Genomic DNA, 115,343 nt, shown 5'->3' on the forward strand with positions numbered 1-115,343 from the left:
CACTTCCAGGTTCTGGGCCGTGACGCGAGCCAGAATTTGCTGGCCAAATTCTTCGTCGAGGGCGTCGGGCGTGAACACCACGCGCTGCGGCAGCCACAGCTTGGCCGAGTGCGTGCGGGGCGCCAGGGCGGGCGCGGGCACGTCGGTAAGCAAGGTATCGGAAAGGGCAACGAGCGAGCCAGAAGTCAGCATAAAACCGGGTTGGTGACGGATAATAGCTCAACGCTTTTGGCGCGAAATAAAGTCCGAAAAAACAGCCTAAAACCGACGAAAATCAGCCTTTTTACTTATTAGCCCCCTTGTCAAATGCCCTGCTGAATATACCCGCAGTGCAGCGCCGGTTAGCGGATTTGCGTACCCGCTTTAGCCTTCTGCTTATCCTGCTCCATGTCCCAACCCGACGACGCCCCGCTCATCCTCACCCTCACGCTTGATGCCACCTCACAGACGTATTTCAACGACCTGCGGCAACAGCACTTCCCACCAAAAATAAACTACCTCGCTGCCCACCTCACGCTGTTTCACCACTTGCCCGGCCCGGAACTGGCCACCGTGAGCGAGGAGCTGCGCCACTTCAGCCGCGAACAGAAGCCGTTGCCGCTGCAAGTGGCCGGCCTGCGCTCGCTGGGCCGGGGCGTGGCCTTCACCCTCGAAAACGACGAGCTGCGCGCCCTGCACCGCCGGCTGCAAACCGCCTTCGCCGCCCACCTCACGCCCCAGGACCGGCAGAAGCTGCAGCCCCACGTCACCATCCAAAACAAAGTAGACCCCGCAGAAGCCCGCCAGCTACTAGCCGAACTGCAAGCCACATTCGTACCCTTTGAGGCCCAGGGCACGGGGCTGCACCTGTGGGCCTACCGCAACGGGCCGTGGGAAAGCCTGGCCGAGTTTCCGTTTGGGGGTTAGCAGCATTCCGAATTCAGCCAATAAGCTGGGTTGGAGCAAGAATGTTGCTTGGTCTAAAGTGCGGCCTGACGGTCGCGTTTCGTTTGCTACTTCTCTTCCTGGGCCGGCTCGTAGGGAAAAGGCAGGCTCACGCGGATTTCGTGGTCTTGCCCCGCTGCGTTCTGGTAGCGCGCGGCGCGCATGACGCGCAGGGCCTCCTCGTCGCAGCCGTAGCCCAGCCCTTTGACCACCATCACGTCTTGCGGCACGCCCGCTGGGTCTATTCGCATTTGAAGCGTCACCTTGCCCCGCACCTGCTTGGCCCGCGCGTCGGCCGGGTACTGCACCTGGGCCTTGAGCGCCTCGTAGCTCCCAATTAATTCCACCGCCGACGCCTCGCGGGCTGCCACCACTGGCGCCGCGGCCGACGGAGCGTAGAGCGTGGGCGGGTTGGGGTTGTGCGTGGCGGTGGGCACTTGGTAGGCAATGCCCCAGTGCTGCAAATACTCCGCTAGGGGTGGCAGCCCCACCTTGGCCCGGCGCACGTCCACATTGGGCTCGTCTTCGATAGGTTGGAGTTGGTAGTGCCCATCGGCCTCGCCCCGGAACTGCGAGCCGTAGACCTGCGGCTCGCCCCGCTCCTTCTTGATGCGGTCGATAAAAATGGCCACCGACGACCACGCCAACTCTTTTTTATCGGCCGCCGCCGTCAGCAAGGGCAAGTATTTTTCATCGGGGTTGTGCTGAAGCACCAGAAAGGCCGCACTTTTCTGGTACTCGCCCACCAGCGACCGGCCCGGATACCCATGCCGGGCAATCAGGCTGTCGACCTGCCGGGCCAGCCGGATGTCCACGGGCGCCTGCCGCCGCATGGCTTCGGCTATCTGCGGGGCATTGATGCCGAATTTTCGCTCGGCCGCCTCGGCCTCTATCCGGTATTGCTGGTCCTGGAATTGAATTTTCTTCAGCAAGGCTACCAGGGCCGGGTCGAAGGCTGCTTCGTGCTGCTGTTGCTTGGTGCGGGCCTGCGCCAGCAACCGCGGCCAGGTGGATTGGGACTCTAGCGAGGCAAAATCCGCCTCCGCCCGCAGCTGCGCTTCGGAGAAATACCCCTTGGCCACAGCCTGGCTTAGCCAATCCAGGGCCCGCTTCGGCTCGTGGTTGCGGGCAGCGGCCTGCGCCGCCTGGTAATAGTCCCGCGCTTTGCCGCTCGTTTGCTTGAGGCCCTTTTGGTAGCTGGCACTGGCCGCGCCGTATTCCTGGTGCAGAAAGTGTTGCCGGGCCGGAGCCAGCACATCAGGCGCGGCCTGGGCCTCGGCAGTGGACAGGCTGGCGTGGGCGATGACCAGGGCCAGGAAGGCAACGGAAAGGGGGTGGCGCATGCAGAAAAGGAGGTAGCTGGGGCGTGCTGCGAAAACAGCGGTCGGTTTCGCAGCAGCAAGATATTGCTGCCCGCCAATAAATGCCACGCCAGTCCAATCCGTTAGCACCGGCTTCGCGCCGCCCCCAGAGCTATTTTGGCGCCGTGGGGCCTTCCCAGGCATCCAGCTCGGCCTGACGCTCCCGCCGAATCTGAGCCAGTACGGCGCTGTCGGGCCGCAGGCCGATGGTGATGGCTGTGCCCCGCTCGCGGGCATAAGGGTCCGTGATGGCGGCGACGCGGCGGTAGGAGGCAAAGCGCGGCGCTAATTCAAGGTGCGGCTCGTCGTCGATGATGAGGATGGCCTGGCAGGAGTCAAGTGGCGGGTACCAGTAAATGAAGCTGCCGTTGAGGCTGTTGGCAATGGGTAGCTTGCGGTGGCGGTTGAAGTAGTTGATGGCGCTGGCCTGGCCGTAGTTGACGCAGTGAATGAGCGTGTGGGCGCGGGCCGCGGCGGGCAGGCTTTGGTAAGCGGCCCAGGTTTTGTCGGCCAGTTCGCGCCAGCCGCGCATGTCGGCGTAGTCCTGCGGCAGGGCGTGGTTTTGGCCGTCTTCCCAGCGGTATACGCCCAGCGAGGCGTATTTGGGCTGTAGCGCGGCCATGGTAGCGGGGCTATACAAGGGGAACAAAATGGGCGCGAAAAAGATGGGGAAGGCCAGCGGCAGCAGCACCAAAGCCACCTGCAAAGCCGGCCGCCAGCCAAAGCCAACCGGCCGCACCACCCGCTGCGACGGGCGCAGCCGCGCCTCCCACCACACGGCCCCGAAGGCGTACAGCACCGGGTAGTAGCCCAACGCATAATAATCTTTGCCGTGCAGCGCGGCCAGCAACCCCACGCCCAGCACCGATACCCACCCCACAGCCCGATACGGCCGAAACGCCCGGCTCAGCAGCAAGGCCAGCAGGCCGGGTAGCCATACCCAGGTAGCGGGCAGGTTCATCAGCAGCTGCGCTTTCCAGAAATCGAGAGGGTTGACGTGCATCAGCTGGCTTTCCTTGAGCAGGGCCATGTGGTGCACAAACGGAATGCCGTGCCGGATTTGCCACAGCGCGTTCGGCAGCCACAGCAGTAGCGCCAGCGCCGCCGCGCCCCAAAAATGCCGGTTCAGCAGCAGCCGGCGCCAGGGGGTGAGCAGCAGCGCGCCGCCCAGCGCCGCGATGAAAAACAGCGTGGTGTACTTGTTCAGCAAGCCCAGGCCCAGCGCCGCGCCCAGCAGGTAGAGGTAGCGCGGCCGCTTTTCCTGCCCGAAGCCCACCAACGCATACAGCGCCAGCACAAACCCAAACACCTCGAACGAATTGGGCTGAAACAGCAGGTTGAGCCGAGCAAAGGCCGCCGCCAGGTAGCAGGTGCCCGCCAGCGCCTGCCCAAACCAGCCCGCGCCCAGCCGCCCGGCCAGCCGCACCACCAGATACACCGTGGCCGCGCCCCACAGAAACGGCCAGAAATGCACCCAGCCCTCGCCCCCGCCCAGCGCCAGCGTCAGCCAGCCCTGCGCGGCCAGCAGCGGCGGCACCTCCAGGTAGCCCCAGGCCAGGTGCTGGCCCTGGTTGAGGTACAGGTATTCGTCGCGCTGCAGCTCGTATTGCGGGCTGATGAGGAAGTAGCCCGACACGAACTTGACCAAGGCGAAGGCGAGCGGCAAAAGGCGTTTCATGCCCGGCAAGGTAGCAGCGGGGGCAAGTTGTAGCGCGAACTTTGTAGTTCGCGTCCCCACGCCGATTCGATGATTGTTGTGCTGGCACGCGAACCACAAAGTTCGCGCTACGGCTCGCGCCGCTGCCCCAAATCCCTCCTAACTTTACCCGTCTTCATCAATTCCTTTCCAGCGCCTCTGGCTAAAACCCCTACCCTTTCATGATTTTCTACGGAACCAACGGTTCGCACGTGCGCACCGCCCCTTTGCCCGGCGTGGCCTGCCCCAACTGCTCAACGATGGATAGTGTGAACGCCAGCGTTTTCAGCCGCTACGCCCACATCTACTGGATTCCGCTGTTTCCCTACAGCAAGCCCATCGTGGCCCAATGCGAGCACTGCCAGCAGGCTTGGGAGGAGAAAGTCATGCCCGCCGAGGTGCGCGAGCCGGCCAAGGCGCTGAAGCAGGACACCCGCTCCCCGCTGCTGCACTGGGCCGGCCTGGGCGTCATCGCGGTGCTCATCTGCGTGGGGGCTCTGATGGGCGCCCGCAACGACCGCGAAGACAAGGCTTTCCTGGAAAATCCGCGCGTGGGCGACATCTACACGGTTCGGACCAAGGAAGATGACAAAACCTACTCGCTGCTGAAAGTAGTGGCCGTGAAAGGCCCCACCGTGGACGTGGTGCCCAACGAGTACACCATCAACCAGCGCAACGCCCTCGACGAGCTCAACGACCCCGCCAAGTACAGCAAAGAGTCCTTCACGCTAAGCCAGTTCGAGCTGAAAACCATGCAGAACAAGGGCCAGCTCACCGACGTGGACCGGCTGGAGAAGTAAAGCCCGCCCGCGGCCGTGCCAGCTATTGCGGCCACAGGCCCGCCCAGCGCAAAAAGTCCTCCCCCACCTGCTCCCAGTAGAAGTCGTCGTAATTGACCCGCCCGTTTTTCATGCCGAAGAAGTTGTGTTCGCGGCCGGGGTACTCCCGGAAGGTGAAGTTGGTGCGGTGCTGCCGCGTGGCTTCCAGGCGCAGGTGGTCGTCGCCGGCCACGCCGCTGTCGAGGGTGCCGAAGCCGATGAACATGGGTACTTTGGTGCGCAGCAGCACCGGCATTTCGGAGGTGCCGAAGCCGTAGGTGTTGCGCGGGTCGTCGCCCTTGCAGTCAGCAACAGTAGGGTCGGCCACCACCTGCTGCCAGCGGCGGAAAATCCAGCCCGCCGCCGCCGTGTCGGCTTCCTGCCGGGCCTGGGCCAGCATCGACATGAGGCGGCCCAGCGGGTTGCCGCTCAAGTACACGGCCCGGCTCACGAGGCCCGGCACGGCCGCCAAGTGCGCCACCACCGCCGTGCCCTGCGAGTGCCCGCCGATAACGACATGTGCCGCATCCACCCAGGGCTGCTTTTTGAGGTAGCGCAGCACGGCCTCGTCGCGCCGCACGTAGTAGTCGAGGTAGTTGCGGGCGCAGTAGTAGGCCGGCGGCTGGGTCTGCTGAAAGATGACGTTGGGATTCTGCCCCGTCACGTCGAAGGTGAGCGGCAGGCCAGGCTTGCTGATGATGGCCAGGTGGCAGGTTTCGAGCACCTTTTTGGGCCGGAAGGGAAACACCGGGAAGGCCCCGCGCTCGTCGTAGAGCACCAGGGGCATGGGGAGCGAGCCCTGCTCCCAGAGCAGCAACGGCTTCTTCCGCTGCTCCTCGCCGGGCTTCGCCATAAGCAGCACCTGCACGCTGTCGCGCCCGAACATGACCACCAGGCGGCGGTAGCCAAAGGACTCGGGCGAGCGCGGGGCGGGTTTGGTTTGAGCAGAAGCCGGCCGGGCCAGGCTCAGCAGTAACCCTAGTAGTAGTAACAGGTGCCGCATCTAATGTTTTTCTGGCACCGGCTACGCTGCCGGGGCGGCGCAAGGACTTTAGAGGCCGCTGGGCAGTTGCACCAGCCGCAGGTAGTCGCCCAGGCCCGCGGGCTTCTGGAACACGTGGATGAAGAGGATGTGCTCTTCGCCGCGGCTGCGCCAGATTTCGGCGTAGAAGCCCGCCACGGCATACAGCGTCAGGTCGAAGCTGTCTTCCTGGCGCTCGGCCAGGCGGGTGCCGTGCCGGGCGAGGTGCTCGGCCTGGCGGCGCTGGTGCAGGGCTTTAAAATCGGTGAAATTCATGAAAATAAACAGGCGGTAGAACCGATGGTAGCGGGCCGTTTCGGTTGTCGGTTTTTCTCCTTAGGTTGCACCAAAATACATCCACCTTGCTTGCCGCCGCATGGGCCTCTTCGACTTTATTCGCAACGAGCTGATTGAGATTATCGACTGGGTTGATAACTCAACCGATACCGTCATCTGGAAATTTCCCGACCACGAGAATAACATCAAAAACGGCGCCCAGCTCGTGGTGCGCGAGTCGCAGGTGGCCATCTTGCTCGACGAAGGCCGCGTGGCCGACGTGTACGGCCCCGGCCGCCACGTGCTCAGCACCGCCAACATGCCCGTGCTCACCACCCTACGCGGCTGGAAATACGGCTTCGAGTCGCCCTTCAAAGTCGACGTTTACTTTGTGTCCACCAAGCAGTTCACCAACCTGAAGTGGGGCACGCCCAACCCCGTCATCCTCCGCGACCCGGAGTTCAAGCAGGTGCGGATACGCGCCTTCGGCACCTTCGCCCTGCGCGTGAGCGAGCCGGCTAAGTTTCTGACCGAATTTGCCGGCACTAACTCCCTCGTGCGCATCGCCGATGTGGAAGGGCAGCTGCGCTCGGCCATCGTCAATAAATTTTCCGACACCCTGGCCGAGGCCAACGTGTCGGTGCTCGACCTGGCCCGCAACTACCAGGAGCTGGGCGAGCGGCTGCGCCCACTGCTGCAAGACGATTTCGGCGCCTACGGCCTGGAGCTCACGCGCTTCTACCTCGAAAACGCCAGCCTGCCGGCCGAAGTTGAAGCCTTCCTCGACAAGACTTCGCAGATGAACATGGCCGGCGACATGGCCCGCTTCCAGCAGTTCCAGGCCGGCTTGGCCGTGGAGAAAGCCGCCGAGCAGGAAGGCGGCATTGGCGGGGCGGCCGTGCTGCTGGGCGGCCTGGGCAACATGATGGGCCAAGCCACCGCGCCCACCGCCCCGGCGGCCGCCCCAGCCGCCGGCCCCAGCAAGGAACAGGTGATGCAGCTGCTCCGCGACTTGGGCCAGCTGAAAGCCGACGGCATTCTGACCGAGGAGGAATTCAACACCAAGAAGGCGGAGCTGTTGGCGCGGCTGTAGCTAGCTGGAAAGTCAGATAACTCGCGGGTTTCGTTCTGGCGTGGGGCCTCGCCCCCAGCCCCTCTCCCAAGGGAGAGGGGGGCCAGTCGTCAGTGCAAAACCGGTGCTTCCTCTCCTTTGGGAAAGGGGGTCAGGGGGTGAGGCCCCACGCCAGAACGAAACCCGCAAGTAGCTTTCGCGGCATCATAAATATTCTCCCCCGATGGACCCCGCCACCGAAGCCACGCTGCGCCAATTGCGCGAAACCGACCTGCTGCGGGCGCCCTGCGCCGGTTGCGGGGCCCAGTTGGTATTTCAGGCTGATACCCAGCAGCTGGGCTGCACCCACTGCGGGGCCACGCAGGCGCTAGAGTTCAGCCAAAACCGCCTGAAGGAAAACGAGCTAACCGGCGAAATCGGCCAGGAGCTGGACCCCAGCCGCTACGTGGAACAGCAGCTTTTCAGCTGCCCCAGCTGCGGGGCTCGCACCCGCGTGGCCGCCGATGCCCCCACGTTGAACTGCGGCTTCTGCGGCAGCCGAGCCATCAACCCCGAGGCCCAGCGCACCCGCCTGATTGAGCCCGCCGGGGTGCTGCCCTTCCGCCTGAGCCGGGCGGCGGCCGTGGAGCGGTTTCGGGGCTGGATTGGGACGAGCTGGCTGGCGCCCAACGACCTGGCCAAGGCCGCCAACCTCGACAACCTGCACGGCATCTACCTCCCCTTCTGGACCTTTGATGCCCAAGCGCATTCCGACTGGGACGGCGAGCGCGGCGACTATTATTATGTGACCGTGAGCGACACCGACGGCAAAGGCCGCACCGTGACCCGCCAGGAGCGCCGCACCAACTGGAGCTACCAAAGCGGCACCCACGACGACTTCTACGACGACCTGCTGCTGCCGGCCTCGCGCGGCCTCACCCGCCACCACAAAAACGCCGAAGAAGTGCTCGACTACGACCTGCAGGAGGTGGTAGACTACGACCCGCGTGTGCTCTTGGGCTGGGAAGCCGAGGTGTACGACCTCGACCTGCACGCCGGCCGGGCCCAGGCGCACGACATCATCCGCCAGCGCGAGCGCGACGCCTGCTCCGAGTTGCTGGGCGGCGATACCCAACGCGGCCTGCACGTGGACACTTCGCTCAGCTACGAGTCGTTCAAGCACTTGCTGCTGCCGCTGTGGCTGTGCGCCTACACCTACCGCGGCAAGCTCTACCATTTCCTGGTGAACGGGCAGACGGGCAAGGTGTCCGGCTCGCGCCCACTCTCGTTCTGGAAGGTGTTGCTCCTGGTGCTGCTGGGGCTGGCCGTGGCCGGCGCAGCGTTCTATTTCTGGAACGAAGCGCACGGCCACACCACGGTCCAAACGCATTTCGAGTACCGGCCTTAGGCGGCCGAACGATGTATAGACGCGACACTTCGCGTCTCCACGTTGAACGACCAGAACCGCGCCGTTCGGGGTATTGTGTCCCTGCTCATTCAGCCGTTTGCCGTTCAACGAGGAGACGCGAAGTGTCGCGTCTCTACCTTCGCACCGCGTTTTTGTGGGCGTTGCCCGGCTTTTTCCTATGAACACCTTTCGCTTCCCCCACCCGCTCGTCTTGCTGGTGGGCTTCATCATACTGGCCGCGGCCCTGAGCTACGTGCTGCCCGCCGGCCAGTTTGCCCGCCAGAAAAACGAGGCCACCGGCCGCGAGGTGGTGGTACCTGGCTCCTATCAGCGCGTGCCAGCCACCCCCGTAAGCCCGCTCGACATGTTGGTGGACATTCCCAAGGGCATGGCCGACGCGGCGGGCGTCATCTTCCTGATTTTCCTGGCCGGCGGCGCTTTCACCGTGCTCGACCAGACGGGCGCCCTGCGCCACGGCGTGGACTGGCTGCTGGCCCGCGCCCACGGCCGCGAAGTGCTCGTTATCCCCATCATCAGCCTGCTTTTCGCCACCATGGGCGCACTGGAGAATATGGGCGAAGAAATTGTGCCTCTCATCCCGGTGCTGCTGGTGCTCATGCGGCGGCTGGGCTACCCCGTTATCACGGCGGTGGCGGCCAGCCTGGGCGCGGCCATCGTGGGCGCTGCCTTTAGCCCCATAAACCCCTTCCAGGTGGGTGTGGCCCAGAAACTGGCGCAACTGCCGCTGCTCTCGGGCGGCGGCTACCGGCTGGCGCTGTTGCTGCCCGCCGTGGCCCTCTGGATAGCCGGCGTGATGCGCCACGCCATTCGCCACCGCGTGGCCCCGGAAATCACCACCGATGAAGTGGCCGCCGATGCCCGCGGGGCTGGGCGCCACGGGCTGGTGCTGCTGTTGCTGCTGGTGTGCTTCAGCATCTTCGGCTACGGGGTGGTGAGCCTGGGCTGGGACTTCGACCAGATGGGCGCGCTGTTTTTCGTGCTGGGCGTGGGGGCCGGGCTGCTGGGCGGGCTGGGCCTCTCGGGCACGGCCGAGGGCTTCGTGACGGGCTTCCGCGACATTGCCTTTTCGGCGCTGCTGATTGGGTTTGCCCGCGCCATTTTCGTGGTGCTGGAGCAGGGCCACATCGTCGACACCATCGTGCAGGCGCTGTCGGCACCACTGGGGAACCTGCCGGTCACGCTCTCGGCGCTGGGCATGATGGTGGTGCAGACCGCCCTGCACCTGCCCGTGCCCAGCGTCAGCGGGCAAGCCACGCTCACCATGCCCCTGTTCGCCCCGCTGGCCGATATTATCGGCCTCTCCCGCCAGGTGGTGGTGCTGGCGTTTCAATACGCCGCCGGGCTGTGCGAACTCATCACGCCCACCAACGGCTCCCTGCTGGCCATCCTGGCCATCTGCGGCATTCGCTTCGACCAATGGCTGCGCTACGTGTGGCCGCTGTATGCGCTGCTGCTGGCGCTGGGCGTGGCCGGCGTGGTGGCGGGCATCTGGCTGGGCGTTTAGGCGCCGGTCCGGTACTGCCGCACGAACGCAAACTGAGCCGGAGTCTGAGGCGAGGTTGGTTCGCGGTATACCTTGGCCACGGTTTGCCACTCGCGGGCAATGTGCGCCAGGGCTTCTTCGCCGCTCAAGCCAAGGGCTTGCTGCAAATGGCAGCCTACCACCACCCCGGTGCGGCCAATGCCACCCCAGCAATGCACCGCCGCCCGCCGGCCCGCCGCCGCGCTGTCGGCCAAGGCTTCCAGCACTTCGGCCAGCCGTTCGTCGCTGGGCACATCCATGTCCGTCACCGGAAACCGGCGGTAACGCACCTGCCCCGGTTCCAGGCCGTGGTGGGTGGCCCGCTGCTGCAACAGGGCTTCGTAGGGCCGCAGCTCGCCCGGTTCGGTCAGGTCGTAGAAGTCGCGGATGCCCGCCGCCAGCAGCACATCCAGCTTAGCCACGGCCTTGGCGTCAGTCAGGTCGCCGGGGTATTCGCAGGCTAGCAGCAAGGGGGTAGCCCAGTACGAATTGGGCATGGGGCGGGGAGCAGACATGGACGTAGCTTGGCTTGAAGGCTGAAATTTAGGTTGACGTGGCGCCAAATCCGACTAATCGGCCCGCAGTTCGCTGGCCTGGAACACGCGCGGCAGCTTGCGCTTGCGCTCCACAATCTGAAAGGAAGCCGAGTCGGTCGATTCATCCCAGAACACGTCCGACACGTGGCCGAAGTGGCGGTACTGGCCCGGCTGGGGCGTCACCTCCTCCACCGAATCGCCGAAGCTGAACTTGGGCTTGTGGTAGATTTCCTTGAACAGCTCGGGGCGCACCAGAAACTGCTGCTCGTCGTAGCGAATGGTAATCCATTCGCCATCCTCGTCTTCGCTGATTTTCTCGAACAGCTTGCCTACGGGCTCCAGCAACTCAAACGAGCGACGGTTGGCGGGGTGAATGTAGCGGAAGCCGTACTCAGGCGACCAGCCGTAGAGGCCAAAAACAACGGGTTTGGGACGGGGCATTGGGCAGGTTAAGGGCGGGGCAAAGATTACCTGTAAAACCCCAAATAGCCAGCCGAAGTTGCTGCGAAAGGCGTTTAGTTTGCCTTTGGCGCAGGGGCCAAATGCCCGGCGGCGTGCGCCAGCAGACGGTCGCGGTGCGCGGCGCCATCGTGCGTGTTGGCAAACGAGATGCGGTGCTTTTGGCCATCAATGCGGTGCACCAGCGCGTCGGCCGGGCCATCGGCTCGCGGTGGAAGGGATTGTGGCGCAGGTGGCGCATCTCGCGCACCATCAGCACGAGGTAGGCAGCGCCCACGGCTATTTCCAGGGCTCCCAACAGGGTAAAATGCTCAGCTCCCGTGAGAATGGGAACTACACCGAAAAACAGCACCAGGGCCGGCGCCACATGCCCCAGCGACTTGCCCACCTGCTGCTTGGCGTGGCGGCGGTGGTAGAGCGTGGTGCGGCCCTCGACGGCGGGAGTGGGAGTGGCCATACCCAAAAAGGTCGGCAGAATTTAACAAACCAGCAATTAAGCCCGGTGCCAGGCCCCTAACCAACAGCCCCTAGGCCCCACGGCTGCGGCCGAGCTAGCCAAAAGTTCGGCAGTTGCGTATTGTTCAGCTACCGCTTGCCTGGCACCGGCCAAATTTCTGGCTGCCTGGGCAAGGGGCTTTGCTTTTTTAAATGACTGCCATTTCCGCCTCCAAACCGGCGCCCCGCGCCAAAACTTCCCCCAATACCGCTACTCCCAAGCCTACCCCCCAGCCCGCCGGGCCCGCGCCGCAGCCCGGCATGGGCGCCGTGCCCCACGCCGAGGGCACCACCTTCCGGGTGTGGGCGCCCCACGCCGATGGTGTGTCCGTCATTGGCACCTTCAACGAGTGGCAGGCTGACAAAAACCCGCTAACGCACGAAAGCGACGGCTACTGGGCGCTCGACGTGCCCGGCGCCAAGCCCGGCGACGAGTATAAATTCCACATTACCAACGGCCAGCAGCAGTTCGACCGGAACGACCCCTACGCCCGGCAGGTGACCAACTCGGCCGGCTCGTCGGTGGTGCACGACCCGCATTTTGACTGGGCCGACGACGAATTTCACATGCCGGCCTGGAATGAGCTGGTGATTTACGAGCTGCACGTGGGCACCTTCAACGCCCCCGACGCCGACAAAGTGGGCACCTTCGCCGATGTGGCCGAAAAGCTGCCCTACCTGCGCGACCTGGGCATCAACTGCATCGAGTTGCTGCCGGCCACCGAGTTTCCGGGTAGCCGCTCCTGGGGCTACAACCCGGCCAACCCATTTGCGCTGGAAAGCGACTACGGCGGACCGGTGGCCTTCAAGGAACTGGTGAAAGCGGCCCACCAGCATGGCATCGCCGTGGTGCTCGATGTGGTATACAACCACTTCGGGCCCGGCGACCTGGACTTGTGGCAGTTCGACGGCTGGAGCGAGAACGACGGCGGCGGCATCTACTTCTACAACGACTGGAAGGCCGAAACGCCCTGGGGCCACAACCGCCCCGACTACGGCCGTCCCGAAGTGCGCCAGTACATCCGCGACAACGCTCTGATGTGGCTGCAGGACTACCGCGTCGACGGCCTGCGAGCCGACGCCATTGCCTTCATCCGCAACGTGAAGGGCGAGGAAGACCCCGGCGCCGACCTGCCCGAAGGCTGGAGCCTGATGCGCTGGATTAACGAGGAAATCGACCAGACCATGCCCTGGAAAATCACGATTGCGGAAGACATGCGCGGCAACGCCGGCATCACCGAAAGCGTGGCCCACGGCGGCCAGGGCTTCGATTCGCAGTGGGACAGCTCGTTTGTCTACCCCATCGTGGACGCCCTCACCGCGCCCTTCGATGCCGACCGCAACATGCAGGCCGTGGCCCAGGCCCTGGCCGTGAGCTACAACGGCGACGCCTTCCGCCGCGTCATCTACACCGAAAGCCACGACGAGGTGGCCAACGGCAAGCACCGCGTGGCCGACGAAATCATGCCCGGCGCGGCCGACAGCTACTTCTCCAAAAAGCGCACCACGCTGGGCGCCGCGCTGGTGCTCACGGCGCCGGGCATCCCGATGCTGTTTCAGGGCCAGGAGTTTCTGGCCGATGGCGAGTTCAACGACGCCGAGCCGCTGGAGTGGGCCCACGTGGAAACCCGCGCCGGCCTGGTGCACCTCTACCGCGACCTCATCAGCCTGCGCCGCAACTACCACGGCACCACCCGGGGCCTGAGCGGGCAGCACACCCACGTTTTTCACGTCAACGACGCCGACAAGCTGGTGGCCTTCGCCCGCTGGAATGAAAGCGCGGACGCGCCCCACGACGCCACCATCGTGCTGGCCAACTTCGCCAACGAAGCCCGCGAAAACTACACCATCGGCCTGCCCGGGCCCGGCCGCTGGACGGTGCGCTTCAACAGCGACTGGCGCGGCTATGATGGTGAATTCGGCGATTTCGACAGCTTCGGCGTCGATGCCGAGGCGGGCGAATACGACGGCTACGCCTGGCACGGCCGCATCGGCGTGGCGCCCTACGCGGTGCTCATTTTGTCGCGCGAAGCCTAACCATTCATCCGCTGTTCGTATAGCAGAACGTCATGTGGCAAGCGCCGCATGACGTTCTTGCATTTTGTATTGCCCACGTTCTGAGGTTTCGCGCCTCGCTCCTTTTCCTAGCTTATGATGCCAACCGACTCCCCTCCTACTCAATTCAATAACGCCCCGAACTCTGAGTTCAAGAACGCACTCTTTATTGCCACCGGGGTTATTTCGGCCGCGTTCGGGCTCAAATCTTTCCTGCTTTCGAGCCACTTCATTGATGGCGGCGTCACGGGCGTTTCAATGCTGCTGGCCACGGGCTTCCGGCTGCCGCTGTCCATTCTGATTCTGGTCATCAACCTACCCTTTATTGCCTTGGGCTATAACCAACTGGGCCGGCGCTTTGCCTTGCGCAGCGCCATTGGCATTGGTGGGCTGGCACTGGTGCTGGCCGTGGTTCCCTTCCCCGACGTGACGCACGACCTACTCCTGACGGCCGTGTTCGGGGGGGTATTTATTGGAGCAGGCATTGGGCTGGCCATGCGCGGCGGGGCCGTGCTCGACGGCACCGAAATTGCCGCCCTACTCGTAAGCCGCTACTTGGTGCTGCTCAAAGTCAGCGACTTAATCCTGATTCTCAACGTCGTCATCTTCGGCGTGGCGGTGCTGGTGCTGGGCACCGAGCCGGCCTTGTATTCGATGCTCACGTACTTCGCCGCTGCCCGCGTGCTGGAGTTCGTGCTCAACGGCATCGAGCAGTACACGGGCGTCACCATCGTGTCGGAATACAGCAACGACATCCGCCGGGTCATCACCGAAAAGCTGGGCCGGGGCGTCACGATGTACCAAGGCAAGTCGGGCTACGGCAAGCGCGGCGAAATGGGCATTGAGCGCGACATCGTTTTCACCGTCGTCACGCGCCTGGAGCTGCCCGCCCTGCGCACCGCTGTGCAGGAAGTAGACCCCCGCGCTTTTATCGTGCAGTATCGCATCGACGATGCGCAGGGCGGCATTATCAAGAAGCGGGCGCTGCATTAAGGCTTTCTCCAACGCGCCGCCTGCTGTAGCGCCTCACCCCCAGCCCCTCTCCCCAAGGAGAGGGGAGCCAGTCGTCAGGAGCATGGCCGGTTCCTCCTCTCCTTGGGGAGAGGGGGTCAGGGGGTGAGGCGCCACGGCACCGCGCACTCCAACACTATCCTCATGCCCACCTTCACCGCCCCCGCCGGCACCATCATCGGCCGGGCCGATGGGCCGGTGCTGCGCGCCACGGGCATTCGCTACGCCCGCGCCGCGCGCTTCCAGCCGCCGGAGCCCGAACCACCCGCCACGGAACCAATTCAAGCTACGGCGCCCGCACCCGCCTGCCCGCAGCTGGCCGACCCGCGCGTGGACCAGGTAATGGGCGACCTGTTTGCCGCCCTGAGCTTCGACGAAGACTGCCTGCGCCTGTCCATCACCCTGCCCGCCGACTACCGGCCGGGCGAAGGCCTGCCGGTCATCGTGTGGGTGCACGGCGGCTCCTACGTTTCGGGCGCGGGTGACTTGGCCATCTACGACCCCGCCACCTGGGTAGCCGAGCAGCGCGTCGTATTCGTGGCCGTCACGTACCGGCTGGGGCTGTTTGGGTTTCTGGGCAGCGGCAGCACGCCGCCCAATCTGGGCTTGCTCGATTTGCTGGAAGCCCTGCGCTGGGTGCAGCGCAACATCGCCGCTTTCGGTGGCGACCCGGCCCTGGTTTCCCTGTTCGGCCATTCTTCGGGAGCCGATGCCATTGCTCAGCTCATGCTGACGAAGGGGGCGGCCGGTTTGTTCCGACGCGCCATCATGCACAGCGCGCCACTGGGCCTCACCCGGGGCCGCCAGCGCATGCTGCGCGCCATGAGCCTGGCCGTGGGCCCGCTCCTTCCCACCGCCTCCGTGGCCGAGGTACTGGCCCGCGAAAGCGCCGTGGTGCGGGCCGCCCGCTGGCAGGGCCTGAAAAGCGGCATGCCCTTCGGCCCTCAGTACGACGCCGCCCCGCTCCCACCCGAAACCGAAATTGACGCCACCTGGGCCGCCGTGGCCCCGCACATCGACGTGCTCATCGGCGCAACGGCGGAGGAAACCCGCTTTTTTGCGGTCATCGACCCGACTTTCAATTGGCTGCAGCGCCTGCCGGTGGCGGGCCGCCACGTGGTGCGCCTGCTTACGGAAGTCACCTCGCGGCGCATCTACCTGGGCCCGGCGCAGGCGTTTGCGGCGCGCCAGGCCCGCGCGGGCGGCCGGACCTGGCGGTTTGTGCTCACCTATCAGCCGCCGGGCAGTCCGTTCGGGGCCGCGCACGTGGTCGACTTGCCGCTCTTGCTGGGCAACCGCGCCAGCTGGGCTGCCACGCCGCTGCTGGGCGAGGCCGACTGGGAAGAATTCGATGCCGCCGGCCGGCAGGTGCGGCAGTTATGGGCCGATTTTGCCCGCACCGGTGCGCTGCCCGCGCGGGTTGATATTCCGGGCGTGCTGAAGGTGGAGAAGGCGTAGATAAAGACTGTCATCCTAAGCGTAGCGAAGGACCTTTTCACGCTTGAACAGTAGCCGTTCGGACGTGAGAAGGTCCTTCGCTACGCTCAGGATGACAGGCGAAAAACAGCGTGTTCCTAGTTGAGGCGCTTGATGCTACCGGTAGCTAGGCAACTACTGCCTCGTCAATAATTACCCTATATCCCCGAAAAAAGCCTCTCGCAGTTGGCAGGTGCTGCTTAAATCGGCTTACCTTTCGCCACGTTCTAACCCGCTGTTCTTCGCCCCCACCCGTATGCCAACCACCGCCACCGCCCCCGACGCCCTCTTTCCCGATTCGCTGCTTGTGGAAGTGGCGTGGGAAGTCTGCAACCAGGTGGGCGGCATCTACACCGTTATTCGCTCGAAGGTGCCGGCCACCGTGCCCGTGTGGGGCGACCGGTACTGCCTGCTGGGCCCCTACTTCCCCAACATGGCCCAGGGCGAGTTTGAGCCCTACGACGACCTGGCCGTACACACCGCCGCCGACCCGTTTGGGGCGGCCGTGCGCACCATGCGCGCCCAGGGCTACGACGTGCAGATTGGCACCTGGCTGATAACCGGCCGCCCCCGCGTAGTGCTCATCAACCCTTTCCAGGCCTACGGCCAGCTGGGCCAGCACAAGGCCGACCTGTGGCAGCGCCACGGCATCCCTTCGCCCGATAACGACGACCTGCTGCACCAGGTCATTGCCTTTGGGCACCTCACCACCATCTTCTTCCAGCACGTGGCCGCGCAGGTGAAGCCCGCGCAGCGCCTGCTGGGCCACTTCCACGAGTGGATGACCGGCGTGGCCATTCCGGAGCTACGGCGCCTGCAGGTGCCGGCGCACCTGCTCTTCACCACCCACGCCACGCTGCTCGGCCGCTACTTGGCCATGAACGACCCCGCTTTCTACGACCACCTCATGTGGGTGAACTGGGAGAAAGAGGCCAAGCACTTCAACATCGAGCCAGCCGTGCGCATGGAGCGCGCCGCCGCTCACGGCAGCCACGTGTTCACCACCGTCAGCGAGCTGACGGTACGCGAGTGCATATACCTGCTCGACCGCATTCCCGACGCGGTGCTGCCCAACGGCCTCAACATCGAGCGCTTCGTGGCCCTGCACGAGTTCCAGAACCTGCACCAGCAGTACAAGGCCAAAATTCACGAATTCGTGATGGCGCACTTCTTCCAGTCGTACGCTTTCGACCTAGATAAGACCCTGTATTTCTTCACCTCGGGCCGCTACGAGTACCACAACAAGGGCTTTGACTTGACTTTGGAAGCCCTGGCCCGCCTCAACCATCGCATTCAGCAAAGCGGGCTCGATGGCCAGGTGGTGATGTTTTTCATCACCAAGCGCCCCTACACCAGCATCAACCCGCAGGTGCTGGAGCGCCGCGCCCTGCTCGACGAGGTGCACGAAACCTGCCAGGCCATTGAGCGGCAGGTGGGCGAGCGCCTGTTCTACGCCGCCGCCGCCAGCTCCGACCACAAGCTGCCCGACCTCAGCGCTATGGTGGACGACTACTGGAAGCTGCGCTACCGCCGCACGCTGCAAAGCTGGAAAACCAACACCCTGCCGCCCGTCATCACCCACAACCTGGTGAACGACCAGGACGACGACATCCTGAACTTCATGCGTCGGGCCAGCCTGCTCAACCACAAGCACGACCGGGTGAAAATGGTGTACCACCCCGATTTTGTGTCGCCGGCCTCGCCCCTGCTGGGCATGGAGTACGGGCAGTTTGTGCGCGGCTGCCACATGGGCGTGTTTCCAAGCTACTACGAGCCCTGGGGCTACACGCCGCTCGAATGCGTGGCCCGCGGCGTGCCCGCCATCACCTCCGACCTGTCGGGCTTTGGCGACTACGTGCTCCAAACCATCCCGGAGCCCGAGCAGAAAGGCATTTTCGTGGTGCACCGCCAGGAAAAATCCTTCGACGAGTCGGCCGAGGAGCTGTGCAACATGCTCTGGGACTTCGTGCAGCTCAACCGCCGCGAGCGCATCATGCAGCGCAACGCCGTGGAAAGCTCCGCCGAGCTCTTCGACTGGAAAAACCTGCGCGTGCACTACGACCGGGCCTACGCGCTGGCGTTGGAACGGCAGTAGTGGTTATCGCCTGTCATTGCGAGCGCAGCGAAGCAATCCGTCCTGTTCTAAGTGACCAGCCCTCTATTGTGACAAAGCCAAAATGTACAGGCATTTCCTAATCTGCTGCCTATCAATTTGCGCCGCTGAGACACGGGCACAAACCTGCGTTCACACCGGTTTGTCCAAGACCCACACTTTCAAAATCACCTCCCAAAGATTCAAGCGGGCAGATAGCATCAGGGATTCGTGCATGGTTACAATTTCGGTGTTTGACAAACAGAATCAAAAGCTGCTGCAAAACATCAGTTATCCATCTACCCATTTTTTCAGCAACGTTTATCGTCGCTGCAATGCGGTGCGGTCGTATTCAACTGGTACAAATAAGAATACGCCAGCAACCGATAACGATTATGGCGACTTCATCGTCGCTGATTTTAATTTCGATGGCAAGGACGATTTCGCTGCTAAAAACGACTCTGGCGGAAACGGTGGCCCAACTTACAACTACTACATCCAAAACCGGACCGGCAAATTTGTTATCGACCACTTTCTGACGCAGTACGTGGCCCATTTTCCATACAAGATTAGTAAGCAGCAGAAAACCCTTGCAACGCTTGTCCATGCCAATGCTGACCAGCTAAAGGGAGCCGCCTATCAGTTTGACAGCGCCAAAAATGAATGGCGCAGAATCCTACACTGGTGGCAATAGCCAGCTATTTACCATAATGAATCGTAGGCTTTACTGTTGCTTACTGCTGGTATTGCTGGCCAGCGCCGCCCTCGCCCACGAGTTCTGGCTCGAGCCGCCGCGCTTCCGCCTCGCGCCCGGCGCCACGGCCCACGTGCACACCTTCATCGGTGCCGACTTCGCGGGCAAACCCTGGACCACCAAGGCCATCAAGGTGCTGCGCCTGGTGCGCTACGGCCCTGCCCCGGCCGACAGCACCAGCCTCACCCCTCAGAACGCCGCCGAAACCGACACCTTCCGCACCGATTTTTATTTCCAGCACCCCGGCACCCACGTGGTGCTCCTGCGCTCCACCAACTCTTTCCTGGAACTACCCGCCGAGCAGTTCACCGCCTACCTGCGCGAAGAAGGCCTCGACTACGCCCTGAAGCTGCGCCAGGAAAACGAGCAAATGGCTCTGCCCGGCCGCGAAACCTACCGCCGTTGCGCGAAAGCCCTGGTGCAGGTGGGCGAAGCCGGCGCCACCGCGCCCGCCACCGACAGCGCCTGCCGCCGCGTGTACGGCCTGCCGCTGGAGCTGGTGCCCGAGCAAAACCCCTACCGCGTGGCCCTCGATAAATCCCTCACCGTGCGCGTGCTGCGTGCTGGCAAGCCGGCTTTTGGAGCGGCCGTGCAGGTGTGGCAGCGCCAGCCGGGCGGCCTGCCCACCACGCATTACACTACTCGCGCCAACCAAAACGGCCGGATTTTGTTACGTTTGTCCGGACCGGGCCCGTACCTGCTGGCGGCAGTGGATATGAGCCCGGCTCCGGCCCGGCTGCGCGACCGCGCCGACTGGCAATCAACCTGGGCCTCGCTCACGTTTGCCGGGCCGGCGGCTCCCCTGCGGCCGGGCACAAAACATTAACGAACTTCACCCGCAGTTTTGGGTTTTTTCTTTACCTTCGCCGTTCCCTTACTCCCCCCGCTTACGCTGTATGAAGTACACGATTGATAAAAAAGATAGCTACACCATCATCACCATTGAGGAGAAGAAGCTCGACACCACCGTGGCGCCCGACCTCAAATCGGAGTTTGTGAAGCTGAACGCTGAAGGCATCAACAATTTGATTCTGGACCTCACCAACGTGAAGTACACGGATTCGTCGGGCCTGAGCTCCATTCTGATTGCCAACCGCTTGTGCAACTCCACCGGCGGCCTGCTGGTGCTCACCGGCCTGCAAGACCACGTGCTCAAGCTCATCACCATCAGCAAGCTGGAATCGGTGCTGCACATCCTGCCCACGGTGGAAGAAGGCATTGACCGCGTGTTTCTGCACGCCATCGAGCGCGACCTGACGGACAAGGAGTAGATTTTTTAGCCGCAAGCTATAAGCTGCAAGCCGCAAGCTGCTGTTCTGCTTTTAGCCAGGACAATAGCTTGCGGCTTGCAGCTTTTTCAACGTATGACCTTCGAGCTGAAGATATTAGGGTCGGCCTCGGCCACGCCTACCGCCGGGCGCCACCCCACGGCGCAGGTGCTCACGGTAGGCGCCGCCAGCTACCTCATTGACTGCGGAGAGGGCACCCAGTGGCAGATGCTCGAATACCGGGTGCGGCCCCACCACCTGCGCACTGTCTTCATCTCCCACCTGCACGGCGACCATTACTTCGGGCTGTTTGGCTTGCTGGGCACTATGCACTTGCAGGGCCGCACCGCGCCGCTCACCGTGGTGGGCCCGCCCGGCCTCGACGAGGTGCTGGTGACGCAAGCGCGGGTGTCAAACATGCAGTTGGGCTTTGTGATGGAGTTCCTTCCCGTCGACACCGAGGCGCACGCCGTGGTGTATGAGGACGAGCTGATTACGGTGTCCTCGCTGCCCATGCGCCACCGCATTCCGTGTGCCGGCTACCTGTTTGCCGAAAAGCCGCGCCGGGCCAACCTGCTGAAAGAGAAGCTGCCGCCCGGCCTCACGCCCGCGCAGCTGGCCCGCCTAGCCCAGGGTGAAGACCTGCCGGCCGACGAGCAGCAGCCCGGCCTGCGCCACGCCGACGTGTCAACGCCCGCCCCCGCCCCACGCCGCTACGCCTTTTTTTCCGACACGCTCTACACGCCCGCCCTGGCCGAGTTCATCCAGGGCGCCGATTTGCTTTACCACGAGGCTACCTTCCTGGAGGAGTTGCGCGAGCGGGCCGCCCAAACGCACCACAGCACCGCCCGCCAGGCGGCTTCCATGGCCGTCGCGGCCCACGCCAAGCATTTGCTCATCGGCCACTTCTCCAGCCGCTACAAAACCTTGGGGCCGCTACTGGAGGAGGCCCAGGCCGTGTATCCGGCGGCAGAACTGGCTTTAGAAGGCCTGACGGTGAATTTGTAGCTTTTTCGCATGGACACCTTTACCCACAAAAAACAGCAGCTTTACCTGGTGCTCAGCGGCATTTTCATCGTGAATGCGCTCTTGGCTGAAATCATTGGGGTCAAGATATTCTCGCTGCTGCCGCTGCTGGGGCGCGACGATAACCTGACGGCGGGCGTGCTCATTTGGCCGGTGGTGTTTGTGACGACGGACATTATCAACGAGTACTTTGGCAAGGCCGGGGTGCTGCGCGTGAGCTACCTCACCATGGCCCTGATTCTGTTCGCCTTTGGCGTTATCTACCTCACCACCAAGTTGCCGCCGGCGGCTTTCTGGCTCGATGTGAACAAGACCGACAACCTGGGGCGGCCTTTCAACATCGATTTTGCCTACCAGAGCATTTTCCGGCAGGGCCTGGGCATCATCACGGGGTCCATCGTGGCGTTTGCGGTGGGGCAGGTGCTCGATGCCACCATTTTTGCGGCGTTGCGCAAGGCCACGGGCGGGCGCTACGTGTGGCTGCGGGCCACGGGCTCCACGCTGGTGTCGCAGCTGGTCGATTCGTTCGTAGTGCTCTACGTGGCCTTTTATGTGTTTGGCAACTGGAGCTTCGACCAGGTTATTTCGGTAGCCAATACCAACTACTGGTATAAGTTTGCGGCGGCTATTCTGCTCACGCCGGTGCTCTACCTGGCGCATTTCCTGATTGACCGGTATCTGGGTTCCGAAGAGACGGCCGAGCTTCAGGAAGAAGCGGTGGAAAACGCCAGCGTGTAACTTTTTAGCGCGCGCCGTCCTTTCACCGGGATGCGACTTTCTTTTTTCCTGCTGGCGGCCGGGGCCGTGCTATTGCCCGCTGCCGTCCGCGCCCAATACAACTTTGCGCCGGGCACTTACCAACTGGCAAATGGCTCCAAAGGCGAGGCTTCGCTTAAACTGCAGCTGGCCGAAAACGGCAGCCCAACCATGATGGTGGGCGTGAAAAACGGCAAGGAGCGCCGGTTTCGAGCCGCTGAGGTCACGGCTTTCACTGTTGACAACCACCGATTTGTGCGGGTGAATGACTTCCGCTTCCTCAGCGGCACCGATACGGATTTCAAAGACCCCACGCTGCTCGAAATCCTGGAAACCGGGCCGGTGGAGCTGTTTTACTACCACTATCAGGTGGAGATGGGTCCTAATTTTAAGGCCCACGTGAAGCTGCCGGTGCTGCGCAAAGCCGGCACGAGTACGTTCTTTGCATACTGTCCCGGCCGCACGCCGGGGTTCGACCAGAAATTAGCGCCGGACGGCTTCGTAGCTGCCCTATTTCCGGCCGACCCCGCCCTGCAACGCCAATTTGCCACCAATACCGTCAGCCGGGCCCAACTTGCTGCCGCCGTGCACACCTACAACCAAGGCGTACGCTTAACTCCTTAATTACCCGCATGTCCCGCATTCTCACCGGCATCCAAAGCACGGGCCGCCCCCACCTGGGCAACCTGCTGGGCGCCATCCTGCCCGCTATCGAGCTGTCGAAAAACCCGGCCAACGACTCGCTGTATTTCATTGCCGACCTACACTCGCTCACCACCGTGCGCGACGCGGCCGTGCTGCGCGCCAACACCTATGCTGTGGCCGCCGCGTGGCTGGCCTGCGGCTTCGACACCGAGAAAAACCTGTTTTACCGGCAGTCCGACGTGCCGCAGGTGACGGAGCTGACTTGGTACCTGAGCTGCTTCACGCCCTACCCCATGCTGGCCAACGCGCACAGCTTCAAGGACAAGAGCGACCGGCTGTCGGACGTGAACGCCGGCCTCTTCACCTACCCCGTGCTGATGGCGGCCGACATCCTGCTCTACGACGCCGAGTTTGTGCCCGTGGGCAAAGACCAGATTCAGCACCTCGAAATCGCGCGCGACATTGCCAACGCCTTCAACAACCGCTACGGCGACACGCTGGTGCCGCCGCAGGCCCGCGTCGATGCCGAACTGATGACCATTCCCGGCACCGACGGCGCTAAGATGAGCAAGAGCTACGGCAACATCATCGACATTTTCCAGCCCGAGAAAGACCTGCTCAAAGCCATCAAAAGCATTATTTCGGACAGCACCCCGCTCGAAGCGCCCAAGAATCCGGACGCCGATATCACGTTCAAGCTCTACTCGCTGCTGGCCTCGCCGGCTGAGACGGAAACGATGCGCCAGCACTACCTGGCCGGCGGCTACGGCTACGGCCACGCCAAAAAAGAACTCTACGAGTTGATTCTGCGCCGCTTTGCCACGGAGCGCGAGCAGTTCAACTTCTACATGAACAACCTGCCGGAGCTGGATGCCAAGCTGGCCGTTGGGGCCAGGCGGGCCCAGGAATACGGCGCCGGCGTGCTGGCCAAAGTGCGCCAGAAGGTGGGCTACGGCCCGGCGTAGTTACCGTTAGGATGCGTGCGGTCGGTGCCTGTTGTCATTGCGAGCGCAGCGAAGCAATCCGTCCGGTCAAAACCAGACACGTTCTTTTACCAGAAAGCCCCGGCACTGTGTAGTGCCGGGGCTTTTTATTAGTGCTTGTCGTAACTGAAGGCGAGTCACAAAGAGAGGACGGATTGCTTCGCTCCGCTCGCAATGACAGGCGGATGGGCTAGGCCTCGTGCGGCTGCTGGTGCGAAAAGCTGAAACCCACCTTACTTCCCCGGCTCACCTGCTGATTTTCAACCTTTTGCTTTACGCTGATTTTCTGAATCTCGGGCAGCAGCGGGGCCACGAGGTCGTTGTTGACGGCGGCAATCATGGCGCTTTCCACAAAGAGGCGCATGGCTTCGGGCGTGATGGGGTTGTCGGACATGTCGTTATCCGGTAGTTCCAGCTGCTGCACGCCCTCGAGGTAGTAGTGGTTTTCGATGTTGACCAGCAGGCGGCCCACGAGGTAGCCGGGGTCGTTGAGGCGCTGGTATTTGATGCTGTCGGCCATGAAGTTGTAGGCCATGATGTGCCCGAAGAAGCGCCGCCGGAAGTCGGCTTCCACGTATTTGCCGGGCATGGGGCCGTAGTCGTCGGGGAAGGTGACGACGTTGGAGTGCATCACAAACACCAGCAAATCGCCCGAAAACTTGATTTGAAACTCCATGTCGTTCACGGAGCGGTATTCGATGATGACGCTGGAATCCAGCGGCGTGAGCTTGCGCGAGAGTTCCACCACCAGTTCCTGCGACACGAGCCGCAGGCAGTCGAAGGCCGCCTGGGTGTTGCGGAAGATGGCCTGCTTGGCCACCGACTTTTGCTTGAGGCCTTCGAAAATCTGGTCGAGGCGGTCGGCGGGCGCGGCCACGGGCGAGCCGGCTTCGGCGGTGGGCTGGTTGTTGGTGGCGGTGGCGCCGCTATGGCCGGTTTCCGGGGCCGCCGCGGGCGAAGCCGTGCCCTTAGGGTCAGCTTCTTTGCGCGGTTTGGCCGCTTTTTTCCGGGCGGGCGCCGTGGGCATCTGTTCAGGAGCAGGGGTTGTTTCGGATGGGGCGAACAACTCGGGCTCGGTTCCTTTTTTGCTGGATGATTTAGCCATTCTATCTAAGAATAGAGCGCCCTGAACTGGCGGCGCCGACGAGAAACGAGGACCGTACTTTCTACCGGAAAATGCTTTTCCAGTGCGGCTCACTAGCTGAGCGTACGCAAGGAAGCAGGGCTACAGTTACAGCCCGGACTCAGGGCAATGGTTTTTCCAGGCTGTAGCTGGCCGAATTCAAAGGCGGTGGCGTGTTCAACTCCGCCCGTTCCGGCCACTGCGGGCTGCGAAATGCCACCGTGCGCAGGCCCGCCCGCACCCCGCCGGCTCCCGGCAACAGCATGGCCTGCGCCGAGGGCTGGGCCAGCGCCTCCCCTACCGAGCGCACGGCCCCGGCCGGCACGGCCCGGCGCTCCAGCTCGGCCAGCAAGTCGTCGCCATTAACCTCGGCAATGCGCTGGGTGAGTAGCGCCTCCAGCTCGGCCCGGTGCGCCACCCGGGCAGCGTTGGTTTGGAAGCGGGCGTTGGCAGCCCATTCGGCCCGGTCCAGCGCGGCGCACAGGTGGCGGAACTGCCCATCGGAGCCCACGGCCAGCACCAGCTGGCGGCCGCCAGCGGCGCGGTACACGGTGCCGTAGGGCACAATGCTGGGGTGGCCCGAGCCTAACGGCTGCGGGTCGTGGCCCGTGACGAGGCGGGTAGCGGCCTGGTTTGCGAGTGAGGCCAGGGCGCTGTCGAGCAAGCTCACCTGCACCAGCGCGCCGCGCCCGGTGCGCTCCCGATGAAACAGGGCCGTCAGCAATCCTTCCTTGAGCTGGTGCGCGGCAAGCAGGTCAATCATGGCCACGGGCATTTTCTGGGGCGGGTGGCCGGGGCCGGCGGCGTTGAGGTGCATGAAGCCAGCCTCGGCCTGCAGCACGGCGTCGTAGCCGGCGCGGGTGTTTTCGGGGCCGTAGCCGGTAAGGTGGCCGTATATCAGGCGCGGGTTCTCCGCCGACAAGGTTGGGTAATCGGCGCGCAGCTTTTCGGCATCGCCGGGCTTGTAGCTGGCCAGCACAATGTCGGCCGAGGCGGCCAGCAGGTGCAACTGGGCCTGGCCGGCGGCGGTGGTCAGGTCGAGCACCAATGACGTTTTGCCCCAATTGGAAGCGGCGAAATAGGCCGAAACAGAGGCGTCGGCAGCTGCTGGCGCAGCCGAGGTTTCGGCGCTGGTTTTCCAGGTGCGGGTGACGTCGCCGGCGGGGCTTTCAATTTTCAGAACTTCGGCGCCCAGCTCGGCAAAGAATTGGCCCACCTGCGGCCCAGCCAGCACGGAAGCCAGCTCCAACACGCGGAGGTGGGCAAAGGGAAGGGAAGAATCCATAACGGCAACGTGAGAAGGACGGCAAGCTACGCGCGAAGGCCACAAAGCACCTCAGCTTGCGAGGTAGCCATAGTCGCGCAGTTGCTCGCCCACGTCGCCATCCAAGCGCAGGAGGCGGCCCTGATGCAGCAGATACACCACGTCGCAGAGGGGCAGCACCTCGGCGTAGCGGTGGTCGGTGATGAGCAGGCCCTTGCGCTGCCTGAGGCGCTGCATCTCTTCGGCCAAGGTTTCGACGTGTACCGGCATCACGCCGGAAAATGGCTCATCGAACAGCGAAAAAGCCGTATCGGCGTGGAGCAACAGCAGCGCCTGCACCAGCCGCGCCGAGCCGCCCGAAAGCTCGCCGATTCGCTGGCCGAACTGCGGTTGCAGCTCCGGAAACCGGACCGTGGCCGCTTCAATATCAACTCCCAGCAGCCGCGCGGCCTGGGCCAACGTGAGCGAAGGCGGCAGCAGCGGCTCCTGCGGTAGGTAGTTGAGCAGCCCAGGCTCGCGGAAGGCGGGCACCACGCGTCGGCCGTTCAGGCGCACGGAGGCATCGGCCACCGTTCGGGCACCGAAAATGGTTTGGAGCAGTACCGACTTGCCGCTGCCGTTGCGGCCCAGCAGGCCCACAATCTGACCGGTCTGCACCCGCATGTAAACGCTGCCCAGCACCTGCTGCCCACCAAAGGCTATGCGGATGCCGTCGGCTTCCAGCACTTGTGGACCGGTCGGATTATCAAGCAATTGGCTCATGCCAGCACCGCCCGCATGAGCAGAGCCGCTACCCCAAACAACAGGCCATCCAGCACCACCACGCCGGCCCACAGCCGCCGCCGGGAGATGTTCAGGTTAAAGTAAAACCAGTATTGGCCCGGCCGCATCTGCTCGGAAAGGTACCACACCACCGGCGCCGTGGCCAGCTTGATTAGCAGCAACTTGGGCAACAGGTTACGACCCCAGCCTTCGACCAGGGCCGGCAGCAGTACGGCCAGCAGTATCAGGGCCGACACCCCCACCATGAACGGCGCAACGCTGCGGTAGAATAAGGCCACGGCCCGCAGTTGGGTAGCCAATAGGGTCATAAATAAGGCTTGGTGCGGTGGAGCAACGCGGCGGGAAGAAAATTATTCTACCCGCCCCGTGCGCACGAATACCGGAAACGTAATTTCCCGCGCCCCTGGCCCCCACAGCTGCGTCAGCTCATCGGCCACCAAGGCCACCAGGTCGGCGCCGTCGTGTTGCTTGGCGTAGTTGGCCGCGGCCGACCACGTGCTCAGGTAGCCCAGCATGTCGGCCACCGTCCACTGCCGCTTTTCTTCAAAGCGCGCCCGCTGCACGTCGGCAAAGGGGAAAGGGATGCGGGCGTATTCATCGGTGATGTGCCAGCGGTTGGCGTCCCAGTACGGCGCGGAGGTTTCGTCGTGGAAACGGTCGAGGGCCACATTCAGGGCACTGCTGTCGGTGCGGCAGAAGTTGTAGCCCCACTCGGCCAGCACGGCGCCGGGCCGGGCCACGCGGCGCACCTCGGCGTGGTAGGCGGCGTGGTCGAACCAATGCACGGCCTGCGCCACGGTGATGAGGTCGAAGCGCTGGGCGGGGAAAAGCGTGTGCTCGGCTTGGGCTGGCTGGTAGTGAATGTTGGGGCGCGGCGCGGCCTGTGCCAGTTGCTTCTCACTGAGGTCGGTGGCGTCCACGCGCACGAAGCTGTCGGCCAGCACCACGGCCACCTGGCCGTTACCGGTGGCGCAGTCCCAGGCCCGCTCGCGGCTTTCTACCTGCGGCAGCAGCCAGTCGTAGAGCGCGGTGGGGTAGTCAATGCGGTAGCGGGCGTAGTCGGCGGCCTGGGTGGAGAAACGGTCGAGGGTGGGCATGGGCGCGGGGTTGGAAGCAAAGCTAGCGCTGTAAAGAACGTCATGCCTAGGCGGCGCTCGGCATGACGTTCCTTGCTGCTCATTCTACGCCCAATACGCAACACCCGCCGCCCGCCTTATCTTTACCTCAAATCAAGCGGTTTGCTGACCACGGCATCACGGTCAGCCTTTTACAACTCTCATTAGCTGAACCTTGACGTTTCACGAATTTAGCCTCCATGACGACCTGCTGGCCGGCATCGACGCCATGAATTACCAGCAGGCCACCCCCATTCAGGAGCAGGCCATCCCCAAAATCATCGAAGGCAAAGACCTGATTGCCTGCGCCCAAACCGGCACCGGCAAAACCGCCGCCTACCTGCTGCCGCTGCTCGACAAGATTTCGCATGCCAAGCACGGCCACACCACCACCCTCATTCTGGTGCCCACCCGCGAGCTAGCCACCCAGATTGACGAGCAGGTGATGGGCTTCGGCTACTACGTGGAAGCCAGCAGCATCGCCATCTACGGCGGCGGCAAATCGGAAAACTGGGAGCAGCAGAAGCGCGCCCTCACCTCCGGGGCCGACATCATCATTGCCACGCCCGGCCGCCTCATTGCGCACTTACAAATGGGCTACGTGAAGTTCGACCAAATCAAGTACCTGGTGCTGGATGAAGCCGACAAGATGATGGACATGGGCTTCTCCGACGACATCTTCAACATCGTGCGCCAGCTGCCCAAGGAGCGCCAGACGCTGCTGTTCTCGGCCACCATGCCGCAGAAAATCCGGGAGTTTTCGCAGCAGATTCTGCAGAACCCCGATGAAATCCGGCTGGCCGTATCCAAGCCCGCCGCCGGCATCGACCAGCAATTTTACATGGCGTATGACCGCCAGAAAATCTACATCCTCGAGCACATCATCAAAACCCAGGATGTGCAGAGCATGGTGCTGTTCACCAGCCAGAAAGCAGCCGTGGGCGGCATTGTGCGGGCCGTGAACAAGCTCGGCATAGAGGCCCGCGGCATCAGCTCCGACCGCACCCAGGAGGAGCGCGAGGAAATCATGCGCGCCTTCAAAAACAAGCAGTTCCCCATTCTGGTGGCCACCGACGTGCTCAGCCGCGGCATCGATATCGACTCGCTGAGCCACGTGGTGAACTACGACATTCCCCGCGCCGCCGAGGACTACGTGCACCGCATTGGCCGCACCGCCCGCGCCGCTACCAAAGGCACGGCCATCACCTTCATTTCCGACCAGGACCAGGACCGGGTGGTGAAGATTGAAAAGCTCATCGAGCGCGACATCGAGAAGCAAAAAATCACCGAAGAGCTGGGCCTGGGCGAAGCCCCCGAGTTCGACCCCAAACGCTTCGCCGGCCTGGGCGGCAAAATCGGCGGTCGTCCGGCCCGCGGCGGCAGCGGCGGTGGCGGAGGCCGCGACCGTGGCCCCCGCGCCGAAGGCGACCGCGGCCCGCGCCGTGAAGGCGGCGGCCGGGGCGGACGCGACGGTGGCCGCGACGGCAGCAAGCCCCGCCGCGACGCCCCCGACCCCAAAGACCCCAAGCACCTGGAGCGCCTCGCCGCGGCCAAAAACGCCCTGGCCGCCCTCGACGCCGGCCACGCGCCCGCTGTGCCCTACCAGCGGCCGCCGCGCCCCGAAGGCGAAGAGCGCCGCGACCGGGGCCCCCGCCCCGAGCGCGCCCCACGCCCGGAAGGCGAGGCCCGCCCGCCCCGCGAACCGCGTGAGCCCCGCGCTCCACGGCCGGAGGGTGAAGCCCGTCCGCCGCGCGAGCCCCGCCCCGAAGGTGAAACACGCGAGCCGCGAGCCGAAGGTGAGCGTCGCCGCAGCCGTGGTGGCCGCAACCGCAAGCGCGGGCCAAAGCCGGAAGACTCAGGGGCTCCGGCAGCGGAGTAAAATCTATCCCTATTACCAAAAGAAAAGGCGACTTAAAGGGTCGCCTTTTCTTTTAACCTATTGCTTCTACTGACATCGCTAAAAACTGGAGTTATCAGCCCCTGTGTTATCTGTTGCATCGAGTAGCAGATAGGCTTTGATTGCTTCGTCGGAAACGCCCCAGTCATCTCCTTTATGCTCGTGGATGTAAATCAGACCGCATAGTTCGATAGTGCTGTAAGCCAAAAATTTCGATTCGCCCTTCGTTGCGGTCCACCACTCTCGAACGGCGTCAAATGCCACATCATAACCTTGTGCCTTGAGCACATAGTACGCTGGTGCCAGCACATTTGAGGCAGCAACAAGGGTGTTAAGTTGATTGCTCATTGCAGATTACCCCAGCACCTGCCCTACCCCGAACAGCACCGTGAACACCAGCGTGCTCAGGGCCATCTGTTTTAGCAGCGGGTCAATCTGCATCGATTCCTGCCGTTGCCACACCTGAATGGCGTTGAAAGCGAACAGCGGCACGGCCAGCGCATACAGCCACTGCCAGGGCGAGTGGTACGTAAGGGCCACAAACACCGTGGCGCAGCCCAGCCCGATGATGAGCAGCAGCCAGTGGTAGCGCCGGGCATGCACCGCCCCCAGCCGCACCGGGATGGTTATTTTGCCGGCCAGCACGTCGGAGTTGATATCGCGGATGTTGTTCACGTTCAGTACGGCGGTGGCGAAGCAGCCCAACGCAGCGGCGGGCAGCAGCACCTGCAGCGGCAGGTTGCGGGCTTGCAGGAAGTAGGTGCCGCACACACCCACCAGCCCGAAAAACAGGAACACCGAAATGTCGCCTAGTCCGGCGTAGCCGTAGGGGTTTGAGCCCGCCGTGTAGTTCACCGCTGCCCAGATGGCCGCCAGCCCCAGCGCCAGAAACCCCAGAAACAAGCCCAACCCGGCCGCGCCCAGCGCCACCCACAGCAGCGCCAGCCCGCTGCCCAGCGCCAGCAGCCCGCAAATCCACATGCCGCGCTTCATCTGGGCCGGCGTGATGGTGCCGCTTTGCACGGCGCGCTGCGGGCCCTGGCGGTGGATGCTGTCGGCGCCGTTCTGCGAGTCGCCGTAGTCGTTGGCGAGGTTGCTCAGGATTTGGAGCAGGATGGTGGTGAGGGCGGCCAGGCCCACCACGGGGCCGTTGAACTGGCCGTTGGCTTTGGCCAGGAAGCCGCCCGTGAGGATGCTGGCCAAGGCCAGCGGCAAGGTGCGGGGGCGGAAAGCGGAAATCCAGGGAGACATGAGCAGCGGGGAGCAGAATGGAACAACAGAACAACAAAAGAACGTCATGGGGAGCGCAGCCGAAGCATCTCGCGTGTGGTAGCAACTCAATCGTATGAATTACTGCCCCGAGCAAGATGCTTCGGCTGCGCTCCCCATGACGTTCTTTCAGGTCACAACAAAGCGAAAATTATTTCGTGATGTCGGCCAGCAGCTCGGGGCTCAGCGGCTTCACTTTCGAGGGGTAGAACTTCACCACGTGGCCTTTTTCATCGACTAGGTATTTGCAGAAGTTCCAGTTCGGTGCGTCAGACACAGCCCCGTTTTTGGTTTTGTCGGCCAGGTACTTGTAGAGCGGTGCGGCGTTGTCGCCCTTCACGGCCACGGTTTCGAAGAGCGGAAACGTCACGCCATAATTCTTCTCGCAAAAGGCCGCCACCTCCGAATTCGAGGCCAGCTCCTGGTTGAAGCTGTCGGACGGGAAGCCCAGCACCACCACTTTGCCCGCGTATTTCTTCGACAGCTCCTCCAGCTCCTTATACTGCGGGGTGTAGCCGCACTTCGAGGCGGTGTTCACGATGAGCAGCTTCTTGCCTTTGTACTGGCTCAGTTTCACGTCTTTGCCATCAATGGATTTCACGGTGAAATCATACACGGAAGGCGCGACTTTGGTGGCTTCGGCGGGCATAGGCATGGCGGGGGAATGAGCGGGTTTGGCGGCGATGAAAACCACGGCCGTGGCGGCGGTGGCCAGCGTGAGAAACAGGGAATTTTTCATGGGTTGAAGGTAATAGCTTGCGCGGTTGTGAGCCTAACCATAAGAGGGCCGGCAGGGTTTCGGACCGGGGCTTAGCAACATTGCTGCCAGGAAAAATAAGGCCTAGGGGTGGGCTTGGCCCCGCTCCTACGTCGTTATGGCCAGGCTATTGCAGAAACGCCGTTAGCTCACCTGAATACGTGAGCGTGAGGCGGTGCATGGCGCGGGTGCAGGCCACGTAGAGCATGCTCTTGTCCACTTCCGTTTTGAAGTTGCGAGCCGAAACGAAGGGCACGATGACCTCATCAAATTCCAGCCCCTTCGCCAGATGCGCCGTGGTGAGGATGACGCCTTCCTTAAAATGCGTGGAATCTTCGGTGAGCAGCTGCACGCCTTGGCCTTCCAGTGCCTGCTGCACTTGCTCCGCCTGCTTCGGCGTTTTGCAGATGACGCCCAGCGAGTTGCTGCCGGAGGTTTTGAAATTGGCAACCAGCTGCTTCAGCGTCTCCACTTCTTCGCCCTGGCCGTTGCAACGCATGAGGCCTGGCTCCTGCCCGTGCCGCTCCAAGGGGATAATGTCGGGGTTGGGCGTGATGCGCTGCGCGAATTTGGTAATCTCGACGGTGGAGCGGTAGCTGCGGTTCAGCCGCACCACGTCGGCCTGCGGGAAGACGCGCTCGATGGTTTCGGCCGACGACGCGCTGTAGGGGTTCACCATCTGGTTCACGTCGCCCAGAATGGTTTTGCGGCAGTTGAATACCCGGGACAGCACCGCGTATTGCACCGGCGTGTAGTCCTGCATCTCGTCCACGAGCAGGTGCTTCACGTGGTCGTAGGCCGATATGCCTTCCAGCCGGATGCGCAGGTAAACCAGGGCAAATACGTCGGCGTACTCCAGCGTTTGGCCGTGCTCGTAGCGGAACAGCTCGGGCCGGCCCAGCCAGCGGTAGAAGTCGCGGTAGAAATCCAGCACGGTGTTGAAGCGGAACATGCGCGTCAGGGCCTCGCCTATCGTGTTTTTCTCCCCGTTGGTGAGCTTGCGGTTGGCGGCGGTGCGCACGTAGGCGCGCACATCATCACTCACCAACGGGAAGCGTTTCAGCAGCGGCACGCGGTGGTAGCCCTTGAACTTGTCAAGCAGTAGCTGGCGCGGCACCGCCGTGCGCCCCACCCGCAGCTCGCTCGCATTGAAGTAGTTGTTCTCAACGTGCAGCAGGTACTTGTTGAGCTGGCTCAGAAACTCAAACGAGGACTTGAACCGGATGCGCTCGATAAACGCCGGATTGTGCTGCTCCAGCAAGGCCGAAACCTGCTCGAAAAAGGTCTGAAACTGAAACTGGTTGCCTAGCAGGTCGGCGGCCAGCTCCTCCATCACGGTTTCGGGAATGTGCTCCTCGCCCAACTCGGGCAGCACGTTCGAGATGTAGTCGGCGAAGACCTTGTTGGGCGAAAGAATGAGAATGTCCTTGGCCGAAATGCTGTCGCGAAAGCGGTAGAGCAGGAAGGCAATGCGGTGCAGGGCAATGGACGTTTTGCCCGAGCCGGCCACGCCCTGAATCACCATCACCGAGGCCTCCTCGTTGCGAATCACCGCGTTCTGGTCGCGCTGAATGGTGGCCACGATGTTCTTCATCTTGTCGTCCGAGGATTTGGCCAACTCGCGCTGCAGCACCTCATCGTGGATGTTCACGCCGTTTTCAATCAGAAACTCCAGCCGCCCGTCCTGGATTTTGTACTGCCGCTTGAGGTCGATGCGGCCCTGAATGGGGCCCGACGGCGTCTGGTAGGACGCCTCGCCCAGCTCATAATCGTAGAACATCGACGAGATGGGCGCCCGCCAGTCGTAGATGAGGCCGCGCCGCTGCCGCTCTTCCACAAACGAATGCACGCCGATGTACACTGGCACGCGCACGCCGCCCGCCGGCTTAAAGTCGATGCGCCCGAAATAGGGCGACTGCAGCAGCTTGAGCAGCTTGCGCTTGCGGGCCACGGCGCCGGCCCCGGTATAGGCCATGCGGTCGATGGACTGGCCGGCGGCCACCATGTCGGCGTCGTCCATGCCCGACTGGTTTTCGTGGATGTACTCCTTCTTCTCCCGCAGCTCGCTGGAAAACTGCCGCACGGAGTCGTCGACGCGCCGCACCGCCAACGCCAGCTGTTCCTTGATGACTTCCAGGTATTCGCGTTCTTCTTGTTCAGTTGCGTTCATTTCGGGGGATGGGTATTGAACGATGTAGGGGCGGGGCTTGCCCCCGCCCGCCGTTTTAACGATGCCACGCGGGCCGTCCAATGGCGGGCGGGGGCAAGCCCCGCCCCTACTCGTTCAGTAAATCAGGTGGTCGGCGGCGTCAGCCACTTCTCTAGCTGCACCGGCTGGTAGGCGGCCATTTGCGCCAGCAAATCCTCGGGGTTGGCCGATTGCAGAAGCTGGTCGCGGTTTTCGGCGCGCAGCAGGTGGTCGTCGCGCATGCGGTCGAGGGCTTGCAGAAGCATATCGTAATAACCGTCCACATTCAGCAATGCCACTGGCTTGCGGTGCAGGCCGAGCTGCCCCCAGGTGAGCACCTCAAACAGCTCTTCGAGGGTGCCGTAGCCGCCGGGCATGGCAATGAAGCCATCGGCGCGGTCGGCCATCATCAGCTTGCGCTCGTGCATGGATTTCACCACATGCAGCTCGGTGCAGCCCTTGTGGGCCAGCTCCTTGGCATCCAGAAAATCGGGAATCACGCCGATAACCTGGCCGCCCTGCGCCAGCACGGCATCGGCGATGGTGCCCATGAGGCCCACGCGCCCGCCGCCGTACACCAGCGTGAGGCTTTGGGCCACCATGGCTTTGGCGAGGGCTTGCGCTTGGGTGATGAAATTCGGGTTGGTTCCGGCGCTGGAACCGCAGTAAACGGCAATGGATTTCATATCAATTCGATTTCGAAGAATAACACGGAACGTCGTGCAGAGCGGAGCGAAGCATCTCGCGTGCGTTACTAAACCGTTTTTCAACGACTAGATTACCACCACAAGCGAGATGCTTCGCTGCGCTCTGCATGACGTTCTGCTACATCGTTCTGGCAATTACATGCGCTCGGGCACCGCGATGCCCAGCAAGCCCAACGACGCCTTAATCTGCTCGCCCACGCGGGCCGAGAGGGCCACCCGCAGGCTCCGCTTGGCCGGGTCGGTTTCCTGAAAAATCGACACCTCGGCGTAGAAGCGGTTGTAGGCTTTGGCCAGGTCGTAGGCGTACTGCGCTACCACGGCGGGCGAAAGGTTGCGGGCGGCTTCGGCTACGACCGAGGCGTAGCGGGCCAGCTCCTGAATCAGCTCCTGCTCGGTGGGCTCAAGGCCGGCAAGCTGGCTCCAATCGGCCTGGCCATCAATGCCCAGTTCGGCGGCTTTGCGGCGGATGGCGGCGATGCGGGCGTGCGAGTACTGAATGAACGGGCCGGTGTGGCCTTCGAGGCTCACGGACTCTTCGGGGTTGAAGAGCATGCGCTTCTTGGGGTCCACCTTCAGCAGGTAGTATTTCAGCGCGCCCAGGCCCAGCATGTGGTAGAGCTCTTCCAGCTCATCCTCCGAGAGGCCTTCGGTCTTGCCTTTTTCGAGGGTGGCGGCTTTGGCGGCGGTTACCACGTCGCGCACCAGCTCGTCGGCGTCCACCACGGTGCCTTCGCGCGATTTCATCTTGCCCGAGGGCAGGTCCACCATGCCGTAGCTGAGGTGGTGGATGGCGTCGGCGTAGGGCTTGCCCAGCTTTTTGAGCGTGGCCTGCAGCACCTGCATGTGGTAGTTCTGCTCGTCGGCAATGACGTAGATGCTGCTGTCATAGCCGAAATCCTGGTATTTCAGCTCAGCCGTGCCCAGGTCCTGGGTGATGTAGACGCTGGTGCCATCGGCGCGAAGCAGGAGCTTTTCGTCCAGCCCTTCGGCTTGCAAATCGACCCAGACGGCACCGTTGTCCTTCTTGAAGAATACGCCTTTTCCGAGGCCTTCTTCCACCCGCTCCTTGCCCAGCAGGTAGGTTTCGGACTCATAGTAATACTGGTCGAAATCGACGCCGATGTTCTTATACGTCTCGTCGAAGCCTTCGTACACCCAGCCGTTCATCTGGCTCCAGAGGGCTTTCACGGCAGGGTCGCCGGCTTCCCAGGCCTGCAGCATCTGCTGAGCCTCCGTCATCAACGGCGCCTGTTTCTTAGCGATGTCGGTGGCCACGCCTTCGGCTTCGAGCTGCTTGATTTCCTCGCGGTAATGCTTCTCAAACAGCACATAGTACTTGCCGGCGAGGTGGTCGCCCTTCATGCCGGCGCTCTCGGGGGTTTCGCCCTGGCCGAAGTGCTGGTAGGCAATCATCGACTTGCAGATGTGGATGCCGCGGTCGTTCACCAGGTTGGCTTTGGTGACGGTGGCGCCGGTGGCTTTCAGAATCTCGGCCACCGAGTAGCCCAAGAAGTTGTTGCGCAGGTGGCCCAGGTGCAGGGGCTTGTTGGTATTGGGCGACGAATACTCCACCACCACGCGCTGCGGGGCGCCCTCGGTGGGCACGGGCGCAGCGGCGGGCTGCTGGCGCAGCTGCTCGAACAGGGCCAGCCACTCGGCATCGGCAATTTCGAGGTTGAGGAAGCCTTTCACCACGTTGTAGCCGCGCACGCGGGGCTCGTTGCTTTTCAGCCACTCGCCCAGGGCTTGGCCGATTTGCTCGGGGCCCTTGCCCAGGGCCTTGGTGAGCGGGAACGTGACGAGGGTGAAGCTGCCGGCAAACTCCTTGCGCGTGGGCTGGAGCGTGAGGCTGGTGGTGGGCACTTCAACGCCAAAAACGGCCTGAGCGGCGGTTTGCAGGGCGGTTTTGAGGGAGGATTCTAGCTGTTGCACGGGGCAAAGGTACGGGCGGCGGTTAGTAGCGCGAACTTTGTAGTTTGCGTCCCCGCGCCGCTTGCCCAATTATCATTCGGCCACGCGAACCACAGCGTTCGCGCTACCGCCCCGCGGCCCGCACCGCTCCCGAACCCGGAGCAACGCAAAGCCCCGTCAGTGGCTGGCGGGCCTTTTTAGCGGCGTGCTGCCGAAGCTCAGGGAACTCATATACAAGAGGGATTTCCTGAACTTTGCTTAGTAAACGAGTTCCTTTACCCCGGTCCTATTGGTTGAGGCTTGTTTCTTTCCCCTGCAGCATTAGCTCGTGCCTTGGTTTCGTAGCTCAAGGAAAGCAGCTATTTCCGTTGTCTTTTAGCTCTTCCAATTTAACCGAAACGAATGGGGCTCTTACTTAGTGGATGAAATGGGCATCTTCATTGCCGGCGGCCTTTACATTCTCTTCTGGACAATCATTCCGCTACTGCTCGCGAGCCTCATGGTCAACCTGCCGTTGTGTCTGCTGGGCGCGCCGCTCTTCTTCAGCCGTAAACGGCTCTTGCATGGCGGCAACGCCTGGGTGCGCTCGTTGGTGATTGTTCCACTGATAGCGAGCCCGCTCATTGTTGGCACGCAGGGCGGTATCATCTTCAATAGCTACGGCTCAATCTCCTTTTTCACGGTGTGCCTGTTATCGTCGGTGAGCGGACTTCTGGTCGAGAAAGCCAAGGCCGCCAGGGCGTGAGGCATGCGGCCTTCAGGCAAACGGTTTGAAGGCAGGCACGCCTTATTCGTTCGTGTTGCTGTGCGGCAAAAGCCATAGGCCCGCGACGAGGGAAGCCCCGGCCCAGGGAAGCAACACGGTTTGGAGAAAGCGATAAAATCCCGCGTCTACCGCCTTCGTGCGGTACATCAGCAGCAGGCCCAGGTACAGCCCGGCGTAGGCCAGGGCGAGGCCGCCGCCCACCACCAGATGCGCCCGCCCGGGCCGGCCGGGCAGGCAGGCCAAGGCGCCGCGGAAAAGCGCGGCCGGCAGCCACAGGCCCAGCCCCCCCAGCGCAAAGCCCATGAAGGCGATGAAGGCAGCGAAGGCCAGGTCCGTTCGCCAGTCCGCGCCGGCGAAACTTGTCAGCCCGAAGAGCATGGTGAGCGCAACGGCCACCAGCGTGGTCAGCACCCAATGGGCACAAGCCAAGGCCCAGGCCGAGGGCGGGGGAAAGGCTTGGAACGCGAACCCCTTGGAAAAGCGCCTCATTGCATAATCATCCGGAACAATAACAGCCCTTAAAGTTGGCGAAAGTTTGCTAAAGCGATAGAATCCTTTGACTTTTCACAAGTCAGCTTAACTAAGCCCAAAAAGCATTGCCTTACACCGGGCGGGGCTTTTTGTTTCTATCGCGGCCTAGGCTTTCGGCTGCGGGTCGTTGCCTTTGGGGGCACCACCGCCGGGGACGATGAGCTTGGTATAGCCCTGGAACCGCTCCCACACTTTATGCTTGGTAGACGAGCTTTGGTTGGGCTTGAGCTGCACCCGCATTCCCTTGATGAGGTTGGCGTTGCGGCGCAGCAGGGCGATGGGGGGGGGTTGAAGGTCGGTGTCGCCGGCCACCCCGGTGCTGCGCGGCCGGGTTTGCTTCTGCTCGAAGCAGGCCGGCGGGCGGTAGCACAGCGCCCGCAGCCCCTCAGTTGCTGGCCCGCACCCGCTCCAGCCGGGCTTTGCGGCGCAGGAAGGGCCGCTCCAATCCATAATAAGAGGCCATGGCCAGCCCCACCGACAGGGCCAGCGTGGCCAGCAGCGTGAGCAGCCAGCGTAGCCCGGCCGCCTGCGTGTCGAGCCAGGGGCCGAGTTCTATCAACACCAAGGCCGCTGCCAGGTAGTGCAGCATTTAGAGCCCGTACGAGAGCTTGCCCAGGTAATTCAGCCAGCCCGCTTCCAGGCTAATGACGGGCTTATCGGCGGCGGCCAGGTTCAGAATCAGCACCGCGAATAAGGCGGCGTACACTTCCTCGTGCAGCGGAAAGGGCCTTCCCCAAACTAGTAGCCCTGCCACAGCCGCCAGGCACAGCCACTGCGTGGCCGGGGCCATGAGCCCACGCAGCACCGCCGTGCGCCGCTGAAACAGCAGCACCGCCGGCATCGCCCCCAGCACCAGGCAGTCGAGCCGGAAGTAATAGAGGAAGTTGAAGGCAAAAGTCAGCCAGGGCGCCGGCGCGGGCTGGGCCGCGTGAAACGCCAGCACCACGCCCCGCTGCGCCCACAGCAACAGCAGAAACACCCCGCCTACCGCCGGCAGCACGTGCCGGCCCGCCTGCCGCAGCACCCAGGGCCACAGCAGGTAAAACTGCTCCTCGGTGCCGATGGACCAGGCCTGCGACAGAAACGGAATGCCCCCGTGGAGCACCAGCGCCACGTTGGGCAGCAGCAGCGCGTGCAACAGGGCTTTGCCGGGCAGCTGCGTGATGTGGGCGCTGAAATCGTGGGTGCGCAGGTACGCCACGTGAGGCAGCACCAGCAGGGCCAGTAGCACCACCGCGTAGTAGAGCGGCCAGATGCGCAACGCCCGCCGCCGGTAAAACCGGCCCACCGCCACCTGCCCAAACTGCTCCTGCTCCAGCAGCAGCAAGTAGGTGATGAGAAACCCGCTGAGCACGAAAAACAGCGTCACGCCCTCGTCGCCGAGGCGCTGCACCACCGGCACCGCGCTCCACGAGGGCCGCCCATGAAACAGCCGCTGCTGCTCCACGTGGTTGACGATGACCAGCAGCGCCGCCACAAAGCGCAGCCCGTTGAGGTTGGGAAAGTAAACCGGGCTGCTTGGGCGGCGGTAGAACGAAGGGGCCGACATGCTGGCAAAGCTAGCAGCTGGCCCGGTCCCCGCCGCCCTGAATCGCGTCGGCGCAATGCCGCCGCGAAAGCATCTGCCACTATCTTCGCGCCAATTCCGACACATTCCGACAACTGCTTGATGATAAAACTTCTACCTATTCGATTTGTCCGAGTTGGCGCATTGCTGGCCCTTGCGGCGGACTTCCTGCCCGGGGCAGCCACGGCGCAACCCATCGTAACCAGCTTAACGCCCGCCCGCAATGCGCAGGCCGCGGCCAGCACCAACGTAACGGCTGGGCTCTCGCAAGCCCTGGATGCCCGCTCTACCCGCGCCCTGCGGGTTTTTAGTGCCCAAACGGGCGGCAAGAAAGCCGGCGTGGCCAGCCTGAACGGCAATTCGTTGGTTTTCAACCCGACAATCGACTTCAAAGCCGGCGAAACCGTGTGGGCCACGCTGGATACGGCGGCCCGCACCGCTGGGCGGGTGCCGCTGGCAGCCCCGCAGGTGTGGCAGTTCACTGCTGCTTCGGGGGGCACGGGCGTCTTCAGCGGCGGCACGGTGACCACGGTGTCGGGCAACGCGGCGCTGGTGATGGGCGACGTGGACGGCGACGGCGACCTGGACCTGCTCACCGGCGACCTGAACAGGTACACCGCGCACGTGGGCATCAGCCTCAACGACGGCACCGGCACGTTTGAGCCCGCGGCGGACCTGCCCTCGACCTCCACGGTCGCATCAACTGCCCTGGGCGACCTCGACGGCGACGGCGACCTGGATTTAGTGACGAGTGGCATGGACCGCGCCACCAACTCCAGGTCGATGTATTCGGTGTATTTAAACAACGGCAACGGCAGTTTTGCCGCCCCGGTGGCCCAATACGGAGGCCAAGCGGGGGCCGCCATCACTCTGGTCGACCTGGACGGCGACAGTGATTTGGACCTCGTGCACGGAACGCAAGCCATGCTAAACGACGGCCGGGGCACCTTTGCCGGCGCGCTACTAAACTCGCCGGCCATCTCGGTGATGGCCGCGGGCGACGTGGACAACGACGGCGACGTGGACATTCTGGGCATCACCAACACAACTTCTCTGAGCGTGCGGCTCAACAACGGGCGGGGCACATTCACCAGCGGCAGCAGCAGCCCGTACGCCGGCCCAGGCCCCTGGAAGATGAGAACAGCCGATGTCGACGGTGATGGCGACTTGGACGTGGTCACGTCCAACCTGTCGCTTAGTGGCAACTATTCCATCACCATCCTGCTGAACAACGGCAGCGGGGGCTTCGGCAACCTGCGCACGCTGCCGGGCGGAGCAGATTTTGTGCTCTCCAACCTCGACGCCGACGGCGACATCGACCTGCTGGTGCTCAACCGCGCCACGATGGTGGCCGAAACCTGGCGCAACGACGGGTTGGGTGTTTTCAGCAAAACCGCCGACACGGCCCTGGGCACGTTGGCGCCCGAGCTGCTGGCCGCCGCTGACGTGGACGACGACGGCGACGTCGATTTAATTGCGGGCAGTGGCGACGTGTACGTGCTGCGCAACGGCGGCAACGCGCCGGCGCCCTACGCCGTGACGGTGGTAGCCCCCGCCGCCAACCGTCCCGCCGCCCGCAACGCCGCTGTTTCGGTTACTTTTTCGACGGCCATGGGCGGGGCGGTTGCTTCGGGGGGCGCCGTGCGGGCGTTTAGCGCGCAGGCCGGGGGGCGCAAGGCCGGCACGGCGGCGGCCACGGCCAGCACCCTGGCGTTTGCGCCGGCCACGCCTTTCAAGCCGGGCGAGGTGGTGGACGCCACGGTTTCGAAAACGGCGCGCAGCGCGGCGGGCCTGCCGCTGGCCCAGCCCTACGTGTGGCAGTTCACGGCGGCGGTGAGTGGCGGCACCGGCCGCTTCAACAGCGGGCCGGTGCTGTCGGCGGGTCTGGGCGGGGTCGAGCCCGTCTACTCGACGCTGGCCGACATCGACGGCGACCAGGACCTGGACCTCGTCACTTCCTACTCGTCGTCGCCTAATGTGCCGGTGGGCGTGCGGCTCAACAACGGGACCGGCGGGTTTGGGGCATCGGCGCCGCTGCTGGGCACCCTGGTTTGTGGCGATTTTTTCAACATGGCCGACGTCGACAACGACGGCGACCTGGATTTCGTGGGCTTCACCGTGAACGGCGCTACGACGGCGCTGACATCCAATTTTGTGTGGCTCAACAACGGCCAGGGCCAATTCACTGCCCTCAGCACCCTGCCCCACCCCGTTTCTTCCTCCTTCCGAAACCACGGAGCGCTGGGCGACATCGACGGCGACGGCGACCTGGACATGGTGGATGGGTACGTCCGCTTCAACGACGGCCGGGGCAACTTCTACGGGGCCGCCTATGTGCCCAACTTCGCAAACGCTTTTCAGCACGCGCTGGCCGACCTGGACGGGGACGGCGACCTGGACTGGGTCATTTATTATAACTCGATTAACTTCGGCACCACCTGGTATCGCAACGACGGTACGGGCACGTTTTCCAACGAAACCGTGCTGAATCCGCGCGGGCGGAACGACGCCATCTTTGCCCGGGATTTGGACGGCGACGGGGATGTGGACCTGCTGGAGTCCGAACGCAACCGGGGCATTCACGCCTTGTTCAACAACGGCCAGGGCGTGTTCAGCAGCGGGCCATTCTACGTGACAACGGCGGGCGACTTTGCAACCTCGGCCGTGGGCGATGTGGACGGCGACGGCGACCTGGACGTCATCCAACAAAACCTGTTGGCGCGGGAACTGCTGCTCAACGATGGCCAGGGCGGCTTCAGCCCCGGGGCTGCCCTCCCCAGCGGCAACGGCTCCCTAATTCGGGGCAGCCAGCCGGCCATGGGCGACGTGGACGGCGACGGCGACCTGGATTTCATCGATACCGGCCTCAGTGCCACCCTATGGACGGTGCAGTTCAATGCCAATGCCACCGCCAGCCGGGGGCCGCAGGCCGAGCCGACGTTCCAGGCCTGGCCCAACCCCGTGCCCCGGGGCGCGGCCATCCAAATCAAAATTCCGCAGGCGGCCACGGCGGTGCTCACCGTGCGCACGCTGCTGGGCCAAACGGTAAGTACTCAGACTCTCAGTGGTGCAGATGCCCGTCTGGATACCGGCGCCCTGGCCCCGGGAGTTTACGCCCTGACGTTGCAGCGGCCCAATCTGCTTCCCAGCACACAGCGCATCACCATCGAATAGCCTTCCATCGAAGCACTGCCCGGGGCTCCGACAGCCCGGCAAAGCATCCCCCGTTGGGCGGAGGCTTGCGCTTCGATGAAGGGGCTTGCGGTTTCTGCGGCGGCGTCGGCAGCGGGCCGCGTCGGCAGTGGAGCCGCCTGCCCCATTCACCACGGGCAGGTGGCCGGGGCGGGGAAATATTCTTCGCTGAAATACTGGCCGGTGGGGCCGTCCGGGCCCAGCAGGGCGTATTTCACGATGCGGGCGCCGGCCTCGGCGGGCGTGCTGGTGCCCTGGTGGTCCGTGAAGTCGGTTTGGGTGTAGCCCGGGCACACGGCGTTTACTTTGAACGGGGTGCCGCGCAGCTCGTGCGCCAGGTTGAGGGTGTACATGTTCAGGGCCGCTTTGGAGGCTTGGTACACGGGGACCCGAAAGGCGAAATTTGAGTTGTCGAGGTCGGCGTAGAGCGAGAGCGAGGCCATGGCGGTGCTCACGTTCACGATGCGCGGTTGCGGTGCCGGCTGCAGCAAGTCGAGGAAAGCCTGCGTGACGCCGGCCACGCCAAACACATTGGTTTCGAACACGGCCCGAAACTGCTCCGGCGTGGCCTGCAAAGCCCCTTGCGGCTGCCCGCCCGAAATGCCGGCGTTGTTCACCAGCACGTCCAGCACCGGGGTTTTGGCCCCCACCGCCGCCCGGGCGGCCTGGATGGATTTGGGGTTGGTGACGTCCAGCTGCACCGCTTCGACAGCAGTGAGGCCGGCGGCCCGAAGCTGCTGCGCCGCCGCCTCGCCGCTGGCCAGGCTACGGCTGCCGAGGTACACGTAAAAACCCTGTTGGGCGAGTTGTTTGGCCACTTCCAGGCCAATGCCTTTGTTTGCGCCGGTTACCAATGCTGACTTCATGGGGGTTGCTTGAAAAGAAGAAAAATGAACCGCGGAAACCGTTTCCCCGGCGGCGGCCGGGGGCATGCTCCGGCCAGCAAGGCATCTTGCGGATGCCTGCATAAGGTGTTCTTGGAAAGATGGGAGGGCCCACCCGGGTCCGTTTGCCGAGGTGAGGGCGCGGGCGGGTGGCTTCGTCAGCCGGCGGCTGGCGGGTGGGCGCCGCCCGGGGCGGGCAGGAACGTGGGCGGGTAGCCGAACTGCTTTTTGAACGCGTGGGAGAAATGCGCGAGGTTTTCGAAGCCCACCTCCAGGTACAATTCCACAGGCTTGCGGCTTTTTTCGGCCAGCTGGTAGTGGGCCAGCGCCAGGCGCTTCTGCGTGAGCCAACGCTGGGGGCTCAGCTGGAAGGCTTTTTTGAAGTCGCGCTTGAAGGTGGTGAGGCTGCGGCCGGTGAGGCGGCTGAACGTGGCCAGGGGCAGGTTGAAGCGGTAGTTGGCTTCCATAAACGCCACCAGGTTCAGCTTGCCGGGCTCGGCGAAGTCGGCCAGCACGCCGTCGCTATGCGGGTCGAGGGTGCGCAGCACTTCCAGCACCTCGGTGGTTTTGAGGGCCAGCAGGGCTTCCGGCAGGCGGTGCTCCAGCTCCAGGTAGGGCAGCAGCGAGGCGAAGAGGCTCTGCAGCAGCGGGTGCTGGGCAAACACCAGCAGGCCGGTGGTGGCCCGCTGGGCGGGCGCGGGCGCGTGCCCGGCGTAGTAGGCCCGCACCTGGGCGGTGGGCAGCGTCAGCACCACGGCCTGGTAGGGGGCGCCGGCTTGCGGGTACTTGATGAGGGTGGCGGGCTGGTTGCGGGGCAGCAGCACCGTGTCGCCGGCGCCGCAGTGATGGGTGCGGTCGGCCAGCACCACGCGCAGCTCGCCGGCCCGCACGTGCACCAGCACGTGGTCGTGGTAGGTTTTCTCGCCCCCGTAGCGCTGGTCGCCGCGGCACACGGCCAGCAGGTTGGCGTAGGGATTGATTTGCTTCGAGGTCATGGCGGGTGGTGGCTACATGCTCGCCAGGCAGCGCCGCTTCGACGGAGACAGCTGCTTGACAACACAAAATTAGGTGGCACCGCACCGCAGCACTTTGCCCAAAAGGCCGAAGTTGCTTTGCTCTGCGGACCAGAACCCCGGGCAACGAAAAGCCCCCTCCGTTTTTACTGAAGCTTGGGGGCGTAATGCACCGATGAAGTACTAGAAACTTCTAATTGGACAGAACTTTTCGAACGCGGATTGGCAGACAACTTTCTTACACTCGACCCGCTGACCGAGGTTCGTCACAGTGCCACATGGCATTGGTCAGCACCTCAGCTTAGTAGCCCGGATAATGCCGCGCTGTGCACGTTGAAAGAGAATTGCTTGTCCTCCCTAGCTGCCTTGGCCACGGTCTCCGTCCGGCTCTCCCAGCGCCGGGCGGTTGTAGCTTTGAAACGGGTGCGCCAGCGAACTGATGCTCCGGAAGAGCCTTTCCTTTATTGGTTTCGGCTGTTCTGGTCGTGTACCTTCAACATTTGTAGCCAGACCGCCGAACTTCCCGCCGTAGTGATGCCGCTGCCCGACCTGCTACCTGTTTTCAATGCTCAGCCCGGCGCCACCCTGTTGCTGTCGCCGGACTGGGTGATTGTGGGCGCCAGCGACGACTACCTAGCCGCCACCCTGACCCAGCGGGACGCCATCGTGGGCCAATACATTTTCGACGCCTTTCCCGACAACCCGCTCGCGCCCGAGGCCAACGCCGTGGCCAACGTGCGCGCCTCCCTGGCCCGGGTGATGGCCACGCGCCAGCCCCACGACATGGCCCCGCAGCACTACGACGTGCCCGACCGCGCACAGCCCGGCCGGTTTGTGGAGCGCCACTGGCTGCCGCGCCACACGCCCGTGCTCGACGCGGCCGGCCAGGTGCAATTCATCATTCAATCGGTGCAGGACATCACCGCCAGCCGCGTGGCCGCGCGGCAGCTGCGCGAAAGCCAGGCCAGTGAGCAGGCGGCCCGCGCCGAGGCCGAGCACCACCGCCTCGAGCTCCGGCATTTCCTGGAAGTGGCCCCCGTGGCCGTGGCGATATACCACGGGCCCCACCACCGCGTGGAGCTGGCCAACGCCACCACCCTGGCCATCTGGGGGCGCCCGCGGGAGGCGGTGCTGCACCGGCCCGTGTTTGAAGTGATGCCTGAAGCCGCCACGCCCGACGTGCTGGCCATCTTCGAGCGCGTGTTCACCACGGGCACCTCCCTCACGGCCAACGAGCAGCCCACCATCATTCACCGGCACGGCCGGCAGGAAGTGGTGTACTGGAACATGGTATTTGAGCCCCAACGCGGGCCCGACGGGCAGGTGAGCGGCATTTTCACCGTGGGCACCGAAGTGACCGAGCAGGTGCGCGCCCGCCAGCAAGTGGAGCAGCTCAACCTAGCGCTCGAAACCCGCGTGCAGGAGCGCACGGCTGCGATGCAGGAAAGCGAAGCCCGCTTCCGGACCATGGCCGACGCCGCCCCCAACCAGGTGTGGGCCGTGCACCCGGACGGGTCCATCCGCTACACCAACCGAGCCTTTCTCGACTTTGTGGGGCTGGAAACCGGCGAGCAATACGCGGCCACCGGCTGGACTCCCTACCTGCACCCCGACGAGCGGGAGCTGGCCCAGGCCACCCTGGTACAGGCCATTGCGCAGCGCCAGCCCTACGTGCTGGAGCACCGCATGCGCCGCCACGACGGGCAATACCGCTGGCTGCTGGCCCAGGGGGCACCCAGCTACCTGCCCGGCGGCGAGCTGTACGGCTACGTGGGCTCGGCCATCGACATCACCGAGCTTAAGCAAGCCAACGAGCAGCTGCGGCGCACCAACGCCGACCTCGACAACTTCATTTACACCGCCTCGCACGACTTGCGGGCCCCCATCAGCAACATCGAGGGCCTGCTCTACCTGCTGCGCCACGAGCTGCCGCCGGACCTGGTGGCCGCGCACGATACCATTGGCCCCACCCTCGCCCGCATGCTCGATTCGGTGGAACGCTTCAAGCGCACCATCGACCACCTCACCGATGTATCCAAGCTGCAGAAGGAGCACGCTCCGGCCATCAGCGCCGTGGACCTGGCCGCCGTGGTGGAAAGCGTGTGCCTCGACCTGGCCCCGCTGCTGCGCGAAACCAACGCCGAGCTCGGCGTGCACCTCGACGGCTTGCCGGCCATTGCGTTTTCGGAAAAAAACCTGCGCTCGGTGGTGTACAACCTGCTCAGCAACGCGCTCAAGTACCGCCACCCCGACCGCCGTCCCCACGTGGACGTGCGCGGCCACCGGCGCAGCGGTTTCACGGTACTCGAAGTGCACGACAACGGCCTGGGCATTGCGCCCCACCAAGTGCCCAAGCTGTTCACCATGTTCCAGCGCTTCCACGACCACGTGGAGGGCTCGGGCGTGGGCCTCTACATGGTGAAGCGCATGGTGGAAAACGCCGGCGGCCGCATCGAAGTGCACTCGCAGCTTGGGGCCGGCACCACCTTCTTCGTGCACCTGCCCCACGCCGACAGCGGCCAACCGTAAGGGATGTTTAGGGGCGGGTAGGCGTGCGCTCGCCAGACAATTTCTCCCGCAACTTGGAGCAAAGCACAGCTACGGCAGTGGCTGGCGCGGCTTTGTGTTTGCTGCGGTAGGGTTATTTGCGGCGGAAGTGGTTCGGAAATTCGTCTTTGGGCCGAGCTTCCTGAACTTTGATAAACAGGCGAGTTTCTTAAACTTGGGGCTACATGTTCAGTTCTGTTTCTGACTTATGTGAAATCAGCCGGCTTTTCGGATTAGTAGTTTACTAGATAGAGCCAGAATGCATTCACTCAAGTAACCCCTAGCACTATGCCTGCAACGAACTCCGAGCAACCCATTGCTGACGCCATTGGAAAGATGGTGCTGCTCCCTGATTACAACAGCGTAGAAGCGGCACTCCGAAGGGAAGTCCGAGAGCTTGATGCGGCGTATGCGTTACGAACCCTAGAAGAAGACATAAAGGGACCATTTGTTAAGTACGGCTATTTGGACTTGACGTTTCAGCACCGACAAACTCCGCATTTGCTGAAGGTTTTTTGTGAAGCAACGACTGTTGGCTACTTCAACCCCGTTTTCAAAAAGGAAAAAGCGTACGACCAGGACGAGATGTACGCCTACTATGCGAAGTACATTCGGGCGATTGATGAGCTCTTCCCTGCGGAGGTTAAAATCGTCGACTGCTGCCTCACCACAGACGAGGACGTATGGTTGGATAAACACTTCTACATCTAAAGTCAATTGCCTTAAGCACAGACGCTCGATTACTCCAGAGACCTTCACCTTAAGTGAATACACTTCACCTAAATGGTGGCATCGATAGTTCATGAGCCATTTACCACCCAAAAAAGCCCCGCCCACGACCGGATGCGGCTTCCGGTTTCTACAACGTGACATGCTACTTCGCGGCTGCGTCGCCCGCGCTGCCCCCACCGCCGTGGATGCTGGGCCGGTGTAGCCCTTTCTGCCACCGGGAGGACCCGGCCTACAGCCCCAGCTGCTGCGAGTGTAGCAGCGCGTCGCGGCTGTGCTCGAAGTAGCAGGTGGCCACACCGGCGGCTTGCAGCTGCGCCAGGGCAGCTTCGGCGGCGGGGCGGCCCCGGGGGTGCACCTGCCGCAGGTACACCACCCGGATGCGGCCGGGGTAGCGCTGGGCCACCGCCGCGTAGATGCCAGGGTCCTGCTGCGAGTCGTCGCCGAGCAGGCCGAACTGCTGGCCCGGGCAGGCATCGAGGATGCGCACGATGCGGTCGAGCTTGGTGAGGTGCTTGTTCTGGCCCGATTGCAGCAGCTGCCACAGCCGCTTGAGCTGGCTGAGCTGCAGCACGCCTTTGGGCAGGTGCTGAAAATCGATGAACTCGGCGATGAAGTTGTAGAGGTTCCACTCGCTGCTCGACACGTAGAAAAAGGCGTTGGGCTGCGCGGGGCCGGGCGCCTGGGCCTGGGCCAGCCACTGGTAGTGGGCCGCCACGTCGGCAAAGGCGGCGCGGGTGCGGGCGTTGCGGCTCAGCAGCACCCACAGCCGCTGCCAGCGGGTGGCCGAATGCGACACCAGCAAGGTGTCGTCGATGTCGGAAATGAAGGAGTACGGCGTTTCGTAGGGCACCAACGCCTCGGCCGTGGCCTGGGCCAGCGCCTGGCCGGTGGCGGCGTCGAGGAGGTCGGCTTCGGCGGGGTGCCAGCCCGGGGGCAGCGGGGCGGGCAGTTCCAGCTCGACGCGAAAGAAGCCGTCGGCGTCGGTGCGGGCCCCGGCCGTTTGGCCGGCCAGGCGTACTTGCACGGGCACGTCGGCCCAGGGGCGCACCGCAAACAAGCGCACCAGCCCCCAGGCATTGGCCCAGAGCTGGGTGCCGTAGCGGGTGCGCGGCAGCGGGCTTTGCTGCAGGGCGTGGCCTTCGAGCACCACCCGGGTGGGGCTGCCGAAGCCCCGGTAGAGCCGGAGCGCAGGCTGGCGGGTGAGGCGTAGCCAGGTTAGGAATTTGTTGCGAATGCTCATGAAAAGGGGCGCGCGGGTGGCCGGGCGGGGCCGAAATGCGTTACGGCCCTGTACCGTTCACTGTTCCACTCATGCCCGATTCCGCTTCAGCCCTGCGCTTCCTCTTCGTGGTTAACCCCGGCTCGGGCAGCACCGACAAAACCGACTGGGACACCACCATCCGCGACTACTTTGCCCCCCTGCCCCACACGGCCGACGTATTCCGCCTCAGCGGCCACGACGACGGCGCCGCCCTGCGCGCCGAAGCCGACCGCCGCCACCCCGACCGCCTGGTGGCCGTGGGCGGCGACGGCACCGTGAAGCTGGTGGCCGAGGTGGCCATGGCCCTCAACCTGCCCCTGGCCCTGTTGCCTGCCGGCTCGGCCAACGGCATGGCCAAGGAGTTGGACATCCCCCTTGACCCCGCCGAGGCCCTGCACATTGCCGTGCACGGCCCCGAAAAAGCCGTGGACGTGCTCTACCTCAACGGCAACGACCTATGCCTGCACCTGAGCGACATCGGCCTGAATGCCCAACTGGTGCGCCACGCCCAAACCAACAACTGGCGCGGCCTGCTGGGTTATGCGCGGGCGGCGTTCTGGTCGCTGCTCCACCGCCGGCTGATGCGGGTGCGCGTGCAGTGCGACGACGAGCAAGTAGAGCGCACGGCCTTCATGGTGGTGCTGGCCAATGCCCGCGTGTACGGCACCGGCGCTGCCATCAACCCCGACGGCGACCTCACCGACGGCCAATTTGAAGTGGTGGTGCTGCGCCGCCTGGTGGGCCGCGAGCTGCTGAAAATGTTCTGGCGCTTTCGCCCCTTCGACCCCACAGCCGTCGAAATCTTTAGCACCACGTCGGTTAGCCTCGACCTCACGCGCCCCGTGGCCTTGCAGGTCGACGGCGAATACCGGGGCCGCACCGCCCACGTCGACGCCGCCATTCGGCCCGGCGCCCTGCGGGTGGTGGTGCCGCCCGCGCCGGAAGCTGTCCCGGAACGCCCGGTGAAGGAATAAGCCCTTCGAAACCTGCCGCAACAAAAAGCCCCGCAGTGTCTGGCGGGGCTTAAGCTCATTACTTATTCGTCGATTGCGGGCGGCATCAAAAAATACCCACAGCCATCCTGGCCAATGGCCAGAAGCATGACTTTGACGAGAATTTCCCGAATGTATTCCTGATTAGCCAGCTGTGCTTTGCTGTAGAAGGTTTCCAATTGCGGACGGCTGGCGGCCAGGTTTTTCCGAATCAGTCCTTCCACTAGTACATCTTGCTGATTTACCGTGCGCTTGCTGATGGCCGACTCCTTGTCGGCATCTGCCAATCCCTTACACACTTTAGTAGCGACTGGCAGCAGCACCAACCTTTCGGCCGCGCCTGTATCCAAAAGCCGGGCAGCCAGAAACTGCTTCATCTGTTCCGTTTGGGCAAACTGGGAAAAAAGGGTAGCTGAATTTGGGCACTTGCGCCACAGCGACGCCTGGACGTCCTGAGCCACCCGTTTCACCGCTTCCTCGTGCTTTATGCCGGCCTTATCGGAGGTGTCCAGTAAGGCGTGATAGGCAGCACTGTTCTGATTTACCGCTGCGGCATACAGCTGTCGGGCATATTGAGTAGCCTCAGCACCAGTTCTTTTCTGGTCGGAGCTTGAGCCACGGCCAGGAAGCGAAGCACACATGCTTTGCATCAGCTTGCGCACCAGATGGGCGTGTCCCGACACCGTATCGACCGGCGCAACGGGCAAAGGCGCGGCATTCGCAACGCCCGGCAGCGTGCACCCGCACAATAGCCCAAGGAATAATAGCTGTTTCATCCCCGAAAAGTAAGGCGGCCTTGCTGGTTTAGCTGTGGTTGAAATTGCAGTTCGTCTTGACGGTTGCTTGATAGGGTGCCGTTGCGGCGCTGCATCGTGGTAGCGAAGTGAGATTGGGGCTGCCGTCCACCAGGGCCTTGAGCTAGCTGGCGCGCTTCTGCTCGAAGCTGGCGGCGCGTCCTCTTTCAGCGGGCTTTGCCACAAACGAACCGGGGCTGCGGGTGAGATTCCCGCTAGAACGATACCCCCCGGAACGCCTGCGCCACCCGCCGGCGTTATCCTTTTGCAACTACTTATCTCCTGCCCTCGTGTCTTTATTCTCGTTTTCCTTGCTTTCTAAGTCCTGTTTCCTGCCCTTAGTCGCGGCCCTGCTCGCTACGCCGGCCTGCAAATCCACCGCCGCCGAACCTGCTGCCCCTACCGAAGCCGAGGCCAACGCCGCCGTGCTCACCGGCAGCACGCTCATTGGTGAATACAGCGCCGCCACCCTGGCCGGCCGCGTGCAGGGCGTGCCGCTGGCCGGCTCGCTGGTGCGCTACCCCATCAAGGTGTACCGCCTCACCTACCGCACCCGTACCCCAGAAGGCGCCGAAACCACCGCCTCCGGCGCGGTGCTGGTGCCCGTGGCCGGCGCCGCGCCGCTGCCGGTGCTCAGCTACCAGCACGGCACCATTGCGCCCAGCAGCGAGGGCCAGGCCCCGTCGCACTATGCCGCGGGCTCCGATGTGTGGTCGGTGGTGTCGGTGGTGGCGTCCACGGGCTTCGTGGTATCGGCCCCCGACTACCTGGGCTACGGCGCCTCCAAGGCCCTGCCCCACCCCTACGAGCACGCCGCCTCCCTGGCCTCCGCCTCGGCCGACATGCTGCGGGCCACCCGCGAGTTCTGCGAAAAGCAGAAGGTGAGTGTGAACCAGAAAAACTACCTGCTCGGCTACTCCGAGGGCGGCTACGCCACTATGGCCCTGCACCGGCTGCTCGAAGAAAAGTACGCCACCACCCTGCCCGTGGCGGCCAGCGCGCCCGGCGCCGGGGCCTACCACAAGTCGGCCTTCGCCCGCTACATCCTGGGCGCCACCCAGCCGCTCAATTTTCTGAGCTCTTACGTATGGGTGCTGCGCACTTACGACCGGCTCTACACCCTGAACCGCCCCTTCGCCTTTTACTACCAAGAGCCCTACGCCACGCAGTTGCAAGCTAACCCCTTTGCCTCTGTGCCCAGCCAGCAAAGCCAGCTCTTCGCGGGTCCGTTCCGCCAGGCCGTCCTCAATAACTCGGACCCTGGCCTGAAGGCCGCCCTGGCCGACAACGACCTCTACGACTGGAAGCCCCGCGCGCCCCTGGCCCTCTTCCACGGCACCGCCGACGATTACGTGCCCTTCTTCAACTCGCAGGACGCCTATGACGCCATGCAGCGCCGCGGCGCCACCCAGGTCGAGCTGCACCCCATCCCCGGCGGCAACCACTTCTCTTCGGCTGTACAATACACACTGGGGGCATACCTGTTCATCAGCCAGCACTAAAAACCTCACCCCGGTCCCTCTCCCGTGGAGAGAGGACACCAAGGCTTTTCGTCAGGAGCAAGACCGGTGCCCCCTCTCCCTTCGGAGAGGGGGTCAGGGGGTGAGGCCCCACGCCAGAACTACCGGCTGACCACTTCCTCCAGCCGCAGCCGTTTCTCAATGGCTTCCGTGGCTTTTTCCAGAATATTGAAGGCATTCTTCGCCATCGTATTCCCGTTATCTAGCGTGGGGTTGATTTCGACCATCTCAAAGCACACCACCCGCTCGTTTTCCAGCAGGTCTTGGCAAAGGTTTTCGGCTTCGGAGAGGTAGAGGCCGTCTTCCACGGGCGTGCCCGTGCCGATGCTGAAGCTCGAATCGAGACTATCTACGTCGAAGGAAATGTAGACCAAATCGCAGAAGCGCAGGTGCTCGTAAATCTCGCGGGTGAGGCGGCGCGAACCCTTGGCCTTGATTTCGGGCAGCCGAATCCACTTGATGCCCAGCTCTTCGATGAGGTTATCCTCCTCCTCCTCGGTGTCGCGCACCACCACGTACACCAGGTGCTCGGGCTTGAGCTTGGGGCCGGGCTCGGCCAGGTTTTGGAGGCGGCGCCAGAAGAACTCGGTTTCCGGGTCGGGAATGTTGCGCTGGTGCTTGAGATTGTCGACGCCCAGCGAGGCGGCCAGGGGCATGCCGTGCACGTTGCCGCTGGGTGTGGTATAGGGCGAGTGGATGTCGGCGTGGGCGTCAATCCAGATGACACCCAGCGTTTTGGCCGGATAGGCAGCCTTGATGCCGGCAATGGTGGCGTTGGCCGAGCTGTGGTCGCCGGCCAGCACCAGCGGAAACTCGCCGAAGCGCAGCGTCTGCTCCACGGCGTTGGCAATGCCCTTTTGCACGGTATAGATGCTGTCGATGTGCTTGGCGTAGGGGAAGTGGTTTTTCTCGAACAGCACGTGGTTCAAATCGGGCAGCACCACGGAATTGAACCGGCGGAAATAATCGGAGCCTTTGTTGAGGCAGGCTACGCGCAGGGCGTCGATGCCCATGCTGGAGCCGCGGGTGCCGGCCCCGAGTTCGGAGCGGACTTCTAGAAGTTTGATGCGTTTCATCGGAGGGTGGGAATTTGGGATAGCAGGATAGCGGCATCGTTCCAAGGGGTCATTTAACATTTGTCATCTAACATTTATCAGTCGTTCAATCTGCGCCATTAGGCCCGTTGAACAGCTGTTAAATGTTAGATGACAAATGTTAAATGAAACACTTCGAGCGCTGCCTTGCGGCAGAAGCATCTGCCGTAGCCAAGTCGCTAATATTCCATCGTCACGATGCGGAGCCAGGTAACGGAAGAACAACATTCGGTTCCCGGCCGTTAATCTGACCCCGGCGGTACTTTTGTACTGCCCGCCGCAAAGGTCGGGCTTTTTCGCCGTTTTCAAAACCCGAATGGATACCTATCACGACCTCATTTCCCAGACCTTCGATTTTCCCACGGCCGACTTTACCGTGCAGGACCACGAGCTACAGTTCCACGGCATCGACCTGATGGGGCTCGTGGAAAAATACGGCACCCCGCTGCGCCTCACCTATTTACCCAAAATCAGCTCCCAGATTCAGCGGGCCAAAAAGTGGTTTGCCGAGGGCATCGAGAAGACCGGCTACACAGGCTCCTATTCCTACGCCTACTGCACCAAGTCATCGCACTTCCGCTTCGTGCTGGAAGAGGCCCTAAAAAACGACATCCACCTCGAAACCTCGTCGTGGTTCGACATCAGCATCATTCGCAACCTGCACGCACAGGGCAAGGTCGACAAGCAGAAGCACATCATCTGCAACGGCTTCAAGCCCGAAGCCTACAAGAAGGAAATCGCCGACCTCATCAACGACGGGTTTGTGAACTGCATGCCCATCATCGATTCGCCCAACGAAATCGAGTACTACCACGACAACGTGCGCGAGAAGGTGAACCTGGGCATGCGCCTGGCCTCCGATGAGGAGCCGCGCTTCCAGTTTTACACCTCGCGCCTGGGCGTGCGCTACGCCGACGTGATTCCGCTCTACGAGCAGCGCATCAAGGACGACCCGCGCTTCACGCTCACCATGCTGCACTACTTCATCAACACCGGCATCAAGGACACGTCCTATTACTGGTCGGAGCTGAGCCGCTTTGTGCACAAGTACTGCGAGCTGCGCAAGGTGTGCCCCACCCTCACCACCATCGACATCGGCGGCGGCTTCCCCATCCAAACCAGCATTCAGCCCGAGTACGACTACCCCTATATGGTGGCCGAAATTCTGCGCACCATCCAGCGCATCTGCAAAGAGGAAGGCGTGCCCGAACCCAACATTTTCACCGAGTTCGGCATCTTCACGGTGGGCGAAAGCGGCGCCATCATCTACAGCATTCTCGACGAGAAGCTGCAGAACGATAAGGAATTGTGGTACATGATTGACGGCTCATTCATTACCAACCTGCCCGACACCTGGGCCCTGAACCAGCGCTTCATCATGCTGGCCGTGAACGGCTGGAACAAGAGCTACAAGAAGCTGCAGCTCGGCGGCCTCACCTGCGACTCGCAGGACTACTACAACGCCGAGAAGCACATCTACCAGGTGTTCCTGCCCGAGCGCAAGCCCACCGACGCGCAGCCACTCTACGTGGGCTTCTTCCACACCGGCGCCTACCAGGAGAGCCTCAGCGGCTACGGCGGCATCAAGCACTGCCTCATTCCGGCTCCGCAGCACGTCATCCTCGACCGCGCCGCCGACGGCACGCTCACCGATACCGTTTTTGCGCCTCAGCAGGAAGCCGGCAGCATGATGCGCATCCTCGGGTACGAATAATTCAATTTCGGCGTTAGCGGGTTGTGTCGAAATATTAGGCTGGCTGCTTATCTTTGAAGCCTAGCCTCGTCATCCCTCACCCGTTTTCTATAAATTATGAAAAAGTTCGTATTGCTCGCCGCCGGTGCTGCCGCCCTCACCCTCGGCGCCTGCAACCGCCAGAAGTGCCCCGCCTACAGCAGCACCAAGGAAGCTAACCGCGTTTCCTCGCCCATCACGGCCAGCGCTGCTACGCCGGCTTCGCGCCTGTAGGCTTATCGGTTTTGAAACAAAAAAGGCCGGCTTCCCGCGTGGGAGGCCGGCCTTTTTTTATGGCTTCTTAATTCGGTAGCGTTCGGCGAGTCCTTCTTCGTCGGTGCTATCCCTGTCTCCTCCAAACACGGAAACCTCTGTGTACGCTGGAAATTGTCGGTAGACAGTTACGACTCGTGTACCGGATTCTTTGACCAAGGAGTCGTTGGCTTGCAAATACTTTTGTCCGGCATAGGGCAGACGTATCAACTCATTATCACCGGTTGAAAGTATGACGCGAGGAAATCCACGCGAATATGATGGGATAGTATCGACACGCCCCGCTAAGCGACGTGCGATGTAAGCGTCGACGATACGGGCACTCCTGCTATCCGAGGTGAAATGGAAAAATATCTGCCCAAGGATAACGCACGCCATCAAAAACAAGGCATTTTTATTCTTGGCTACCCAAGCAACTATGGATTCCTTTGTCATAATTCGCCTAAGATAACAGCCGTCGCCGCCCGCAAATCGGCCACGTGCGGCGCGAAACCGGCTCCCTCTTCCCCCACCAAAATGCCCCGCACGCCCACGGCGGCGCCGGCTTCCATATCGCGCAGCCGGTCGCCCACCAGCCAGCACTGGGCGGGGTCGAGGTGGAAGCGGGCAATGGCTTTTTCCAGCATGCCGGAGTTGGGCTTGCGCAGGATGGACTCGCTCACGCTGGGGTGGGCATCGGCGAAATAGAGGGCGTTGAGGATGCCACCGCAGGCACTTTGCAGCTTGGCGTGGCAGGTGTGCACGTCGGCGGCGGTGTAGAGCTGTTTGGCGATGCCGGCCTGGTTGGTGACGACGATGAGCAGATAGCCGGCGGCTTTGAGGCGGGCCAGGCTTTCGGGCACGCCGGGGAGGATGTGGAAGTTTTCGGGCTGCCAGACGTAAGTGCCCATTTCCTGGTTCAGCACACCGTCACGGTCGAGAAAAATGGCTTTGTTCTTTGTTGTCATCATCGCAACAAAGCTACGAGCGACCTTTGCACGCTCATTGGCGCAACGACTCTATGAAAATCGGCATCATCGGCGGCGGCATCAGCGGCCTCACCCTGGCGTGGTACCTGCAAAAAGCCGGCGTGCCCTACGACCTGTTCGAGGCCGACGCCCGGCCCGGCGGCAACCTGCACAGCCTGCCCACGCCGGAAGGCTACCTGCTCGAAGTCGGGCCCAACTCCTTGCAGCTTAGCCCTGAGCTGCAAGAGTTGCTGGCCGACCTTGACCTGACCGGCCAGATTCAGGACGCAGCGGCTGTGAGCCAGCAACGCTACGTGCTGCGCGACGGGCGCTACCAGGTGCTGCCTAGTTCGCCCCCCACGCTGCTCACCAACGGCTTTTTCAGCCTGAAAGCCAAGTGGCAGCTACTAAAGGAATTTCGCAAGCCCGCCGCGCCCATCGACGCCCAGGAAACGGTAGCGCACTTTTTCCGCCGCCGCTTCGGCCTTGAAATCGTGGACTATGCCGTCAATCCCTTTATGGCCGGCATCTATGCCGGCGACCCTGAGCAGCTGCTCATCCACAAAACCTTTCCGCAGCTGCCGGCCATGGAGCAGCAGTACGGCTCGGTGCTGCGCGGTTTCGCCAAATCGAGCAAAGGGGCCGGGCGACGGCGCATCATCACGCTGCAAAAAGGCATCCAGACCATTACCGATACACTGGCGGCCGAACTCACCAACTACCAGCCGGCTACGGCCGTCACGGCCATTTCGCGGGCTACGGATGGCACTTACCAGCTGGAATTGAAAGGACCGCAGGGCCTGGAGGCGGCGCCCGGCTACTCGCACCTGGCCCTGGCGCTGCCCACCTACGCGGTGGCGCCGCTGCTGGAAGCGCTGTTTCCGCAGGCCGCGGCGGCGCTGGCGGCCGTGCACTACCCGCCCATGAGCGCCGTGTACTCGGCCTACGACTGCACCGCCGTAGCGCACCCGCTCAACGGCTTCGGGGCGCTGAACCCCAAGGTGGAGGGCACCTATGCGGCCGGCTCTATCTGGACCAGCAGCATCTACCCCAACCGGGTGCCCGCGGGGCAGGTGCTCTTCACCACCTTCGTGGGCGGGGCGCAGTACGAAGACGCTGGCCGCCAGCCCGAAGAAGCCCAAAAAGCCGCCGTGCACGCCGAGCTGAGCAAGCTCTACGGCATTACGGGCGCGCCACGCTGGCAGTACCGCTACAGCTGGCCGCGCAGCATCCCGCAGTTCGACGCGCGCATCGTGGGCGCCCACGCGGCAGCCGACGCCCTGGCTAAGGAGAACATCGTGGCCGTGGCCAACTGGCGCGCGGGCGTGGGCGTGCCCGATTGCGTGCGCTACGCCCGCACGCAAGCGGAGGCGCTTGCCGCGCATTAACGGAAGCGAGAATGCAGCTTCGGGCGCCGAAACCCTATCTTTGGGGCAAGATTACACTCCATGAGCGAAGGCCTCGTCCTAATTCCAACGTACAACGAACGCGAAAATGCGGAGCTGATTATCCGCAAGGTGATGTCGTTGCCGCGGGCCTTTAATGTACTGATTATCGACGACGGCTCGCCCGATGGCACGGCCGCCGTGGTGCGCGGCCTGCAAGCCGAGTTTCCGGAGCGGCTTTTCCTGGAAGAGCGCGCCGGCAAGCAGGGCCTCGGCACGGCCTACATCCACGGCTTTCGGTGGGCGCTGGCGCGGGGCTACGAGTACATCTTCGAGATGGACGCGGACTTTTCGCACAACCCCGAAGACCTGCTGCGTTTGCACGACGCCTGCGCCGAGCAGGGCTACGACCTGGCCATCGGCTCGCGCTACATCGAGGGCGTGAACGTGGTGAACTGGCCCATGTCGCGGGTGCTGATGTCGTATTTCGCCTCGTGGTACGTGCGCCTCATCACGGGCATGCCCATCCGCGACGCCACGGCGGGCTTCAAGTGCTACACCGCGCGGGTGCTGCGCGCTATTGAGCTGGAGAAGATTCACTTCGTGGGCTACGCCTTCCAGATTGAGATGAAGTGGCTGGCCTACCAGCTGGGCTTCCGCATCAAGGAAGTGCCCATCATCTTCACCGACCGCACGCGCGGCACCTCCAAGATGTCGAAGGGCATTTTCCAGGAAGCCCTGTTTGGCGTGCTCCAGATGAAGGTGAGCAGCTGGGTGCACCCGTTGAAGCCGGTAGGGCGGGAATAGGTGTTAGGTATTAGGTGTTGGGTGTTAGGTATTCGTAGCCCTAACACCCAACACCTAATACCTAACACCTAAAACCCAGTGCCAAACACCTATCTTGGCCCAACGCATGGAAAACACTCCCTTGTTCTGGCTGGTCTTTGTGGCTTTCGTGGTGGGGCTGCTGCTGCTCGATTTGCTGGTTTTCAACCGTAAGTCCCACGAAATCAAGCTGCGCGAGGCACTGGGCTGGAGCGCTTTTTGGGTAGTGCTGTCGCTGGGGTTCAATGGGCTGGTGTACCGCACCATGGGCCACCAGGCGGGCCTGCAGTGGCTGACGGGCTACCTCGTGGAAAAGGCCCTGAGCGTGGACAACCTGTTTGTTTTCCTGCTCATTTTCAACTACTTCAAAGTACCCGGGCAATACCAGCACCGCATCCTGTTCTGGGGCGTGCTGGGCGCGCTCATTCTGCGGGCCGTTTTCATCCTGATTGGCGGGGCGCTGCTGGCCAAGTTCCACTTCCTGCTTTACCTGCTGGGCGCTTTTCTGGTATACACGGGCATCAAGATGGGGTTCAGCGGCAGCGAGCCCGACATCGACCCCGAGAACAATCCCGTGGTGCGCTTTCTGAGCCGCCACCTGCCCATCACGCGGCAGCTGGATGGCGGCAAGTTCTTCATCAAAAAAGACGGGCTGCGCTTCGCCACGCCGCTTTTTGTGGTGCTGGTGATGGTAGAAACCACCGACGTGGTGTTTGCGGCCGACTCCATTCCGGCCATTCTGGCCATCACCCGCGACACGTTTGTGGTGTTCACCTCCAACGTGTTTGCCCTGCTGGGGCTGCGGGCCATGTACTTCGCCCTGGCCAGCATGATGCGCCTGTTTCACTACCTGCACTACGGCCTGGCGCTGATTCTCGTGTTCATCGGGGCCAAGATTCTGTTCGAGTACCTGTACCCAATTCCCATGCCCTGGGCGCTGGGCGTGGTGGGCGGGCTGCTGGTGCTGAGCGTGGTGGCTTCGCTGATTTGGCCTAAAAGAGACGCCTAAGGCCGCTGGGGCGGTTTTCGGGCGCAATTATTGCTGCCCGCCCACACAACCTTTGCCGCGTCTTATTCATCATGCGCTTATGAAAATACTTCGACTCCTTGGTGTGGCTTTGCTGCTGACAGCCGACTTCTGCCGTCCGGCGGCCGCCCAAACGCTCGACCCCACCTTCGCCTCGCCCCTGTCGCTCTACACCACCGGGCAAGTGTATTACCTAGGGCCCCAACAGGCCGATGGCAAGCGCGTGGTGGGCGGCAGCTTCACCCGGGTAAACGGCGGCACCACGGGCATCAATTTTGTGCGGCTGGACGACGCGGGCGTGGTGGATGCTGCTTTTTCGCAAAATGCGGGAACGGTGAGCGGCGCCTCGCAGGTGCTGGGCCTGCCCAACGGCCAGTATCTGCTGGTCGGTGGCGGCACCATCTTCGCCGGCGTCACCTCGCGCACGGGAATGTTGCGCCTCAATGCCAACGGCAGCCCCGATGCCTCGTTCAGCGTGGGCACCGGCAGCGGCGGGGGCTACAGCCAGGCGTTTGCGGTGCAGTCCGACGGGAAAATTCTGGTGGCGGGTTCTTTCACGCAATACAATGGCACGCCCGCGGCCGGCGTGGTGCGGCTGAACTCCAACGGCAGCGTAGACCCCACTTTCAACGTGGGCACCGGGCTCGCCTTGGGCTCGGCCCTTCCGTCGGCGTTGGCCGTGCAGCCCGACGGCAAGATTTTGCTGGGCGGCGAGTTTGCCACCTTCAACGGCCAGCCCGCCGCCGGGCTGGTGCGCCTGAACGCCAACGGCAGCGTGGACGCGTCGTTTGCGTCGGCGCTGCTGGCCACTTCTTGGGTGGAAGGCGTGGTGCTGCAGCCCGACGGCAAGCTGTTGCTGAACGGCTATCTGGACCTGCCCGGCGGCACCATCCAATCGGCCGGCCTGGTCCGCCTGCTGCCCGATGGCACGCTCGACGTGAACTTTGTCACGTCGCTTTTCGAAGGGGGTGACATTTCGACCAATACCAGCGACCCGGCCGTGCTGTTGCAGCCCGACGGCAAAATCGTTGTGGGCGGCTCCTTCACCGGGGCCGTAGGCAACCACGTGGCCCGGCTCAACACGAACGGGACGGTGGATGTAACCTTCCAGGTGGGCGCGGGGCCCAACATCACGCCGTCCACGCTGGGTTTGCAAGCCAACGGCACCGTGCTGGTAGGCGGCGGCTTTGGCGCGTTCAACGACGTGGAGCAACCGCTGGTGCGCCTCTCGGCCACCGGTGCGCTCGACCCCACGTTTGCGCCGCGGCTGCAAAACACGGGCAGCGCCTCGGCCCTGGCGCTGCAGTCCGACGGCAAGGTGCTGCTCGGCGGCGACTTCACCGAGCTCAACGGCCAGCCCGTGCACCGCCTGGTCCGGCTCTTGCCCAGCGGCGCGCTGGACGCTGGCTTTTCGACCGCCACCGGTGTGCTGCCCAACTCCGTGACCTGCCTGGCCCTGCAGCCCAACGGCAAAGTGGTGGTGGGCACCGACCAGAGCGTGCTGCGCTTCGAAGCGAGCGGCAGTCCCGATGCCGGCTTCACCCCCTTTGTGAACGGGCCCGGCTACTCGGTTTTTGGCATTACAAGCCTTGCTCTGCAAGCCGATGGCCGCGTGCTGGTGGCCGGCAACATGAACGGCACGGCCAACGGCACCCCCGTTACCGGCCTGGCGCGCCTGACCACCACCGGGGCAGTAGACCCCAGCTTCGTGCGCACCGCCAACGACCCGGTGCTGGGCACCCTGGCCGCCGGCGATGCCGTGCTGGTGCAGGCCGATGGCCGCATTGTGCTGGCGGGACGGTTTCGGACAGCGGCCCAGGCCTCCTTGTTCCGGGTGGTACGTTATGAAAGCACCGGCGCCCTCGATGCCTCGTTCAACAACACGGCCCCCTACTTCTTTAATAACACCCCTGGCCGTGTGTTTACCCTGGCGCAGCAGCCCGATGGCAAGCTGCTGGTGGGCGGCAATTTCAACCAGGTAGACGGGGTGCAGCGCTACAACGTAGCCCGCCTGACCACCGCTGGCGCCGTAGACCCCGGCTTCACGACTCCGGTTTCCATATCGGGCACGGTGCGTACGCTTGCCCTGCAGCCCAACGGCCGGGTGCTGCTGGGCGGCAACTTCAACCACTTCACTACGCCCACCCACGGCAACCTCACGCGCCTGCTCGACAACGGCCAGCCCGACGCCAGCTTCGGCGCCACGGCTAACCCCAGCAACCAGGTGCGGGCCCTCGCGGTGCAGCCCAACGGGGCCATTCTGTTGGCCGGCACCTTCCTGAACGTGGGCGGGCAGCCCCGGGCGGGCGTGGCCCGCATCACGGCGCCCAACGTGCTGCGCGTGGCGGCCCCGGCGGCTGTGGCGGCCCGCACGGCGGTGTGGCCGGTGCCGGCCCACGGCCAACTGCACGTGGCCCCCGATTTCAGCGCCCAACCCCAACACCTCGACCTGCTGGATGCTACCGGCCGGGCCGTGCGCACTCGTGCCGTGGTTGGCAGCGGCGAGCAAACCCTGGACCTCGACGCCCTGCCCGCGGGCCTATACCTGCTGCAGGTGCGCTACGCGGCCGGCACCGTCACGCGGCGCGTGGAGCTGCAGTAGTTGGGTTTCAGATTCATTCAATAAAAAAAGGCAGCACCGCGCGGTGCTGCCTTTTTTTATTGTGCGGCTACCCGCCGCTTATTTCGGCGCCTTGGGGTCGGCTACGTTGGAATTGACACCGGCGTCGGGGGCGGCGCCGGTGTTGAGCAGGTCAATCAGGTTGAGGGGCTCAAACTGGCTGGAGTCGGCCGCCACGGTGGTGCGGGTGGTGTCGGGGCGCGGCGAGAAGTGCATGTACTGCCGGGCCGGGCCGTTGAGGGAAAGGCCGTAGGGCAGGTTCTCGCGGTCGTTGCTGGTGATAAGGCCGCGCGTGGCCATGATGTCGGCAATAAGCCGAAAGAAATAACGCGTGCTGCGGCGCAGGTCGCCGTAGGCGTCGAAAGAGTAGCGAGCATACTTGGGCTTGGGGATGATGCTGGCCAGGTAGAGGCTTTCAGGAAGGTTTAGCTCATCGGGGCGCTTGCCGTAGTAGAACAGGGCCGCGTCTTTCACGCCGTACACGCCGCGCTTGCCGCTGGGCCAGCGGTACTTGCTCGGGCCCCACTCGATGATGTTGAGGTATACCTCCAGCATGCGCTGCTTGCTGGCCAACCGGGTGTTTTCGATGAGCCACACCATAAGGGCTTCCTCTATTTTGCGGGCCACGGTTTTCTGGCGGGTCAAAAACACGTTTTTCACCAGTTGCATCGAAATGGTGCTGCCGCCCCGGGCAAAGCGCTTCTCCTTGATGTTCTGGATGGCCGACTTCACAAACGCCTTTTCCATGAAGCCGCGGTGCGTGAAAAAGCGCGGGTCCTCGGCCGTGGTGATGGCGTGGATGAGGAAGGGCGACACCTCGTTGTAGGGTACGAAATCGGGGTTGGGCGGGCCCACGGCGAAGGTGCGCACCGAGTCGCCCTTGTCGTTGTACACCGTCTGGAGGAAGGGCGTATTCAGCTTGTTGAGGTTCTCCTCACCGAAGCTGGTGAGCCGGAAGTTTTTGCCTTTCAGCCCCGAATCAAACTTCAGGCTGTCGACGTTGGCCATGTCGAGGTCGGCGCTGAGGTGGTAGGTGAGCGTGCCGGTGCCCTGCGTGCCGCGCACCTCGTCGAAGATGCCGGTGGGCAGCGAGGCGAAGAAGTCGTTGGCCTGCGTTTCGGCCGACGTCACGTTGATGCGCACGGCCCGGCTGGGCTTCATGCGCACGCTGATTTCGGGGTAGAGCACGATTTTGTTCACCGTCACCTGACTGCCTTTTTCCAGCGCCGCGGTGCCCCGGCCCAGGGTGGCCACAAAATCCAGGGCCCCGCGCTTCACTTCAATCTCGTTGGCGGCCAGCTTGGGGTGGTAGAGGCTGAAGCCACGGGCGGCCAAGGAGCCGCGCACCGTGAGCTTGCCGCCGGTATTGTCGTCGTCAAAATCCTTGCTGTCCAGCTTCACCAGCACCGTGTCGAAACTCACCAGCGCCCCGAAGCGGCGCGGCACGTAGGGCAGCTGCACCGAGCCGCCCACCCCAAACACCCGCGCCGTGAGGGCGTAGTCGCCGGGCTCGATGTGGCCGCTGATGCCCAGCTCATTAGCCACCGAATCGAGCGTGGCCGTGAGGCGCCCGTTAATGTTGCCGTCCTCAATTTTCAGTTCCGGCATGCGCAGCAGCGCCGTGTGGCGCGGGCTGACGTAGTCCACGGTAAAGTTCTGGAAGGTGGCCTCGCCGGGCACGTTGTCGAACACCGTTTCGAGGGCCTGGTTCAGCAGCAGGCCGTAGTTGGTGCCCTTGGTGGTGTCGCGCGGCACGGCGCTGGTTTTCTGCTTTTTAATCAGAAAGCCGTAGTTGTCGCTGTCGGCCGTTTTGTGGGGCGTGAGGCGGGCCGTGATGATTTGCAGGTCGCTGAACACCGGGCGGCCCGCAAAGAGCGAGCGCACGCTTAGGCTGGCCTGCAGGCGGCGGGCGGTGAGCAGCGTGTCGGTGGGCGCGGCCTTGGGCACGATGCTCAGCCCACCAATCTCCACGGTTTTGAAGCCCGCAAACCGGGCCGGGCCCAAGGTGAGCACTACCGGGTATTTGCGCTCGACTTTGGCTTTGACCTCCTTCAGGGCGTAGTCCAGCAGCTGCTGGCGCTTCCACTGAAACACGGCGAAAGCCACGAGCAGCACAGCCGCCAGGCCGCCCAGGATGCCAATAAGAAATCGTTTGGTGGAAGGGGTAATGCGCACGGAATTCAATAAGGTGGGCGGCTTAGCCAGCGCCAAAGGTAAGGAAAACGAGGGCGTAGCCGGAATACGGCTATCTGGACAGAACGGCCAACTCCCCTCCTTAAATAAGGAGGGGATGTTTTCGCGCCAGCGAAAACGGGGGTGGTTGAATCGTTGAACGACTGCTGAACGGTGGCCGAAGGGTTCAAATGCAAACCATGCAAGTATCGTTCAACGCCCGAACCACTCCAGCCGGCGCCAAGCGCCGGCGCCCCCTCCTTGAATAAGGAGGGGAAATTTGCGCTGCTTCGCCCGGCCAGGCCCGTACTTTTGCGCCATGCCCAGTCCCCTCACCGCCCTCTCGCCCCTCGACGGGCGCTACGCCCGCGCCACCGCCCCCCTGGCTTCGCGCTTCTCCGAAATGGCCCTGATACGCTACCGCGTGCTGGTTGAAGTGGAATACTTCATTGCCCTGGCCGAGCTGCCGCTGCCCCAGCTGGCGGGGGTGTCGCCGCAGGCATTTGCACTGCTGCGCGCCCTCTACGAGCAGTTCACCGAGGCCAACGCCGAGGCCATCAAAGCCCACGAAGCCGTGACCAACCACGACGTGAAGGCCGTGGAATACTGGCTGCGCGACGAGTTCGGCAAGCTGGGCTTGGGCGGCTTCGTGGAGTTCATCCACTTCGGCCTCACCTCGCAGGACGTCAACAACACGGCCATTCCGCTCAGCTTCCGCGATGCGCTGCTGAGCGAGGTGCTGCCCGCCTACGCACAGGTGCGCAACGCCCTGGCCAGTCGCGCCCAGGAATGGGCCGCTGTGCCCATGCTGGCCCGCACCCACGGCCAGCCGGCCTCGCCCACGCGGCTGGGCAAAGAGATTGAGGTGTTTGTTGCGCGCCTCGACGCGCAGGTGACGCTGCTGGCCCAGGTGCCGTTTGGGGCAAAATTCGGCGGGGCCACCGGCAACTTCAACGCCCACTTCGCGGCCTACCCCGAAGTGGACTGGCACGCCTTCGCCACCACCTTCGTGAACGACCGGTTGGGCCTGAGCCGCTCCTTCCCCACCACCCAAATTGAGCACTACGACCACCTCGCGGCCCACTGCGACGCCCTCAAACGCCTCAACACCATCCTGATGGACCTGGCCCGCGACGTGTGGCAGTACATTTCGCTCGGCTACTTCAGGCAAACCATCAAAGCCGGCGAAGTAGGTTCTTCGGCCATGCCGCACAAGGTGAACCCCATTGATTTCGAAAACGCCGAGGGCAACCTGGGCGTGGCCAACGCCCTGCTCGACCACTTCGCCGCCAAGCTGCCCATCTCGCGCCTGCAGCGCGACCTCACCGACTCCACGGTGCTGCGCAACCTGGGCGTGCCGCTGGGCCACATCCTCATCGCCCTCGGCGCCCTGCAGCGCGGCCTGGGCAAGCTGGCGCTGGACCAGTCGGCCCTGGAACGCGACCTCGAAGCCAACTGGGCGGTGGTAGCCGAGGGCATCCAGACCATCCTGCGCCGCGAGGCCTACCCCGACCCCTACAACGCCCTCAAGGCCCTCACCCGCACCGGCGAGGCCATTTCGGCCGAGAGCATCGGCGCGTTTATCGACGGGCTGGACGTGGAAGAAGGTGTGAAGGTGGAACTGCGCGGCATCACGCCGCATAGCTACGTGGGACGGTAAGCCAGCAGCTCGATAAACCAAGACGTTTATTGCTTGGAATCAAATCGACCGTAGGTGACCTTAATTGAGTTAGTGGAGTCCCGAACGTTAACCGCAGCAAATTCAAAGGTGCCGGCCGAAATGCCGGCATTTTTGTTGGCATAGGTCAGTACCAGTCGGCCGGTATGGCGGGCGTCGGTTACGTAGTATTCGTAGGGATTGCTGAATGAAACGCTGCCATAGCCAAAGCGAGGCATCGCCCCGCCCACGCTTGCCACCCTCCGGTTGAACGGGTAAGTACCCGCCGTTTGAGCATGTGCATACAGCGTGACGTGCGCAATGCCTCTTGGCGTACTGCAGCGCATCGACAGCCAGTACACACTATCGTTGTAGAAGCCCCCACTTAACGCCGGAATGGGATTAGAAAGCAGTGTGCCAGACGTACCTGTGGCGATAAACCGCTCGCCATCGACAAGGCAGCCGCCAGTATTGGCGCCGGTTTGCGTGGCCGGGGGCAGGCCGGCATCAGGAGCGTCTTTACCGCAGGCTCCCAACAGCGCCAACGACAGGCAAGCACAACAAGTTGATTTCATGAGCATAACAGGCTTGCAACGAAGCTAATTAGCTTTGCCATTAGTTGCAAAACAACTTTTGTCTTTATCAGACTTATCCTGCGCGTGTTTCCGGGTGCCCTGGGTCTGCCAAACGCACTGCGCTGCGCCTTTTATGTCCGCTTTGCATGTTCGGATAACCGGACAAAAAGGACTTTTGGCGGGGATATCTTTTGCCTGTTAAAGGTCACCAATAACCTGTCAGCGGCGGGACTGGGAAATGGGAGTGCCACCGGCCCGGCCCGCCCTGCTATTTTTACCGCTTCAACTGCCCTTGCCCCGCCCCGTGCCCGAACTCCTGAACACCATCGTTCACCCCGACTGCCGCCACTTCCGCGGCGACCTGCCCTGCCGCCCCAACAAAACCGACGGCTACGTGTGCGATGGCTGCCCGGTGTACGCGCCCGCCACGAGCCGGATTCTGATTATCAAACTCGGGGCCATTGGGGACGTCATCCGGACCACGCCGCTGCTGCGGCGCCTGCGCCAGGAGCGGCCCGGCTGCTATATCACCTGGCTCACGCTCACGCCGGCCATTTTGCCGCAAGGCGAGATTGAGGAGATTCTGAAGTTCGATTTTGCCAGCGCCCTGCAGCTACAGGGCCGCGAATTCGACGTGGTTATCAACCTCGACAAGGAAAAGGAGGCCTGCGTGCTGTTGAACACCATTCAGGCCAAGGAGAAATTCGGCTACGCCCTGCGGCCCTACGACGGCGTGGCCTGGCCCGTGAATCAGCTGGCCGAGCACAAATTCCTTACCGGCGTTTTTGACCAGACCAGCCTGGCCAACACCAAGCCCTACGTGCAGGAAATATTCGAGCTCTGCGGCTTTGATTTCCGGGGCGAAGAGTACGTCTTCGACACCCACGACGACAAAGGCTACAACTGGACCTCCCTACCTGCCGCCCGCCCCCGCATCGGCCTCAACACCGGCTGCGGCGACCGGTGGACCACCCGTCTCTGGAGCACTGAAAAGTGGATTGAGCTCATCGACGGCCTGCAAGCGGCCGGCTACACGCCCGTGCTGCTGGGCGGCGAGGCCGAAGACGCCCGCAACCGCGAGCTGCACGCCGCCACCGGCGCCGCCTACCTCGGCACCTTCCCCCTGCCCCAGTTCATCAACCTGATGAACCAGATGGACGGCATCGTGACGCAGGTCACGATGGGCATGCACATCAGCATCGCCCTGCGCAAGCCCACCATCCTGATGAACAACATCTTCAACCCGCACGAATTCGACCTCTACGGCCGCGGCCAGCTTGTGCAGCCCAACCGGGAGTGCGTGTGCTTTTACCGGGGCACCTGCCGCCTGGGCACCAGCTGTATGGAAGACCTGCCGGCCGCCAAGGTGCTGCAAGCCGTGCGCGAAAGCGTGCCGTTGGGGCAATCCGTCGCTTAGTCTTTTTTGCGCGATGCACTGCGCACGGCTTGCAGCCTGGCCGCGTATTCGGCCGGGGGCGTGGCCGCAAGCAACTCCCTCAGCGCCTCTTGGGGCAGCTCTTCCATTCTTTTAAAATTTACGCAGCCCTTGCCCATTTTCAGCTTGGGTGCAGCGGCTGCCAGCTGCTCCTGCAGCGCGGGCATAAGGTACATGGGCACGAGGTGCAGGCTCAGGTGGCCTTTTTGGTTGGCCAGCCCCACGTACATATCGGGCCCCGCCCGAAACTCCAGGTACTTCGGGCCAATGTGCTCGGTATAGCCCGGCGGTACGGCCCGGCGCACCAGCTGCCACACGTGCGCGGCTATCGGCTGCCGCTCGGCGGGCAGAGCGGCAATAAAATCGTCGAAGGCGGATGAATCGGGCATGGTCCGGGCGGCTGAGTTGGGAAAGTAAAGTTATTCCGCATCGGCCGTCCAGTGCCCGGGTTGCAACAACGGCAGCTGCTGCCACGGCAAGGGGCGGACCAGCCAGCGCACCGAGTCGCCGGCCAGCGTGCCGCGCAGGTGCAGGCCGGCGCTGTCCTGCCAGTGCGCCATTGTGCCGGGACGCCCTGCTTCGTCGCGTAGCAGTAAGTAGCCCGGGGCGTAGCGCAAGGTGTAACTGTGCAACTGGTCGTTGGCGTCCTGCGTGATGAAATACCCCCGCCGGTGCACAAACACGCGGCGCGGCTGGGAGGCAGCAGCAGGGCGCTCGGGCCGCACCACATAGGCGCCGTGCAGCGGCGGGCGTGGCGCCGCGTCATCGTCAAAAATACCGCTTTGCACGGCTCGACCGGCAGTTTCGAGCAGCAGCACGCTCAGCAGTACGCCGCGCACCGCCCCCACCGTGCGCCCGTGCCAGCTCGCCGGCCGCCGGGGCCGCCGGGGCGCTGCCCACCGCTCCTGCACCAGCCCCGCATACAGGGTGCGCAGGCCGGGCGCGGCCACCAGCACTGCCAGCCCCATCAGAAACCCCGCCCACAGCTTCACCGAGATGTCAAACCCGATATTCAACGCGAGCACGTTGGCCAACACCCCCACAGCCAGCAGGCCGCCCAGCAGCCGGGTGCGGCCCCACAATAGCAATAACCCCGGCAGCACCTCCAGCAGTCCCGCAAACACGCTGTAAAAGCGCGAAATCCCCATCACGCTCCAATACGCCAGGTCGGGCGACAGCTGCCCCAGCGGCGTGTAGAGTGTGTTGGGCTCGGGCAGGTAGAACTGGCTTTTGAATACCTTGTCGAAGCCGTACAGCAACAGATGCAGCGCCAGCAGTCCCGCCGCCCCGGTGTGCAGCGCATACCACAGCCGCGCTTCGCCAACGGGTGTGCGGCGGGCCAACCGGGCCAACGCAGCGGCCACCAAGGCCGTGCCCAACGCCAGCAACCCAGCATATAGCCACAAGCCCGCTGAATCAGAGAATAACGCCGCCCGCTGCCCGGTCAGCCTCGCCAGACCGGTTTCCAGCGCCGGCCGCAGCATGGTGCCCACGCTGGGTAGCACCCGATACCGAAAGGGCACGGTGAGAGCCAGCAACCCCACAAACAGCAGCGCCCAGCGACGGGCAAAGGCCGCCAGCACGGGCTAGATGGCGGCCGGTTGTGGCTTTCGCTCACCTAGCAGCCAGCCCGCACCTCCCAGTATTAGCACAAGCGCCACAGCCAGCGCCACGCCGGGGTGTTGGGGTAGCACTGGAGCAGCGGGCACGAAGGCAGACTTCTTGTGCTTGGTTTTTTGCTTTTTCGGGAGCGGCACGGGTTTAGGAATGGTGTCGTAGGCGAGGACCTTCACTTCTGGCTTATCCATTCTTTTTTCGGAAACATAGCGTTTAACCGATACTTTGTACTGCCCTTGATGCCGGCTGGCAAACTGGTGGGTGCGCACTTTAGCCGTCGGGTCGCTGTAGCCGTAACTATTCCATTTCCCATACTCCAGCGTGGTAGTATCCGACAAGAATTTAATGCTGTCGGCAATAAAGCGTGGTTCTGGCAGCCCAAAATTATCCGCCACCGCATCCAGTGCCGCCACGCTACTACCACCGTGGCTGAGGTGGCCAATGCGAGCCGTTTGGGCGGCGGTGGGCAGGGCGGCGGCCCAAACCAGCAGCAATGCGATGGTGACAAGCTTTTTCATACTGGATAGCTACTTTTTGGATTCCGCTCGCCCAGCAGCCAGCTGGCCCCCGCCAGCACCAGGATGGCCGCGATGGCCAGTGCCACGCCGGGGTGCTGGGGCGGGGCCGGCACGGTGGTGGGTAGAAAGGCGGATTTCTTGTGCTTGGTTTTCTGCTTTCTTTTAGTTGGAGTTGTAGAAGCCTCTTTGGCTGACCAAAAAGTGCTGTCAAACGGAATAATTCTGGCGCGCAAGCCCCGTTGCGCCTGATAGCGACGCACTACACCGTGCTTGGCATACGCATCGGCCCGTCTATGAAATTCGACTAAATGGGTCTTCTCTTTTGACTCAGAACCATTCCATTTGCCATACTCCACGGCCGTAGTGTCGGAAAGTAACCGAACACTGTCTGCTAGGAAGTATGGATAAGGCCGACCAAAATTATCAGCCGCCGCATCCAGGGCCGCCGCGTTGCCGCTGTGGCTGAAATGCGCAATGCGCGCCGTCTGGGCCGCAGTGGGCAGGGTTGCCAGGCCGCCGCCTATCAGCACCGCAGCAGCGAAAGTGCAGAACCGTTTCATTTTCATGGAATAAGGAATTCCACGAATATACAGTACCGGAATTACTCGGTAGCTTCTGCCACTTCCTTGAGCGCCGCCACCATCACCGGCCACGAAAACTGCTTTTTCTGCTCGCGCACACCGGCTGCAAGCTCCGCCTCTCGTTGCCCGGCATAAAATGCCACCACCGCATCGGCAATGGCTGCCGGCGTGGGCGGCACCACGTAGCCCACCACCCCGTCCGGAATCAACTCGGCCAGGCCGCCCACGTCCGTTACCAACATGGGCCGCTCAAAATGATACGCTATTTGCGACACGCCGCTTTGCGTGGCATTCTTGTAGGGCTGCATAATCAGGTCGGCCGCACAGAAATAATCCGCCACTTTTTCATTGGGAATAAAATCTGTGGCTCTGATAATCCGGCTTTCCAGCTGATAACGCTGGATAAGCGCCTCGTACGGCGCAGCGTCTTCGTAAAATTCGCCGGCAATAATCAGCTTAACCGGCAGTGCGGCAATGCGCGCATCGGCAAAGGCCTCAAGCAATATATCCAGCCCTTTGTAAGCCCGAATAAACCCGAAGAATAACAGATAGCGCACCGTAGCCGGCAGCCCCAGGGCCGCGAGGGCTTCGCTTTTCGGTTTTATCGGCCCAAAATTGTCGTACAACGGGTGCGGCCGGTACAGCGCCGGTTTCTTCCCAAAGCCCAGCCGCTGCAAGTCGCTGAGCACGCTGCGGCTCATGGTCACAAAGCCGTCGCAGGCGCTCAGGAAAAAACGGGTCAGCGGCCCGTCGCCCGGCCGCTTTTCGTGCGGAATCACATTATCCGTAATGGCCACCACACGCGTGTGCCCATTGCCGCGTGCTAGCCGCGCCACCGTGCCCAGCGCCGGCCCCATAAACGGCAGCCAGAACCTGAACACCACCAAGTCGGGCCGCTCAGCTCGCAGCCTCCGCCCCACCCGCCACCACGACAGTGGATTGACCGAGTTCAGGCTGACTTCAATCTGTAAATCCGCCGGTCCGGCATCCGTGCTGAACTGCGTTTGGCCAGGAAACAAGAAGTTGGGGTATTGCAGCGAAAACGTAACAATGCGCACCGTGTCGCCGGCCTCTTTGAACGCCCGCGCCAGCCGCTCATTGTAAGTGGCCAGCCCGCCCCGCAGCGGAAAAGCCGGGCCAATAATGACAACCTTCATGCAAGCAGTTAATTGATTCTCTCGCGCACCAAGTAGTCGTTGCGCTTTGGCCCGTTCAGCTGCACCATCTCGCCCAGAAAACCGGCCACAAACAGCACCACGCCCACCACCACCGCCGTGAGCGCCAGGAAAAACAGCGGCTGCTCCGTCACCTGCCGGGCCTTCAGGTTGTGCAGCGACAGCCACACCTTCTCCCCCATCAGCCACAGCGAAATCAGCAGGCCCACCAGAAACGACAGCGTGCCCAGCGTCCCAAAAAAGTGCATCGGCGCCCGCCGGAAGCGGCCCACGAAGGTGATGCTCAGCAAATCGAGAAAGCCAAAGATGAAACGCTCCAGCCCAAATTTGGTCACGCCATATTTGCGCTCCTGGTGCTGCACCACCTTCTCGCCAATCTTCTTGAAGCCGTTCCACTTCGCAATCACCGGAATGTAGCGGTGCATCTCGCCATACACCTCGATGCTTTTCACCACGCGCGCGTCATACGACTTCAGCCCGCAGTTAAAATCGTGCAGTTGTATGCCCGACATCAGCCGTGTAGCGCCGTTAAACAGCTTGGTCGGAATGGTCTTCGACAGCGGGTCGTAGCGCTTCTGCTTCCAGCCGCTCACGAGGTCGTACTTGTCCTCTACTATCATGCGGTACAGTTCCGGCAGCTCCTCCGGCGAGTCCTGCAAGTCGGCGTCCATGGTGCACACCACGCGCCCGCGCGCCGCTTCAAAGCCCACGTTCAGCGCCGCTGATTTGCCGTAGTTCCGATTGAAACGAATGCCCCGCAGCGTCTTATCGCTGGTCGACAGCGTCTCAATCACCTCCCAGGAATCATCCGTCGAGCCGTCGTCAATCAGAATCACCTCATACGTGAGCCCGCGCGTCGGCAACACCCGCGCAATCCAGCGCGTGAGTTCGGGCAACGACTCTGCTTCGTTAAGCAGCGGAATCACGATGGAAATTTCCACCGGAAAAGTGGCGGCAGATTTATTCAAACTCGGGTTGGGCATTTTTGATAATGGCCGAAATCACCAGCGACAGCAGCACTCCAATTAGCAGCGTGCCGAGCAGGGCCGCCCCCACCATCACCGGGCCGTTCATAAACTTGCTCGACATCGCCACGGCCTGGTCAATCTGCTCGTCGCTCAGGCCGCCGCGCGCCTCCATGTCGGCCCGCATTTTCTCCGTAATGCGGCCCAGCATGTCGGTGTCGATAAAATTCATGTACACGTAGGCGAAAATGCCCGATATCGCCCCCACTACGGCCGAAAGCACCGCCCCAATGCCGAGTCCCTGCCCGTAGCTCATGAACCCACGGTTCTGCTGCTTGAAATGGTTCATGGCTAGCACCAAACCGCCAATCAAAATAGCGAAAGACAGGTACCGGAGTGGGCTGCCTTCCTGATGCATCACGTTCAGGCCGAACGAAAAAATAACGCTGACCAAGCCGGTGAGCAGGCCATAGCGCAGCGCAACTGAGGTAGTCGTAACGGGCGTAGAGTTGGTTTCCATAAGTATTGCAGAAAATGGTTCGGGGCTAAAGTGAGCCGCAAAGTAAGTCAGAATTATTCGCGCAAAAATATTCCTGCCGGCACCGCCAGCACCAGCCCGAGCACCAGCACCTGCAGGAAATTGCTGCTTGCAATGTTGCCCACCGTGAGGTGGTCTATTTGCTGCAACTGCTGCTGCCGCAGCGCCGCCGATACTCCCTGCTTCGCTGCCTCGCGCTGCTGCGCCTGCACAATCTCCTTCACTTCGGCGCGATGACGACTTACCGCCTCTTCGCCAGCCCCAGCCGCCAGCCCCATCACCCCCACCGCCGATACCACCGCTGCCAGCAGGGCGGTGAGCACACCCACGCCCAGCGCACGGCCCAAACCCGGTTTTTCTGGCTTCAGCTGTCGCCGCAATTGCCACTGGCTGGCCACGGCCACCATCGGCACCAACAGTTGCGCCAGTAGCTGCTTGGGCCCAAATCCGTTGTTACCGGTCAGTTGCAACCCTACCATCCACACCACGCAAACCAACCCAACGCCAACGCCAAACTTCAGCGCCAGCTGCGTCACCCTCCGCGCCGAATCATCGGCCCGTGGCGCCACCGGGTCGCCAATAGAAACTGCCATAAGCCACAAATCAAGTAAGGCCGCAAGTTACGCCCCAACCGCCCGTCGGCCAGCCGCTCCGTTCTTATGCCACAGCTTTGGCTCCCACTCCGGCTTGTGCTGTCGCAGCCCGGCGCCGTCCGAAACGCACCAACAGCGCTTCCGCCAGCAGAAAGACCAAAGCAGCGGCCAGGAAGTACCGCCAAAGCGGCGTGCCCGTTTGGGCAGCGCTATCGGCCGCCAGCCCAGCCCCGTCAGCACCGCTTTCCACCACCCGCACATTCGGATGATTTTCTCCCAGCATTTGCCGCAACTCGTCCACCGAATAAGCCGCCAGCTCTGATTCGCGCTTGTTCGCGTTAAACGCTAGTGTTGTCAATACTTTCTGTCCTTGACGCACTTGGTAAAAACCCGGCGCAGTCATCGTTTCAGGCAATTCCAGTCGTACCTCCGAGCCCAACACCCGTTGTGCCGGAATCAGCGTCACACTGTCTTTCACCAACCGAAAAGTAGCTTCGTCGCTTCGCGTGGCGGCACCTTCAGAACCCGTAGCTGGCAACTTCAATGCCACCACACCTTGGTCGAGACGGTAAGCCGGCAACTGCTCACTCCGATAGCTGAGCATCGCCATTCGGTACATAACCGGCACGAACAAAGCATGTTCCATGAAATTGGAATACGCAGCCGCAAACGGCGCCGAAAACACATACACCTGTCCCGTACCGCTGGCAAAATTCGCCAAATAGCTTTCTCCATCGCGCAGTCGCATGATATCCGTTCCGGTTCGCGACCACCGTAGCACGGGCGCCACCCGCGGCATTGTCACCGCCCGTTGCTGGGCGCCGAATACATCCCGAAAAAACGGTTCCTGCGCACTTGGCATAGCCACCTCACGCAGTTCCGGTGCCGCCGCCTGGGATTCCCACTGCACCGCCCCCAAGCCCAAGTCTTTAAAAAGGTCATCATAAGAAGCACGTGCTCCATCACTCGCCGAAGGAACCACCATTACGCTTGCTCCCCGCCGCAACGCTGCCCGTAGCGCCTCACGCAAGCCCGCATCTATTGCCCGCAATTCGCTCACTAATATCAAGTTGGCCTTCTGCAAAGTGCCATAGTCTACCCGGCCAGCTTTAGCAAAAGAGTATGCGAATAATGCCTCATTTCCATACACCTGCTGAGCAAGTGGTTCGTTGCCTATTTCCAATACCTGAATAGAAGCCGCCGGCTGCAACGTGAAATAATAAACATTGTCAAACACCACCGGCGCATCCTCTACTACCACTTGCCCCTCCACCAAAGATGCCTCACCTACCTGCACTTGGGCCACTTTTGTCACCGACTCGCCAGCCCCCACACTCACCCGAAAGGCAACCACCTGCTTCGCCCCCAGAAACACTTTCACCGGGCAATCTACTACATCTGCCTGCCCACCATTATGCACCCGAATATGCAAACCTAAGTTGGTACGCACTCGCACAAATGCGTCATCTAACCACATACTATCAACAAAAACATTCCCACTTGCTTTCCCCTTCATCAGGACTAGCACTACCTGCTTCTCTCTGCCAAATTTGTTTAGCGTATTGCTAGTAAACGAATTCCTTTGAAAGTCAGAAAATAAATACAGCGGAGAAGTGCCTTCAGTCAAAGCATTACCTGCAGTCTTATTCCCCAATCTCAAACCGTCAAGTTCGTCAACGTATTCTCCATAGCTTACGCTTTTACGAGTTGAATTTATAAGTCGCAGCCTAGCCGTCTTATCAACCTGCCCCAGTTTCCCAGCCTGCATCACCGCTTCTTCAAGCAAATCCTTCCCGGATAATCCGCGCACCTGCATGCTGTACGTATTGTCTACCCACACATCCGTTCCATTCTGCTTCACTAAGTTTTCCTTCTTGGCAGGGATGAAAGGCTGGCAGAATACAAATACAAGCGCGACGACAGCTAATACCCGCGCTAGCAGAACAAGCCAATGCTGCACCTGCCGGTGGCGCACAGTCACCAGTTCTACCTGTCGAATAAATGCCGTATTTGTAAATAAGACTCGTTGCGGCCGTCGCAATTGCAATAGATGAATCAGAACTGGAACAGAAATAGCAAGAAGTCCCAGCAAAAACCACGGAAATAATAACTGCATACTATTTGAGACTACTGCTTAAAACGCCAAATATTAGCCATTTTCATCGAAAGCAAGCTCTTACCCTAAAATATACTTGGCAAAAATCAAACAGAATTAACTAATAGGAAATTTCAATTAAATACATTGCTACCGTGATAAAAAGCAAAAATCCCTTCGGGTTGCTGGCGAAAGCATCCTGAAGGGATTTCCTTGGAGTAAGGTTGGCGGCGACCGACTCTCCCACCGGTGAAGGCAGTACCATGGGCGCACCGGGGCTTAACGGCTCTGTTCGGAATGGGAAGAGGTGAACACCCGGGCTAAAGCCACCATTGCTGGCGGGCTGTTGCGTGTTCGTGCAACAACTCAATAACTCGACGCAAGGGGACAAAAACGAAGCGCTGGGCGCGCACTTGACGACATAGTAGAGAAGCCCTCGGACCCTTAGTACGGCTCAGCTATTCCATTTCTGGTGTTTCACCTGCCGCCTATCCACGTCGTCATCTCCGACGGTCCTTCCATTGGGAAATCTCATCTCCAGGGGAGTTTCGCACTTAGATGCTTTCAGCGCTTATCTCGTCCCAGCGTAGCTACCCGGCGCTGCACCTGGCGGTACAACCGGCGCACCAGCGGCTGGTCCATCCCGGTCCTCTCGTACTAAGGACAGGTCCTGTCAAATTTCCAACGCCCACCACAGATAGGGACCGAACTGTCTCACGACGTTCTGAACCCAGCTCGCGTGCCACTTTAATCGGCGAACAGCCGAACCCTTGGGACCTTCTCCAGCCCCAGGACGTGACGAGCCGACATCGAGGTGCCAAACCTCCCCGTCGATATGAGCTCTTGGGGGAGATCAGCCTGTTATCCCCGGCGTACCTTTTATCCTTTGAGCGATGGCCCTTCCATGCGGAACCACCGGATCACTATATCCGTCTTTCGACCCTGCTCGGCTGGTCGGCCTCACAGTCAAGCCCGCTTCTGCTATTGCGCTCTGCGTCCGGTTACCAAGCGGACTGAGCGGACCTTTGAAAGCCTCCGATACTCTTTTGGAGGCGACCACCCCAGTCAAACTACCCAGCAGCCACTGTCTCCCGGCGTCCGGGATTAGGCAGCAGGCACAGTAAGGGCGGTATTTCAACGTCGGCTCCCCGAGAACTAGCGTCCCCGGCTCAGCGCCTCCCGCCTATGCTACACATACTGAACCCACCACCAATGGCAACCTATAGTAAAGGTGCACGGGGTCTTTCCGTCCCGTGGCGGGTACTCGGCATCTTCACCGAGACTACAATTTCACCGAGCTCACGGCTGAGACAGCGCCCAGATCGTTACACCATTCGTGCAGGTCGGAACTTACCCGACAAGGAATTTCGCTACCTTAGGACCGTTATAGTTACGGCCGCCGTTTACCGGGGCTTCGATTCAAGCCTTCGCCTTGCGACTAAGCTCCCCTCTTAACCTTCCGGCACCGGGCAGGTGTCAGGCCTTATACGTCCGCTTGCGCGTTAGCAAAGCCATGTGTTTTTGTTAAACAGTCGCCTGGGCCTTTTCACTGCGGCTTCTGGTATTGCTACCAGGAAGCGACCCTTCTCCCGAAGTTACAGGTCCATTTTGCCGAGTTCCTTGGCCGTGATTCACTCGAGCGCCTCAGGATGCTCTCCTTGACTACCTGTGTCGGTTTGCGGTACGGGTGATAATGACGTTAAAACGCTTAGCAGGTTTTCTTGGCAGTCGGATTAGGCACACTATCCGCGTGGCCCGAAGGCCGTGCGGTACTGTCAACTTTCGGCTAGGTCCGCGTACTTAACTACGGTCCCACTACCTACGGTCTTTAACGGGCACTTCCGTCCGCCCGCGGTGCTTTCACTTCTGCGTCACTGCATCACTTGCCATCATCAGTACAGGAATATTAACCTGCTGTCCATCGAGTTCACCTTTCGGCTGCCCCTTAGGTCCCGACTAACCCAGCTCCGATTAGCGTTGAGCTGGAAACCTTAGTCTATCGGCGTGCGGGTTTCGCACCCGCATTATCGTTACTCATGCCTACATATGCGTTTCTCCACGCTCCACCATCCCTGACGAGACGGCTTCACCGCAAGGAGAATGCTCCCCTACCACGTAGTCATCTTGCAGACTACATCCAAAGCTTCGGTACTAGATTTGATGCCCGCGTATTATCGATGCCCGGTCGCTCGACCAGTGAGCTGTTACGCACTCTTTAAAGGAATGGCTGCTTCCAAGCCAACCTCCTGGCTGTCAAAGCAACTGGACCTCCTTTGTTCAACTTAATCTAGATTTAGGGACCTTAGCTGTTGGTCTGGGTTCTTTCCCTCTCGGCCGGGGACCTTAGCACCCCAGGCCTCACTGCCGGCTATAGCCGTTGGCATTCGGAGTTCATCAGGATTCGGTAGGCTCTGACACCCCCTAGTCCTATTGGTAGCTCTACCTCCAACGACCTCGACGCCGACGCTGTACCTCAATACATTTCGGGGAGTACGAGCTATTTCTCAGTTTGATTGGCCTTTCACCCCTACCCACACGTCATCCAAATCCTTTTCAACGGAAACTGGTTCGGTCCTCCAGTGCCTGTTACGGCACCTTCAACCTGCGCATGGGTAGCTCACAAAGTTTCGCGTCTACCCCCTCTGACTGCGCGCCCTGTTCAGACTCGCTTTCGCTGCGGCTCCGCGTTTACAAACGCTTAACCTTGCCAGAGAGGAGTAACTCGTAGGCTCATTATGCAAAAGGCACGCCATCAGGAGACGAACTCCCTCTGACTGCTTGTAAGCACACGGTTTCAGGTTCTTTTCACTCCGGTATTCCCGGTTCTTTTCACCTTTCCCTCACGGTACTCGTTCACTATCGGTGTCTCAGGAGTATGTAGCCTTAGCGGATGGTGCCGCTCGCTTCAGACGGGGTTTCTCCGGCCCCGCCCTACTCAGGATACCACTAGCGTGAATCACAATTGTCGCTTACCGGGCTCTCACCGTCTATGGCCCGCTTTCCCAAGCAGTTCAGCTAACTGGATTCAATCACATGTCGTGGTCCTACAACCCCGGACTGGCCGTAACCAACCCGGTTTGGGCTCCTCCCCGTTCGCTCGCCACTACTTGGGGAATCATTGTTATTTTCTTTTCCTGCAGGTACTTAGATGTTTCAGTTCCCTGCGTTTGCCACCGCTGCACAAGGCAGTCGGTTCTTGACTCTTCCAGTCAAGGGGTTGCCCCATTCGGAAATCTGGGGATGAACGAGTATGTGCCTCTACCCCCAGCTTATCGCAGCTTATCGCGTCCTTCGTCGCCTCTGAGACCCTAGGCATCCCCCGTGTGCTCTTCGTTACTTCTCTTTCGTAATCACACTTGTTGATTGTCATCCGAAAATGACCAAGTGCGCTACGCTTCGTTTTTGTTACCCCTTACGTCAAAGAACGTATGTCACTCTGTTAACTAGTGACTTCGTGAATAAGCTCCTATTGAGTTTATTCGGTGTTATATAGTGGAGAATAACGGATTCGAACCGTTGACCCCCTGCGTGCAAGGCAGGTGCTCTAGCCAGCTGAGCTAATCCCCCGAGTTTCGTATCCAGCAGCATTCCCGCTAGTACTAGTGGGCCTGCGTGGACTCGAACCACGGACCTCTACATTATCAGTGTAGCGCTCTAACCACCTGAGCTACAAGCCCGAGCTTCGACGATACCCGAAGGCAAACGTAGAATCCGTATTCAAAAATCATTTGAATGAGGAAACAAACAAAGAGTATTACCAAGCTACTCTACTTATATACTCATAACATCGTGAGCAAGGCCGCTCCAGAAAGGAGGTGATCCAGCCGCACCTTCCGGTACGGCTACCTTGTTACGACTTAGCCCTAATTACCTGTTCTACCCTAACCGGCTTCGTTGCGGAGCACCGGCTTCAGGTCTACCAGACTTTCATGGCTTGACGGGCGGTGTGTACAAGGCCCGGGAACGTATTCACCGCGTCATTGCTGATACGCGATTACTAGTGATTCCAGCTTCACGGAGTCGAGTTGCAGACTCCGATCCGAACTGAGAACGGCTTTTCGGGATTGGCGCACCATCGCTGGTTGGCAACCCGCTGTACCGTCCATTGTAGCACGTGTGTAGCCCTAGGCGTAAGGGCCATGATGACCTGACGTCGTCCCCGCCTTCCTCACTGCTTGCGCAGGCAGTCCATCTAGAGTCCCCGCCTTGACGCGCTGGCAACTAAATGTAGGGGTTGCGCTCGTTGCGGGACTTAACCCAACACCTCACGGCACGAGCTGACGACGGCCATGCAGCACCTTGCTTTGTGTCCCGAAGGAAAGCCTCATCTCTGAGGCGGTCACGCGCATTCTAGCCTAGGTAAGGTTCCTCGCGTATCATCGAATTAAACCACATGCTCCACCACTTGTGCGGGCCCCCGTCAATTCCTTTGAGTTTCACCCTTGCGGGCGTACTCCCCAGGTGGGATACTTAACGCTTTCGCTAAGCCACCGACATTCTATCGCCGGCAGCGAGTATCCATCGTTTACGGCGTGGACTACCAGGGTATCTAATCCTGTTCGCTCCCCACGCTTTCGTGCCTCAGCGTCAGTTACAGCCTAGTCAGCTGCCTTCGCAATCGGGGTTCTGGATGCTATCTATGCATTTCACCGCTACAGCATCCATTCCGCCAACCTCGTCTGTACTCAAGCTATCCAGTTTCCAGGGCAGTTCCGTTGTTGAGCAACGGGCTTTCACCCCAGACTTAAACAGCCGCCTACGCACCCTTTAAACCCAATAAATCCGGACAACGCTTGCACCCTCCGTATTACCGCGGCTGCTGGCACGGAGTTAGCCGGTGCTTATTCACCAGGTACCGTCGTCGGAGCACGCATGCCCCTTATTCTTCCCTGGCAAAAGCAGTTTACGACTCAGAAAGCCTTCATCCTGCACGCGGCATGGCTGGGTCAGGATTGCTCCCATTGCCCAATATTCCCTACTGCTGCCTCCCGTAGGAGTCGGGCCCGTATCTCAGTGCCCGTGTGGGGGACCAGCCTCTCAGCTCCCCTAGACATCGTCGCCTTGGTGGGCCGTTACCCCGCCAACTAGCTAATGTCACGCAACCCCATCCTTGACCAATAAATCTTTAACAAAGAGACGATGCCGCCACCTTGTTTTATGCGGTATTAATCCGCCTTTCGGCGGGCTATCCCCCAGTCAAGGGCAGGTTGGTTACGCGTTACGCACCCGTGCGCCACTATGGTATTGCTACCACCGTTCGACTTGCATGTATTAGGCCTGCCGCTAGCGTTCATCCTGAGCCAGGATCAAACTCTCCATTGTAAAATTTCTCTACACCCATGCGAACATGGGCTGATGTCGAGTGCTGACCTTGCTCACATTTTGACGTTATGGTCAAATTCGTTTCGCTTGGTTTGTTTCACTGTGTTTCTTACGAAGAAGAATCAGCACGTGAAACACTTACTATTTTGTCTGTTTCCGTCATTCAAAGAACGTGTGATGCTTCCATTTGAGGCATCAGAGTGGGCCAGTGATTTGGCCCGTGACTGTCGTTATAAACCTTTGTTTGTTTTGGGATTGCAAAGGTATAAACTTTTTTTGATTTGACAACTTCTTTTCGAAAAATTTTAAGCTTTTCGTATTGATTATCAAATCTGCTGCTTTCGTTTAAAGCAGCTTTCTTGTTTGTAAGTCAGCTGGTTAGGCCTGTCTTTTTGTTACCTTTATTTGTTTTGGGAGTGCAAAGGTACAACTTTTTTTCGGCTTTCAAATCTTTCCGCGAATTCTTATTAAATTTTATTCCGGTCAGATTTTCAGTTTTGACTGCTTCCGGTTGAAGCGGGCTGCAAAGGTACGGTGTATTTTTTCGCTGGTGCAAGCTATTTGAGAAATAAATCTCGGCGCTTGCAACTGGTTGCAAGGATAGACAAGCTAGTCTCCGCGGGAGTTCCGGACCTTTCAACCCTGTGCTTTAGCGAATGCATTGGGCTTTTCCATTGGTCCGTTTGACGTTTTGGGACTGCAAAGGTAAGAGGACTTTTTGGGCCGGCAAGGGGCCTTTTACGAAATAGTTGATTCAAGGTTGTAAGTAGCTGATTGATGCGGCAAAAAAATTAATATGCCAGTGGAGCGGTTGGTTGGGATGGAAGGCTGAGGGTGGTTCGGGACTTCTACTTAACAAGGCTTGGGAAGGGAAGAATGGTTTTTGAGCTGCGCTAGCGTGTATGTAAGATTGCCGTTGGTATGGTGGGAAAGTGAATGGTTGGAAAGTTTTGCCTCTACCTTATTGCTTAGGTTAGGTGTTTTCGGGACAGGAAAATGACTCTGCTTATCGCGACTGGGTTGCCTCTTCTCATGCAAAAACCCCGCTTCCGTCTTCAGATTTAAGCTGAGGAAGGATGCGGGGTTGAATGGATTTGCGAGAACTGTCGATTTAGAAAGCCTGCTTCGGTGCGCGAGATGCTTCAGTTGTGCCGAGCGTAGTGTCCATTTTTCTATTAAAGCGAGTGCTCTCTTTTATCCAGGTGCCCTTAGCGGTGGAGGGTGCTGACGCGGTCGGGGCCGACGCTGACGATGCTGATTGGAACCTGGAGTTCCTTTTCGAGGAATTCGAGGTAGGCGGTGAGATTGGAGGGGAGCTGAGTGGCGTCGGTGACGCTGGTGAGGTCGGTGTTCCAGCCGGGGAGGGATACGTACTCTGGGGTGACGGCGGTTAATTCACCGGGGTCGGGGAGTTGGGGGGTGCTAGCGCCGGTGGCGGTGCGGTAGTGGGTGCAAGCTTGAATTTCGGTGAAGGCGTCGAGGACGTCGGCTTTCATGAGGTGGAGCTCGGTGACGCCGTTGAGCATGATGGCGTAGCGGAGGGCAGGAAGGTCTATCCAGCCGCAACGGCGGGGGCGGCCGGTGGTAGAACCGAACTCGCGGCCGGCCTGGCGGATTTGCTCGCCAACTTCGTCATGAAGCTCGGTGGGGAATGGGCCGCTGCCGACGCGGGTGCAGTAAGCTTTTGTGATGCCGTAGACCTTATCTATATGACGCGGGGCGATGCCGAGGCCGGTGCAGGCGCCGGCAGCAATGGTGCTACTGGAGGTGACGTAGGGGTAGGAGCCGAAGTCGATATCTAGCAGCGAGCCTTGGGCACCTTCGGCGAGGATGCGTTTGCCTTTGGCAAGGAGGTCGTTGAGGAGGTATTCGGTGTCGGTGAGGTGGAGGGTGCGCAGGAATTCGACCGCAGAAAAGAAGTCGGCTTCGAAGGACTCGATTTCGAGTTGTTTGCCGTGGTGGGCGGCGATGGCAGCGTGCTGGGCGACGGCTTCCTGGTAGCGCTGTTGGAAATCGGGCAGCAGAATGTGGCCGACGCGGAGGCCGACACGCCCGATTTTATCGGAATAGGTGGGGCCGATGCCTTTGAGGGTACTGCCGATTTTGGTGTTGCCGCGGGCTTCTTCGCTGATGCGGTCGAGGGCGCGGTGCGAAGGAAGAATGAGTTGGGCTTTTTTGGAGATATAAAGGTTGTGGGACCAATCCACTCCCCTATCGGTGAGTTTTTGGAGCTCCTGGCGGAAGACCACGGGGTCGAGGACGACGCCGTTGCCGACAACGTTGATGATGTGCGGGTGGAAAATGCCGCTGGGAACCTGGTGCAAAACGTGCTTGACGCCGTCGAAATAGAGGGTGTGGCCGGCGTTGGGACCACCCTGGAAGCGGGCGACGGCATCGTAGGTCGGTGCGAGGACGTCTACGATTTTGCCTTTGCCTTCATCGCCCCATTGGAGGCCTACTAATACATCTACTGGCATGGTGTGTTGAATTTCGCCCTGACGTGGCGCCTCACCCCCAGCCCCATCTTCCAAAGGAGAGGAGGAGCCAAACGAGGTTTAGGCTTGGGCAAGGCTCTTAATTAAGGTGTTGGTTTAGGGGTTGAATTACTGCTTTAACTTTTACCCGTCGTCATCTTTACTGGATAGAGTCCCTCATCTCTGCTTGGGTCGCAGAATGTTCAGGATGACAGAATTTTACCTAACGGACAAAAAAACGGCCGCCTAATTGGCGGCCGGGGTAAGTTGCTGGCGGGCAGCGGTTTCGTCGGGCGAAACGGTAAAGATGTTGTTCAGCTTCGTAATGGCCAGCATTTTTTTGGGGTGGTCGGCAGGGTTGATGAGGACCAACTCACCGCCCCGACTACGGAACTTGGTGAGGAGCGAAACGAGGACGCCGATGCCGGTGCTGTTGATGTAGCGAATTTCGGAGAGGTCGACGGCGCACTGGTTGAGGTCTTCGCCAAGGTGCTGGTTGACGGATTGCAAGAGTTGGTCGGTATCGGGGCTGCCGATGAGGTCGCCGTTGAGGCGGACGAAGAGGATGCCGTTGTCGACGGTGCTGGTGGTGGTCATGCGTGGGAGTTTCGGGCGGCGGCCTGGGCGCGGCAGTCGCCGCAGATGCCGTAAAGATTCAAAGAATGGTGCAAGATATGGAAGTTCAGCAGGTCGCCGACCATGGTTTGAATGCCGTGGATGCGGGGGTCGCAGAATTCCACCACTTTATGGCATTCGGTGCAAATGACGTGGTCGTGCTGGCGGTAGCCGTAGCTCTTCTCGTACTGGGCGAGGTTGCGGCCGAACTGGTGCTTGCTGACGAGGCCCTGCTCAACCAGCAAATCGAGGGTGTTGTAGACCGTGGCGCGGCTCACCTGCAGGCCGCGCTCCTTCATGCCAGCGTAGAGCTCGTCGACATCGAAGTGGCCGGAGCGGGCGTAGATTTCTTCGAGAATGGCGTAGCGTTCGCCGGTTTTGCGCAGGCCTTTGTTCTCGAGGTGAGCGGTGAAAAGCTTGCGGACTTCGTCGAGCTTGTCGGTGTTTAGCGGGGCTTCGGAGGCGGGGCTGGGTGTGTGCTTGGCGGCGTAGCCGGTTTCGGACGAGCCGCCTCCCCCCTGCCCTGCTTCGTCGATTAGGTCAGTTTGGAATTTACTCACGGTGTATATAGGATGTAAGTCGGCGGAACAAAGGTACGTTCCAGCGGGGGCACCTCTTCCCCCGCCCCTCTTCCTGGGGAGAGGGGAGCCGATAATAGGTTATTGCTCGAAATAGAGGTGGTAATGGTTGGCGCAGCCGGGGTTGAAGGCAGCTTGGCAATAGGGGCAGGAATTGTTACTGCTTAAGTAGCTGGCAATGCTTAAGGTTTGGCGGCAATTGCCGCAATAGATGGCTTGGGCTTGGGATTCGGCTTTGGGCCAGACCTGGGCGGGGTGGTTGGCAGCCTCGTTGTGGCATTGAATGCAGGCGTAGAATTCGCCGCAACATTTGTGCTGGATGGCAATGATATCGCGCCCGGAGTGGTAGTGGGCGCATTGGGTGCGCGCGTTTACGTTGTTGCCGTGGACGGTGATAGGTTGGGTCGCTTTCACTTTTATGAGTCGAACCGCTCGACTTGGAGCACGCCCGCCACTTTACGCAAGCGCTGAATGAGTTTGGTAAGGTGGTCGGTGTCGTTGACAAACACCATAATCTGGCCTTCGAAAATGCCGTCGTCAGCAGTGAGGGCGATGGAGCGCATGTTCACCTTGAGGCTGGTGCTAATGATGCGCGTGACGTCGTTGACAAGGCCTACCCGGTCGGAGCCTTTGAGGCGGACACCGGCCAGGAAGGCCAGTTCGAGCTGGTCGGTCCACTTGGCGCGCACGATGCGGTTGCCGTAATTCGACATGAGGTCGACGGCGCGGGGGCAGCTAGTACGGTGGATAATGAGGCCCTGGTCAGTTTCGAAACCGAACACGTCGTCGCCGGGAATGGGATTGCAGCAGCGGGCGATGCTGTAGTTGAACTTGTCGGTGTGCTCGCCTACCACCAGCATGTCGGGCCGCACGCCGCGGATTTTCTGCACTTCGTTCTCGAAGGTTTTGGGTTCGAGCACGGCCGGCTGAGGCTTTTCGGAAGTAAAAAGCGACTCGCGGATGGCGCGCCCGTCAATCTGCCCCACGGCCAGACGGTAGTAGAATTCCTGGGCGCTGGGCGCGTTGAAATAAGCCAGCAGGCGGTTGAAATTGTCTTGGGTGTTGGGCACGCCAATGAGCTCCATGCGCTTTTCGAGGATGAAGCGGCCATCCTCGGCTTTAGCGCGCTTGTCGTCGCGCAAGAAATCCTTGATTTTGGAGCGGGCCTTGGTCGTGATGACGTAGTTGAGCCACTCCGGCGTGGGGCGCTGTTTGTGCGAGGTCAGGATTTCGACCTGGTCGCCGTTGTGCAACTGGTAGCTCAGCGGCTCCAGCTTCTGGTTGACTTTGGCGCCAAGGCAGTGGATGCCGATTTGGGAGTGGATGTCGAAAGCGAAATCCAGCGCGGTGGCTTTGTCGGGCAGAATCACCAGCTTGCCCTTGGGCGTGAAGGCGTACACCTCTTTCACGAACAGGTTCTGGCGGAATTCGTCCATGAATTCCAGGGCACTGGAATTGTTGGATTCCAGCATCTCGCGCACCTTGTTCACCCAGCCTTCCAAGGAGCTTTCGGGCTGAATGCTGCCGGTGTCCTTGTATTTCCAGTGCGCGGCGTAGCCTTTCTCGGCGATGTCGTCCATGCGGCGCGAGCGGATTTGCACCTCCACCCACTGGCCGGCGCGCGACATCACGGTGGTGTGCAGGCTTTCGTAGCCGTTGGCCTTGGGCGTGCTCACCCAGTCGCGCAGGCGGTCGGGATTGGGCTGGTAGAAGTCCGTCACTATGGAGTACACCTGCCAGCAGGCGGCTTTCTCCTGCTCCGGCGGCACGTCCAGAATCACGCGAATGGCAAACAGGTCATACACCTCGTCGAAGGTGATGTTCTGCTTCTTAATCTTTTTGAGGATGGAATAGATGCTTTTCGGCCGGCCTTTGATTTCGTACTCAAAGCCCTGCGCCTTCAGTTCCTCATCAATGGGCTGCACAAACTCCTTGATGAAGCGGTTGCGCGCGGCCTGGCTCTGCCGCACCTTGGCTTTGAGCTCCGTGTACGTCTCGGTATCGGTGAATTTGAGGTATAAATCCTCCAACTCACTCTTTATAGTATAGAGGCCGAGGCGGTGGGCCAGCGGCGCATACAAATACAGCGTTTCCGAGGCAATTTTCAACTGCTTGTGGCGCGGCATCGAGTCCAGCGTCCGCATGTTGTGCAGGCGGTCGGCGATTTTTATGAGAATCACGCGCACGTCCTCGCTCAGCGTGAGCAGCATTTTGCGGAAGTTCTCGGCCTGTTCGCTGGTGCCGTATTCGAAAACGCCCGAAATCTTGGTCAGCCCGTCGATGATGCGGGCCACCTTGGGACCGAACTCGCGCTCAATGTCCGACAGCTCGGTGGGCGTGTCTTCCACCACATCGTGCAGCAGCGCGGCCACAATGCTGGTGGTGCCCAGGCCAATTTCCTCTACCGCAATCTGGGCCACGGCCAGCGGGTGCAGAATGTAGGGCTCGCCCGACTTGCGGCGCATCTCCTTATGCGCCTCCAGGCTTTGGTTGAAAGCTTTTTTAATCAGCTTGGCATCGCCGTCTTTCAGGTACGGCTTGGCCGTGCGCAACAGGCGGCGGTAGTGGCGCAGGATTTCCTGGCGCTCAGCTTGAAGGTCGATAACGGGCGGCATAACGGTAAAGTAACAACGCTAAGGCGGAAAAGGTGGCGTAGCATGACTGGGATACGGAAATAGCCATAGGACCGTCATGCCAAGCGCAGCCGAAGCGTCTTGCTCGGAGAAGTAGTCAAAGTCGCTGGACTGATTGATGTGTGTTGTGTGCACAAGACGCCTCGGCTACGCTCGGCGTGACGGTCTTTTCATCGTCTTATTCCTCCTCTTTTTCAACCAAAAATCCCCCGTTGCGCGCAAACACTTTCCCGAGTACCTTTGCGGGCCCGTAGCAAACGGCAGCGGGCGCTTCATATGCGGATATGGCGAAATTGGTAGACGTGCCAGGTTTAGGTTCTGGTGCCGCAAGGCGTGTGGGTTCGAGTCCCTCTATCCGCACTTTTAAGTTTGAGTAGGCCTTCGGTCGTTTAGGCTGGAGGCTTTTTTTTCAACCATTCACCCCGCCGGCAGCAGCTGGCTTTCCTGTTTTGAACATTACCCTCGACAAAAACGACGAGCAGCTGACCGGGCTGCTGACCGTGCACCTGACCGAAGCCGACTACGCGCCCACCGTCGAAAAGCAGATTAAGGAATACAGCAAGCGCGCTCAGTTGAAGGGGTTCCGCCCCGGCATGGTGCCCATGGGCATGGTGCGCAAGATGTACGGCAAAGGCATTCTGGCTGAGGAAATCAACAAAATGCTGGGCAAAGCGGTGGACTCCTACATCAAGGACAACAAAATCAACCTGCTGGGCGAGCCCCTGCCCGTGCCGAGCAACGTGGATTTCGATACCGATAAGGACTTCAGCTTCCAGTTTGAGCTGGGCTTGCTGCCCGACTTCCAGCTGCCGGCTGAACTGACCGCCGAGCTGCACAAGGTGAGCCTCGACGACGAGACGCTGGCCCAAACCAACGAGCAGATTGCCCGCCAGTACGGCGAGACGACCAACCCCGACGAGTCGGAAGCTGGCGACTACCTGTTTGGTAAATTCAAGAAGGCCGGCGAGGAAGGCGAAGGCCGCACCGTGTTGCTGCCCATCAGCAAAGTGACGGGCGACCAGGCCCAGTTCATCGGCAAGAAGGCTGGCGACGTGATTACGTTCGACCTGCAGGCGGCTTTCGGCAACGACGCGGCTTCGATTTCGAACTTCACCGGCCTGAGCAAAAAAGAAGCTGAAGAAGCCACTGGCGACTACGAGTTCAGCGTGGAGAAGGTGAACCGCACGGCGGCGCCCGAGATGAACCAGGAGCTGTTCGACAAAGTGTTTGGCCCCGAGGCGGTTTCTTCGCAAGAGGAGTTTGATGCCAAGGTGCGCGAGACCATTCAGCAGAACTACGACCGCGAGGCCGAGGGCTCACTGAACAACCGCATTGTGCAGCAGTTGGTGGAAAACACCGAAATCAAAGTACCCACGGAGTTCTTCAAGAAGTGGCTGGTGCGCGCCAACGAGGGCAAACTGACGCCCGAGACGGTGGAAGAGCACTACAGCGACTACGAGAAGGAGCTGAAGTGGAGCATGATTCGCAACAAGGTGGTGGAAGAAGCCGGCCTGAAAGTGAGCAACGACGAGATTGTGGAGCGTACCCTTGACAAAATCATGGGCCAGTTCAACATGCCGAACATGCCCGACGAGATGCGCGAGTCGATGCGTCAGTACGCCGACCAGTACCTCAAGCAAGAGAACGGCAAGAACTACGTGAACGAGTACGAGGCCATTCTGGCAGAGAAAGTGCTGGAAAACCTGCGCGGCAAAGTTGTTGTTACGGACAAGCCCGTAACGGCCGAAGAATTCCGGACCCTGCACAGCTAAACCCTGCGCGGTTCGATTTTGGAAAAGCCCTTACGGTGACGTAGGGGCTTTTTTGTTGGGGTTCCGACAACATTCCTTTACTTCGCCCGTCTTAGAACCATCACCCGCGCAAGCACAAGCCGGCGCCACATTTCAACCAAATGCTGAATAAACAAGAGTTTCGCAAGTTTGCGGTGAAGCACCAGGGCCTCAGCGGCCTGGGTGTGGACCAGTACATCCAACACGTGGAAGGCCAGACGCGCGGCGGCCTCATTCTGCCCACGGGCATGACCCGCTCGGTGATTGAGGAGCGCCCCACGCGCTTCGCCGAAATTGACGTGTTTTCGCGCCTCATCATGGACCGGATTGTGTTCCTGGGTACGGCCGTGGACGACTACATCGCCAACATCCTGACGGCCCAAATGCTGTTCCTGGAGTCGGCTGATGCCAAGAAAGACATCCTGCTGTATATCAACTCGCCCGGCGGCTCGGTGTATGCCGGTCTGGGTATCTACGACACCATGCAGTACGTGAACCCCGACGTGGCCACCATCTGCACCGGCCTGGCCGCTTCGATGGGCGCTGTGTTGCTGGCTGGTGGTGCTGCCAACAAACGCTCGGCCCTCCCCCACGCCCGGGTGATGATTCACCAGCCTTCGGGCGGCGCGCAAGGCCAGTCGACGGACATTGAAATCACGGCCCGCGAAATCCTGAAGCTGAAGAAGGAATTGTATGACATTCTGGCGCAGCACACCGGCAAAACCTACCAGGAAATCTACGACAACTCGGAGCGTGACTACTGGATGCGTGCCGATGAGGCCAAAGAGTACGGCCTGATTGACGAGGTGCTGGAGAAGAAAAAAGCGTAATTTCCGGTTTTTGCGGATTAGACGGATTTCACAGATTCGTTTAGCTACAAAGAAGCCCCTGCTAACTGAGCAGGGGCTTTTTTTTGTGCGTGGCTACCCACCGTTGAGGAAACAGTGAGGGCGTTGTTTTGCTGCTATGGGCGGCATGTACGGGAACCGGTGGATAAGCATCCGGTGGAGGTATGGTGAAGCCTTTTGGCGGCGTGGGGAGTGGAGCCCAACCTGACCCGAGCATAAGTTAAGGCTTGTATATTACGAAGTTGATGGAGTAGCCCGTCAGGTTAGGATTTACGCTGGGCCCGTAGTAATAAACGGAGCCGTACCGGATTTCGCTATCGGTTGCGGTGGTCACTTTCACGTCGAACGCCCCGGGGGGAGCATTGTAGAGGATGGAAGCCACCGGCGCGCTGGTATCGCCGCTTTGGTAGTGGTCGTTGCCGATGGCAGCGATTATCACGAGGCCGCTTGCGCCGGTGGTAGACAGGTCGCTGGAAGTGAAGGTGATGCGCGGGAAGCCGGAAAGCGGGCTGCTGGCCACCGTCCAGTTGGCGGTGCCGGCGGTTTTCGTGTATCCGTAAGTGGGGTTGGACAGGTTGCCCGCCACGAGCGTGGCAGCAATGCGCCCGTAGGCCACGGGCAGCATGTTGCTGGCCCCGCCGGTGCTCGTGGTGAGCACCCGGCCCTGGTTCGTGACGCTGGCCTGAACGCCTGTTCCGTTGGAGACGGTCAGCGCGTTTCTGCCGGCGTTGCCGCTGTTGGCAACGTCGACCGTGGCGCTACTGCCCGAATTGTCGAAGGTGGCAGCCGGCGCATTGGCCCGCGTGGCCTGCACCGCCAGCGCGGCACCCGAGCCGGCGGAAGTAACCGCCACCGCGCTGGCGATGTTGTTGGCGTTGCTTTGGTTGAAAAAGGCGGTCTGGCCCAAGCTGCTGTTTTGCACTTCCAGGGCGTTGGCCGTGCTGGTGCTGTTTGTCTGGTTGAAGTAACCGGCGCGGCCCGTGCCGCTGGCTCCGCCGTACACGCCGGAAGCGCCCCCCGAAGCGGTGCCGATGACACCGTATCCGTTGTTGCCGGAGGCGATGCCGCTCACCCCGTAGCCACTGCTGCCAGTGGCCTCGCCGCGCACACCGTAGCCACTGGCGGTTGTGCCCAGCACGCCGATGCCCGAACTATTGGTGCTGGTGCCCTCCACACCGGCCACGCCGCCGGTGTTGCCAGCCGCCGTCACCCCGTACACACCGCTGTTGCTGGTGCTGCTGCCCTGTGCGCCGTAGCTGCTGCTGCTGGTGCCGTATACGCCCACGCCGCTGGTGCTGATGCCGTTCACGCCGTACACGTTGGTGGCCACACCCTGCACCCCAATTCCGCCGCTCGTCACCACGCCGCGCACGCCGTAGCCGCTGGCGGAGTTGCCCAATACCCCCACCCCGTCGGCGCCAAAGCCGCCGGAGCCCACCACGCCCGCCACACTTCTGGAGTTTGCCTGAGTGCTTCCGTACACGCCGGCCCCGTTGGTGCTGCTGCCCAACACGCCGTAGCCGTCGGTGGCCATGCCGCGCACGCCAAAACCGCTCGCCGTAATGCCCAGCACGCCACTGCCCACACTCCCGCCGCTTTGGTCCAGCCCGCGCACGCCGGCTGCGTCGCCGTTGGCGCCGCTGGTAATAACGCCCTCCACGCCGCTGCCGTCGGCAGCAGCGGCCTGCTTCACGCCCCGGATGGCGGGCTGGCCCGAAGTAGCTGTGTTCACCGCGCGCAGGGCGGGGCCGTCGCCGACGGTGCTGATGTAAGCGGCCGTGGAGTCGTTGGCCGCGTTGGTGTTGGTGAGTTCGGCAATGCGGCCCAGGTCGGCGCCCGCTTTCTGGGCCTGGAGCGACACGCCGGTGGTACTGCGGCCGTACAGGGCGGCGCCGCTGCTGGAGGCGCCGCTCACGCCGCGGCTGTCGGTGGAAATGCCGGCCACGCCGTAGCCGTTGGTGCCCGAGGCAGTGCCGCGCACGCCGTAGCCGCTCACGGTGGTGCCCAGTACCCCGATGCCCGAGCCGCTGGTGGCGTTGGTGTTGTTGCCCTGCACGGCCGCGGCAGTCGTGGCGCTGGTGGTGCCGCTCAGGGCTTGCCCCGCGCCGGTGTTGCCCACGGCGAAGGCGGTGCCTCCGGTGTTGGCAGTACCGCTATAGGGCAAAGAAAGGCCACCGCTGGCCGCATCGAGGTAGACCCATCCGCCGGTGCCGGCGTAGTACCAAAACCCAGTCTGGGGGCCGCCGCTGGCTGTACCGTCGGTTTGATATACCATCAGGCCCTGCGGCGGATTGGTGATGCCGGTGCGCTGAGCGGCCGTCAGGCGCGGGATGAGCAGGCCCTTGTCCGTGGCCCGGATGTCGAGGGCGGACTTGGCGTCGGGCGTGGTGGTGCCCACGCCTACTTGCGCTTGGGCGGTAATGGACGAGCAGGCCAGCAAGGCAGCTGCGAGGTATAAATGCTTCATGGCAAATAATAAATAGGGCGTGACCCGGTGACTTTGGAAAGCTAGCAGTGGCCCACGGGCTTACATTTTCACCAATTCGACGCGGCGGTTTTTGGCCTTGCCGGCATCGGTGGCGTTGTCGGCCAGGGGTTTGGTCTGGCCGAAGCCGGCGGCTTTGAGGCGGTCGGCGGCGATGCCCTGGGCGGTGAGGTTGGCCACCACAGTGCGGGCGCGGGCCTCGCTGAGTTGCTGGTTGTGGGGGGCGGTGCCGGCGTTGTCGGTGTGGCCTTCGACGCTCAGCTTCAGGTCGGGATTTTGCGACAGCAGGCTGATAATTTGAGCGATGTTGGCCTGGGCGTCGGGCTTGAGGGTGGCCTGGTCGGTGTCGAAGTTGAGGTAGAGGGCCACGTGGCCGGTGGCGTCGAGGGCCTTTTTCATCTCGGCGGCGGGCAGCACGGAGGCTTGCATGGGCAGGGCCTTTTTCTCCACCACGGTCAGCCAGTAGCCGGCCGGGTCGTCGTAGCGCTGGTACACCTCCACCCAGATTTCGCGGTCGGGGGTTCGGGCCATGTATACGCCGGCCTTCTCACTGGCCCACATGCCGTAGCGGCCGCGGTGCCGCTCCTCGTCCATTTTCAGCTTGGAGTCCTTGAATTTCTCCATGTTGCCCTCCCACACCGTCACGCCGCCCAGGTCGTGCACCAGCTTCTCGTAGGTTTTCTCCACCTGAAAGAACGAGGCCCCTTTGCCCAGCGCCTCAAACGTGGTGAGGCGCCCCTCAACAGGAATGAGCTTGACGCCGTCGAAAAACTCGTAGCGGTCAAAAGCCACATCCTTAAACAAGCCGTTGAACTTGTCGTGGCTGATTTCGGGGTCCTTGACAGTGCCCTTGTGGTAGCCATCAAGCAGCGAGAAATAAGGCCAGGCTCCCAGCTTGGGCGCGGCGACGGGCACCGAAGCCGGGTCGAAACCGGCCGGGGCCGCCGGGGCGTGGGCAGTATCGGCGGGCGCCGGGGGGGCGGGCGCGGCGGACTCAGCAGGCTTGGCAGCCACCGTCGCTACGGGGGTGGCTGGGGCTTTGTGGGCTACTTCGGCAGTGGTGTCTTTGCGGGACGAGCAGGCTAGCGCGCTGAGGACCAGGGCCAGCAACGGAATACGAAGAAGTTGCATGATGTAGGTGTTGAAAAAGCGAATTGGCATTTAGCGGCGGGCGCTGATTTCGGACGTGCGGGCCGACTCCTGGGCGGCGCCCAGCGCCGAGAGGGAGTAGATGTAGAGCGTGCCGGGCTTGGCGGTTTGGTCGACGTAGCGCGTCTGGGCCGGCGTGAGGGTGGCCAGGCGCAGCGGCTTAGCTTCCTGGCGGGCGCGGCGGTAGAGAGCGTAGCCTTTGGGCACGGCCACAGCGGGGTGCGTCCAACTCAGCTCCAGGCCGGCGGGCACGGGGCGGGCATTCATGCGTGAGGGCGGCAGCAGCGGCGCGGCCGGCACCCGCACCGTGGCCACCGGCGACCAAGCGCTTTCGTTGTCCAGTGCATCCACAGCGGCTACGGCGTACTGGTATGCCTCGCCGGGCTGGCCTTCGTCTTCGTAAGAAGCGCCGCGCACAGCGTTGCCAGTTAGTAGCTTGAAGCCAGCTTTGCCAGCGGTTTCAGGCGCGGCCGGGCGGCGGTAGAGGTGGTAAGCCACCACGGCGGCATCGCGGCGGGCGGCATCGTCCCAGCTCAGGCGCAGGGCGGTGCCGTCGGCGTAGGCTTGCAGGCCCAAGGGGGCCACTACCGTCATCGCGCGCTGGGGCTGCACAGCTACGGGCTCTGAAAAGGGGCTGGCCTGGTTGTTCTTGTTCACGGCCTGCACCACGTAGGTGTACTGGCGGCGGCCGTTGGCGGCGGTGGTATCAAGAAAGGTGGTGGTGTTGCCGTGCAAGGCTGGCGAAACCACCACCAGCGAGTCCTGCCGCGAGGTGCCCCGGTACACGAAGTAGGCATCGTGGTTGAGGTCGGGCGCGGCGGGCTGCCAGCGCAGGCGCACGTGGCGACCTTCGGGCTCGCCGCTGAGGGCTACCGGGGCCAGCGGCGACCGGCCGTTGGTAGGCCGGTGCGCCGCCATGGCCGTGCCCGAGGCTACGTCGGGCGTGCGGCCACCCAGCAGCAGAGCGCGCAGGCGGTAGTGGTAGGCCACGTTGGGCAGCAAGCGGGTGTCGAGGTAGCCGGTGGCGGTGGCGGGCACAGTGTCGAGGCGCACGTAGCTGCCGCGGGCGTCGCGCGAGCGTTGGATTTCGATGCCGGCCCAGTAGCCCTTGGCTGGCAGCGTGGGCCAGGCCAGGGCGATGCCGGCGGCCGTGTCGCGGGCCGAAACGCCGCTTACCAGGGCCGTGCGGCGCGGGTCGACGGACAGGGCGTAGGTGGTGTCGGAGGCCGGGCCGGGGTTGCCCACGAAGTCGAGGGGCTGCAGGTAGTAGCGGTAGAGGCTTTCGGGCCGCACCCGCTCGTCGAAGTTGAAGTACAGCGAGTCGCGCTCCCGGCTGGCCAGCACACGGTCGGCGGCCAGGCTAAAGCCCCGCTCGCCCGGCCCCTGCCGCCACACCCGGCCGTACACGGTGGTGAGCGGGTCGGAAGCGGGCTGGGCGCGGGCCACCCAGCGCACGGTCATCACCGAATCGAGGCCGCGCACGTAGCTGGCGCGGGGCCGTGGCAGCGGCGAGAGCCGGCCCATTTCCACGGTTTTCTCGAAAAACTTGCCCTCGGCCGCCTTGTTCAGCTCGGCGGTGGCATAAATGGGCTGCACCCGGTAGGCGTAGCGCGTACCAGGCTTGGCATCTTTAGCCGAGGCATCCAGAAACGCCGTGCCCAGGGCCTGGCGGAAGGGCATGTCGAGGGCTTGCAGGCCGTAGTCGCGCACGTTGGGGTGGGCCTGAATGAAGGCCCAGGCCGCCTCATCGGAAGTCAGCCTCTGAGTGGCTTTCAGCGCGTCGATGGCCTGCGGGCCAGCAATGGTACGGAAGTCGGCCAGGGTAGCGGCTTCCCGAATCTGACCGATTTCCTTATAGCTGTTGCTGCCGGCATCGGCCCGGAAGACGCGGGCGCCCACCAGGCGGCCTGAGGGCTTGTCGGGGTTCAACGCTGAGCCGCTGATGACCACCCACACGCCTTCGGGCGCGGGGTAGATGGGCGGCTCGGGCTGGGGGCCTTTGCGGGGCGCGGGCTGAGCTTGGGCCTGGGCGACAACTGGCAAGGCCAGCGCGGTTATTAGAAGGAGGAATAGCTTTTTCATGGTGAGATGCAGAAAGGTGGATGGGCGCGGATGTGGCGTCTCACCCCCTGACCCCCTCTCCCAAAGGAGAGGGGGCACCGGTTTGGCTCTGACGGAATTTGCAGCTTTCGTCAGGTTCCCTATCCTAGGGAGAAGGGCTGCCCCGGCGGGGTCCCGTGAGGTTTAGGCATCCGGCGAAGTCAGGGATTACAAATCCAGCCCCACGTCCACGGCGCCGGTTTTCGACTTGTAGCTCATGGTGATGCCGGGATGCACGCACACCTTGCCGCCCACGGGGATGGGGCACACGTCGCAGGCATCGGCGAAGGGGATGGGCCAGCAGGGGTCGAAGCAGCCGCCCCAGCAGATTTTGTTGGCGCAAGCCGCGCTGCAGTCGCCAAACCAGGCGGTGAGGTGGGCGCCGGCCTTGCCGTCGAAATTCCAGCCCTCGGCATTATTGTAGCCGCCGTGCACGGCGTACTCGGCGCCTACGTCGGCCCCGGCAATGCTCTTGCCGGCGATGCTGATATCGGCCCCGCCGCCCCAGCCGCTGGCGATGCCCAGGCCGTAGGCATTGCTCTTGAAGTTGGCATCCAGGTTCACGCTGGCGCTGTTGTAGAACCACACTTTGCCGCTGGCGATGTCGGCAAAGCTGCGGCTCCAGGCATTTTCCTTGGTGCGGCCAAAGAAGGTGCTGCCCAGCAGGTGGGCGCCATTCACGGTGTTGCCGTTGGTGAGGTAGGCGGGGTTGATGAACTGGGTGTAGGCCGCGTGCTCGGGGTGCTTGTCACGATTCATGTTCCAAGCCGTCAGCACGTTGGCGTTCACGTCGAGCAGGCCCAGCATCTTGGCATTGGCGTACACGCCCATCATCCAGTAGGTGTCGTACTGCCGGCCGCTGATGACCACCTTGGCGCCGGCCGTGGCTGTGCTCACCAGGGGCACGGGGCTGTAGTTGGCCTTGATTTCGACGGCTGCCAGCTGGTTGGGGAAGTCGAGCAGCAGGCTGGCGTTGGCGAATTTCTGGGTGGCTACCGTCAGGTTGGCCGTGCCGCTGATGACCGGGCCACTGGCCACCGTCACGCTCAGCGGGTTCAGGGCCAGGCCGGCGTCGCCGCCCAGGCCGATGATGCCGCTCATCGTCACGGAAGTCACCTTCTTGTACTTGTACTCGAACCCGCCGCCGAGGCCGGTGAGCAGCACGCCCGGCCCCACGGGAATGGGCGGGGTGCTGGCCAGTAGGTAAGTGCTGAACTGCGTGTCGCCCGCCACCTTCTGGTACTTGAAACTGGCATCGGCCTTGAGGGCGCCCACCACGTTGAAGCCCAGCTGGCCGGCAAAGCCGCTGTTCAAAAACTCAATCTTGCCGCCCAGCTCGCCGATGCCGGCCAACGGGAAGTGCAGACCAATTTTGTTGACCGAGGGCGACTTGCCGGGGCGGTATTTGATGCCGCCGGCCTCGGCCTTCACCAGAGGCAGGTCGAGCTGCACGCCGCCGCCCACGTCGATGCCCAGCTCGCCGATGGTGTTGAACTTGAGGGTGGTGAGCTTGAGCGTAGCGATGCCGGCGAAGCTTACATCATAATCAAGGGGTACTTCGGCCGAGAATTTGCCCGCCGAGGTCACAGCGAAGCTCTTAATAGTCAGCTCCTTTTTCAGTAGCTCCAGGCTGGTCACGGCTCCGCCCGAGAGGATGTAGGCCCCGCCGCCGGGCTCTTGCCCAAAGCTGATGGGCGAGCCCGCCACCGGCTTGAACTTGGCCAGCTTCAGCACGTCGAGCCCGCCGCTGGGCAGCGTGAACGAGCCGCCGTAGAGCATGCTGGCCCCAATGGTGAGCTTGCTGAACGTCACCTCCGAAGGCGCCGAGCCGGGCACGGCCAGCTTGAGCTTGCCGCCCAGGCTGAAGCCCTGCTCCGACAGCGCCCCCGACGAGAGCGTGAGCCCCCACGGTCCCAGAGACACGCTGGGCGCCGGGCTAAAGCTGAGGTCGGCCTTCTTGATTTCGCCGCTGGTGGAGAGCCAGAGCTCGGGCATGCCTACTTTGGTGGTGCCCAGGCCGGGAATGCCGCTCAGCTGCACGTCGCCGCTCAGGTGCAGGCCGTCGGTGCCCACGCTGCTTTTTTGCAGGTCGATGGTGGCCTTGAAGCCGTAGAGCGTGAGGCTAGCCGAGCTGCCGGCCGCCCGCAGGCGCAGGCTGGTGGGCAGGGTGGGCGTGCCGGCCACCAGCACCGGCAGGTCGGGCACCGGGCCGGTGCCGGCCACGTCGCTCAAGTATTGCGTGGTGCCGGCCGGGAAGGCCCAGCCCAGGGCGCCGTTCAGCGGACCGAAGTCGATTTCGGGCTGGCCCACCAGCTTGCCCAGGCCAGGGTTGTCGGCCAGCATCAGCACGCGCAGGCCGGTGGCCGCTTTCAGGCGGATGGGCAGGAATTTGAAGGCTTTGAGGGACAGTTCGGGCGCGTCGGTTTGCACGAAGGTCTGGCCCTTGGGCCGTAGCACACCCGACTTATCGAGCCGCACCGCCACTTTGGTGAAGGCCAGCGTGGCACCCGGCGCGGCCTCGAACACGGGGTTGCCAGGCAAGCTCACAAAGGCACCGGTGAGGGTGGTGTCGGCCTCCATTTTCAGCCCACCTTCCTTGATTTCAATAGGAAAGCCCAGCAGCTTGTCGATGGCAAAACCTGCGCCGGTGAGGGCGAAATCGAGGGTGGCATTGGCGCCGGCTGCGAATTCCTGGGTTTTGCTTTGGCCCACGAGGCCCGACTTAGTGGCTTCGAGCGTCCATTGGCCGGCGGGCACGCCCACCAACTCGTAGGTGCCGGCGGTGCTGGTGGTGGCTTCCAGCTCGGGGCGGCCCTGCACGCGGATTTTGGCACCGGCCACGGCCGTACCGCCGCTCGTGACGCTGCCGCCCACGCGGGTGCCGGGGGCCAGCCGCACGCTCAAGCGAGTGGTGTCGCCGTTGGAGGCCACGGTCACGTCGGTCAGGCTGGGCACGTAGGCCACGGCGCTGCCGGCGGCCCCGGCCACCCGCACCGTCACGGGCCCGCCCGGCGCTTTGCCGAAGAAGGCCCGGCCACTGGCATTGGCGGTGGCGCTCAAGGCCGGCGAGGCATCCATAAAGCTCACCTCAGCGTTGGCCAGCGGCTTTTTTGAAGCGGAATCGAGCACCGTCACCAGCAGGCGGCCCACCGATTTGGTGAGAGTGATGAGGCCTAAGTCTTGCCCCTCTCCTACCGGCACGCCCTTTCCTACGCCCGCGCCCTGCAATAAGTCAACGTAGCTGTTGGTGAGGTCGGCGCTCAGGCCCGGCATGGGGTTGTACTGCGTGCCGATGCTTGCCGTGACGGGCACGGTGCTGGCCGCGTTGCCTCCTTTGTTTTTGTCTTTTTTGCCGTTGCCCGAGTTGCCCGAGCCGCTGCTGCTGCTCAGGTTGCCCGGCTGCATGCTTGGGAAGCCTTGTACAACGCCGGACAAGCCCACGGCGGCCTGCTGGAGGCCTTCGGGCGTACTCACATCGTAGGTGCCGGCGCCCTTGCTTTTCTTGCCGGATTTGGTTTTGCCGTCGCCCTCCACAAATACGGGCACCTTGCGGGGCTGGTAGCCAAGCTTGGTCACGAGCAACGTATCGGGGCCGGACTGGTGCAGGGCCAGGAAGCGGCCTTGGTCGTCGGCAGTGAAGGGGGCGCCGCCCGAACGCCATTGCAAGGCGGCTGCGGCCACGCCGGAGCCTCCCTCGTCGCTCACCACGCGGCCAGCCAGCGGATACTGGGTAGCGTCAATCAGGATGGGGTCGCGGTTGACGATGCCGGCCGGGCCGGTTTTCAGCAGCTTGAGGTGTTTTTCCTCGTAGTTCGAAGCCACGCCGGTGCCGGTTACGAGCAGGGTCCATTCCTGCATGCTACTGCCTTTCAGGGCAATGCTGAAATGGCCTTTGGCGTCGGTTTCGGTGCTGAGCTGCTGGTCGGGCTTACTCATGGGCCCGCGGTAGAGGCGCACGGTAGCGCCCTGCAGAGGGCTGTTGTCCTGCTTGCGCAGCACGCGGCCCTGCACCACCGGCGGCATGGGCGTCAGGGTGTAGCTTTTGGTCACGGTGAGCACGCCGTCGCTGGCGGGGCCGGCGGGCGGCTGCACCTTCAAGGTCGTAATCGACATCTGGTAGCCCTCGCCGGTGATGCGGACGATGTACTCGTCGTCGACCGAGCCCACGTTGGCCAGCAGGCGCGTGAAATCAGCGCCAATGCTGGGCACCTCAGTTATCTTGGTCAGGTTCACGAAGAAGTCCTCGGCGGGGCGCTTGCCCTCGGGCAATTGACCCTCGGGACGAGCGTAGGCGCTGTTGACGTACCAGTTAGTAGGGCGCAGCAGCTCTACTTTCACGCCCTTGGTGATGGGGTTCTTGCCATCGGTCAGCTGCACTTTCAGGCGGTAGGAATTGGCCATGCAAGCCACGTCGCCGAGGTCGTATTCGCCGTTTTTGGGCTCGGGCACGGCGAAGGGCACCGGCTCGGAGTAGAAGCGCGGGTTGTCGACTTCGACCCGAATGGCCGTAATGGTTTTCGTTTTGGAGCCCGTCAGCACGGCCAGGCCGCCGGCCTCGTCGAACTGGCCGGGATTCATGTAGCTGATGCTGAACTCGCCGTTGGCATTGGTGGTGCCCAGGCCCAGCACCACGCTTTTAGTGGCGTTCAGGGTTTTGTCGGAATAGCCGGGCTGGTTGGGGGCAATAGGCTTATAATCAAATACCAGCCGCACCTTGGTTTTGCTTAGCGGGTAGCGCTGGCTGCCCATAAACTGGGGCATCTGCTGTTTCAAGGCCGCGCCGATTTGTCCCAGCTGCCCGGGCGTGCTGTAGCTGCCCGAAGCGCCGCCAAAACCCGCACCTAGCGTGACGCCGCCGCCCAGCACCGAGGCCACGCCGCTTGCCGAGCCGCCATTGTTCAAAGCATTCTGCGGGTTAGGGATGGTGGCCGACAGCAACCCGCCGCTAGAGCTACCGCCCGAACCGCCACTGTTGCCGCCGCTACCCGAGCTACTTCCTGAGCCACCGCCGAAAGTTCCAAACGTGCTGTTGCCTACGCCCCCACCGCTGAAGCTGCCAGTGCTACTTCCGCTGCTCGAACTGCTGCCGAGGATACCGCCAACACTGCCATTACCTCCGCTTGGCGTGTTGCCCGTACCCGTCGGGCCATGGCTGCCCGCCTTGGCGTGGGTGGCGCCGCCAGCCAGAATGCCGGCCCCGCCCGGCCCGTAGCTGGGGTCGGCCAGCACGGTGGCCACAGCGCCGTTGGTTTCATCGAAAACGGCCGTGGGCGTCGTCGTGGCCCAGGACGGCCCTGACTTTTCCTCACTGGCGCGGAAGCCCCACACCAGCCGGCCCTTGATGGTAGTCATCGGCAGCGTCGTTTTTACGTCGCCGGGCTTTACGGTTTTCACCGGTTTGGTGGGGGTGCTGGCGGTGGCGGGGGCGCCGGCCGGCACCGTGCCGTACACAAATGTCTGCACCTCCGAGCGGCCGTTGTTGCGGAACACCGTGCGGTTGCGCGTGTCGCGGGCCGTCACGGCGAAGGCGTAGCGCCGGCCCTGAATCAGGGCCGGCTCGCCGGGGCCGTAGAGCAGCACAGTGGCCCCGCTCACGGTGCGCTCGAACAGAGGCGGCACGGTGCCGGCCAGGAAGGCGTCGTTGGGGTTGCGGCGCGAGTCCGACATTTCCACGATGCGCAGCTCGTACTCCGTGGTGACGGGCGCGCCTGCCGGCCGGCTCCAGGTAAACACAATGTTCTGCGGGGCGTTGGGCCGGATGTTCTCATCGGCCAGCGGCCGGATGATGTAGGGCGCCTCCAAACTGCGCAGCGCGAAAGGCCGCGAGCAGCCCACCGGCGCCTCGGCCGACAGCAGCCGGCCTGTGGCGTAGTCCATCGCCTTCACACAAATGGTATAGGTGCCCTCGGGCAGCCCGTTGCCGCGCACGATTTCCTGCACCGTCACCCCGGTGTAAGTCAGCATGTTCTCATCAAACAGCTGGCCCAACTCGTCGGCGTCGAGCTGCCGGGTTTGCAGGGCGGCCAGGTTCACTGGGCGGGGCGAACGGGCGTCGGGCCGGGTGCGGGCGCTTACGCCGTTGTCGCCCGTGATGGAGCCGGCCAGCTGCAAGCTCACCGCCTGCCGGCTGGTGTTACTGAGCGTGACGAGCAGGCGGTTGGGCTGGTCGGCGTAGTCGCTCAGGTGCGTCGAGTACGGCGGCAGCGGCACCACCGTCACGCGCACCACCGGCGTCTGGGCCCGGGCGCCCACGGCCAGGAGCAGCAGCGGCAGCAGCCAGAGCAGCCCGCGGAAGTTGAGGAGTCGTGGTTTCATATAGTGAAAGGGTTAGGGATTTTGCAGAAGGTGTTAGCGGCACTAGCGTGGGGCCTCCCCCCCCCGGCCCCCTCTCCCAAAGGAGAGGGGGAGCCAAGCGTTTTTTTAAGTAGAAGTATGTCCGGTGCCCCCTCCTCCTTCGGAGAAGGTGCTGGTGCAGGCGAACCGTCAAAACGTGAAGCCGTAGCCGATTTCGGCGCGGGTTTCGGCGTAGCGGGGGCTGATGGGGGTGTCGCGGTTGGGCTGGTGGGCGGTGTAGGCGGCGTCGAGGCGGAGGCTGTGGTGCTGGCCGGCGCGGTAGATGGTGCGCAGGCCCGCCCCCGTGATGCGGCCGGGCTCGCCGAAGCGGCGCGCTGCCAGCCAGGAGCCACGTAGGCCCACGCGCAAGGCGTCGAGCTTCAGGAAAGGCCGGTCGGCCGAGAGCTGCAGGCCCTGGTTGAGGTCGACGCCCTGCATGAGGTCCAGTTCGGTGTAGTTGTAGGTGGCGCCCAGGGTCAGGCGCGGGGCCACCAGCGTGAGCTGGTAGTTGAGGAAGGCGTTGAGGGCCGTGAACTCGCCCAGCTTGTCGAGCACGTTGCGGCCCAGGGCGCGCAGCGTCGAGCGGTCCACGCTCAGCAGCACGGCGTGGCCGTAGTGCTCGCCCATCAGCACGTAGCGCGGCGCGATGGAGAAGCTTTGGGTGGTTTGGGCTAGCCGGAAGGAGTCGGCCACCTGCACGGCGCCGGCCTGCTGCTGGTCGGTGGTGAAGTTGCTGTAATTGAAATCGACCCCGAACCGCTCCGTAAAATCAGCCGAAGCCGAAGCGGCGCCGATGACCCGCTTGCTGGTGAGCTGCTTCTGGCCGCGCAGGTTGTCCTGCTGCACGCCGAAGCTGCCGCTGAGCCGCAGCTTCTGCTTGAACAGCGCAAAGCTGGGCGACACGGTGAGATTGGCCACATCGTCCTGAAAGAAGTAGGCGCCCATGCTCTGGTAGCCGGGCGAGATGCGGCGGTAGCGCACCTTCAGGCCGCGGCCGTTTTTCCAGTAGCCGGCGCCGGCCTGCCAGGCCGTGTAGGCCTCCGTCGAGCCATTCAGGTCGATGAGGCGGCCCAAGGTGTTATCAACGGCGCTGGGCAGGGTGCTTTCGCCCAGCACCAAGCGGCTGCCCAGGCGGCGCGTAAACAAGCTCACGGCCGCGTCGCCGTCGATAAACCAATACTTGTTTTTGCCAAAGCCCAGGCGCGTGCCCACGCCCAGGGCCAGGTTTTCGGCGGGCTGCACCAGGGTGCCGTTGGGGCCGGCGGCCAGGCGGTCTTGCCGGCTCACGCTGCTGCTGTCGTCGCGGCCCTTCACAAGGGTGAAGTCGATGAAGGACTTATCGACGGTGCCCACGCCCAGCCGCGCGGCAAAGCCCCGGCGCGAAAACGCAAACGGCGCCGTGAGGCCCGTGGTGGCATCCACGGCCGTGGCGCGGGCAAAGCGGCCCACCATCAGGCCGAAGTGGAACTTGCCGGGGTTCAGTTCCAGGCCGGCGCCCAGCATGGTGTGGCCCGCCAGCGTGAAGGGCGACCACGTGAGGTTGCGGTAGCCCAGGTGCGCCGTAGCCCATTTATAAGTCGGGCTCAGGCCAAACTGGTTGAAGGGCTGGCGCACGGCGCGGTCCTGCTCGCTCAGCACGAATTCCAGCGGCACCGCCACGCCGTAGATGTTGAGCGTGGGGCGCCCACTCAGCACGTAGCTCACCGGCTTGCGCCGGGCCGTGATGCTGCCCGAGTAGCCGTAGAGCACGGTGCGCAGGTCGAGGGTGCCGGTCAGCGTCACGGGCTTCTGCTGGCCCAGGGTGGCCAGGTCCTGGGCCCGGGCGGCGGGGCTGCCGGCTACCAGGGCGACCAGCAGCAAGAGTAGCAGGTGTTTCATAGTCGGTTGCAGAAAAAAGAAAGTTGGCCGCGGCTGCCCAGCTCAGCCGCTGGTTATCAGCACGAAGACGATGCAAAGCAAGCCCCGCGCCCCGCCCAAGCGCGTTCGTTTTTGCCGCAAAAGCATTTGTTTTTGTGCCCGGTCGTGTGCGTTTGTTGCAAATGCGTGCGCGTTTGCGCGGGGTACATTTGCGGCACTGTTTTGATTAAGCCAGTGGCGCGGGGCACAGTCCCGCGCCGGCCATTGGCGGGCTTTATATCCGCAGCTAATAGGCAGTCTCTTAGTGAAACTTGTGGATGCTGAAGCTGCCATTGGTCACGGTTTGGGTGCCGCTGCCGTTGCCCAGGGGCACGGCCCCGGCCGTGAAGGAGAAGGTGCCGCTGAGTTTTTGGGCGTTTTTGTCGAATTCCGTAACCGTGACGGTGCCGTTGCTGGCGGTGGGGCCGTAGAGGGTGCTGTAGGTCGCCCCAGATTTGTTGTCGGCCCCGTTCAGGGTGATGGAACCGATGGAATAGTCGTCGAGCACCGAGCCTTTGCGCAGGTCGTACACGCCCTTGCCTTTGGCGTTGATGCCCAGCAGCGGTATCGACAAGACGTTATTAAGGTCTTTGGAACCGGCGACGATGAAAATTTTGTCGCCCGGGTCCACGATGGCGCCCGCCGTGTAGGAGTCGGTGTAGGTGACGCCGTTGTGCGTCCAGGTCACGGTGCCGTCGCCGGTCGGCGTGGCGTCGTCATCAGTTGAATCCTTTTTGCAGGCCGACAGGCCGAGGGCCGCGCCGCAGAGCAGCAACAGGGAGTAGCGGGTGAGAAAAGGGAGCGTTTTCATGGTCAATGAGGATTGGAAAGAAGGAATAATTTGGAGACGGCCCAGGCTCTGATTGGCAGTATTGCCCTGGTCAACAATGCGTTATTTGGGCGTGTAGTTGATTTGATACTGCACCGTGTTCACGTTCTGCCAATTCACGCTGCTGCTGCCGGCCATGATGAGTGCCAGCTCGAAGTCGGCCCCGGAAGCACTGGTGAGCACTTTCTGAATAGCGGCCTTGTCGAAGCTGCGGCCGATGGACAGCTTTTGGCCGGTGAGCTCAAACACCTTGCGGGTTTGCGCGGCGCTGCTGCCGTCTTTCAGCACCAGTTCTGAGTCGTTGTTCTGGAGCAGCCAGGTGCCGGGGCCTGTCGAGCCGTCGCTGTACGTCACCACCGATTTGCCATCGGTATTGAACTTGTACCCAATTTGGTTGGAAGAACCAATGGCTGCGGTATTGCTCTGGGCATCAACGGCCAGGGTCGTGCTGTTCCCCTTCCAGGTAACGGCCGTGAGCAAGGCCGTTTTGGAGGGCGCGGGGGCGTCTTCTTTGTCTTTTTTGCAACTGACGGCCACGGCTAGCAAGGTGGGCAGGAGCAGGTAGCGAAAAGTTTTCATGGGCAAAAGGGAAATGTGAAAAGGATGGGTTGAGATGAAATCAGGCAGCGAAAGCCGGCCTAGCGGGCGGCCTGGGCCACGGGGGCCGGGGCGGCCGGGCGGGTGGCCTGCTCCAAGGCGGCCAGGCGGCTTTCGAGGGTGGTTTGGCCGGTTTGCAGGGCTTGCAGCTGCTGGCGGAGGGCGGCGTTTTCGGCCTTCAGGGCGTCGTTTTGCTTGGCCAGCTCCTGCACGCCCACCAGGGCCACGCCGGCCGGGTCGATGGAGCTGATGCTGGTGTTGTTGACGCCGAGGTGGAAGAGGCGGTAGAAGTCCTGGGCCATGGGGCCGAGGTGGGTTTCGCCCTTCGTGCCTTTGTAGGCCCAGCGCGAGAGGGGCAGCTGGCGGATGAGGCCCAGCACCTGGGTGCCCTCCACGGGCTGGATGTTTTCCTTGAGGTTGACGTCGGAGGCGTTGGTCCAGGCGCCGCCGGTGCTCAGGTAGGCGCCGTTGCCGTTGCTTCCGCTGCTGCCCACTTGCAAGGCCACGTTGGCGCCGCTGACGCCGGTGCGGCCAAACACCCAGCGGTTGACGAAAGTGTTGCCGAAGGCCATTGTGTTATAGTCGCCCACTACAGCCCCCGAGCCGATGGCCGCGGCGTTGCTGATGCCGACGGCGCTCACATCGGTGCCGTAGCCGAGCAGCGTCACGTCATTGCCGGTTCGGAGTGTGTTGCCCGCCAGGTAGCCCAGGAAGGTGTTGTCCTGGCCCGTGGTGGCATTGGGGGCCACTTGCCAACCCAGGTAGCAGTTGCCGTCGCCGGTGGTGTTGCTGCGGGCGGCCCCCCAGCCAGCAAAAAGGTTGGCCGCGCCCCGGTTGTTCTGGCCGGCCTGGTAGCCCACAGCCACTAGGGCGTTGGCGGTGTTGGCCTGGCCGGCCTGGTAGCCCAATAGGGTCACGCTGCCGGCGGCCGTGCTGGGCGACCCGCTACCGCTGATGCCGGCCCCGGCCTGGTAGCCCAGCGCCACGTTGTTGCTGCCGGTGGCGCCCTCGCCGGCCTGGCGGCCCACGTACACGCTGGCCGTTCCATTCACGTTATACAGCGCGGCCTCGCTGCCCACGAAGGTGTTGTCGTCGGCCTTGTTGCTGTAGCCGGCGTTGAAGCCCACCACGGTGTTGTCTTCGTTGGTGATGGCGTCGCGGTTGGCGGTGCTGCCCACGGCCACGTTGCGCCGGCCGGTGGTGTTGTAGAGGCCGGCCCCGTCGCCCACGTACACATTGCCGCCGCCGGTGGTAGTGGTGAGGCCGGCCTGCGCCCCCACAAAGGTGTTGTAGCCGGCCGTGGTGCTGGCAGCCCCGGCGTTGTAGCCCAGCAGTGTCACGTTGTTGGCGTTCCGGAAATTCTGGCCGGTGTGGTAGCCCACGGCCGTGTTGCTGCTGCCGCTGCCGGTGCCGTCGCTCTGGCCGGCCGCGATGCCCACGTAGGTGTTGTAGGCACCGGTGTTTTTCTGGCCGGCCTGGTAGCCCACGGCCACCAGGCCGTCGCCGGTGTTGGCCTGGCCGGCCTGGGTGCCCACCAGCGTCACGTTGTCGGTGCTCACCGTCACGGTGTAGTTGGGGCTGCCCTGGCCAGCCTGGAAGCCCAGGCTCACGTTGCCGTCGCCGCGGAGCTGCTTGCCGGCCTCGGCGCCCACGCTCAGGTTGCCGTCGCCGGTGTCGTTTTTCTGACCGGTGAGGTAGCCCAACTGCACGTTGTTGTCGCCGGTCGTGTTGGCCGCGCCCGCGTTGCAGCCGGCCAGGTAGTTGCGGCTGCCGCTGGTGTTAGCGGTGCCCGCTTGGTAGCCCTCAAACTGGTTGTAGATGCCGTTGGTTGACAATTTTCCGGCCTCATAGCCCACGAAGTGGTTGCCGCCGGCTATGGTCACGTTGGAACCCGCGTTAAACCCAATGAACAAGTTGGCGCCGCCCGTCGTGTTCCTCAACCCTGCATACGGCCCGATGAACAGGTTGGAAGGCCCCGTGGTGTTGGCGTAGCCCGCGTTGTAGCCCATAAACTGGCTGAAATTGGTGTTGTTGCTGTAGCCGGCTTGGTGGCCCAGCAGCAAGTTGAAGCTGCCCGTGGTGTTGCCGTAGCCGGCTTGGTAGCCTTCCATCTGGTTAGAGGCGCCGGTGGTGTTGGCGGTGCCGGCTTGGTAGCCTACCAAATGGTTGCCCCCCGCCGTGGTATTGGCAGTGCCGGCCTGGTAGCCGCTGAATAAGTTGTTGATGCCCGTGGTGTTGCTCTCGCCGCTTTGGTAGCCATCGAACTGGTTGCGGGTGCCCGTGGTATTGCCAAAACCGGCCTGGTTGCCCACAAACTGGTTCTGGTTGCCCGTGGTGTTGTGAAACCCGCTGAGGTAGCCGTCGAAGTGGTTTTCGGTGCCCGTGGTGTTGAGGTTCCCGCTGGCAGTACCCATGAATTGGTTCTGTGCGCCCGTGGTGTTGTTGTAGCCCGCCTGGAAGCCGCTGAAATAGTTGTAGCTGCCGCTGGTGTTGTTCAGTCCGCTCTGCCTGCCCAGAAAAAGGTTGTTGGTACCGGTGTTGGCGTTGCCGGCCAGGTAGCCCAGAAAAAGGTTGTTGTTGGTGTTCTGGCCCAGGTTTAAGCCCCCATCAGCCCGCACGCCCACGCCCACGGTAGTCCCTATGCTGGCCCCCGTGCCCACCAAGCCATTGCCCTGCAAGTTCAGGGCTTGCGAGGCGATGTGGTTGCCCAAGTTGTCGCCAGCAGCCGTCGGGCTCAGGAACACCCAGGCGGCAGGGGCGCCGGCGTAGTACCAGAAGCCGGTTTGGGCGCCGCCGCTGGTGGTGCCGTCGGTCTGGTATACCATCAAGCCCTGTGGCGGCGATGTAATGGCAGTCCGCTGAGCCGCCGTGAGGCGCGGAATGAGCACGCCTGTGCCATTGCTCGGGCTTTGGATATCGAGGGCTGCCTTGGCATCGGGCGTAGCCGTACCGATGCCAATTTGGGCCGTGGCCCGGTGCGCGACGGCACTCAGGAAAAGAAAAACGACGGTGCGAAAAGCCTTTTTCATGACGAAATGCAACAGGATGAGTGCCAAGGGCCGCAGGCCGGCCTAGAATTTGGCAGCGAGGCCCACTTTGAGGTAAGTCTGGTCGTAGCCCAGTTCGGCAAAGGTCCCGATGCTTTCGGTGAAGAAGTAGCGTCCGCCCACGAAGAGGCCCAGGGCAAACTCGTTGCCGCTGGCCGAGCCAAGCGAGCCGTAGATGCTGCTGCCCGAAAACGAAACCCCGGCGTGCCGCACGCCCATGCCCAGGCCGCCATAGGCATCAAACTTCTCATTCACCGGGTAGTGAAACGTGCCGCGCGCCATCACCACGATGTCGGTATACTTCCACTTATCGCCCCCGCCGAGGTCGTAGCTCGCGCCCTGGTAGCCCACAATGCCGCCCACGCCCAGCACGCCCGGCCCCAGCGGCATAATGCCCCGCTCATACGACAGGCTCAGTGCCGGCGTCACCGACGAGCTGCCGCCAAAAAAGCCGCCGCCGTAGCTGTAGCGGCTGCCCACGCCCACACCCAGGTTCACCGCGCTGGTGCCCACGCCAAAGGCCCCGGTCCCGGCAGTGGCCGCAGCTGGAGCGGGTGCGGGCGTCGGAGCAGGCGCGGGGGCCGGGGCGGGCTGGGTGGCCACGCGTGGAGCAGGTGCCGGTTTGGGTGCGGGCTTGGCGGCAGGTTTGGCCGCTGGCTTGGCGGCGGTTTTGGGCGCCGGCTTGGCCGCGGGCTTGGCGGCGGGCCAGTCCGTGGTTTTGGAGGTGGGCTTGGCGGCCTGGGCCAGCGCATCGGCAAATGGCAACGCCGAAAGGCAGCCGGCGGCAAACAGGAAGCGGAAAGAAGTAGTCATTTTTTAACAGAAAAGTGAGAGATGAATCATGTGAAATGCGCCCCGCACTAGTGGGGCGGCGCGGCCCGCGTCAGGCCCCAGGTGGTGAGCCAGGGCGCGCCGGGCCCCGCCGGGCACTGCCCCGTGAGCTGGAAGCCCAGCCGCTGGTAAAAGGGCAGCTGCTCGGGCACCTGGGTTTCGGCGTAGCAGGCGGTGGGCGCGCTGGCTTGGGTCAGAATCAGGGTGGCTTGCAGCAGCCGGCGCCCCAGGCCCCGCCCGCGGTGGCTGGGCCGAACGGCCAGGGCCAGCAGGTAGTGGTAGCCGGGGCGAGCCATGCTTTGGTGCCGCAGCCAGGCCGTGGCGGCCAGGTACTGCCGCACCCGCCCCCAGCTGCGCCAGTCCAGGCGCCAGAGCGCGGCGGGCAGCAGCCCCACCCGCAGCAGCTGCCACCAGCTGGCCGCCAATTGGCCCGGGCCCAGCCATACCGCCAGGGCCGTGCGCTCGGCGTTGGCATACACGCGGCCATAGCGCAGCCCAAAGCGCAGCAGCCGGCTCAGCAGCCAGGCTTTTTGCGCCGCCGCGGCAGGCCCGCTGCAGCAGTGGCGCAGCACGGGGTGGTCGGCGCAGGCATCGGCCAGCAAGGCTGTGGCCCAGCCGAGGTCGGCAACCCCCAGGCGATAAGCCGGCGGAGTAAGGGTGGGAACCATAAGCGTGGTTGAAATGAAACGGCTAATAGGCGTTGAAAATCAGGCACAAGCCAAAGCCCGGCCGGCTACTCGCGCACCAGCTTCAGCACCTGGCTGGTGCCGGCGGTGGTGACGCGCAGCAGGTACACGCCGCTGCTCAGCGCCCTCGTTTCAGCCCCGAGTACTTCCTCGCTCACGCGGTCGGTGGTTCGGAATTCGGCCAGCCGGCGGCCGGCGGCATCGGTGAGCGTGGCCGTGAGGGGTCCGGCAAAAGGCTGCTCAATGCGAATGTGCGGCCCCGACCCCGCCGACGGGTTGGGCCAGGCGCTGACGAGCAGGGCCGTAGTGCTTTCCACCGCCACCGCGCGCACCGACGAAAACAAGGCTGTGCCATCCGCATCCACCTGCCGCAGGCGGTAGTAGAGCGTGGGCACGCCGTACTGCGCCACTTTGGCATCTACGAGCTGATAGTCATGCACCTGCGTGCTGCTACCCTGCCCGGCCACCCGCCCGACGCGCTCAAACAGCAGGCCGTCGAGGCTGCGCTCCACGTCGAAGTAGGCGTTGTTTTTCTCCGACGCCGTGCGCCAGTCCAGGCGGGCATCGGGCCCCTGCCGGCGGGCGGTGAATTCTACCAACTCCACCGGCAGCGGCGTGTTGAGGTCGGATATGGTGAAGCGGCCGACTACGTCTTCGGTGTTGGCCGCCGCCGGGCTATACTGCCGCGGGCTGGTGGCCGACACGTCGGTAGTGGGGCCGGCCGCCCGCTGCCAGATGGCATAGGGCGCGTCGCTCCGCCAGGGCGTGGCCTGCGCCATGTTGCGGCCGTTGTCGAGCGCGCCCAGCCAGCTGAAGTGCATCTTGCGCTTGGGGTTGCCGTTGGCCGAAGACGCCACCTCCCAATACACGGCCACCGAGGCATTGCCATTCACGGTGGTAACGCCCGCCGGACCGGTCACGCGCGTCAGCGTGATGTTGCCCACGTTGCCGCCACCCGCCGGCATGCTCAGGCCCAGAAAAGGCCCGAAGGCGCCGCCGCCCACGCTGCGCGCGGCCATGGTCACGGGCCCCACCAGGCGGGCGCTGTTGGTTTCCAAAGGGTCGGGGGCGGTGGGCAGCAGCACCAGTGGGGTGGCCGTGGCAATGGTCACGAGGCCGTTGGTGAGGGTGAGGATGCCGGCCAGCGTGGCGTTCAGGTTCAAGGTCACGCCGGCAGGGTTGCTCACCGTCAGGTTCTGCAGGGGCAAAGGACTGGAGCCGCTTAAGGTTTGCTGGGCTGTGCCGTTGGCGCGGAGCAGGGCCGCGGCGGCCGTGGGCGTGGTCACGGTGCCGTTGTTGGTCAGGTTGCCGCCCACTTCCAGCTGGCCCTCGTTGGTGAGGGTGGTGCCGGCACCCACGTTCAGGTAGCCGGGCGAAGTCACCGTGCCACCGGGTCCTATATATAAGGTTGATGAGCCCGTGAGCGACACCTGAGCATGCACAGCTACTAGCGGCAAGCCGGCCAGCAGGCTCACGGGCAACAGCAAAAAGTAGATATTTTTCATGGCACGGACCGGGGTTGGAGGAGTGGCTGATTGACAGTGTCAAAGCAAGTCCATCACCTTCCCGAACCCCGTTCGGCTGCGTTGCAAATGCGTTGGTGGCCGTTGCACCGCTTTGGCATTTGTTGCAAATGCATTCGCAATCGTGCCAAGGCCTTAAAATCCTCCCAGAAAATCCACAAAAAACCCGGTGAGCGAGGTGCCGCACCGGGTTGCTGTTGGGGGATATTTGGGTGAGTTTCGTCGTCGCGTCAAGCGCACGCAAAGCCTGTCGTGTCCTTCGTGAAGGCATGGGGCCTTTCCGGTCCTACTCCTCGCCTGCCTGCCGCGCTGCCGCACTGGGCGGGTAGCCGAACTGCCGCGAAAACGCCGTGGAGAAAGCGGCCGGGCTGCCAAAGCCCACCTGGTACGACACCTCCGCCACCGTGCCCACCCGCACCTGTAGCAAGGCGTGCGCCCGCTGCAGGCGCGTGCCCCGGATGTACTCGCCCGGCGACTGCCCCGTGAGGGCCTTAAGCTTGCGGTGCACCTGCGTGCGGCTCATGCCAATGTCCTGCCCCATCTCATCCACGCCAAACGTTTCGTCGCCTAAGTGCTGCAACACCGATTCGTTCACCCGGCGCAAAAACTCCTGGTCGAGCGAGGGCAGCCCGGCCACGGCTGCCGCGTGCTCGGCCGCGTCTACGCCACGCACCGGGCGCGCTGCCGGAGCGGTGGTGGCCGGAGCGGTGGTGGCCGGCGCCGCTTTGGGCACTTCGGTGGGCGCGGCTTCGGGCTGGGTGGCGGTGGCGAAATGGGTGCGCACCCGCTGACGCAAAGCCAGCAGGTTGCGCACCTGGGCGCGCAGCTCGCGCGGGTTGAAGGGCTTGGCCAGGAAGGCATCAGCGCCGGTTTCGAGCCCCTCGAGCTTGGCGTCGGGCTCCGACTTGGCCGTGAGCAGCACCACCGGAATGTGGCTGGTCACGGGGTTGGTTTTGAGCTGTTCGCATACCTGGTAGCCATTCAGGCCGGGCATCATCACGTCGCTTACTACTAAGTCGGGCACTTCGGCCTGGGCCAGGGCCACGCCGGCCCGGCCATCGGGGGCCAGCAGCACGCGGTAGCCGGCCGGCGCCAGCGTGGCCCGCACAAACTCGCGCACCTCGTCGTTGTCTTCAATCACCAGCACCACTTCGGCCTCGGCCTGGGGCGGCGTTGGCTCTTCTGTTAACTCCTCAGCAGCAGCGGGCGCCGGAGCCGGAGTACTGGTAGAGGCCCCGCCCAGCGTCACGGCCACAGGCCGCAGCCCCCGCGGCAGGTGCACCGTGAAGACGGCGCCGACACCGGGCTCGCTGCTCACCACCACGGTGCCGCCGTGCAGGGCCGTGAGCTCGCGCACCAACGCCAGGCCAATGCCCGTGCCGGTGCGCAGGTGTTCGGCGGCGGGGTTGCTAGCCTGGTAAAAACGGTCGAACAGGTGCGGCAGGTCTTCGGCGGCAATGCCGGGGCCGCTGTCGCGCACCTCAATGGCCACGCCCCCGACGGGCGTGGTAGCCGAAGGCGGCGTTTCGGCCACCGTCACGGTTACGGAACCACCGGCCGGGGTGAAACGCAAAGCGTTGGCCAACAGATTAGTCAGAATTTCTTCGAGCTTGCTGGCATCGAACACCAACGGCAGCGGGCCGGGCGGCGTGTGGCAGGTCAGCGTGATTTGACGGCTGTCGGCCAGCGAGGAAAAAGAGGCCACCAGCTGGCGCACCGTCGCGGCCGCATCGCCGGAGGTGGGCAGCAGGCGTAGGGCACCGGCTTCGAGCTTGCTCAGGTCGAGCAGCTGGTTGATGAGGCTGAGGAGCTTGCGGGCATTGCGCAGCACCAGGCCGCCCTGCCGGCGCACGGCCGGGTCGGTGGGCTCGGTGGCCAGCACCTCGGCCGGCCCCAGGATGAGGGTGAGCGGGGTGCGCAGCTCGTGGCTGACGTTGGTGAAGAAATCGGTTTTCACCCGGTCCATCTCCTGCAGGTGGGCCAGGGCCTGGTGTTCGAGCCGGCGGTTGGCGCGGTCGCGCTCACGGGCTTTGGTATAGGCCCGCACCCCGTAGAGCACCAAACCAAACCCGCTGGCGTATAACACATAAGCCCACCACGTGCGCCACCACGGCGGCCGAATGCTGAACGAAAACCGCGCCGGCCGGGCGCTCCACACCCCTGCTTCGTTGGCTGCCTTCACCTCGAAGGTGTACTGGCCGGGGCCCAGGTTGGTGTAGGTGGCCGACGTGGCCGTGAGCGGCCCGGCCCAGTCGTCCTCAAACCCCAGCAGGCGGTACCGGTAGCGCACCTGGTCGGGGTTGGTGAGGCTGGCGCCGATGTAGTCGAAGGTAAGGTAGTTGAGCCGCGCGGGCAGTTCCATGCCGGGCGCGGCCGTGGTGTCTTTCAGGAAGATGCGCAGGCCGGTGAGCTGGGGCACGGGCGTCACGCGGTTGGCATGGGCGCGGGCGGGGTCGTAGTGCATCAGGCCGTTCATGGTGCCCACCCACAGCTGCTTTCCATCTTCCAGATACACCGCGTTCTGGTTGGTTTCCTGGCCCAAAAAGCCCTCGTGCAGGCCGTAGCTCACGGTGCGCTGCTGGCGCGGGTCGAAGCAGTCGAGGCCCCGGTTGGTGCCGGCCCACACCCGCCCGTCGCCGTCGCACTGCACAAAGAAGGGGTTGCTCGATTGCAAGCCGACTTCAGGGCCGAACGCGCGCACTTTTTTAGTGGCGGGCGAATAGCGCAGCACGCCCCGCCCAATGGTGCCCAGCCACAGCTGCCCACTCGGGTCTTCCGAAATGGAGCCCAGGCTTAACGCCCCGGCCTGCCCGTCCAATCGCCGGAATGTGTCGTGCTCAGTGTCAACCTGAATGAGCCCCTGGTCGTCGCTGGCCAGCCACAGCCCGCCCGCCCGGTCCCGAAACACCTGCCAGAAGGCGTCCGAAATCAGCCCATCTTTCTTCGCACTGAGGGCCTTGAACTGCTGAGTGGCGGGGTCAAACACAAAAACCCCGTAGCCGAGCGTGACCAGCCACAGCCGGCCGCGCCGGTCCTCGGCCATGCTCATTACATGGCCGCGGGCCGCGGCCGGCAGTTGGTCAAAATACGTCCAGCGGCCGGTGGCGGGCGCGTAGCGGGCCACTTCGCGGTGGCTGCTCATCCACAAGTCGCCGCGCTGGTCGCGGCAGAGGCTGCGGATGTAGTGGTTGTCGGAGCCGCCGCGCACGGGTATCGGCCGGCTCAGCGCGCGCGGGTCGGCCGCGGCGGGCTGCAGCTCGGCAATGCCGTTGCGGGTGCCTATCCAGTAGCGGCCGTTGCCGATGGGCTGCACGGC

Annotated in this window: 91 protein-coding genes, 3 tRNA genes and 3 rRNA genes (2 of these 97 running past the window's edge); 34 read left to right on the plus strand and 63 right to left on the minus strand. The window is 62.6% G+C overall.

Annotated features, from left to right (window positions below; genetic code table 11):
• Nucleotides 1-192: the start of a spore photoproduct lyase family protein gene (locus MTP16_RS21650; RefSeq protein WP_243513801.1), read on the minus strand. 936 nt of this gene lie to the left of the window's left edge; the window shows 192 of its 1,128 coding nt (coding positions 1-192); it begins with the start codon at nt 190-192; the stop codon falls past the left edge of the window.
• 195 nt (nt 193-387) lie between these two features.
• Here MTP16_RS21650 and MTP16_RS21655 point away from each other — a divergent pair, with 195 nt between their 5' ends.
• Nucleotides 388-906, plus strand: coding sequence for a 2'-5' RNA ligase family protein (locus MTP16_RS21655; RefSeq protein WP_243513802.1), 519 nt, complete (start codon nt 388-390; stop codon nt 904-906).
• Nucleotides 907-992: 86 nt separating this feature from the next.
• Here the strand turns inward: MTP16_RS21655 and MTP16_RS21660 are convergent, their stop codons facing one another.
• On the minus strand, nt 993-2,267 hold the full coding sequence (locus MTP16_RS21660; protein ID WP_243513805.1) for an energy transducer TonB: 1,275 nt from the start codon (nt 2,265-2,267) through the stop codon (nt 993-995).
• A gap of 130 nt (nt 2,268-2,397) precedes the next feature.
• Nucleotides 2,398-3,963, minus strand: coding sequence for a glycosyltransferase family 39 protein (locus MTP16_RS21665; RefSeq protein ID WP_243513808.1), 1,566 nt, complete (start codon nt 3,961-3,963; stop codon nt 2,398-2,400).
• A gap of 200 nt (nt 3,964-4,163) precedes the next feature.
• Here MTP16_RS21665 and MTP16_RS21670 point away from each other — a divergent pair, with 200 nt between their 5' ends.
• Complete coding sequence (locus MTP16_RS21670) at nt 4,164-4,781, plus strand: hypothetical protein (RefSeq protein WP_243513810.1); 618 nt, start codon at nt 4,164-4,166, stop codon at nt 4,779-4,781.
• Between the two features lie 22 nt (nt 4,782-4,803).
• Here MTP16_RS21670 and MTP16_RS21675 read toward each other — a convergent pair whose 3' ends face one another.
• Both MTP16_RS21675 and MTP16_RS21680 read right to left on the minus strand, forming a co-directional pair.
• Nucleotides 4,804-5,802, minus strand: a complete 999-nt coding sequence (locus tag MTP16_RS21675; protein ID WP_243513813.1) for an alpha/beta hydrolase family protein — start codon at nt 5,800-5,802, stop codon at nt 4,804-4,806.
• Nucleotides 5,803-5,850: 48 nt separating this feature from the next.
• Nucleotides 5,851-6,096 carry a hypothetical protein gene (locus MTP16_RS21680; RefSeq protein WP_243513816.1) on the minus strand — a complete coding sequence of 82 codons (246 nt, stop codon included), beginning with the start codon at nt 6,094-6,096 and terminating at the stop codon, nt 5,851-5,853.
• A 100-nt stretch (nt 6,097-6,196) separates the two neighbouring features.
• Between MTP16_RS21680 and MTP16_RS21685 the strand changes: the two genes are divergently transcribed.
• From MTP16_RS21685 to MTP16_RS21695, 3 genes are all read left to right on the plus strand, one after another.
• On the plus strand, nt 6,197-7,189 hold the full coding sequence (locus MTP16_RS21685) for an SPFH domain-containing protein (RefSeq protein ID WP_243513819.1): 993 nt from the start codon (nt 6,197-6,199) through the stop codon (nt 7,187-7,189).
• A 202-nt stretch (nt 7,190-7,391) separates the two neighbouring features.
• Nucleotides 7,392-8,555, plus strand: a complete 1,164-nt coding sequence (locus tag MTP16_RS21690) for a hypothetical protein (protein ID WP_243513823.1) — start codon at nt 7,392-7,394, stop codon at nt 8,553-8,555.
• A gap of 178 nt (nt 8,556-8,733) precedes the next feature.
• Nucleotides 8,734-10,080 carry a YfcC family protein gene (locus tag MTP16_RS21695; RefSeq protein ID WP_243513826.1) on the plus strand — a complete coding sequence of 449 codons (1,347 nt, stop codon included), beginning with the start codon at nt 8,734-8,736 and terminating at the stop codon, nt 10,078-10,080.
• On the opposite strand, the gene MTP16_RS21700 is transcribed toward MTP16_RS21695, so the two are convergent.
• From MTP16_RS21700 to MTP16_RS21710, 3 genes are read right to left on the minus strand one after another with little or no spacing between them, the layout of a single operon-like run.
• Nucleotides 10,077-10,613 carry a protein-tyrosine phosphatase family protein gene (locus tag MTP16_RS21700; RefSeq protein ID WP_243513829.1) on the minus strand — a complete coding sequence of 179 codons (537 nt, stop codon included), beginning with the start codon at nt 10,611-10,613 and terminating at the stop codon, nt 10,077-10,079. The two genes, MTP16_RS21695 and MTP16_RS21700, sit on opposite strands and share 4 nt — an antisense overlap.
• A gap of 54 nt (nt 10,614-10,667) precedes the next feature.
• On the minus strand, nt 10,668-11,075 hold the full coding sequence (locus MTP16_RS21705; protein ID WP_243513830.1) for a DUF6960 family protein: 408 nt from the start codon (nt 11,073-11,075) through the stop codon (nt 10,668-10,670).
• A complete protein-coding gene (locus MTP16_RS21710; RefSeq protein ID WP_243513832.1) occupies nt 11,026-11,550 on the minus strand; it encodes a hypothetical protein in 525 nt (174 codons plus the stop codon). The genes MTP16_RS21705 and MTP16_RS21710 overlap by 50 nt, the downstream gene beginning before the upstream one ends.
• Before the next feature lie 191 nt (nt 11,551-11,741).
• On the opposite strand from MTP16_RS21710, the gene MTP16_RS21715 reads away from it, so the two are divergent.
• The 11 genes from MTP16_RS21715 (at nt 11,742) to trpS (ending at nt 23,636) form a co-directional block, all read left to right on the plus strand.
• On the plus strand, nt 11,742-13,625 hold the full coding sequence (locus MTP16_RS21715) for an alpha-amylase family glycosyl hydrolase (RefSeq protein WP_243513839.1): 1,884 nt from the start codon (nt 11,742-11,744) through the stop codon (nt 13,623-13,625).
• A gap of 114 nt (nt 13,626-13,739) precedes the next feature.
• On the plus strand, nt 13,740-14,636 hold the full coding sequence (locus MTP16_RS21720) for a YitT family protein (RefSeq protein ID WP_243513842.1): 897 nt from the start codon (nt 13,740-13,742) through the stop codon (nt 14,634-14,636).
• A gap of 162 nt (nt 14,637-14,798) precedes the next feature.
• Complete coding sequence (locus tag MTP16_RS21725; RefSeq protein ID WP_243513849.1) at nt 14,799-16,112, plus strand: carboxylesterase family protein; 1,314 nt, start codon at nt 14,799-14,801, stop codon at nt 16,110-16,112.
• A 274-nt stretch (nt 16,113-16,386) separates the two neighbouring features.
• Nucleotides 16,387-18,225, plus strand: coding sequence for a glycosyltransferase (locus tag MTP16_RS21730; protein ID WP_243513852.1), 1,839 nt, complete (start codon nt 16,387-16,389; stop codon nt 18,223-18,225).
• A gap of 160 nt (nt 18,226-18,385) precedes the next feature.
• On the plus strand, nt 18,386-18,916 hold the full coding sequence (locus tag MTP16_RS21735) for an XAC2610-related protein (RefSeq protein WP_243513854.1): 531 nt from the start codon (nt 18,386-18,388) through the stop codon (nt 18,914-18,916).
• 16 nt (nt 18,917-18,932) lie between these two features.
• Nucleotides 18,933-19,802 carry a DUF4198 domain-containing protein gene (locus MTP16_RS21740; RefSeq protein WP_243513856.1) on the plus strand — a complete coding sequence of 290 codons (870 nt, stop codon included), beginning with the start codon at nt 18,933-18,935 and terminating at the stop codon, nt 19,800-19,802.
• 70 nt (nt 19,803-19,872) lie between these two features.
• Nucleotides 19,873-20,247, plus strand: a complete 375-nt coding sequence (locus MTP16_RS21745) for an STAS domain-containing protein (RefSeq protein ID WP_168675310.1) — start codon at nt 19,873-19,875, stop codon at nt 20,245-20,247.
• A 93-nt stretch (nt 20,248-20,340) separates the two neighbouring features.
• Nucleotides 20,341-21,252, plus strand: a complete 912-nt coding sequence (locus MTP16_RS21750) for a ribonuclease Z (protein ID WP_243513858.1) — start codon at nt 20,341-20,343, stop codon at nt 21,250-21,252.
• A gap of 9 nt (nt 21,253-21,261) precedes the next feature.
• Nucleotides 21,262-22,008: a queuosine precursor transporter gene (locus MTP16_RS21755; protein WP_243513867.1), complete on the plus strand. Its 747-nt coding sequence runs from the start codon at nt 21,262-21,264 to the stop codon at nt 22,006-22,008.
• 30 nt (nt 22,009-22,038) lie between these two features.
• Nucleotides 22,039-22,650: a hypothetical protein gene (locus MTP16_RS21760; protein WP_243513869.1), complete on the plus strand. Its 612-nt coding sequence runs from the start codon at nt 22,039-22,041 to the stop codon at nt 22,648-22,650.
• Between the two features lie 8 nt (nt 22,651-22,658).
• The gene (gene trpS, locus MTP16_RS21765; protein ID WP_243513871.1) at nt 22,659-23,636 is read left to right on the plus strand and encodes a tryptophan--tRNA ligase; all 978 of its coding nucleotides are present in this window, start codon (nt 22,659-22,661) and stop codon (nt 23,634-23,636) included.
• Nucleotides 23,637-23,844: 208 nt separating this feature from the next.
• Here the strand turns inward: trpS and MTP16_RS21770 are convergent, their stop codons facing one another.
• From MTP16_RS21770 to MTP16_RS21790, 5 genes are all read right to left on the minus strand, one after another.
• On the minus strand, nt 23,845-24,759 hold the full coding sequence (locus MTP16_RS21770; protein ID WP_243513873.1) for a hypothetical protein: 915 nt from the start codon (nt 24,757-24,759) through the stop codon (nt 23,845-23,847).
• Between the two features lie 139 nt (nt 24,760-24,898).
• A complete protein-coding gene (locus tag MTP16_RS21775) occupies nt 24,899-26,062 on the minus strand; it encodes a CaiB/BaiF CoA transferase family protein (RefSeq protein WP_243513877.1) in 1,164 nt (387 codons plus the stop codon).
• 51 nt (nt 26,063-26,113) lie between these two features.
• Nucleotides 26,114-26,803, minus strand: coding sequence for an ATP-binding cassette domain-containing protein (locus MTP16_RS21780; RefSeq protein ID WP_243513879.1), 690 nt, complete (start codon nt 26,801-26,803; stop codon nt 26,114-26,116).
• Nucleotides 26,800-27,132, minus strand: coding sequence for a hypothetical protein (locus tag MTP16_RS21785; RefSeq protein ID WP_243513882.1), 333 nt, complete (start codon nt 27,130-27,132; stop codon nt 26,800-26,802). Before MTP16_RS21785 ends, MTP16_RS21780 begins: the two co-directional genes overlap by 4 nt.
• A gap of 42 nt (nt 27,133-27,174) precedes the next feature.
• A complete protein-coding gene (locus tag MTP16_RS21790; protein ID WP_243513885.1) occupies nt 27,175-27,921 on the minus strand; it encodes a class I SAM-dependent methyltransferase in 747 nt (248 codons plus the stop codon).
• 193 nt (nt 27,922-28,114) lie between these two features.
• Between MTP16_RS21790 and MTP16_RS21795 the strand changes: the two genes are divergently transcribed.
• Nucleotides 28,115-29,818 (plus strand): DEAD/DEAH box helicase, encoded by a 1,704-nt coding sequence (locus tag MTP16_RS21795; RefSeq protein ID WP_317244079.1) that lies wholly within the window; start codon nt 28,115-28,117, stop codon nt 29,816-29,818.
• Nucleotides 29,819-29,896: 78 nt separating this feature from the next.
• Here the strand turns inward: MTP16_RS21795 and MTP16_RS21800 are convergent, their stop codons facing one another.
• The 6 genes from MTP16_RS21800 to argS form a co-directional block, all read right to left on the minus strand.
• Nucleotides 29,897-30,184 carry a hypothetical protein gene (locus MTP16_RS21800; protein ID WP_243513888.1) on the minus strand — a complete coding sequence of 96 codons (288 nt, stop codon included), beginning with the start codon at nt 30,182-30,184 and terminating at the stop codon, nt 29,897-29,899.
• Nucleotides 30,185-30,190: 6 nt separating this feature from the next.
• Nucleotides 30,191-31,087, minus strand: coding sequence for a 1,4-dihydroxy-2-naphthoate polyprenyltransferase (locus MTP16_RS21805; RefSeq protein ID WP_243513891.1), 897 nt, complete (start codon nt 31,085-31,087; stop codon nt 30,191-30,193).
• 169 nt (nt 31,088-31,256) lie between these two features.
• Nucleotides 31,257-31,844, minus strand: coding sequence for a glutathione peroxidase (locus MTP16_RS21810; RefSeq protein WP_317244080.1), 588 nt, complete (start codon nt 31,842-31,844; stop codon nt 31,257-31,259).
• Nucleotides 31,845-31,989: 145 nt separating this feature from the next.
• A complete protein-coding gene (locus MTP16_RS21815; protein ID WP_243513893.1) occupies nt 31,990-34,032 on the minus strand; it encodes a HelD family protein in 2,043 nt (680 codons plus the stop codon).
• Nucleotides 34,033-34,154: 122 nt separating this feature from the next.
• Complete coding sequence (locus MTP16_RS21820; protein ID WP_243513897.1) at nt 34,155-34,736, minus strand: LOG family protein; 582 nt, start codon at nt 34,734-34,736, stop codon at nt 34,155-34,157.
• Between the two features lie 156 nt (nt 34,737-34,892).
• Nucleotides 34,893-36,689, minus strand: a complete 1,797-nt coding sequence (gene argS / locus MTP16_RS21825; RefSeq protein ID WP_243513900.1) for an arginine--tRNA ligase — start codon at nt 36,687-36,689, stop codon at nt 34,893-34,895.
• 406 nt (nt 36,690-37,095) lie between these two features.
• On the opposite strand from argS, the gene MTP16_RS21830 reads away from it, so the two are divergent.
• On the plus strand, nt 37,096-37,413 hold the full coding sequence (locus MTP16_RS21830; RefSeq protein ID WP_243513904.1) for a hypothetical protein: 318 nt from the start codon (nt 37,096-37,098) through the stop codon (nt 37,411-37,413).
• A 42-nt stretch (nt 37,414-37,455) separates the two neighbouring features.
• Here the strand turns inward: MTP16_RS21830 and MTP16_RS21835 are convergent, their stop codons facing one another.
• From MTP16_RS21835 to MTP16_RS21850, 4 genes are all read right to left on the minus strand, one after another.
• Complete coding sequence (locus MTP16_RS21835; protein WP_243513907.1) at nt 37,456-37,863, minus strand: hypothetical protein; 408 nt, start codon at nt 37,861-37,863, stop codon at nt 37,456-37,458.
• A gap of 207 nt (nt 37,864-38,070) precedes the next feature.
• Nucleotides 38,071-38,415, minus strand: a complete 345-nt coding sequence (locus MTP16_RS21840; RefSeq protein ID WP_243513911.1) for a hypothetical protein — start codon at nt 38,413-38,415, stop codon at nt 38,071-38,073.
• Nucleotides 38,351-38,554 (minus strand): hypothetical protein, encoded by a 204-nt coding sequence (locus MTP16_RS21845; RefSeq protein WP_243513914.1) that lies wholly within the window; start codon nt 38,552-38,554, stop codon nt 38,351-38,353. Before MTP16_RS21845 ends, MTP16_RS21840 begins: the two co-directional genes overlap by 65 nt.
• Nucleotides 38,555-39,514: an acyltransferase family protein gene (locus MTP16_RS21850; RefSeq protein ID WP_243513917.1), complete on the minus strand. Its 960-nt coding sequence runs from the start codon at nt 39,512-39,514 to the stop codon at nt 38,555-38,557.
• A 120-nt stretch (nt 39,515-39,634) separates the two neighbouring features.
• Here MTP16_RS21850 and MTP16_RS21855 point away from each other — a divergent pair, with 120 nt between their 5' ends.
• Nucleotides 39,635-42,706: an FG-GAP-like repeat-containing protein gene (locus tag MTP16_RS21855; protein WP_243513920.1), complete on the plus strand. Its 3,072-nt coding sequence runs from the start codon at nt 39,635-39,637 to the stop codon at nt 42,704-42,706.
• Nucleotides 42,707-42,852: 146 nt separating this feature from the next.
• Here the strand turns inward: MTP16_RS21855 and MTP16_RS21860 are convergent, their stop codons facing one another.
• Together MTP16_RS21860 and MTP16_RS21865 are read right to left on the minus strand one after the other, a co-directional pair.
• A complete protein-coding gene (locus tag MTP16_RS21860; protein WP_243513922.1) occupies nt 42,853-43,590 on the minus strand; it encodes an SDR family oxidoreductase in 738 nt (245 codons plus the stop codon).
• A 176-nt stretch (nt 43,591-43,766) separates the two neighbouring features.
• Nucleotides 43,767-44,603 carry a helix-turn-helix domain-containing protein gene (locus MTP16_RS21865; RefSeq protein ID WP_243513924.1) on the minus strand — a complete coding sequence of 279 codons (837 nt, stop codon included), beginning with the start codon at nt 44,601-44,603 and terminating at the stop codon, nt 43,767-43,769.
• 552 nt (nt 44,604-45,155) lie between these two features.
• Between MTP16_RS21865 and MTP16_RS21870 the strand changes: the two genes are divergently transcribed.
• Together MTP16_RS21870 and MTP16_RS21875 are read left to right on the plus strand one after the other, a co-directional pair.
• Entirely contained in the window at nt 45,156-47,150 is a 1,995-nt protein-coding gene (locus MTP16_RS21870) for a PAS domain-containing sensor histidine kinase (protein WP_243520108.1), read from the plus strand.
• A gap of 306 nt (nt 47,151-47,456) precedes the next feature.
• Nucleotides 47,457-47,879, plus strand: coding sequence for a hypothetical protein (locus MTP16_RS21875; protein WP_243513925.1), 423 nt, complete (start codon nt 47,457-47,459; stop codon nt 47,877-47,879).
• A 250-nt stretch (nt 47,880-48,129) separates the two neighbouring features.
• On the opposite strand, the gene MTP16_RS21880 is transcribed toward MTP16_RS21875, so the two are convergent.
• Nucleotides 48,130-49,140: an App1 family protein gene (locus tag MTP16_RS21880; RefSeq protein ID WP_243513930.1), complete on the minus strand. Its 1,011-nt coding sequence runs from the start codon at nt 49,138-49,140 to the stop codon at nt 48,130-48,132.
• Between the two features lie 71 nt (nt 49,141-49,211).
• On the opposite strand from MTP16_RS21880, the gene MTP16_RS21885 reads away from it, so the two are divergent.
• The gene (locus MTP16_RS21885; RefSeq protein ID WP_243513932.1) at nt 49,212-50,135 is read left to right on the plus strand and encodes a diacylglycerol/lipid kinase family protein; all 924 of its coding nucleotides are present in this window, start codon (nt 49,212-49,214) and stop codon (nt 50,133-50,135) included.
• A gap of 62 nt (nt 50,136-50,197) precedes the next feature.
• On the opposite strand, the gene MTP16_RS21890 is transcribed toward MTP16_RS21885, so the two are convergent.
• Nucleotides 50,198-50,929 (minus strand): hypothetical protein, encoded by a 732-nt coding sequence (locus MTP16_RS21890; protein ID WP_243513934.1) that lies wholly within the window; start codon nt 50,927-50,929, stop codon nt 50,198-50,200.
• Nucleotides 50,930-51,258: 329 nt separating this feature from the next.
• On the opposite strand from MTP16_RS21890, the gene MTP16_RS21895 reads away from it, so the two are divergent.
• Nucleotides 51,259-52,449, plus strand: coding sequence for an alpha/beta hydrolase family protein (locus MTP16_RS21895; protein ID WP_243513936.1), 1,191 nt, complete (start codon nt 51,259-51,261; stop codon nt 52,447-52,449).
• 119 nt (nt 52,450-52,568) lie between these two features.
• Here MTP16_RS21895 and MTP16_RS21900 read toward each other — a convergent pair whose 3' ends face one another.
• Entirely contained in the window at nt 52,569-53,543 is a 975-nt protein-coding gene (locus MTP16_RS21900) for an arginase (RefSeq protein ID WP_243513940.1), read from the minus strand.
• Between the two features lie 334 nt (nt 53,544-53,877).
• Between MTP16_RS21900 and MTP16_RS21905 the strand changes: the two genes are divergently transcribed.
• On the plus strand, nt 53,878-55,275 hold the full coding sequence (locus tag MTP16_RS21905; RefSeq protein ID WP_243513941.1) for a type III PLP-dependent enzyme domain-containing protein: 1,398 nt from the start codon (nt 53,878-53,880) through the stop codon (nt 55,273-55,275).
• Between the two features lie 96 nt (nt 55,276-55,371).
• The gene (locus tag MTP16_RS21910) at nt 55,372-55,527 is read left to right on the plus strand and encodes a hypothetical protein (protein ID WP_243513942.1); all 156 of its coding nucleotides are present in this window, start codon (nt 55,372-55,374) and stop codon (nt 55,525-55,527) included.
• A gap of 57 nt (nt 55,528-55,584) precedes the next feature.
• Here the strand turns inward: MTP16_RS21910 and MTP16_RS21915 are convergent, their stop codons facing one another.
• Both MTP16_RS21915 and MTP16_RS21920 read right to left on the minus strand, forming a co-directional pair.
• Nucleotides 55,585-56,001: a hypothetical protein gene (locus MTP16_RS21915; RefSeq protein WP_243513944.1), complete on the minus strand. Its 417-nt coding sequence runs from the start codon at nt 55,999-56,001 to the stop codon at nt 55,585-55,587.
• Complete coding sequence (locus tag MTP16_RS21920; RefSeq protein WP_243513949.1) at nt 55,998-56,516, minus strand: D-glycero-alpha-D-manno-heptose-1,7-bisphosphate 7-phosphatase; 519 nt, start codon at nt 56,514-56,516, stop codon at nt 55,998-56,000. Before MTP16_RS21920 ends, MTP16_RS21915 begins: the two co-directional genes overlap by 4 nt.
• A gap of 50 nt (nt 56,517-56,566) precedes the next feature.
• On the opposite strand from MTP16_RS21920, the gene hemG reads away from it, so the two are divergent.
• From hemG to MTP16_RS21940, 4 genes are all read left to right on the plus strand, one after another.
• Nucleotides 56,567-57,901 (plus strand): protoporphyrinogen oxidase, encoded by a 1,335-nt coding sequence (gene hemG, locus MTP16_RS21925; RefSeq protein WP_243513952.1) that lies wholly within the window; start codon nt 56,567-56,569, stop codon nt 57,899-57,901.
• Between the two features lie 60 nt (nt 57,902-57,961).
• Nucleotides 57,962-58,705: a polyprenol monophosphomannose synthase gene (locus MTP16_RS21930; RefSeq protein WP_243513954.1), complete on the plus strand. Its 744-nt coding sequence runs from the start codon at nt 57,962-57,964 to the stop codon at nt 58,703-58,705.
• Nucleotides 58,706-58,811: 106 nt separating this feature from the next.
• Nucleotides 58,812-59,732 carry a TerC family protein gene (locus MTP16_RS21935; protein ID WP_243513956.1) on the plus strand — a complete coding sequence of 307 codons (921 nt, stop codon included), beginning with the start codon at nt 58,812-58,814 and terminating at the stop codon, nt 59,730-59,732.
• A 79-nt stretch (nt 59,733-59,811) separates the two neighbouring features.
• Nucleotides 59,812-62,352 carry a T9SS type A sorting domain-containing protein gene (locus MTP16_RS21940; RefSeq protein ID WP_243513959.1) on the plus strand — a complete coding sequence of 847 codons (2,541 nt, stop codon included), beginning with the start codon at nt 59,812-59,814 and terminating at the stop codon, nt 62,350-62,352.
• A gap of 78 nt (nt 62,353-62,430) precedes the next feature.
• Here MTP16_RS21940 and MTP16_RS21945 read toward each other — a convergent pair whose 3' ends face one another.
• Nucleotides 62,431-64,545: a transglycosylase domain-containing protein gene (locus MTP16_RS21945; RefSeq protein ID WP_243513964.1), complete on the minus strand. Its 2,115-nt coding sequence runs from the start codon at nt 64,543-64,545 to the stop codon at nt 62,431-62,433.
• Between the two features lie 316 nt (nt 64,546-64,861).
• Here MTP16_RS21945 and purB point away from each other — a divergent pair, with 316 nt between their 5' ends.
• On the plus strand, nt 64,862-66,202 hold the full coding sequence (gene purB, locus MTP16_RS21950; protein WP_243513981.1) for an adenylosuccinate lyase: 1,341 nt from the start codon (nt 64,862-64,864) through the stop codon (nt 66,200-66,202).
• A gap of 26 nt (nt 66,203-66,228) precedes the next feature.
• Here purB and MTP16_RS21955 read toward each other — a convergent pair whose 3' ends face one another.
• On the minus strand, nt 66,229-66,774 hold the full coding sequence (locus MTP16_RS21955) for a hypothetical protein (protein WP_243513985.1): 546 nt from the start codon (nt 66,772-66,774) through the stop codon (nt 66,229-66,231).
• A gap of 304 nt (nt 66,775-67,078) precedes the next feature.
• On the opposite strand from MTP16_RS21955, the gene MTP16_RS21960 reads away from it, so the two are divergent.
• Nucleotides 67,079-68,191, plus strand: a complete 1,113-nt coding sequence (locus tag MTP16_RS21960) for a glycosyltransferase family 9 protein (protein ID WP_243513987.1) — start codon at nt 67,079-67,081, stop codon at nt 68,189-68,191.
• Here the strand turns inward: MTP16_RS21960 and MTP16_RS21965 are convergent.
• From MTP16_RS21965 to MTP16_RS22055, 19 genes are all read right to left on the minus strand, one after another.
• The gene (locus tag MTP16_RS21965) at nt 68,188-68,598 is read right to left on the minus strand and encodes a DUF1801 domain-containing protein (protein ID WP_243513990.1); all 411 of its coding nucleotides are present in this window, start codon (nt 68,596-68,598) and stop codon (nt 68,188-68,190) included. The genes MTP16_RS21960 and MTP16_RS21965 overlap by 4 nt on opposite strands.
• 30 nt (nt 68,599-68,628) lie before the next feature.
• A complete protein-coding gene (locus MTP16_RS21970; protein WP_243513993.1) occupies nt 68,629-69,792 on the minus strand; it encodes a hypothetical protein in 1,164 nt (387 codons plus the stop codon).
• Nucleotides 69,793-69,795: 3 nt separating this feature from the next.
• A complete protein-coding gene (locus tag MTP16_RS21975) occupies nt 69,796-70,344 on the minus strand; it encodes a hypothetical protein (protein ID WP_243513995.1) in 549 nt (182 codons plus the stop codon).
• On the minus strand, nt 70,341-70,910 hold the full coding sequence (locus MTP16_RS21980) for a hypothetical protein (protein WP_243513997.1): 570 nt from the start codon (nt 70,908-70,910) through the stop codon (nt 70,341-70,343). The genes MTP16_RS21975 and MTP16_RS21980 overlap by 4 nt, the downstream gene beginning before the upstream one ends.
• 35 nt (nt 70,911-70,945) lie before the next feature.
• Complete coding sequence (locus tag MTP16_RS21985) at nt 70,946-72,082, minus strand: glycosyltransferase (protein WP_243513999.1); 1,137 nt, start codon at nt 72,080-72,082, stop codon at nt 70,946-70,948.
• An 8-nt stretch (nt 72,083-72,090) separates the two neighbouring features.
• Nucleotides 72,091-73,083, minus strand: a complete 993-nt coding sequence (locus MTP16_RS21990) for a glycosyltransferase family 2 protein (protein ID WP_243514002.1) — start codon at nt 73,081-73,083, stop codon at nt 72,091-72,093.
• Nucleotides 73,061-73,585 carry a DUF4199 domain-containing protein gene (locus MTP16_RS21995; RefSeq protein WP_243514004.1) on the minus strand — a complete coding sequence of 175 codons (525 nt, stop codon included), beginning with the start codon at nt 73,583-73,585 and terminating at the stop codon, nt 73,061-73,063. Before MTP16_RS21995 ends, MTP16_RS21990 begins: the two co-directional genes overlap by 23 nt.
• Before the next feature lie 53 nt (nt 73,586-73,638).
• Entirely contained in the window at nt 73,639-74,196 is a 558-nt protein-coding gene (locus MTP16_RS22000; protein WP_243514007.1) for a DUF4199 domain-containing protein, read from the minus strand.
• 64 nt (nt 74,197-74,260) lie between these two features.
• Complete coding sequence (locus tag MTP16_RS22005) at nt 74,261-76,312, minus strand: BatA domain-containing protein (RefSeq protein WP_243514010.1); 2,052 nt, start codon at nt 76,310-76,312, stop codon at nt 74,261-74,263.
• 201 nt (nt 76,313-76,513) lie between these two features.
• A 5S ribosomal RNA gene (gene rrf, locus MTP16_RS22010) occupies nt 76,514-76,625 on the minus strand.
• A gap of 90 nt (nt 76,626-76,715) precedes the next feature.
• Nucleotides 76,716-79,634 (minus strand): 23S ribosomal RNA (locus tag MTP16_RS22015).
• A 150-nt stretch (nt 79,635-79,784) separates the two neighbouring features.
• A tRNA-Ala gene (locus MTP16_RS22020) sits at nt 79,785-79,858 on the minus strand.
• A gap of 36 nt (nt 79,859-79,894) precedes the next feature.
• Nucleotides 79,895-79,968: transfer RNA gene (locus tag MTP16_RS22025), tRNA-Ile, on the minus strand.
• Between the two features lie 131 nt (nt 79,969-80,099).
• Nucleotides 80,100-81,613 (minus strand): 16S ribosomal RNA (locus tag MTP16_RS22030).
• Together the 16S, 23S and 5S rRNA genes with 2 tRNA genes alongside form the textbook arrangement of a ribosomal RNA operon.
• Before the next feature lie 1,208 nt (nt 81,614-82,821).
• On the minus strand, nt 82,822-84,090 hold the full coding sequence (locus MTP16_RS22035) for an adenylosuccinate synthase (RefSeq protein ID WP_243514013.1): 1,269 nt from the start codon (nt 84,088-84,090) through the stop codon (nt 82,822-82,824).
• A 243-nt stretch (nt 84,091-84,333) separates the two neighbouring features.
• On the minus strand, nt 84,334-84,684 hold the full coding sequence (locus tag MTP16_RS22040; RefSeq protein ID WP_243514029.1) for an STAS domain-containing protein: 351 nt from the start codon (nt 84,682-84,684) through the stop codon (nt 84,334-84,336).
• The gene (locus MTP16_RS22045) at nt 84,681-85,262 is read right to left on the minus strand and encodes a Fur family transcriptional regulator (RefSeq protein ID WP_243514030.1); all 582 of its coding nucleotides are present in this window, start codon (nt 85,260-85,262) and stop codon (nt 84,681-84,683) included. Before MTP16_RS22045 ends, MTP16_RS22040 begins: the two co-directional genes overlap by 4 nt.
• A 99-nt stretch (nt 85,263-85,361) precedes the next feature.
• A complete protein-coding gene (locus MTP16_RS22050) occupies nt 85,362-85,694 on the minus strand; it encodes a CHY zinc finger protein (RefSeq protein WP_243514031.1) in 333 nt (110 codons plus the stop codon).
• 2 nt (nt 85,695-85,696) lie between these two features.
• Nucleotides 85,697-87,895 (minus strand): RelA/SpoT family protein, encoded by a 2,199-nt coding sequence (locus tag MTP16_RS22055; protein WP_243514032.1) that lies wholly within the window; start codon nt 87,893-87,895, stop codon nt 85,697-85,699.
• 296 nt (nt 87,896-88,191) lie between these two features.
• Between MTP16_RS22055 and MTP16_RS22060 the strand changes: the two genes are divergently transcribed.
• The 3 genes from MTP16_RS22060 (at nt 88,192) to MTP16_RS22070 (ending at nt 90,533) form a co-directional block, all read left to right on the plus strand.
• Nucleotides 88,192-88,273: transfer RNA gene (locus MTP16_RS22060), tRNA-Leu, on the plus strand.
• An 89-nt stretch (nt 88,274-88,362) separates the two neighbouring features.
• The gene (gene tig / locus MTP16_RS22065) at nt 88,363-89,685 is read left to right on the plus strand and encodes a trigger factor (protein WP_243514051.1); all 1,323 of its coding nucleotides are present in this window, start codon (nt 88,363-88,365) and stop codon (nt 89,683-89,685) included.
• A gap of 140 nt (nt 89,686-89,825) precedes the next feature.
• Nucleotides 89,826-90,533 carry a ClpP family protease gene (locus MTP16_RS22070; RefSeq protein WP_262895439.1) on the plus strand — a complete coding sequence of 236 codons (708 nt, stop codon included), beginning with the start codon at nt 89,826-89,828 and terminating at the stop codon, nt 90,531-90,533.
• 238 nt (nt 90,534-90,771) lie between these two features.
• Here MTP16_RS22070 and MTP16_RS22075 read toward each other — a convergent pair whose 3' ends face one another.
• The 12 genes from MTP16_RS22075 to MTP16_RS22130 form a co-directional block, all read right to left on the minus strand.
• A complete protein-coding gene (locus tag MTP16_RS22075) occupies nt 90,772-93,018 on the minus strand; it encodes a beta strand repeat-containing protein (RefSeq protein ID WP_243514054.1) in 2,247 nt (748 codons plus the stop codon).
• 60 nt (nt 93,019-93,078) lie between these two features.
• Nucleotides 93,079-94,167 carry an OmpA family protein gene (locus tag MTP16_RS25950; RefSeq protein ID WP_262922651.1) on the minus strand — a complete coding sequence of 363 codons (1,089 nt, stop codon included), beginning with the start codon at nt 94,165-94,167 and terminating at the stop codon, nt 93,079-93,081.
• Between the two features lie 30 nt (nt 94,168-94,197).
• The gene (locus MTP16_RS22085; protein ID WP_243514057.1) at nt 94,198-96,267 is read right to left on the minus strand and encodes a fibronectin type III domain-containing protein; all 2,070 of its coding nucleotides are present in this window, start codon (nt 96,265-96,267) and stop codon (nt 94,198-94,200) included.
• Nucleotides 96,268-96,453: 186 nt separating this feature from the next.
• Complete coding sequence (locus MTP16_RS22090) at nt 96,454-102,600, minus strand: carboxypeptidase regulatory-like domain-containing protein (protein WP_243514060.1); 6,147 nt, start codon at nt 102,598-102,600, stop codon at nt 96,454-96,456.
• A gap of 168 nt (nt 102,601-102,768) precedes the next feature.
• Nucleotides 102,769-104,496, minus strand: coding sequence for a hypothetical protein (locus MTP16_RS22095; protein ID WP_243514062.1), 1,728 nt, complete (start codon nt 104,494-104,496; stop codon nt 102,769-102,771).
• A gap of 280 nt (nt 104,497-104,776) precedes the next feature.
• Nucleotides 104,777-105,325: a DUF6252 family protein gene (locus tag MTP16_RS22100; RefSeq protein ID WP_243514065.1), complete on the minus strand. Its 549-nt coding sequence runs from the start codon at nt 105,323-105,325 to the stop codon at nt 104,777-104,779.
• Nucleotides 105,326-105,406: 81 nt separating this feature from the next.
• Nucleotides 105,407-105,922, minus strand: a complete 516-nt coding sequence (locus tag MTP16_RS22105) for a lipocalin family protein (protein WP_243514066.1) — start codon at nt 105,920-105,922, stop codon at nt 105,407-105,409.
• 59 nt (nt 105,923-105,981) lie between these two features.
• Nucleotides 105,982-108,969, minus strand: a complete 2,988-nt coding sequence (locus MTP16_RS22110; RefSeq protein WP_243514075.1) for a tail fiber domain-containing protein — start codon at nt 108,967-108,969, stop codon at nt 105,982-105,984.
• Between the two features lie 42 nt (nt 108,970-109,011).
• Complete coding sequence (locus MTP16_RS22115; RefSeq protein WP_243514077.1) at nt 109,012-109,800, minus strand: hypothetical protein; 789 nt, start codon at nt 109,798-109,800, stop codon at nt 109,012-109,014.
• A 47-nt stretch (nt 109,801-109,847) separates the two neighbouring features.
• Complete coding sequence (locus MTP16_RS22120; protein ID WP_243514079.1) at nt 109,848-110,486, minus strand: GNAT family N-acetyltransferase; 639 nt, start codon at nt 110,484-110,486, stop codon at nt 109,848-109,850.
• A 65-nt stretch (nt 110,487-110,551) separates the two neighbouring features.
• Nucleotides 110,552-112,009, minus strand: a complete 1,458-nt coding sequence (locus MTP16_RS22125; protein ID WP_243514082.1) for a T9SS type A sorting domain-containing protein — start codon at nt 112,007-112,009, stop codon at nt 110,552-110,554.
• Nucleotides 112,010-112,313: 304 nt separating this feature from the next.
• Nucleotides 112,314-115,343: the 3' portion of a two-component regulator propeller domain-containing protein gene (locus tag MTP16_RS22130; RefSeq protein WP_243514085.1), read on the minus strand. The gene runs 999 nt beyond the window's last position; 3,030 of the gene's 4,029 nt are visible here — the last part of the coding sequence; its start codon lies off the right edge, out of view; its stop codon occupies nt 112,314-112,316.

The organism is Hymenobacter monticola (assembly GCF_022811645.1).
Taxonomy (GTDB): domain Bacteria; phylum Bacteroidota; class Bacteroidia; order Cytophagales; family Hymenobacteraceae; genus Hymenobacter; species Hymenobacter monticola.

What these genes read in the sequence shown, in the direction of transcription:
- MTP16_RS21745 (WP_168675310.1), top strand. Translation starts at nt 19,873, where the DNA reads ATGAAGTACACGATTGATAAAAAAGATAGCTACACCATCATCACCATT.
- MTP16_RS21930 (WP_243513954.1), top strand. Translation starts at nt 57,962, where the DNA reads ATGAGCGAAGGCCTCGTCCTAATTCCAACGTACAACGAACGCGAAAAT.
- MTP16_RS21750 (WP_243513858.1), top strand. Translation starts at nt 20,341, where the DNA reads ATGACCTTCGAGCTGAAGATATTAGGGTCGGCCTCGGCCACGCCTACC.
- MTP16_RS22115 (WP_243514077.1), bottom strand. Translation starts at nt 109,800, where the DNA reads ATGACTACTTCTTTCCGCTTCCTGTTTGCCGCCGGCTGCCTTTCGGCG.
- MTP16_RS21700 (WP_243513829.1), bottom strand. Translation starts at nt 10,613, where the DNA reads ATGTCTGCTCCCCGCCCCATGCCCAATTCGTACTGGGCTACCCCCTTG.
- MTP16_RS21740 (WP_243513856.1), top strand. Translation starts at nt 18,933, where the DNA reads ATGAATCGTAGGCTTTACTGTTGCTTACTGCTGGTATTGCTGGCCAGC.
- MTP16_RS21725 (WP_243513849.1), top strand. Translation starts at nt 14,799, where the DNA reads ATGCCCACCTTCACCGCCCCCGCCGGCACCATCATCGGCCGGGCCGAT.
- MTP16_RS21975 (WP_243513995.1), bottom strand. Translation starts at nt 70,344, where the DNA reads ATGAAAAAGCTTGTCACCATCGCATTGCTGCTGGTTTGGGCCGCCGCC.
- MTP16_RS21935 (WP_243513956.1), top strand. Translation starts at nt 58,812, where the DNA reads ATGGAAAACACTCCCTTGTTCTGGCTGGTCTTTGTGGCTTTCGTGGTG.
- MTP16_RS21720 (WP_243513842.1), top strand. Translation starts at nt 13,740, where the DNA reads ATGATGCCAACCGACTCCCCTCCTACTCAATTCAATAACGCCCCGAAC.
- MTP16_RS22095 (WP_243514062.1), bottom strand. Translation starts at nt 104,496, where the DNA reads ATGAAACACCTGCTACTCTTGCTGCTGGTCGCCCTGGTAGCCGGCAGC.
- MTP16_RS25950 (WP_262922651.1), bottom strand. Translation starts at nt 94,167, where the DNA reads ATGCAACTTCTTCGTATTCCGTTGCTGGCCCTGGTCCTCAGCGCGCTA.
- MTP16_RS21770 (WP_243513873.1), bottom strand. Translation starts at nt 24,759, where the DNA reads ATGGCTAAATCATCCAGCAAAAAAGGAACCGAGCCCGAGTTGTTCGCC.
- MTP16_RS21995 (WP_243514004.1), bottom strand. Translation starts at nt 73,585, where the DNA reads ATGGAAACCAACTCTACGCCCGTTACGACTACCTCAGTTGCGCTGCGC.
- MTP16_RS21675 (WP_243513813.1), bottom strand. Translation starts at nt 5,802, where the DNA reads ATGCGGCACCTGTTACTACTACTAGGGTTACTGCTGAGCCTGGCCCGG.
- MTP16_RS21905 (WP_243513941.1), top strand. Translation starts at nt 53,878, where the DNA reads ATGGATACCTATCACGACCTCATTTCCCAGACCTTCGATTTTCCCACG.
- MTP16_RS21695 (WP_243513826.1), top strand. Translation starts at nt 8,734, where the DNA reads ATGAACACCTTTCGCTTCCCCCACCCGCTCGTCTTGCTGGTGGGCTTC.
- MTP16_RS22070 (WP_262895439.1), top strand. Translation starts at nt 89,826, where the DNA reads ATGCTGAATAAACAAGAGTTTCGCAAGTTTGCGGTGAAGCACCAGGGC.
- MTP16_RS21785 (WP_243513882.1), bottom strand. Translation starts at nt 27,132, where the DNA reads ATGACCCTATTGGCTACCCAACTGCGGGCCGTGGCCTTATTCTACCGC.
- MTP16_RS21755 (WP_243513867.1), top strand. Translation starts at nt 21,262, where the DNA reads ATGGACACCTTTACCCACAAAAAACAGCAGCTTTACCTGGTGCTCAGC.
- MTP16_RS21845 (WP_243513914.1), bottom strand. Translation starts at nt 38,554, where the DNA reads ATGCTGCACTACCTGGCAGCGGCCTTGGTGTTGATAGAACTCGGCCCC.
- MTP16_RS21865 (WP_243513924.1), bottom strand. Translation starts at nt 44,603, where the DNA reads ATGACCTCGAAGCAAATCAATCCCTACGCCAACCTGCTGGCCGTGTGC.
- MTP16_RS21730 (WP_243513852.1), top strand. Translation starts at nt 16,387, where the DNA reads ATGCCAACCACCGCCACCGCCCCCGACGCCCTCTTTCCCGATTCGCTG.
- MTP16_RS21850 (WP_243513917.1), bottom strand. Translation starts at nt 39,514, where the DNA reads ATGTCGGCCCCTTCGTTCTACCGCCGCCCAAGCAGCCCGGTTTACTTT.
- MTP16_RS22120 (WP_243514079.1), bottom strand. Translation starts at nt 110,486, where the DNA reads ATGGTTCCCACCCTTACTCCGCCGGCTTATCGCCTGGGGGTTGCCGAC.
- MTP16_RS21790 (WP_243513885.1), bottom strand. Translation starts at nt 27,921, where the DNA reads ATGCCCACCCTCGACCGTTTCTCCACCCAGGCCGCCGACTACGCCCGC.
- MTP16_RS21665 (WP_243513808.1), bottom strand. Translation starts at nt 3,963, where the DNA reads ATGAAACGCCTTTTGCCGCTCGCCTTCGCCTTGGTCAAGTTCGTGTCG.
- MTP16_RS21710 (WP_243513832.1), bottom strand. Translation starts at nt 11,550, where the DNA reads ATGGCCACTCCCACTCCCGCCGTCGAGGGCCGCACCACGCTCTACCAC.
- MTP16_RS21670 (WP_243513810.1), top strand. Translation starts at nt 4,164, where the DNA reads ATGATTTTCTACGGAACCAACGGTTCGCACGTGCGCACCGCCCCTTTG.
- MTP16_RS21855 (WP_243513920.1), top strand. Translation starts at nt 39,635, where the DNA reads ATGATAAAACTTCTACCTATTCGATTTGTCCGAGTTGGCGCATTGCTG.
- MTP16_RS21685 (WP_243513819.1), top strand. Translation starts at nt 6,197, where the DNA reads ATGGGCCTCTTCGACTTTATTCGCAACGAGCTGATTGAGATTATCGAC.
- MTP16_RS21920 (WP_243513949.1), bottom strand. Translation starts at nt 56,516, where the DNA reads ATGATGACAACAAAGAACAAAGCCATTTTTCTCGACCGTGACGGTGTG.
- MTP16_RS21815 (WP_243513893.1), bottom strand. Translation starts at nt 34,032, where the DNA reads ATGAACGCAACTGAACAAGAAGAACGCGAATACCTGGAAGTCATCAAG.
- MTP16_RS21900 (WP_243513940.1), bottom strand. Translation starts at nt 53,543, where the DNA reads ATGAAACGCATCAAACTTCTAGAAGTCCGCTCCGAACTCGGGGCCGGC.
- MTP16_RS22035 (WP_243514013.1), bottom strand. Translation starts at nt 84,090, where the DNA reads ATGCCAGTAGATGTATTAGTAGGCCTCCAATGGGGCGATGAAGGCAAA.
- MTP16_RS21760 (WP_243513869.1), top strand. Translation starts at nt 22,039, where the DNA reads ATGCGACTTTCTTTTTTCCTGCTGGCGGCCGGGGCCGTGCTATTGCCC.
- MTP16_RS21890 (WP_243513934.1), bottom strand. Translation starts at nt 50,929, where the DNA reads ATGAAACAGCTATTATTCCTTGGGCTATTGTGCGGGTGCACGCTGCCG.
- MTP16_RS22055 (WP_243514032.1), bottom strand. Translation starts at nt 87,895, where the DNA reads ATGCCGCCCGTTATCGACCTTCAAGCTGAGCGCCAGGAAATCCTGCGC.
- MTP16_RS21910 (WP_243513942.1), top strand. Translation starts at nt 55,372, where the DNA reads ATGAAAAAGTTCGTATTGCTCGCCGCCGGTGCTGCCGCCCTCACCCTC.
- MTP16_RS21830 (WP_243513904.1), top strand. Translation starts at nt 37,096, where the DNA reads ATGGGCATCTTCATTGCCGGCGGCCTTTACATTCTCTTCTGGACAATC.
- MTP16_RS22110 (WP_243514075.1), bottom strand. Translation starts at nt 108,969, where the DNA reads ATGAAAAAGGCTTTTCGCACCGTCGTTTTTCTTTTCCTGAGTGCCGTC.
- MTP16_RS21965 (WP_243513990.1), bottom strand. Translation starts at nt 68,598, where the DNA reads ATGCCCGATTCATCCGCCTTCGACGATTTTATTGCCGCTCTGCCCGCC.
- MTP16_RS22100 (WP_243514065.1), bottom strand. Translation starts at nt 105,325, where the DNA reads ATGAAAACGCTCCCTTTTCTCACCCGCTACTCCCTGTTGCTGCTCTGC.
- MTP16_RS21880 (WP_243513930.1), bottom strand. Translation starts at nt 49,140, where the DNA reads ATGAGCATTCGCAACAAATTCCTAACCTGGCTACGCCTCACCCGCCAG.
- MTP16_RS21775 (WP_243513877.1), bottom strand. Translation starts at nt 26,062, where the DNA reads ATGGATTCTTCCCTTCCCTTTGCCCACCTCCGCGTGTTGGAGCTGGCT.
- purB (WP_243513981.1), top strand. Translation starts at nt 64,862, where the DNA reads ATGCCCAGTCCCCTCACCGCCCTCTCGCCCCTCGACGGGCGCTACGCC.
- MTP16_RS22000 (WP_243514007.1), bottom strand. Translation starts at nt 74,196, where the DNA reads ATGGCAGTTTCTATTGGCGACCCGGTGGCGCCACGGGCCGATGATTCG.
- trpS (WP_243513871.1), top strand. Translation starts at nt 22,659, where the DNA reads ATGTCCCGCATTCTCACCGGCATCCAAAGCACGGGCCGCCCCCACCTG.
- MTP16_RS21870 (WP_243520108.1), top strand. Translation starts at nt 45,156, where the DNA reads ATGCCGCTGCCCGACCTGCTACCTGTTTTCAATGCTCAGCCCGGCGCC.
- MTP16_RS22125 (WP_243514082.1), bottom strand. Translation starts at nt 112,009, where the DNA reads ATGAAAAATATCTACTTTTTGCTGTTGCCCGTGAGCCTGCTGGCCGGC.
- MTP16_RS21780 (WP_243513879.1), bottom strand. Translation starts at nt 26,803, where the DNA reads ATGAGCCAATTGCTTGATAATCCGACCGGTCCACAAGTGCTGGAAGCC.
- MTP16_RS21680 (WP_243513816.1), bottom strand. Translation starts at nt 6,096, where the DNA reads ATGAATTTCACCGATTTTAAAGCCCTGCACCAGCGCCGCCAGGCCGAG.
- MTP16_RS21820 (WP_243513897.1), bottom strand. Translation starts at nt 34,736, where the DNA reads ATGAAATCCATTGCCGTTTACTGCGGTTCCAGCGCCGGAACCAACCCG.
- MTP16_RS22090 (WP_243514060.1), bottom strand. Translation starts at nt 102,600, where the DNA reads ATGAAACCACGACTCCTCAACTTCCGCGGGCTGCTCTGGCTGCTGCCG.
- MTP16_RS21885 (WP_243513932.1), top strand. Translation starts at nt 49,212, where the DNA reads ATGCCCGATTCCGCTTCAGCCCTGCGCTTCCTCTTCGTGGTTAACCCC.
- MTP16_RS21690 (WP_243513823.1), top strand. Translation starts at nt 7,392, where the DNA reads ATGGACCCCGCCACCGAAGCCACGCTGCGCCAATTGCGCGAAACCGAC.
- hemG (WP_243513952.1), top strand. Translation starts at nt 56,567, where the DNA reads ATGAAAATCGGCATCATCGGCGGCGGCATCAGCGGCCTCACCCTGGCG.
- MTP16_RS21990 (WP_243514002.1), bottom strand. Translation starts at nt 73,083, where the DNA reads ATGCCCAACCCGAGTTTGAATAAATCTGCCGCCACTTTTCCGGTGGAA.
- MTP16_RS22005 (WP_243514010.1), bottom strand. Translation starts at nt 76,312, where the DNA reads ATGCAGTTATTATTTCCGTGGTTTTTGCTGGGACTTCTTGCTATTTCT.
- MTP16_RS21840 (WP_243513911.1), bottom strand. Translation starts at nt 38,415, where the DNA reads ATGGATTGGAGCGGCCCTTCCTGCGCCGCAAAGCCCGGCTGGAGCGGG.
- MTP16_RS21810 (WP_317244080.1), bottom strand. Translation starts at nt 31,844, where the DNA reads ATGAAAAATTCCCTGTTTCTCACGCTGGCCACCGCCGCCACGGCCGTG.
- MTP16_RS21985 (WP_243513999.1), bottom strand. Translation starts at nt 72,082, where the DNA reads ATGAAGGTTGTCATTATTGGCCCGGCTTTTCCGCTGCGGGGCGGGCTG.
- MTP16_RS22075 (WP_243514054.1), bottom strand. Translation starts at nt 93,018, where the DNA reads ATGAAGCATTTATACCTCGCAGCTGCCTTGCTGGCCTGCTCGTCCATT.
- MTP16_RS22040 (WP_243514029.1), bottom strand. Translation starts at nt 84,684, where the DNA reads ATGACCACCACCAGCACCGTCGACAACGGCATCCTCTTCGTCCGCCTC.
- MTP16_RS21875 (WP_243513925.1), top strand. Translation starts at nt 47,457, where the DNA reads ATGCCTGCAACGAACTCCGAGCAACCCATTGCTGACGCCATTGGAAAG.
- MTP16_RS21705 (WP_243513830.1), bottom strand. Translation starts at nt 11,075, where the DNA reads ATGCCCCGTCCCAAACCCGTTGTTTTTGGCCTCTACGGCTGGTCGCCT.
- MTP16_RS21980 (WP_243513997.1), bottom strand. Translation starts at nt 70,910, where the DNA reads ATGAAAATGAAACGGTTCTGCACTTTCGCTGCTGCGGTGCTGATAGGC.
- MTP16_RS22105 (WP_243514066.1), bottom strand. Translation starts at nt 105,922, where the DNA reads ATGAAAACTTTTCGCTACCTGCTCCTGCCCACCTTGCTAGCCGTGGCC.
- MTP16_RS21940 (WP_243513959.1), top strand. Translation starts at nt 59,812, where the DNA reads ATGAAAATACTTCGACTCCTTGGTGTGGCTTTGCTGCTGACAGCCGAC.
- MTP16_RS21660 (WP_243513805.1), bottom strand. Translation starts at nt 2,267, where the DNA reads ATGCGCCACCCCCTTTCCGTTGCCTTCCTGGCCCTGGTCATCGCCCAC.
- MTP16_RS21955 (WP_243513985.1), bottom strand. Translation starts at nt 66,774, where the DNA reads ATGAAATCAACTTGTTGTGCTTGCCTGTCGTTGGCGCTGTTGGGAGCC.
- MTP16_RS21655 (WP_243513802.1), top strand. Translation starts at nt 388, where the DNA reads ATGTCCCAACCCGACGACGCCCCGCTCATCCTCACCCTCACGCTTGAT.
- MTP16_RS22085 (WP_243514057.1), bottom strand. Translation starts at nt 96,267, where the DNA reads ATGAAAAAGCTATTCCTCCTTCTAATAACCGCGCTGGCCTTGCCAGTT.
- MTP16_RS21800 (WP_243513888.1), bottom strand. Translation starts at nt 30,184, where the DNA reads ATGAGCAATCAACTTAACACCCTTGTTGCTGCCTCAAATGTGCTGGCA.
- MTP16_RS21805 (WP_243513891.1), bottom strand. Translation starts at nt 31,087, where the DNA reads ATGTCTCCCTGGATTTCCGCTTTCCGCCCCCGCACCTTGCCGCTGGCC.
- MTP16_RS21860 (WP_243513922.1), bottom strand. Translation starts at nt 43,590, where the DNA reads ATGAAGTCAGCATTGGTAACCGGCGCAAACAAAGGCATTGGCCTGGAA.
- MTP16_RS21915 (WP_243513944.1), bottom strand. Translation starts at nt 56,001, where the DNA reads ATGACAAAGGAATCCATAGTTGCTTGGGTAGCCAAGAATAAAAATGCC.
- MTP16_RS21715 (WP_243513839.1), top strand. Translation starts at nt 11,742, where the DNA reads ATGACTGCCATTTCCGCCTCCAAACCGGCGCCCCGCGCCAAAACTTCC.